Origin of the sequence: Planctobacterium marinum, from assembly GCF_020687805.1 — a bacterium.
Classification (GTDB): Bacteria; Pseudomonadota; Gammaproteobacteria; order Enterobacterales; family Alteromonadaceae; genus Planctobacterium; species Planctobacterium marinum.
In genome coordinates, this window is the sequence record NZ_JAJEWQ010000003.1 from 237,736 (window position 1) to 353,078 (window position 115,343).

General features: G+C 47.3%; 101 protein-coding genes and 2 tRNA genes (1 of these 103 running past the window's edge). 45 read left to right on the top strand and 58 right to left on the bottom strand.

What is annotated here, in order from left to right; genetic code table 11:
* Together LJ740_RS10830 and LJ740_RS10835 are read left to right on the top strand one after the other, a co-directional pair.
* Positions 1-1,066, top strand: a 1,066-nt coding sequence (locus tag LJ740_RS10830) for a PepSY-associated TM helix domain-containing protein (protein WP_229529110.1), incomplete at its 5' end; no start/stop codon positions are given.
* Between the two features lie 55 nt (positions 1,067-1,121).
* The gene (locus LJ740_RS10835) at positions 1,122-3,170 is read left to right on the top strand and encodes a TonB-dependent receptor (RefSeq protein ID WP_229529111.1); all 2,049 of its coding nucleotides are present in this window, start codon (positions 1,122-1,124) and stop codon (positions 3,168-3,170) included.
* A gap of 82 nt (positions 3,171-3,252) precedes the next feature.
* Here LJ740_RS10835 and LJ740_RS10840 read toward each other — a convergent pair whose 3' ends face one another.
* From LJ740_RS10840 to LJ740_RS10850, 3 genes are all read right to left on the bottom strand, one after another.
* Positions 3,253-5,007 (bottom strand): monovalent cation:proton antiporter-2 (CPA2) family protein, encoded by a 1,755-nt coding sequence (locus LJ740_RS10840; protein ID WP_229529112.1) that lies wholly within the window; start codon positions 5,005-5,007, stop codon positions 3,253-3,255.
* A gap of 99 nt (positions 5,008-5,106) precedes the next feature.
* A complete protein-coding gene (locus LJ740_RS10845) occupies positions 5,107-6,000 on the bottom strand; it encodes a helix-turn-helix transcriptional regulator (RefSeq protein WP_229529113.1) in 894 nt (297 codons plus the stop codon).
* A gap of 85 nt (positions 6,001-6,085) precedes the next feature.
* On the bottom strand, positions 6,086-6,985 hold the full coding sequence (locus tag LJ740_RS10850) for a histone deacetylase family protein (RefSeq protein WP_229529114.1): 900 nt from the start codon (positions 6,983-6,985) through the stop codon (positions 6,086-6,088).
* 125 nt (positions 6,986-7,110) lie between these two features.
* On the opposite strand from LJ740_RS10850, the gene LJ740_RS10855 reads away from it, so the two are divergent.
* The 4 genes from LJ740_RS10855 to LJ740_RS10870 all read left to right on the top strand — a co-directional run bounded on the left by LJ740_RS10855 (position 7,111) and on the right by LJ740_RS10870 (position 10,451).
* On the top strand, positions 7,111-7,380 hold the full coding sequence (locus LJ740_RS10855; protein WP_229529115.1) for a hypothetical protein: 270 nt from the start codon (positions 7,111-7,113) through the stop codon (positions 7,378-7,380).
* A gap of 117 nt (positions 7,381-7,497) precedes the next feature.
* Positions 7,498-8,103: a TetR/AcrR family transcriptional regulator gene (locus LJ740_RS10860; RefSeq protein WP_229529116.1), complete on the top strand. Its 606-nt coding sequence runs from the start codon at positions 7,498-7,500 to the stop codon at positions 8,101-8,103.
* A 321-nt stretch (positions 8,104-8,424) separates the two neighbouring features.
* The gene (locus tag LJ740_RS10865; protein ID WP_229529117.1) at positions 8,425-8,637 is read left to right on the top strand and encodes a hypothetical protein; all 213 of its coding nucleotides are present in this window, start codon (positions 8,425-8,427) and stop codon (positions 8,635-8,637) included.
* 224 nt (positions 8,638-8,861) lie between these two features.
* Positions 8,862-10,451: a response regulator gene (locus tag LJ740_RS10870; RefSeq protein ID WP_229529118.1), complete on the top strand. Its 1,590-nt coding sequence runs from the start codon at positions 8,862-8,864 to the stop codon at positions 10,449-10,451.
* A 33-nt stretch (positions 10,452-10,484) separates the two neighbouring features.
* Here LJ740_RS10870 and LJ740_RS10875 read toward each other — a convergent pair whose 3' ends face one another.
* Both LJ740_RS10875 and LJ740_RS10880 read right to left on the bottom strand, forming a co-directional pair.
* The gene (locus LJ740_RS10875; protein WP_229529119.1) at positions 10,485-10,667 is read right to left on the bottom strand and encodes a hypothetical protein; all 183 of its coding nucleotides are present in this window, start codon (positions 10,665-10,667) and stop codon (positions 10,485-10,487) included.
* Between the two features lie 98 nt (positions 10,668-10,765).
* Entirely contained in the window at positions 10,766-11,731 is a 966-nt protein-coding gene (locus LJ740_RS10880; RefSeq protein ID WP_229529120.1) for an MBL fold metallo-hydrolase, read from the bottom strand.
* A 146-nt stretch (positions 11,732-11,877) separates the two neighbouring features.
* Between LJ740_RS10880 and LJ740_RS10885 the strand changes: the two genes are divergently transcribed.
* Positions 11,878-13,230 carry a hypothetical protein gene (locus tag LJ740_RS10885; protein ID WP_229529121.1) on the top strand — a complete coding sequence of 451 codons (1,353 nt, stop codon included), beginning with the start codon at positions 11,878-11,880 and terminating at the stop codon, positions 13,228-13,230.
* A 57-nt stretch (positions 13,231-13,287) separates the two neighbouring features.
* Here the strand turns inward: LJ740_RS10885 and LJ740_RS10890 are convergent, their stop codons facing one another.
* The 17 genes from LJ740_RS10890 to LJ740_RS10970 all read right to left on the bottom strand — a co-directional run bounded on the left by LJ740_RS10890 (position 13,288) and on the right by LJ740_RS10970 (position 35,327).
* Positions 13,288-14,418, bottom strand: a complete 1,131-nt coding sequence (locus LJ740_RS10890) for an alanine racemase (protein WP_229529122.1) — start codon at positions 14,416-14,418, stop codon at positions 13,288-13,290.
* 18 nt (positions 14,419-14,436) lie between these two features.
* Positions 14,437-14,913, bottom strand: a complete 477-nt coding sequence (locus LJ740_RS10895) for a copper chaperone PCu(A)C (RefSeq protein WP_229529123.1) — start codon at positions 14,911-14,913, stop codon at positions 14,437-14,439.
* Entirely contained in the window at positions 14,910-15,599 is a 690-nt protein-coding gene (locus tag LJ740_RS10900) for a DNA alkylation repair protein (RefSeq protein ID WP_229529124.1), read from the bottom strand. The genes LJ740_RS10895 and LJ740_RS10900 overlap by 4 nt, the downstream gene beginning before the upstream one ends.
* A complete protein-coding gene (locus LJ740_RS10905; RefSeq protein WP_229529125.1) occupies positions 15,596-16,435 on the bottom strand; it encodes a sulfurtransferase in 840 nt (279 codons plus the stop codon). The genes LJ740_RS10900 and LJ740_RS10905 overlap by 4 nt, the downstream gene beginning before the upstream one ends.
* Positions 16,428-17,312, bottom strand: coding sequence for a 2-keto-4-pentenoate hydratase (locus LJ740_RS10910; RefSeq protein WP_229529126.1), 885 nt, complete (start codon positions 17,310-17,312; stop codon positions 16,428-16,430). The genes LJ740_RS10905 and LJ740_RS10910 overlap by 8 nt, the downstream gene beginning before the upstream one ends.
* 20 nt (positions 17,313-17,332) lie before the next feature.
* The gene (locus LJ740_RS10915) at positions 17,333-17,755 is read right to left on the bottom strand and encodes a CBS domain-containing protein (RefSeq protein WP_229529127.1); all 423 of its coding nucleotides are present in this window, start codon (positions 17,753-17,755) and stop codon (positions 17,333-17,335) included.
* A 122-nt stretch (positions 17,756-17,877) separates the two neighbouring features.
* Positions 17,878-18,600, bottom strand: a complete 723-nt coding sequence (locus tag LJ740_RS10920; RefSeq protein WP_229529128.1) for a YebC/PmpR family DNA-binding transcriptional regulator — start codon at positions 18,598-18,600, stop codon at positions 17,878-17,880.
* 87 nt (positions 18,601-18,687) lie between these two features.
* The gene (purF, locus tag LJ740_RS10925; protein ID WP_229529129.1) at positions 18,688-20,214 is read right to left on the bottom strand and encodes an amidophosphoribosyltransferase; all 1,527 of its coding nucleotides are present in this window, start codon (positions 20,212-20,214) and stop codon (positions 18,688-18,690) included.
* A gap of 9 nt (positions 20,215-20,223) precedes the next feature.
* Complete coding sequence (locus LJ740_RS10930) at positions 20,224-20,715, bottom strand: CvpA family protein (RefSeq protein ID WP_229529130.1); 492 nt, start codon at positions 20,713-20,715, stop codon at positions 20,224-20,226.
* A gap of 81 nt (positions 20,716-20,796) precedes the next feature.
* Entirely contained in the window at positions 20,797-21,396 is a 600-nt protein-coding gene (locus LJ740_RS10935; protein ID WP_229529131.1) for an SPOR domain-containing protein, read from the bottom strand.
* Between the two features lie 35 nt (positions 21,397-21,431).
* Complete coding sequence (gene folC, locus LJ740_RS10940; RefSeq protein WP_229529132.1) at positions 21,432-22,700, bottom strand: bifunctional tetrahydrofolate synthase/dihydrofolate synthase; 1,269 nt, start codon at positions 22,698-22,700, stop codon at positions 21,432-21,434.
* A gap of 6 nt (positions 22,701-22,706) precedes the next feature.
* Complete coding sequence (accD, locus tag LJ740_RS10945; RefSeq protein ID WP_229529133.1) at positions 22,707-23,570, bottom strand: acetyl-CoA carboxylase, carboxyltransferase subunit beta; 864 nt, start codon at positions 23,568-23,570, stop codon at positions 22,707-22,709.
* A gap of 224 nt (positions 23,571-23,794) precedes the next feature.
* Positions 23,795-24,592: a tRNA pseudouridine(38-40) synthase TruA gene (gene truA / locus LJ740_RS10950; protein ID WP_229529134.1), complete on the bottom strand. Its 798-nt coding sequence runs from the start codon at positions 24,590-24,592 to the stop codon at positions 23,795-23,797.
* A gap of 60 nt (positions 24,593-24,652) precedes the next feature.
* Positions 24,653-30,682 (bottom strand): FimV/HubP family polar landmark protein, encoded by a 6,030-nt coding sequence (locus LJ740_RS10955; protein ID WP_229529135.1) that lies wholly within the window; start codon positions 30,680-30,682, stop codon positions 24,653-24,655.
* Between the two features lie 351 nt (positions 30,683-31,033).
* Positions 31,034-32,050 carry an aspartate-semialdehyde dehydrogenase gene (locus tag LJ740_RS10960; protein WP_229529136.1) on the bottom strand — a complete coding sequence of 339 codons (1,017 nt, stop codon included), beginning with the start codon at positions 32,048-32,050 and terminating at the stop codon, positions 31,034-31,036.
* Positions 32,051-32,084: 34 nt separating this feature from the next.
* Positions 32,085-33,221 (bottom strand): 4-phosphoerythronate dehydrogenase, encoded by a 1,137-nt coding sequence (locus LJ740_RS10965; protein WP_229529137.1) that lies wholly within the window; start codon positions 33,219-33,221, stop codon positions 32,085-32,087.
* A gap of 114 nt (positions 33,222-33,335) precedes the next feature.
* Positions 33,336-35,327 (bottom strand): alpha-amylase, encoded by a 1,992-nt coding sequence (locus LJ740_RS10970; protein WP_229529138.1) that lies wholly within the window; start codon positions 35,325-35,327, stop codon positions 33,336-33,338.
* Positions 35,328-35,550: 223 nt separating this feature from the next.
* Here LJ740_RS10970 and LJ740_RS23110 point away from each other — a divergent pair, with 223 nt between their 5' ends.
* A complete protein-coding gene (locus LJ740_RS23110; protein WP_267498232.1) occupies positions 35,551-35,673 on the top strand; it encodes a hypothetical protein in 123 nt (40 codons plus the stop codon).
* Between the two features lie 10 nt (positions 35,674-35,683).
* Here LJ740_RS23110 and LJ740_RS10975 read toward each other — a convergent pair whose 3' ends face one another.
* Positions 35,684-36,568, bottom strand: coding sequence for an alpha/beta fold hydrolase (locus tag LJ740_RS10975; RefSeq protein ID WP_229529139.1), 885 nt, complete (start codon positions 36,566-36,568; stop codon positions 35,684-35,686).
* 89 nt (positions 36,569-36,657) lie between these two features.
* On the opposite strand from LJ740_RS10975, the gene LJ740_RS10980 reads away from it, so the two are divergent.
* The 6 genes from LJ740_RS10980 to LJ740_RS11005 all read left to right on the top strand — a co-directional run bounded on the left by LJ740_RS10980 (position 36,658) and on the right by LJ740_RS11005 (position 47,986).
* Complete coding sequence (locus LJ740_RS10980; RefSeq protein ID WP_229529140.1) at positions 36,658-37,338, top strand: Crp/Fnr family transcriptional regulator; 681 nt, start codon at positions 36,658-36,660, stop codon at positions 37,336-37,338.
* A 196-nt stretch (positions 37,339-37,534) separates the two neighbouring features.
* On the top strand, positions 37,535-40,123 hold the full coding sequence (locus LJ740_RS10985) for a YHYH protein (protein WP_229529141.1): 2,589 nt from the start codon (positions 37,535-37,537) through the stop codon (positions 40,121-40,123).
* Between the two features lie 54 nt (positions 40,124-40,177).
* Positions 40,178-44,263, top strand: coding sequence for a PKD domain-containing protein (locus LJ740_RS10990; protein ID WP_229529142.1), 4,086 nt, complete (start codon positions 40,178-40,180; stop codon positions 44,261-44,263).
* An 11-nt stretch (positions 44,264-44,274) separates the two neighbouring features.
* On the top strand, positions 44,275-45,261 hold the full coding sequence (locus LJ740_RS10995) for a TolB-like translocation protein (protein ID WP_229529143.1): 987 nt from the start codon (positions 44,275-44,277) through the stop codon (positions 45,259-45,261).
* A gap of 100 nt (positions 45,262-45,361) precedes the next feature.
* Positions 45,362-46,699, top strand: coding sequence for a GH1 family beta-glucosidase (locus LJ740_RS11000; protein WP_229529144.1), 1,338 nt, complete (start codon positions 45,362-45,364; stop codon positions 46,697-46,699).
* A gap of 84 nt (positions 46,700-46,783) precedes the next feature.
* Positions 46,784-47,986 (top strand): DUF418 domain-containing protein, encoded by a 1,203-nt coding sequence (locus tag LJ740_RS11005; RefSeq protein ID WP_229529145.1) that lies wholly within the window; start codon positions 46,784-46,786, stop codon positions 47,984-47,986.
* Between the two features lie 467 nt (positions 47,987-48,453).
* Here LJ740_RS11005 and fabB read toward each other — a convergent pair whose 3' ends face one another.
* Positions 48,454-49,668 (bottom strand): beta-ketoacyl-ACP synthase I, encoded by a 1,215-nt coding sequence (fabB, locus tag LJ740_RS11010; protein WP_229529146.1) that lies wholly within the window; start codon positions 49,666-49,668, stop codon positions 48,454-48,456.
* Between the two features lie 183 nt (positions 49,669-49,851).
* On the opposite strand from fabB, the gene mnmC reads away from it, so the two are divergent.
* Positions 49,852-51,894, top strand: coding sequence for a bifunctional tRNA (5-methylaminomethyl-2-thiouridine)(34)-methyltransferase MnmD/FAD-dependent 5-carboxymethylaminomethyl-2-thiouridine(34) oxidoreductase MnmC (mnmC, locus tag LJ740_RS11015; RefSeq protein WP_229529147.1), 2,043 nt, complete (start codon positions 49,852-49,854; stop codon positions 51,892-51,894).
* Here the strand turns inward: mnmC and LJ740_RS11020 are convergent.
* The 11 genes from LJ740_RS11020 to LJ740_RS11070 all read right to left on the bottom strand — a co-directional run bounded on the left by LJ740_RS11020 (position 51,891) and on the right by LJ740_RS11070 (position 59,836).
* Positions 51,891-52,643: a FlgO family outer membrane protein gene (locus LJ740_RS11020; RefSeq protein ID WP_229529148.1), complete on the bottom strand. Its 753-nt coding sequence runs from the start codon at positions 52,641-52,643 to the stop codon at positions 51,891-51,893. The genes mnmC and LJ740_RS11020 overlap by 4 nt on opposite strands.
* 14 nt (positions 52,644-52,657) lie before the next feature.
* Entirely contained in the window at positions 52,658-53,335 is a 678-nt protein-coding gene (locus LJ740_RS11025) for a FlgO family outer membrane protein (RefSeq protein ID WP_229529149.1), read from the bottom strand.
* Positions 53,336-53,345: 10 nt separating this feature from the next.
* A complete protein-coding gene (locus LJ740_RS11030) occupies positions 53,346-54,005 on the bottom strand; it encodes a FlgO family outer membrane protein (RefSeq protein ID WP_229529150.1) in 660 nt (219 codons plus the stop codon).
* A gap of 86 nt (positions 54,006-54,091) precedes the next feature.
* Positions 54,092-55,324 (bottom strand): kynureninase, encoded by a 1,233-nt coding sequence (gene kynU / locus LJ740_RS11035; RefSeq protein ID WP_229529151.1) that lies wholly within the window; start codon positions 55,322-55,324, stop codon positions 54,092-54,094.
* Positions 55,321-56,154, bottom strand: a complete 834-nt coding sequence (locus tag LJ740_RS11040; protein ID WP_229529152.1) for an alpha/beta hydrolase family protein — start codon at positions 56,152-56,154, stop codon at positions 55,321-55,323. The genes kynU and LJ740_RS11040 overlap by 4 nt, the downstream gene beginning before the upstream one ends.
* A 90-nt stretch (positions 56,155-56,244) precedes the next feature.
* Entirely contained in the window at positions 56,245-56,406 is a 162-nt protein-coding gene (locus LJ740_RS11045; RefSeq protein WP_229529153.1) for a YrhK family protein, read from the bottom strand.
* A gap of 10 nt (positions 56,407-56,416) precedes the next feature.
* Positions 56,417-56,866: a carboxymuconolactone decarboxylase family protein gene (locus tag LJ740_RS11050; RefSeq protein WP_229529154.1), complete on the bottom strand. Its 450-nt coding sequence runs from the start codon at positions 56,864-56,866 to the stop codon at positions 56,417-56,419.
* 60 nt (positions 56,867-56,926) lie between these two features.
* On the bottom strand, positions 56,927-57,742 hold the full coding sequence (locus LJ740_RS11055; protein WP_229529155.1) for a helix-turn-helix domain-containing protein: 816 nt from the start codon (positions 57,740-57,742) through the stop codon (positions 56,927-56,929).
* Between the two features lie 106 nt (positions 57,743-57,848).
* Positions 57,849-58,124 (bottom strand): YfcL family protein, encoded by a 276-nt coding sequence (locus LJ740_RS11060; protein WP_229529156.1) that lies wholly within the window; start codon positions 58,122-58,124, stop codon positions 57,849-57,851.
* A gap of 15 nt (positions 58,125-58,139) precedes the next feature.
* Positions 58,140-59,300, bottom strand: a complete 1,161-nt coding sequence (locus LJ740_RS11065; RefSeq protein ID WP_229529157.1) for an ATP-NAD kinase family protein — start codon at positions 59,298-59,300, stop codon at positions 58,140-58,142.
* Positions 59,246-59,836: an elongation factor P hydroxylase gene (locus tag LJ740_RS11070; RefSeq protein WP_229529158.1), complete on the bottom strand. Its 591-nt coding sequence runs from the start codon at positions 59,834-59,836 to the stop codon at positions 59,246-59,248. The genes LJ740_RS11065 and LJ740_RS11070 overlap by 55 nt, the downstream gene beginning before the upstream one ends.
* A gap of 163 nt (positions 59,837-59,999) precedes the next feature.
* On the opposite strand from LJ740_RS11070, the gene LJ740_RS11075 reads away from it, so the two are divergent.
* The 5 genes from LJ740_RS11075 to LJ740_RS11095 all read left to right on the top strand — a co-directional run bounded on the left by LJ740_RS11075 (position 60,000) and on the right by LJ740_RS11095 (position 66,778).
* Complete coding sequence (locus tag LJ740_RS11075) at positions 60,000-60,719, top strand: nitroreductase (protein WP_229529159.1); 720 nt, start codon at positions 60,000-60,002, stop codon at positions 60,717-60,719.
* Between the two features lie 45 nt (positions 60,720-60,764).
* Positions 60,765-61,454 (top strand): FFLEELY motif protein, encoded by a 690-nt coding sequence (locus LJ740_RS11080; RefSeq protein ID WP_229529160.1) that lies wholly within the window; start codon positions 60,765-60,767, stop codon positions 61,452-61,454.
* A 223-nt stretch (positions 61,455-61,677) separates the two neighbouring features.
* Entirely contained in the window at positions 61,678-62,190 is a 513-nt protein-coding gene (locus LJ740_RS11085; RefSeq protein WP_229529161.1) for a DUF2760 domain-containing protein, read from the top strand.
* Positions 62,187-64,007, top strand: coding sequence for an Hsp70 family protein (locus LJ740_RS11090; RefSeq protein ID WP_229529162.1), 1,821 nt, complete (start codon positions 62,187-62,189; stop codon positions 64,005-64,007). The genes LJ740_RS11085 and LJ740_RS11090 overlap by 4 nt, the downstream gene beginning before the upstream one ends.
* A gap of 86 nt (positions 64,008-64,093) precedes the next feature.
* Positions 64,094-66,778 carry a hsp70 family protein gene (locus LJ740_RS11095; protein WP_229529163.1) on the top strand — a complete coding sequence of 895 codons (2,685 nt, stop codon included), beginning with the start codon at positions 64,094-64,096 and terminating at the stop codon, positions 66,776-66,778.
* Between the two features lie 455 nt (positions 66,779-67,233).
* Here the strand turns inward: LJ740_RS11095 and LJ740_RS11100 are convergent, their stop codons facing one another.
* Complete coding sequence (locus LJ740_RS11100) at positions 67,234-68,427, bottom strand: ABC transporter permease subunit (protein WP_229529164.1); 1,194 nt, start codon at positions 68,425-68,427, stop codon at positions 67,234-67,236.
* A complete protein-coding gene (locus LJ740_RS11105; RefSeq protein WP_229529165.1) occupies positions 68,427-69,203 on the bottom strand; it encodes an ABC transporter ATP-binding protein in 777 nt (258 codons plus the stop codon). The genes LJ740_RS11100 and LJ740_RS11105 overlap by 1 nt, the downstream gene beginning before the upstream one ends.
* 177 nt (positions 69,204-69,380) lie before the next feature.
* On the opposite strand from LJ740_RS11105, the gene LJ740_RS11110 reads away from it, so the two are divergent.
* Entirely contained in the window at positions 69,381-70,217 is an 837-nt protein-coding gene (locus tag LJ740_RS11110) for a Yip1 family protein (RefSeq protein WP_229529166.1), read from the top strand.
* 23 nt (positions 70,218-70,240) lie between these two features.
* On the opposite strand, the gene LJ740_RS11115 is transcribed toward LJ740_RS11110, so the two are convergent.
* Entirely contained in the window at positions 70,241-71,077 is an 837-nt protein-coding gene (locus LJ740_RS11115) for a DUF3025 domain-containing protein (protein WP_229529167.1), read from the bottom strand.
* A 105-nt stretch (positions 71,078-71,182) separates the two neighbouring features.
* Here LJ740_RS11115 and LJ740_RS11120 point away from each other — a divergent pair, with 105 nt between their 5' ends.
* Together LJ740_RS11120 and asnB are read left to right on the top strand one after the other, a co-directional pair.
* Entirely contained in the window at positions 71,183-72,790 is a 1,608-nt protein-coding gene (locus LJ740_RS11120; protein WP_229529168.1) for a M28 family metallopeptidase, read from the top strand.
* Between the two features lie 322 nt (positions 72,791-73,112).
* The gene (gene asnB / locus LJ740_RS11125; RefSeq protein ID WP_229529169.1) at positions 73,113-74,780 is read left to right on the top strand and encodes an asparagine synthase B; all 1,668 of its coding nucleotides are present in this window, start codon (positions 73,113-73,115) and stop codon (positions 74,778-74,780) included.
* A 73-nt stretch (positions 74,781-74,853) separates the two neighbouring features.
* Here asnB and LJ740_RS11130 read toward each other — a convergent pair whose 3' ends face one another.
* The 6 genes from LJ740_RS11130 to LJ740_RS11155 all read right to left on the bottom strand — a co-directional run bounded on the left by LJ740_RS11130 (position 74,854) and on the right by LJ740_RS11155 (position 79,140).
* The gene (locus tag LJ740_RS11130) at positions 74,854-75,702 is read right to left on the bottom strand and encodes a hypothetical protein (RefSeq protein ID WP_229529170.1); all 849 of its coding nucleotides are present in this window, start codon (positions 75,700-75,702) and stop codon (positions 74,854-74,856) included.
* Positions 75,703-75,760: 58 nt separating this feature from the next.
* Positions 75,761-76,591 carry a hypothetical protein gene (locus LJ740_RS11135; RefSeq protein WP_229529171.1) on the bottom strand — a complete coding sequence of 277 codons (831 nt, stop codon included), beginning with the start codon at positions 76,589-76,591 and terminating at the stop codon, positions 75,761-75,763.
* 249 nt (positions 76,592-76,840) lie between these two features.
* Positions 76,841-77,371, bottom strand: a complete 531-nt coding sequence (locus LJ740_RS11140) for a hypothetical protein (RefSeq protein WP_229529172.1) — start codon at positions 77,369-77,371, stop codon at positions 76,841-76,843.
* Between the two features lie 12 nt (positions 77,372-77,383).
* Positions 77,384-77,794: a hypothetical protein gene (locus LJ740_RS11145; protein WP_229529173.1), complete on the bottom strand. Its 411-nt coding sequence runs from the start codon at positions 77,792-77,794 to the stop codon at positions 77,384-77,386.
* Positions 77,795-78,101: 307 nt separating this feature from the next.
* Positions 78,102-78,266, bottom strand: coding sequence for a hypothetical protein (locus LJ740_RS11150; RefSeq protein ID WP_229529174.1), 165 nt, complete (start codon positions 78,264-78,266; stop codon positions 78,102-78,104).
* Between the two features lie 157 nt (positions 78,267-78,423).
* Positions 78,424-79,140, bottom strand: coding sequence for a hypothetical protein (locus LJ740_RS11155; protein ID WP_229529175.1), 717 nt, complete (start codon positions 79,138-79,140; stop codon positions 78,424-78,426).
* A 390-nt stretch (positions 79,141-79,530) separates the two neighbouring features.
* Here LJ740_RS11155 and LJ740_RS11160 point away from each other — a divergent pair, with 390 nt between their 5' ends.
* Positions 79,531-82,059 carry a choice-of-anchor D domain-containing protein gene (locus LJ740_RS11160; RefSeq protein ID WP_229529176.1) on the top strand — a complete coding sequence of 843 codons (2,529 nt, stop codon included), beginning with the start codon at positions 79,531-79,533 and terminating at the stop codon, positions 82,057-82,059.
* A 55-nt stretch (positions 82,060-82,114) separates the two neighbouring features.
* Here the strand turns inward: LJ740_RS11160 and LJ740_RS11165 are convergent, their stop codons facing one another.
* The 3 genes from LJ740_RS11165 to LJ740_RS11175 all read right to left on the bottom strand — a co-directional run bounded on the left by LJ740_RS11165 (position 82,115) and on the right by LJ740_RS11175 (position 85,606).
* Complete coding sequence (locus tag LJ740_RS11165; RefSeq protein ID WP_229529177.1) at positions 82,115-83,350, bottom strand: FG-GAP repeat protein; 1,236 nt, start codon at positions 83,348-83,350, stop codon at positions 82,115-82,117.
* 226 nt (positions 83,351-83,576) lie between these two features.
* Positions 83,577-84,194, bottom strand: coding sequence for a hypothetical protein (locus tag LJ740_RS11170; protein ID WP_229529178.1), 618 nt, complete (start codon positions 84,192-84,194; stop codon positions 83,577-83,579).
* A 269-nt stretch (positions 84,195-84,463) separates the two neighbouring features.
* Positions 84,464-85,606: a serine hydrolase domain-containing protein gene (locus LJ740_RS11175; RefSeq protein WP_229529179.1), complete on the bottom strand. Its 1,143-nt coding sequence runs from the start codon at positions 85,604-85,606 to the stop codon at positions 84,464-84,466.
* 146 nt (positions 85,607-85,752) lie between these two features.
* On the opposite strand from LJ740_RS11175, the gene LJ740_RS11180 reads away from it, so the two are divergent.
* The 3 genes from LJ740_RS11180 to LJ740_RS11190 all read left to right on the top strand — a co-directional run bounded on the left by LJ740_RS11180 (position 85,753) and on the right by LJ740_RS11190 (position 89,240).
* Positions 85,753-87,267 carry a S41 family peptidase gene (locus tag LJ740_RS11180; protein WP_229529180.1) on the top strand — a complete coding sequence of 505 codons (1,515 nt, stop codon included), beginning with the start codon at positions 85,753-85,755 and terminating at the stop codon, positions 87,265-87,267.
* Positions 87,268-87,830: 563 nt separating this feature from the next.
* Complete coding sequence (locus tag LJ740_RS11185) at positions 87,831-88,436, top strand: hypothetical protein (RefSeq protein WP_229529181.1); 606 nt, start codon at positions 87,831-87,833, stop codon at positions 88,434-88,436.
* 129 nt (positions 88,437-88,565) lie between these two features.
* Entirely contained in the window at positions 88,566-89,240 is a 675-nt protein-coding gene (locus LJ740_RS11190; RefSeq protein ID WP_229529182.1) for a hypothetical protein, read from the top strand.
* Here the strand turns inward: LJ740_RS11190 and LJ740_RS11195 are convergent.
* The 7 genes from LJ740_RS11195 to queE all read right to left on the bottom strand — a co-directional run bounded on the left by LJ740_RS11195 (position 89,233) and on the right by queE (position 95,496).
* On the bottom strand, positions 89,233-90,432 hold the full coding sequence (locus LJ740_RS11195) for a sensor histidine kinase (RefSeq protein ID WP_229529183.1): 1,200 nt from the start codon (positions 90,430-90,432) through the stop codon (positions 89,233-89,235). The two genes, LJ740_RS11190 and LJ740_RS11195, sit on opposite strands and share 8 nt — an antisense overlap.
* Positions 90,425-91,138: a response regulator transcription factor gene (locus LJ740_RS11200; RefSeq protein ID WP_229529184.1), complete on the bottom strand. Its 714-nt coding sequence runs from the start codon at positions 91,136-91,138 to the stop codon at positions 90,425-90,427. The genes LJ740_RS11195 and LJ740_RS11200 overlap by 8 nt, the downstream gene beginning before the upstream one ends.
* An 83-nt stretch (positions 91,139-91,221) precedes the next feature.
* Complete coding sequence (locus tag LJ740_RS11205; protein ID WP_229529185.1) at positions 91,222-92,400, bottom strand: serine hydrolase domain-containing protein; 1,179 nt, start codon at positions 92,398-92,400, stop codon at positions 91,222-91,224.
* A 409-nt stretch (positions 92,401-92,809) separates the two neighbouring features.
* Entirely contained in the window at positions 92,810-93,364 is a 555-nt protein-coding gene (locus tag LJ740_RS11210) for a DUF2058 domain-containing protein (RefSeq protein WP_229529186.1), read from the bottom strand.
* 59 nt (positions 93,365-93,423) lie between these two features.
* A complete protein-coding gene (locus LJ740_RS11215) occupies positions 93,424-94,266 on the bottom strand; it encodes an amino acid ABC transporter substrate-binding protein (RefSeq protein ID WP_229529187.1) in 843 nt (280 codons plus the stop codon).
* 32 nt (positions 94,267-94,298) lie between these two features.
* On the bottom strand, positions 94,299-94,712 hold the full coding sequence (locus LJ740_RS11220; protein WP_229529188.1) for a DUF6841 family protein: 414 nt from the start codon (positions 94,710-94,712) through the stop codon (positions 94,299-94,301).
* A 106-nt stretch (positions 94,713-94,818) separates the two neighbouring features.
* On the bottom strand, positions 94,819-95,496 hold the full coding sequence (gene queE / locus LJ740_RS11225; RefSeq protein ID WP_229529636.1) for a 7-carboxy-7-deazaguanine synthase QueE: 678 nt from the start codon (positions 95,494-95,496) through the stop codon (positions 94,819-94,821).
* Between the two features lie 152 nt (positions 95,497-95,648).
* On the opposite strand from queE, the gene queC reads away from it, so the two are divergent.
* The 3 genes from queC (at position 95,649) to LJ740_RS11240 (ending at position 97,799) form a co-directional block, all read left to right on the top strand.
* The gene (gene queC, locus LJ740_RS11230; protein ID WP_229529189.1) at positions 95,649-96,308 is read left to right on the top strand and encodes a 7-cyano-7-deazaguanine synthase QueC; all 660 of its coding nucleotides are present in this window, start codon (positions 95,649-95,651) and stop codon (positions 96,306-96,308) included.
* 202 nt (positions 96,309-96,510) lie between these two features.
* Complete coding sequence (gene cysE, locus LJ740_RS11235) at positions 96,511-97,302, top strand: serine O-acetyltransferase (protein WP_377307007.1); 792 nt, start codon at positions 96,511-96,513, stop codon at positions 97,300-97,302.
* Between the two features lie 269 nt (positions 97,303-97,571).
* The gene (locus LJ740_RS11240) at positions 97,572-97,799 is read left to right on the top strand and encodes a hypothetical protein (protein ID WP_229529191.1); all 228 of its coding nucleotides are present in this window, start codon (positions 97,572-97,574) and stop codon (positions 97,797-97,799) included.
* 49 nt (positions 97,800-97,848) lie between these two features.
* Here the strand turns inward: LJ740_RS11240 and LJ740_RS11245 are convergent, their stop codons facing one another.
* The 3 genes from LJ740_RS11245 to LJ740_RS11255 form a co-directional block, all read right to left on the bottom strand.
* On the bottom strand, positions 97,849-98,802 hold the full coding sequence (locus LJ740_RS11245) for a LysR family transcriptional regulator (RefSeq protein ID WP_229529192.1): 954 nt from the start codon (positions 98,800-98,802) through the stop codon (positions 97,849-97,851).
* A 234-nt stretch (positions 98,803-99,036) separates the two neighbouring features.
* The gene (gene uvrB, locus LJ740_RS11250) at positions 99,037-101,037 is read right to left on the bottom strand and encodes an excinuclease ABC subunit UvrB (protein ID WP_229529193.1); all 2,001 of its coding nucleotides are present in this window, start codon (positions 101,035-101,037) and stop codon (positions 99,037-99,039) included.
* A complete protein-coding gene (locus LJ740_RS11255) occupies positions 101,034-102,359 on the bottom strand; it encodes an MATE family efflux transporter (RefSeq protein ID WP_229529637.1) in 1,326 nt (441 codons plus the stop codon). The genes uvrB and LJ740_RS11255 overlap by 4 nt, the downstream gene beginning before the upstream one ends.
* A gap of 1,283 nt (positions 102,360-103,642) precedes the next feature.
* Between LJ740_RS11255 and LJ740_RS11260 the strand changes: the two genes are divergently transcribed.
* The 9 genes from LJ740_RS11260 to nth all read left to right on the top strand — a co-directional run bounded on the left by LJ740_RS11260 (position 103,643) and on the right by nth (position 110,510).
* A tRNA-Asn gene (locus LJ740_RS11260) sits at positions 103,643-103,719 on the top strand.
* A gap of 32 nt (positions 103,720-103,751) precedes the next feature.
* A tRNA-Asn gene (locus tag LJ740_RS11265) sits at positions 103,752-103,828 on the top strand.
* A gap of 162 nt (positions 103,829-103,990) precedes the next feature.
* Positions 103,991-104,575 (top strand): electron transport complex subunit RsxA, encoded by a 585-nt coding sequence (gene rsxA / locus LJ740_RS11270; RefSeq protein WP_229529194.1) that lies wholly within the window; start codon positions 103,991-103,993, stop codon positions 104,573-104,575.
* Between the two features lie 9 nt (positions 104,576-104,584).
* Complete coding sequence (rsxB, locus tag LJ740_RS11275; RefSeq protein WP_229529195.1) at positions 104,585-105,127, top strand: electron transport complex subunit RsxB; 543 nt, start codon at positions 104,585-104,587, stop codon at positions 105,125-105,127.
* A gap of 10 nt (positions 105,128-105,137) precedes the next feature.
* Positions 105,138-107,327: an electron transport complex subunit RsxC gene (gene rsxC / locus LJ740_RS11280; protein WP_229529196.1), complete on the top strand. Its 2,190-nt coding sequence runs from the start codon at positions 105,138-105,140 to the stop codon at positions 107,325-107,327.
* A 6-nt stretch (positions 107,328-107,333) separates the two neighbouring features.
* Positions 107,334-108,446, top strand: a complete 1,113-nt coding sequence (gene rsxD, locus LJ740_RS11285; RefSeq protein WP_229529197.1) for an electron transport complex subunit RsxD — start codon at positions 107,334-107,336, stop codon at positions 108,444-108,446.
* On the top strand, positions 108,443-109,087 hold the full coding sequence (gene rsxG, locus LJ740_RS11290; RefSeq protein WP_229529198.1) for an electron transport complex subunit RsxG: 645 nt from the start codon (positions 108,443-108,445) through the stop codon (positions 109,085-109,087). The genes rsxD and rsxG overlap by 4 nt, the downstream gene beginning before the upstream one ends.
* Positions 109,080-109,778 carry an electron transport complex subunit E gene (locus tag LJ740_RS11295; protein WP_229529199.1) on the top strand — a complete coding sequence of 233 codons (699 nt, stop codon included), beginning with the start codon at positions 109,080-109,082 and terminating at the stop codon, positions 109,776-109,778. The genes rsxG and LJ740_RS11295 overlap by 8 nt, the downstream gene beginning before the upstream one ends.
* Before the next feature lie 51 nt (positions 109,779-109,829).
* Entirely contained in the window at positions 109,830-110,510 is a 681-nt protein-coding gene (nth, locus tag LJ740_RS11300) for an endonuclease III (protein ID WP_229529200.1), read from the top strand.
* 346 nt (positions 110,511-110,856) lie between these two features.
* Here the strand turns inward: nth and cspE are convergent, their stop codons facing one another.
* On the bottom strand, positions 110,857-111,069 hold the full coding sequence (cspE, locus tag LJ740_RS11305) for a transcription antiterminator/RNA stability regulator CspE (RefSeq protein WP_229529201.1): 213 nt from the start codon (positions 111,067-111,069) through the stop codon (positions 110,857-110,859).
* 364 nt (positions 111,070-111,433) lie between these two features.
* Between cspE and gloA the strand changes: the two genes are divergently transcribed.
* The 6 genes from gloA to LJ740_RS11330 all read left to right on the top strand — a co-directional run.
* Positions 111,434-111,820: a lactoylglutathione lyase gene (gloA, locus tag LJ740_RS11310; RefSeq protein ID WP_229529202.1), complete on the top strand. Its 387-nt coding sequence runs from the start codon at positions 111,434-111,436 to the stop codon at positions 111,818-111,820.
* A 46-nt stretch (positions 111,821-111,866) separates the two neighbouring features.
* Positions 111,867-112,862: a glycerophosphodiester phosphodiesterase gene (glpQ, locus tag LJ740_RS11315; protein ID WP_229529203.1), complete on the top strand. Its 996-nt coding sequence runs from the start codon at positions 111,867-111,869 to the stop codon at positions 112,860-112,862.
* Between the two features lie 3 nt (positions 112,863-112,865).
* Positions 112,866-113,519: a chromate transporter gene (locus LJ740_RS23495; protein ID WP_452605793.1), complete on the top strand. Its 654-nt coding sequence runs from the start codon at positions 112,866-112,868 to the stop codon at positions 113,517-113,519.
* On the top strand, positions 113,464-114,030 hold the full coding sequence (locus LJ740_RS23500; RefSeq protein WP_452605586.1) for a chromate transporter: 567 nt from the start codon (positions 113,464-113,466) through the stop codon (positions 114,028-114,030). The genes LJ740_RS23495 and LJ740_RS23500 overlap by 56 nt, the downstream gene beginning before the upstream one ends.
* 473 nt (positions 114,031-114,503) lie before the next feature.
* Positions 114,504-115,016, top strand: coding sequence for a fused DSP-PTPase phosphatase/NAD kinase-like protein (locus LJ740_RS11325; protein WP_229529204.1), 513 nt, complete (start codon positions 114,504-114,506; stop codon positions 115,014-115,016).
* A gap of 155 nt (positions 115,017-115,171) precedes the next feature.
* A protein-coding gene (locus LJ740_RS11330) for a GntP family permease (protein WP_229529205.1) crosses the window boundary here: on the top strand, positions 115,172-115,343 show its beginning. The gene runs 1,127 nt beyond the window's last position; 172 of the gene's 1,299 nt are visible here — the first part of the coding sequence; the start codon lies at positions 115,172-115,174; its stop codon lies off the right edge, out of view.

Here is a 115,343-nt window from a genome sequence, read left to right on the forward strand (position 1 = left end):
CAGTTTGATCATCTTTTTGCCCGGCTGGTTTAAAGACCTGTTTGCTGTCAGAAAGGGGAAGAACAGTAAGCGATTCTGGGTAGATTTCCACAATATTTTGGGCATTACCGCCTTACCGTTTCACATCGTTATTGCAGTTACCACCATCGTATTTGCCTATCACGATGTCCTGTATGGCGCAATGCAGCAATGGGTTTATAAAGATGCCCCTATGTTTAGTCGTCCGGCACCGAAAGAGCTGGATTTAGCGTTTAACAACCTGGTCCCGGTAGACGAACTTCGACAAACCATTCAGACGATGGAAGCGGATTTCGAACCTGAAGTATTACGATACGCCGGTTTGGGAACCCCAAGGGCCAGAGTGCTGGTAGGTGGAAACCTTGACGGACAATGGATCAGAGGGCCAGAACACGCCTTCTGGGTGAGCAATCCCTACACCGCCGATTCAGGTTATACCGCTATGTTACCCAGTGTTTCAGGGGTTATGGGCAAAATTGTGAATGGCTTTTTTACCTTACACTTCGGAGGATTTGGCGGCGGATTGGTACATTGGCTGTATTTCGCTATGGGCCTGTCAGGGTCGTTATTATTCCTTACCGGAAACATTATCTGGATTGAAGCCCGGCGTAAAAAGCAAAACAACAGTGAGACACCTCCAAAACAAAGGCGTTCAGTGGTGATTTTAGCCAGACTAACGGTCGGAGTGACATTGGGTACGCTGGCCGGTATTGGCCTTGCCCTGCTTACTGCCAAGCTTTTACCACACGCAGACTGGGATATTGCTTTCTGGCAAAAGACCGCTTACTACGTTGGCTTTCTTGGTTCAACAGTGTTTGCCCTTGTCTATAAACCGATGAAGAGCGCAAAAATTCTGTTACTCACCCTTTGCAGTCTGCTACTGGCACTGATTGCCGCGACACTTTTACATTGGGATACGAATGCGAATAACGGGGTCAATGCAGGCGTTTGCCTTGTCTGTGCCGCGTTACTGGCAGGTTTGTGGGCAACACAGGCCCACCTTAAAAAGCGACAACAACAGATCCCGAGGGACAGCGTGTGGTCCTGACCACTCACGTCCATTAATTTCCCGCAACACACTTAATTATTGGAGACACCAACCCATGCTTACGCCAGATCATTTCCGCCGCCTTCCCCTGCTTGCGGCCATTACTGCCAGCCTTACCGGTCCTGTGGCAATTGCCGAAGATATGCCTGAAAACGACGATACCCAGGTGGAAAATATTGTGGTTATTGGTGAAAAAATCGAACGCACACTGAAAGACACCACGTCATCCATTTCAGTCATTGCCGAAGAGGCCCTGAACAGCACGCAGTTTAAATCGGTGAGTCAGGCTATTTCGGAAATCCCGAATGTCGTGGCACTGTCCGGTTCAGTACCCGATATTCGCGGTGTGTCCGGCAATGGTGCAGCCGGGGGATTTAACTCCATATCAGGTGGCGCCAAGGGCCGGGTTACCACACTGATTGACGGCGTTGCAGAGCCTTTTGTGGCAGATCTCACCGGTGATACCGGTTTATGGGATGTGGAGCAGATAGAAGTGTACCGCGGTCCGCAGTCCACCAGCAATGGACGTAACAGCATTGCAGGGTCAGTCTTTATTAAAACCAAAGACCCCTCACAAAATTGGGAAGGCGCAGCGCGTCTGGGATATCGCAATGAAGACAGCTACGTCGATACTTCCGTTGCGTTGTCCGGTCCCTTGATCGAAGATAAACTGGCGTTTCGCGTCAGCGCGCAGCGGCTGGTTGCCGACACCATTACTGACGACCAGGGTTATGCCAGCAACCCGCCAGATTATGATCTGGATGAAATTAAAACCAATCGAATCCGGGCGAAACTGCAATGGACCCCCAGCAGTGAACTTAAAATGCTGCTATCCCACTCGGTCAGCAACGAACAAGGTGATACCGGACGCATCTATTATGAAGCCGAAAACCTGGATGAAAAAAACCGGATTTTCTTCAGAGATATTGAAACCGATGTACATACCACCAGCCTGAATACCGGATACCAAATTAACCAGGATTTTCGACTGGATATCCTACTGGCCGTCATGGATTACCAATGGGGATTTGATAGCTATGAAGCGACGCCAGAAGCTGAGCAGCAACTGATTTTTGATGAAAACAACACAACGCTGGACGCCAGACTCAGTTTTGGACAAAGCCAGGACAGCGTTAAAGGCTTTGTAGGCTTAGCCTATTTTGAACGAGAGCATGACGTTATCAGCACCGGTGCCTACCCCTATTATGGCGATGATAACAGTGAGTCAGTGGCCCTCTACACAGAAGTAAGTGTGGATGTTACTGAGAAGCTGAGCCTGATTGCAGGTGCCCGACTGGAACGCGAATCGCAGCTTAGGAATTTTGTCTATGGCCCGATTGATTCAGTGCTCGATAAAGATACCAATATATTCCTGCCCAAATTGGTACTGCAATATGACTGGACCCAGAACACGACACTCGCATTGAGTGCGCGAAAAGGCTACAACGCGGCCGGTGGCGCATTGAATTTTACGGAACAAGAATACTACTATTTCGACGAGGAAAAAGTGGATACCTTTGAACTCAGCAGCCGTAGCAGCTTTCTGGACGGTGACGTATTCTTAAGTGCCAATCTGTTTTACAACGATTATCAGGGCTATCAGGCGCTGAGCTCCAGTCGCTTTATCACCAATCTGGACAGTGTGGTCACCTACGGAATGGAACTGGAAGTTAGCGCCAAAATTAACGACAACCTGGATCTGAATGCTGGCCTGGGTCTGCTCAAAACAGACATCAAAGATGCCGGCGAAAACTATCCGGAAGTCGAAGGCAATGAACTTAATTCAGCACCGGACATCACCGCTAAACTCGGTGCCAAATACTGGCTCAGTAATACCCTGAATGTCGGAGTTTCTGTAAATTATGTGGACGAATACTACGGTGATTTCAACAATACCCCGGAGCGGGTTGCCGGTGATTACACCCTGGTCAGACTACAAAGTAATTATGAAATGGGGCAATGGTTATTCTCTGCCTTCATCAATAATGCCCTGGATGAAGAAGCCCTGTTATCCCAGGAGCCAGTAAGTGGCAGGTATCCGGCAGGTTACGTGTCCATTGTCGACCCACGCAATCTCGGGGTTTCGGTAACCTATACGTTCTGATCCCTGCGCTTCGTTCCCGGCCACGGTGTTGCCCATGCACAGTACCGTGGCCGTTGCTACGTTTGCAAATCACAAGTTCAGCTTAGAGAATATCGGCTTTATCCTGGTTGAACAGCGATTCGAGGTTCTTGCGATTTTGCAGAGTCCGTTGTACCGCCTCCTGGGCATCTAACGGATTCTGTATACTGCGTTTCAGAATTTCTTCGTCATGGTGTTTGAATACCTGCGCATAATAGTTCGCCTGAGCAGTACTAAACCCATATTCCTGTAGTACCCGGGTGGCCGCATCAATACTTCCTTCAAACACTTCGCGTACTAAATGAGTGATCCCCAGGGCATCAAATTTGGCGGCGTTCATACGGTTTCTGAGTCGCGCCACCACTTTTATATCTGGGTACTCTTCCCTGACCAGTTGCGCTATCTGCAAGGCTTTTTCTTCATTGTCTACGGCGATCAACAAAACTTTAACTTGCTCTATTCCCGCTCTTTTCAGGATATCCAAACGCGACGCATCGCCAAAATACACCTTGTTGCCATACTTTTTGACAAATTCGATGTGCTCCGCGTCAGTATCCAGGGCAGTAAAAGGAATATTGTGAGCAGCCAACATACGGGCCGTGATTTGACCAAAACGTCCGAAACCGGCGATTAACACCTGGGGGTGATCATCCTGTACATCCGATTCATAGACATTGGGGCAATTTTTACTGTTAAACCAAAGACTGTGCAAGATCACCAGAGGTGCCGTCATGGCCATTGATATGCCCACCACTAACGTTACCTGATCAGCCACGATACCAGGCAACAAATTGTTTGCCGACGCCTGGGCCATGACCACAAAGGCAAACTCACCGCCCTGTGACAACATTAATGCAATGCGCATCGCATCAGTAGACGACTCGCTGGACGCCTTGAGGATAGCAAAGATAACGGCGGCTTTAATCACCACTAATGCCACTGCGCCGCCCAGTATCACCAACGGCTGAGAAACTAATAAACTCAGGTCCAGATTCATGCCGATTGCGATAAAAAACAAGCCCAGCAATAGCCCCTTAAAAGGCTCAATTTCAGTTTCCAGTTGATGTTTAAAGCTTGAGTTAGCCAGCAGCATTCCAGCCACAAAAGCCCCCATGCCCATTGATAACCCGGATGCCTGCATGCCCATTGCTGTGGCCATAACAATCAGTAATGCCGCTGCGGTCATCACCTCTTCACTGCCATAGCGAGACAACAACCTTAAAAAGGGATTAATAAAATAGCGGCCAGCCACCAGAACAACAAGAATCGCCAGGACACTAACCCACCAGGCTGGTGCGGCAGTGCCTGAGGTTTCTGACAAAGCCCCTACTAATAACAATATGGGGATCACCGCCAGGTCCTGCATAAGCAGAATCGAAAAGCCTTTCTGCCCGGGTGGCGTCTTTAAAATGCGGTGTTCGCTCATCAACTGAATTGCAAATGCCGTAGAAGACAAGGCAACTGCCAAACCAACCACGATAGCGATGTTGAGCGAGAAGCCAAACAACAGCATTAACCCTAAGATCACCGCCGAAGTAATGAGCAACTGCCCGCCACCGGTCAGCAAAATTTGATTGCGCATGCGCCAAAGCTTTTGCGGCTCTAATTCCAAACCGATGACAAATAACAACAACACCACACCCAGCTCGGCAAAGTGCAATATGGTATCGGGATCAGACACCAGATTGAGAACCGACGGACCAATCACCAGTCCCGCCACCAGGTAACCTAAAATCGCTCCCAGTTTGAGTCGTTTAAACACCGGGACAGCCACCACGGCGGCGGCGAGAAATACGAGGCCAGTTGTCATAGTTGCCATAGTTAATAGTTTTCCGTTAAGAGATGATTAAATAGAATAACAAAGCCTGTTTATAACGAACCAATCTTATTTATCAATTGACTGGTTCACTTTGCTTGTTTACTCAGCACCGATACCAAAGCCGGGTGCCAGATGCATGTTTTCGACACCTTGTAGTTGCGTATGATTGGCCAGAGCCAACTGACACCCCTGCCCTTTTATGCGATGATCGGCGGAACAATCGACCTGCCACTGGCGCAACACATAACTGGCAAGCGCCGCTCTGACCGTCAGCATCAACGCGCCATTTTCCATACCATAATCCATTTCCACCGCCCTTGTCTGAGCCATTTCGGGATGCGGGATAAGATGCAACTCGACCAACTGATTCCACTGCTTATCTTCGTTTTTTTGCTCGTAGGGCGCACTGACTTCTTCCAGGTCCGAGACGAAAGTAAAACGCGTACAGACAAAATCTCTAAATTGCTGATGGGTGCGGTCAAATGCCCTGACGTGCCAGCGATGCCCGTTGTTAACTATCGCATGTGGTACCAGTTCCCGTTCAGTCTCACCGGAAGTTATAGATACGTAACCACAGCGAATGGCTTGCTGATTGGTGATCGCCCGCATGAGTGCTGCAATTATATTAGCGTCGGGGTGTATCAGGCGCACCGCATCCAGACACACCTCACTGGATTCCACTAAGGTTGAAATGCCATTGCCAAAGCCCTGGCACAATTGGTGGAGAACGGCTTCGGGATCATGATGAAAAACCGCATTAAACTGATCACAGCGATAATAGCGTTTATCCTTGTGATTTAGCGCCAGATTATCAGGAGCCAGTTCTTTGTATGCTGCAAAGTCGCGGGTACTGGCAGCCAGTCCCGTTTTGAAACGCTCGGTTAATTCCGCCCGCGAAATATGCCCAAAGTACTGCAAACTAAAATCGATAAAAGCCAGCCGTTCTTTAGCACCATGATTCAGTTCTTCCAGCCAGATTTGTTCTGTTGTCATAATCATTCCCGTTTTCCACCGTCAAAACACAATAACATCCAATCATTTTGATGTCATCATATTTATCGCTTCTTTTTTTGTCTGGCTAAGACACAACGTTAAAGGCCCGAAACAACTGCTTGTGTACCTCTACCAGTTTGCTGATATCACGCTGATAACCCCCACCGATTACAGCTGCGATGGGAATACCGGCTTTTTCACTGTAGGCGCGCACCAGACAATCCCGGGCATAAATCCCTTCGGTGGTAACGCACAGATGCCCCAGGTCGTCATCGATATGAATGTCCACTCCGGCATCATAGATAATTGCATCCGGGTTAAATTGCGCAAGCGCAATATGCAGTGCCTCATCGACCACTTCCAGGTAAGCTGAATCATCCATTTTGGCCGGCAATGGAAAGTCCAAATCTGATCGTTGTTTGCGATAAGGAAAGTTTTTCTCAGCATGTAAGGAGACGGTTTTTATATAGGGATGATTTGCTGCCAGCTTGGCCGTTCCATCTCCCTGATGGACATCGCAATCAAATATCAGTACCCGATCAATATCCGCGCTTTGACGCATCTGCAATGCCGCGAGATACAGGTCATTGATGATACAAAACCCCGAACCAAAATTCGCAAAAGCGTGATGATATCCCCCGGTCAGGTTGATAGCCCAGCCTTTATCCAGTGCCTGCTTCGCTGTTAACAAAGTGCCTCCAACCGCCGTCAACGTCCTTTTAACCAGTTGCTCTGACCAGGGGAATCCAATCCTGCGCATGGCTTTGTTGTCCATAGTACCGTGCAAAAAATGCTTCAAATAGGCGGGTGAAAATACCCGCATCAGGTCTTCCGGAGGCACAGCCTCAGGGGTTAAAAAGTCAGTTTCGGCGACACCTTCTGTGCGTAACACATCGTAAATCCCCTGATATTTTTGTATCGGAAATCGATGCTTGACGGGTAAACTTAACTGGCTGTAAATTGGATGAAAAATCAGTTGAGGCATGCTCTATCAGGTGCGCCATAATTATCAATGCGGACAGCAACATCTTACCAGAAGTTGTTTATCTTTAAACTGTACAACTATTCTTAGCAGGCAGAGATACTGACTCATTTTGTGGAGGAATTGAAATGTCCAGACTTGAATCTGTAATAAAAGAATTACTGCATATCAAGCAGGAATTAAGCTTGAGAATCAATATGCTGGAAATGGAGGCCCAGCAACAATGGCAAACTTTACTGCGCAAACTCAGTGTCCTGGAAGACGAACTGGAACACGATTTGGTAACCCTGGCTGAAAAGTTAGGCCACTATGAAGAAGAAAGATTTGTGGGTAATGAACAGGAAATTGAAAACTTACTCAATGAGTTTCGGGCATTGCACAGCAAATCCAGACACTGAGTTATTGTGAATTGATGTATCAGAAAGCCTGAAAACCAATCACATTGCTGTTTTTTTGTCGCTAATCTGGTTAGAATTCCGGGTTTGAACGACAACGGCTGAGACGGGAGCTATATTTTGGCGAGACCACGTACTTTTTGCGAAGAAAAAGTCATTAATGCTGCGATGAATGCCTTTTGGCAGCATGGCTATGACGCCACCTCTATGTGCGATCTCGAAACAGCAACCGGACTAAAACGCATCAGCATCTACAATGCCTTTGGTGACAAAGAGGGCATGTTTCTGGCCGCGTTAGATATGTATCACGAACAGGGCAAAAACTTATTTCAGATTGAAGTCCCTGAAGCCGGCCTGGAAGGCATCAAACTGCTTTTTGAAAAAATCAGCAGTGAAAAGAACACAGAAGAACCCAATCATTGTGGTTGCCTGATGGTAAACGCGCTATTGGATTTGAATAAATCCAGCCCGGCAGTAAAAGAAAAGTTACTGCGCTTTAAACAGCAAGTTTACACCTCCTTTTACCAGGCTCTGGAAAACGCGCGAAACCAACAGTTAATCGATGCCAGTGAGGCCGAGCTAACACGCAAGACAGAATATTTATGCGGGTGTTTATGGGGTGCGATTGCCACAATTCGTATTGATCAAAATCCCTGCGCAGCCAAAGGTATGGTGGCCACCATTTTAGATACCATTCAGGGCTGGAAACGTCACCAGAACAGTTGATCCCGGTTAGATTAATTTTGTTTTCGACAGATTGCTGACAAACAAGCCCATATCAAAAAAGCACCGTTAACGTGCAACGCGCACTAAAATCATTCACAGCAGATTACAAAAACCTGCTAAAGCCTTTACAATAAAATCATAAACAACTGAAATACAAAGATATTTTTTATTTTTCAAAGTTGGCACGATACTTCCTATATAGTTGGCATAATTCGTTTTTCGAATTGTGGGGGGCACGAAGTCGGGGTCAGCTTCGCAAAAATAATAACAATAAGCCTCCCTGTTCTTTATTTAGAACCGGGCCTGATACCAGTAAAACCGATGAGCACACAAAAACCGCAAGTTTTTCAGGTCCAGGGAAAAAGTGAGCCCCCGACGTTTCGGGGAGCTCAGTCTTTCTTATCCGGTGTGTCCGAAATTGATACGGTACAAACAGAAGCTCAGAATAAAGAAATATGCGAATTACACGAAAAACTCATTTTGCTGATTAATGAGCTGGAAGAATTACTCATCGAAGATCAAGAAAACGCCTAATCCCCCTTCATATTGACATGCACTGGTTTACACATTTACTATTGGCCTTTAATTTCCCCGAGCCGCGAAGTTAATTTCTCCTCACCTATGTTTGTAAGATATCTCTTACAATATTTTCAGAAATATCATACATCTAAATTTTTAGATACCGCTAGATTCAATAGTAGAGCCTTAATTTATTGAAGCAGTAACCAACACTCAAAAAGGATTTTTGGAGGCGCGGTATGAATCAAAAAGTAACGAAACAACTGAAGATTTTGATCGTCAATCAAAATATGGCCGCCCGCAGTGAGCTTAAAAATATGCTTGCCACTTTAGGCCAATCAGACGTTACTTTAATGAAGGATGGCAGGGACTTAGTCGGTCGCGAACAGTCTTTTAAATACGACCTGATATTCATCCGGGAAGACTTAGGGTTTAGCCTCACCGGTGCGAACCTGGTCAGGCACCTGACTCGCTCCAACCTGGTGCCTAAGTGGTGCAAGTTTGTGATTATCACGGACAGCGCTGAAAAGATCGGCGCCAGCCCCATCTTCAGGCATTTACGCACAGAAATATTAGAATTCCCGCTAAATTACAAGATGGTGGAAAATTCGGTTAACGCCACCATTGAATCTCTGCAAGTTTTCCAAAACATATTAAAAAACCTCAATCAAATTTCCCCCAGTGTTTTAATTAAAAGCATCATTAATATTGACCCAAGTAAATTTGATGAAACTCATAAAGATGAATTATTGGAATTAAAGATTAAGCTGTTGCTGCAAGGGCGTCGACCTGATTTAGCATGGAATATTTCAGAAAAAATCGCCTTAAGTTCAGATAAAGTTCGCGAACAGTTATTCATCAGCTTTTCAACCGGGCAAAGGGAGCGCTTTTTATCGACCCTGGACAATGCCAATGGCTGCGAAATTCTGCGCAAAGGCTGTATTTATTATCAAACATTGCAAAAACTTCATGAAAACGAACCAGAACTGGCCCTGCGTTGCTTTGAAAAATTGGAAGAGAGTCAGCTTCAACCCAATGAAATAGAAACTCACGCCTTATTACTGCAAAAAGTACAGGGGCTGAAAAAAGCACTGGATTATCTGAATCATAAAGAGGCTATAAAAACCGATGAGTTTGACCTGAAAAACAATATCTCATTGGTACGGTTGCTTTGTTATTCCCTCGCCTCCCTCAGTGGTAACCTGGACGGCAACTCTGCCCAAAAAGTTCACAACGACATGGTTGAAATCATTCGCAACAACACCTGGTCTAAGGGATCATTCAAATACAATATGTATAAACCTTTTATTTTGCTGGGGCTTGCCGCCCTGCAGGGTAAAACCTTGCTGAGCAATTTCGAGAAACTTTATGATTTGCGACACCAGTTGGATGTCAAGCAGTTGAATATCCTGTTATATGTTGCCCACAAGTACAACCTCGAAGCTCAGGCCATCGAAGTACACAAGATGTTGGAACGCAATGCCGCCAGATTGGAAATCAGTCCTGAGTTGATTAGTTTTGAAATCACCCATACTGAAGTGATGACCCGCACACTGACCAAAACAGAACAGAAAGCCCGCTATCTGTTACTGGCAGACCTGCACAGACAATCAGGCCGGGTATATCGGGCACTGCGCAAATATTACAAATGTCTTCAGGATTTTTCTCCCGACGATAACGTTAAGCTGCAAATACTGGACTTGATGAAGGAGTTGGGTTTGAAACAGTACTGGAGTTTTAAATCACCACAGGCCCTCAGTAACAAAACTGAACTGGCATCCTCTGAGGAAACTGAAGCGTCTGAGCCACAAATCAAACACTCTGCCTGAACGCCACGAAACCCCGTGAAGGGAAAAGAAAATTCAGGCGGTGGTATCTATATTTTGACCAATATTCCCTGACGGCGGCGGCGCCTGAGTAGTTTCCAGTGACTGAGTTTCTTGTTGCTGCTGAGCCTGACGATTAACCTGCTCGCTCTTATTTGGGGCAGCACCTTCTATGGTCACTAACCCTTCCGTAATGCCTGATGGCGTACCAATTTGCATATTTCCCCCTGTTCAAGGCGTATGAAACGGCATATCTGTCTATATTTTAGCCAACAACAGACACAAAAGCTACCCGTTGGTTTTCTTGCGGGTTGCGATCAGACCTCTACCTGCAACCCATCCCAGGCGGCAATCACTTCCAGAGAAGGTTGATGACTTTGTGCAATTAACGCAGCGAAATTTTCAGCCTCATCCAGGTTTTGCTGGATTTCTTCGTCACTGTGTACAGGATCATGATGAAACAAACACAATTTCTTTGCAGCTGCCCTGAGACAGAGCTCCACCCCCATTAAGTTACTGGAGTGCCCCCAGTCTTCCTTTAAGGTAACTGCCTCAAGCAAACTGTACATCGCATCGAATATAACCAGATCGGCATTTTGAATAAATCGCACAAACCGGTCCAATCGCGCCTGGTCTTCCACCTTGTGTTCAGAGTCTGTGGAATACACGATCTTCTTATCGTCCACCTGAAAGCGATAGCCGTATGAATTTCCCTCGTGCACCTGCAAAAAAGCCTCCACCTCGATACCGTTAATATGGTGCTTTTCTCCGGGATTAAAAAGATGAAACTCAATATCCGCCAGTAAAGTATCAAAGCTTACCGGGAATCCGGGACCACTGTGCTGCGCTCTGATGGCGCTTTCCAGTTGTTCGTGACATCCGTAAATATGAATTTTGTGGCCGGGAATATAAGCCGGAGTAAAAAAGGGAAAGCCCATAATATGATCCCAGTGTAAATGGGACAGCAAAAGGTGAAAGGTTTTACTGCGTTGCTGCTTTGGATCCCGTAAATAATGTGCTGCAAAATCTCTTAACCCGGTACCCATATCGCATAACAGATAATCCCCCTTGCCGGTATCTATCTCGACACAACTTGTATTGCCACCGAAGCTGCCTACCTCGGGAAACGATAAACTGTCCAGAAAAGGAGCGATATCATCATAACTAGTCAGTTGCTTATCCACCGCTTTGATCAGGATATCTTCCAGGCGAGCACGGATATTGTGTGCGTGGGGAGCCACAGGAATGGAACCTCTCGTTCCCCAAAATTTGACCATTGGCATGAATTTCCCCTTCAACACATTCACTATAATTCGGAGCTTACTTTATAATGTTGTGAGAATCTTATAATTTGTATTAGCAAATGGTCTAATACACACAGCTTTTCTGTCACGACATCGCCGGGATAGTCCTAAAGAGAATAATAATTATGGCAAACACGCAAAATACCCCGGGCGACGACTCGCCTGCTGCGGAAGCAATCCACACTGAAGAAACCTTGCTGAAACTGCCCCGTCCGCCTTTAGCAAAAATTGCCGCCTTAAAACACGCAATATGGGCTGTGCTGGCACGCATAAAAAACCGCGTGTCACGGTTTTTAGGTTGGTTTTCCGATAAATTTCGTGACCTCACCTTTTCTCAATGGTGTTATTTTATTGCTGCTGCGATGTTATTGAGCTTTTTATCCGAACCCCAGGAAAATGATGATTATATGCTGGTGGTGGGGGTTATTGCGGGTTTTGGCTTATTGCGGGAATTGTGGCAGATCTTTATGAGAATTTGGGAGCATACCTTCGGAAAAGGGGTGCTGTTTGTCCTGTATGCTTCCACCGCCAACATTGCATTGGCTGTCTCGGCCCTTAAGATCAATGCCATTTCCGGCATTGAACCTCAAACATTTGTATTCACCATGGGTTTTACTACCATGTTGATGTTGCCCTTTTGGATCCTGTTAGCCTCTGTGCTTTTCCTTGGCTCAGCAATTGTATTACTGAGCTTGTGGTCATTGCTTAGCTTCGTATTGCGGCTATTTCGCATCAGGCTGAAAACGCTGTGGCAAGACAAATCATTCGCCATACTCACCATGTGGATGCGCATTGTCTTTATCCCCTTTTTAATCATCGTCATGGTGAAATTTATCGAACCCTACATAGAACAACTGGATGTCTTTGACGATACGCCAATATTTGATGCCCAGGCCATTGCACAAATGCCTGAAGAGGAATTTATCTCGCTTGCGAATAAATTAAAAAACAGTGGTGAACAACCGCTTTCATCAGAAGACGAAGCCACCCTGGATGAATTGGGCATATCCGGCGCGCAACGATTGATGATACGCAACATGTCAGATGAAGATTTAAACAAGCTGGTAGCGACTATTAAATCAGGAGAACTGGATAACCTGCTTGAACCTGGCCCGGAACAGAAAACGACTGAAACCAAAACCCTGTTCCCTGGCGTTACCGTTACAACCGTTGAAAATCAGCAAGAATCAGAAGAGCAAGCGCTGTCCGATTCTACCCCTGATGATACAGAATCAGCCCCGGATGAAAGCGAACCAGAAGATAGCGAAGAAAAAAATACCAGAACTCTGGACAAACTGATTGCCGGCTTTATTTATCAATTTGAAGCCTATCGCTTTTCAGCCTGTAAAAAAGCTGAGAATCAACGGGTACTCACCATTGATGAAAATACGATTTTTGTCATTGAGAAAGACAAAACCCAGGACCTGGGTTACAGATTTTCAGTCGCCCCCTGTATTCCAGGTTGGTCAGACGAATAAGGCAGGTGAACCTGCCTCCCGGGTTTTACCAATCAGTCATACAGGCAATGGCTTATTTCACCAGCCATTACAACGCTCAAGCCAGTGCAGTTCGCCTGCCGCTGTAACCAGGTGGTAGCCTGGGTACGCAGCCGCCGTCATGCAGGCGTGATTGGGTAATACCCTGACCCGGCTACCAATGGGGAATTCTGAGATTGAAACCTCATCAGGCAGATGTATTACGCCGTGTTCCTGATTGACCTGATTAACAATAACGTTATGGCTGAATCCTGTCCCATCCGGCTTAATAACTTTGCCATATCCATAATCACAATGTTGTGCAGATGTGCTGCGATCTTTAGACAGAGCGAGTCCACCGGCATCGATAAAAATGCGGTTTTTTTCCGGTTTATGGGATGTCACGGTAGCTAAAACAGACAAAGCGATATCCGCTTCATCACAGGCTCCGAGTTGCGCCTGAAACAAATCAAAAAACACAAATACCCCGGGGCGAATTTCATTGATACCGGAAAAGTCCTCTGCGGCCACAACGGTTGGTGTCGAACCCAATGACAAATTAGGACATACAAGCTGGGCCTGTTGTAACCGGGCCTGAGCTGATAACAGTGCCTGCCTCTCTTGCTCCGCGTGGGCTTTAACTTCAGACCAATGCTGGCAGTCATATGAGCCACCGCCATGAGTCATCAGGCCCCAGAAATCAATCCCGTCGTCGACAAACAGTGCTTTTGCTAATGCCACTAACAAGGGATCATCAGGCAACAATCCGGCTCTGTGACCGTCACAATCAATTTCTATGGCAACAGAAAAACGGACCTGATGCGCCTGTGCATAAGCCGCAATAGCCGTAGCCATGCTGAATGAATCAATAATCACTGTAATATCGACGTGTTGCTGACGCAGTTTCGCCACTCTGGCAATTTTATCCGGAGACAGACACACAGCATATAACAACTGCGCAAAACCTTGCTCAGCGAAATACTCAGCCTCTTTCAGGGTTGACACGGTTAGCGGAGTCGCTGTGCCTTGAAACCGTTTTAAAACGGCGGCACTTTTGGCTGTTTTTGCATGAGGACGCAAACGCACCTGATGACGGTCGGCTTTGTCAGACATCCGCTGAATGTTGTTATTTAAGCGCACCTCATCCAGTATTAAGCAGGGCGTATTTAATTGTTGTAAATTGAGTTTCATGTTTGTCTGACCCAACAATTAGTGATGATGATGTTTGTGTTCAGCACTGTCTTGCTGCACGGCCTCACTCACCACAACTGGCACTGTTATCGCCTCCTGGTCTTGCAGACTGAATGTCAGCTGGAACTGCATTCCGGACGTCAAAGGCTGCTGTAAGCCAATCAGCATGATGTGTTTACCGCCCCGGCGAAGTACCAGCTCTTGCTGCGGCGCAAGAGTAAAAGGTAAATTGAGCTGTTTCATACTGGCCATGTCATCCTTGATATAACTCTCATGTAACTCAACACTCGCGGCAATCTCTGCATCCACCTGCAATCCGGTGATGAGCAGTGGCGTATCAGAGACATTTTTGAAGCTGCCATACACCGCTCCCATCTTCGCCAAGGCAAAAGTAGGCGTGGCCTTTACATCTTCATACTGCAATGAGTCAGCAAACAATGGATGGGAAAAAGTAAACAATACAAGGCTGACGACAGTCCCTTTCAAAAAACTCATAAAGTGTAACTCCGATTTTTATTAATATGTTTGAGCGCTTCCCTTTGGCTTAAACCGGAAAGCAGGTGTTGGTTATTTTGAACAAACCGCAAAACCCATTCCGCATCGGTTTTGCCGTACTCTCTCAGCACCCAACCGATAGCTTTTCGAATAAAAAAGGGCTTTTCCTGAGCAAGTTGCAAAATAGTATCACTCAGAAGAGTGAGATTGGTGTCTTTTTTATGCTTTATATGAGCAATCAACGACGCTCTGCGCAACCATAAATTGTCGTGTTGCTGCCACCGTAACAGTGTACTTTCCAGTGTCGGATGAGCTTTGATCAATAAGCCCACCAACGTGATAGCAATCCAGTCAACGGTGTCCCAGTTCTCAGCGGAAAGTAAAAGCTGCTCATATAAGGGTAAACTCTCAGGGGTTCGGAACACCTTGTAAAACTCGGCCACTTCCAGCGCCTGATATTGCAGTTCCCGATGACTTCCCTGCCAAAGCTGCATGATCGTACTTTCATACTCTGTGCGACTTGTTAGTGGAGCTTGCTTTTCAGCCATTTTAAACAGTTTTTTACGCAAAGGAGCCGGTACGCCAAAAAACGCCTGTTGGGTTTTCATGTAGGACTGCATTTTTAACGCTCTCGAGGGTTCCTGGTGTTCGCGTAATTGCTGCTCCAGTCGTTGTGCCAACATCATTTAGGATCAGCCACTACCGGCAAGCGCTCATCCGCGCCCCACTCAGCCCAGGAGCCATCATAAACGCGAATATCCTGATATCCCAACTCATCTGCGGCCAATGCCAGAATGCAGGCGGTTATTCCTGAACCACAGGTCATTACCAGTGGCTCAGAAACCTGAAGATTTAAGGAGGAAAATAACATTTCCAGTTCGGACTCCGGCTTTAGTTGTCCTTGCCGGGTGAGTGTTCTGAAGTGTAAACACTGTGCACCTGGCATATGGCCACTGCGCACACCCTGGCGCGGCTCTGCTTCCCAACCTTTGAACCTTGGCTCAGAGCGCGCATCCAGCACGCGGATTTCCGCCGATGCGATGCGCTGTAACAGTTCATCAGCAACGATGAACTTCAAGGGTTGTGGATTCGCCTGAAAATCCCCCAATGTAGGCGCGGCCTCAAGTTCAGACACGTTTTCACCCTGCGCCTTCCACCCGGGTAAACCACCATCGAGTATTTTGACATTCTCATGGCCCATGGCCCTGAACATCCACCAGGCCCGGGGAGCTGAATACAGCCCCATATTGTCGTACACCACCACCAGTGAGTTATGGTCAATGCCCAGTTTTCTTGCCTCTTCCTGAAACAGGTTGGCATCGGGCATGGTGTGGGGTAATGCATTACATTTATCGATAAAGACCTTTTCCAGGTCAAATCGCAATGCGCCAGGAATGAAGCCCTGAGTCAAGTCGTTGCTCACCCCGGGTAAAGGCGTCGCCATGCTGGCATCGAGTAACACCAGATTGTCTGCGCCAAGTATCGCTTTTAACTGAGGGACAGTGATCAGGTTTTTACTCATTGTTGGTTCTGTCCTCAGGTTGTAAAAGGGAAACGGTAACCGCAACCGGTTTTTCCGTTAATCCGATAAATTCATAGCGGTAATGTTGCGTTTCGCTTGCCAGTGGAAATAGTTTTCCGGTGGCGCCCAGGCTTATTTTCTGCCCGGCTTTCAGTGCAATGCCACGGGTCTTAAACTCCTGCACCAACCAAAACAGTACTTCCATCGGATGTCCCATTAACGCACTGGCATCGGTTTCCTGAACCAGGTTGTTGTTCTGATCCGTAAATCGAGCGATAAGGCGGGGAATTTTTTGGTAAAACGCATCGCTGTCAATCACAGTAATAGCAGGCCCTATGACGGCGTTTGTCGCTGCGATATTGATCGCAACCAGGCTGTTACCGGTGACAGGCTCCTGTTCGGCCAGGCGCATCGCAACAACTTCGACAAAGGGGTGAATACTGCTCACATAGGATAGGGTCTCACGGGCATTTTTTGCCTGCATAATGCGCTCATCTGCGATGGTCACCATAAAGTCAGGCTCAATGAGTGTGCGATAACCAAAATTAAGTGGAATTTCAGCATCGCCATTTAACATCATCCCTTGCAACAACACCCCGGTTGCAGGCGAAGGAATATTGAAGCGCTGCTGACCCGCAATACTGGTAAAACCCACTTTATAACCTGCAATATCGCCCATGAAGGGTTGCAAATAACCAATATATTTAGCCTGAGTGCAGTAGGCATCGGCCAGCGAAGTAACCTGAGTCAACCCAGAGACGGCTTCAACAGGGTAGCCCTTTGCCAGCAACTGCACTTCTGCATCTGGCAGGCAAATTGCGAAACCGGGCATTGAACACACAAAACTCAGCACAATAATCAGACGATAACGTCCCATTGCTTGCTCCTTTATCCCAATTACGCCTGCTGCCTGGCTAAGACTCTTTGTTCCAGAAAACGCATTACATCTCGCCAACTGACAATGCCAACCACTTTGTCGTCTTCAATCACCGGAAGGCAGGATATTTTATTTTGATTAAACAGCATCACTGCTTTCATTACGGGTTCGTTTGCACCAATGGAAACAATTTTATGAGACATGATTTGATGAACTTTTTTGTTCATGGTTTCCAGATCACGGGAGCTGATGGCACCACTTTTAACATGGGGGCTGACTGTTTTGAGATAATCGCGATCCGACAGTACACCGGTAAGCACACCTTCATCCACCACCAACAGATGGTGAAAGGTATGCTTTTCAAAGACGCGCTTAACAGCCCACATAGTTTCATTGGAAGAAACACAAACCGGATGGGCACTCATGATATCTTTAACTTTCATGCTAAAAACCCGTATGTTTTTAACAAATTCAAGCGGTTATATCAGGGAAAGTCAATGCAAAATTGCATGACGCAAGCGAAATGGCAGGAAGAATCGGGCGCCATTATTGCGCCCGTTAACAATCAGTCTTTGATGATGGCGTTGTGATAAACGTTTTGTACGTCGTCACAATCATTCAACATGTCCATGAACTTTTCAAAGACTGCTACGTCGTCGCCTTCAACATCGACGCTGGTTTGCGGTACAAAACTAATTTCTTCGACCTCGAAGTCGATATCCGCCTGGAATTCTGACAATGCGTTTCGGGTCTTTGCAAACTCTGTGTGAGGAACAAACACAGTGATTTTTCCGTCTTCACTTTCCACATCAGCCACATCGACGTCGGCTTCCATCAGGTATTCCAGAACGGCATCTTCATCGTCACCGGCAAACACAAAAACGCCGTAATGATCAAACATGTGGGCAACGGCACCCGGTGCGCCAATTTTGGAGTTAGTTTTAGTAAAGCAATTGCGTACGTCGGTAATGGTACGGTTATTGTTGTCTGTCAGACAATCCACAATCACCATACAGTTACCCGGTCCAAAGCCTTCGTAGCGCGCGGGAACAAAGTCTTCACCGGCTCCACCTGAGGCCTTTTCAATGGCCTTTTCAATTACATGGCTCGGTACCTGATCTTTTTTCGCTTTGTCCATCAGGTGTTTAAGAGACAAGTTAGCAGACGGGTCCGGGCCGCCGTTTTTGGCACATACGTAAATTTCTTTTCCGTATTTTGAATACACTTTGGTTTTAACCGCCGCTGTTTTAGCCATAGCGACTTTGCGAACTTCGAAACTTCTTCCCATATTAAACTCTGTCTTTTATTTCAATTTTATCGTTATGATGCACACTACAATGTGTTGTTCAATGCCAATGAGTTGCACACTGGCAACCTAACCATGGCTCTCACTGGACATATTATGCACGTCCAGGTTCGTTAATTCATCTTCGGAACTGTGCCCTTTCGCATCATCGTTGCGGGCTTTATCCAGTGATTCCAGGTATTCCTGAGTCACATCGCCGGTAATATAATCACCATTGAATACGGACATTTCAAAATGGCTGATGGCGGTATTTTCGGCACTTACCGCCTGACGCAGGTCTTCAATATCCTGATAAATCAAACCATCAGCTTTGATGGACTCACAGATATCTTCTACTTCTCTGCCATATGCAATCAATTCATTGGGTGACGGCATATCAATACCGTATACGTTCGGGAATCGAATTTCCGGCGCGGCTGAAGCAAAATACACTTTTTTGGCACCGGCTTCACGGGCCATTTCAATAATTTGCTCGGATGTCGTACCACGTACTATGGAGTCATCTACCAGCAAGACATTTTTACCCTTAAACTCTGACTTTATCGCATTGAGTTTTCGGCGTACTGACTTGCGGCGTTGTGACTGTCCCGGCATGATGAAGGTACGACCGATATAGCGATTTTTTACGTAACCCTGACGATATGGCAGGTTTAGCTCATGTGCGATTTGCAAGGCGATATCGATTGATGTCTCAGGAATAGGAATAACCACATCAATATCCAGATCACCCCATTCCTGAGCGATCTTCTGTCCCAGTTTTTTGCCCATGTTAACCCGGGACGCATAAACAGAAATACCGTCGATAAAGGAGTCCGGACGGGCAAAATAAACAAACTCAAAGATGCAAGGCACATGGGTGGGATTATCTGCACACTGTTGCGTAAACAGCTGACCATCTTCTGTGATGTACACGGCCTCACCTGGGGCAACATCACGAATAAACTGAAACTCAACGGAGTCCAGCGCAACACTCTCTGATGCCACCATATATTCATCACCCAGGTCGGTGCTGCGTTTACCGAGCACCAGAGGACGAATACCGTGAGGATCGCGAAACGCCAACATACCATTGCCGATGATTGCCGCAACCACTGCATAGGCGCCGTTAACACGTCGATGAACATTGCTCACTGCGGTAAAAATATCAGCAGGTTGTAACGACAGACCCTCAGCTTTTTGCAGTTCGTCTGCCAGAATATTCAGCAATAATTCGGAATCAGAGGTGGTGTTGATGTGACGTTTTGCCAGTTGCAACACTTCTTTTTGCAGTGCCACGGCATTGGTTAAATTGCCGTTGTGTGCCAGCGCTATTCCGTAGGGGGAGTTAACATAAAAAGGCTGAGCTTCAGCCGAACTTGAAGAGCCCGCTGTAGGGTATCGCACATGCGCAATCCCCAGATTACCGGTCAGCCTTTGCATATGGCGGTTACGGAACACATCTCTGACCAAACCATTTGCTTTGCGCAAATGAAACATACTGCTGTCTACAGTAATCATTCCAGCAGCATCCTGGCCGCGGTGTTGCAACACAGTTAAGGCATCAAATAATTCTTGAGCAACAGGGTTATGACTTACGATGCCGGCGATTCCGCACATATTGAGATCCTATACAGTGGGACTAATAAAACTAGATGAGTTTTGCAGATATTCAAAAAACCATTCGATAATAAAAGCAAACTCAGGGATCAGCAGAGAGGTTTTCCACCAATCCGTAGAAGGTGCTGGCGTAAATGCGTCCAAAAAAAACAGCACGGCACTGCAAATCAGCACGCCTCTTAACATTCCGAAAACCAGACCCAGCGCACGATCTGTGCCGCTTAATCCGGTAAATATCACTAATCTGGAAATTAGATAATTAAGTAATCCGCCTAACAACAGCGTAGATACAAACAAAATCGCTATTGCTACCGCATTTTTTAATATTTGGTCCTGAAACCAGGTGAGATAGACAGCCAAATCGGCATAGAAAAAACTGGCCAACATAAACGCCGTGAACCAGATGGCAAGGGAGATAGCTTCTTTCAGAAAGCCTCTGACAAGGCTTATTACCGTCGATAAAACCAGTACGGCAAGAATAGTGAAATCAATCCAATTCATTATTTTCTTTATTTAGCATAGGGACGGCGCAATCTTAAGATCGGCGCGCATTTTACCAAAGCCACAGACCGATGTCTTGTTTTAATCAACGCTAAAAGGGGTCAGTTTACCCTGTAAACCCGTCACTTCTTTTAAATGTGGGATTGCTGTTTTTAATTTGCCGTCATCCAGATCAGGACCGACAAATACTTTAGTCAAGGTCCCCGAGCTGGTTTGAATCGGTCTGGTAAAGGCCCGGTAACCCGCCTGTTCCAGTTTGCGCAACAGATCTTTGACGTTCTTACTGTGTTTAAAACTGCCCAACTGAACCACCCATCCGGATTGCATTTGTTCTTGTTTTGGCTCCATGACCGGTGCGTCAGACTGTGACGGGCTTTGTTGTGCCACGCGTGTATCTGCCTCGCTGACGGCGTTGCCAGGCATCTCTTCAGCAGTATCAACAGGTTCGTCAAGCGGTTGTTCATCCACGATAACCACCTCCCGGGTTACCGCGTCCTGTACTTTTTTAAACGGAAATTCATCGGGAGAAGTCACGTTTTTCATCGGCGGTCGCTTGGGAATCGCTTCAAATCGGTCCTGACTGTGGCGCTTTTCCCCGTCCAGGACTTCAGGTAAAAAAATCACAGCCAGCGCCACTATGATGATGGTCCCTACCAATCGGTTTTGAAATGCTGTAGCCAAAATATGCTTCCTGTTTCCTGAATATCGAACTGCGTTTATGGGGTTAATGCTTGTTTAATGGCTGACACAGTATAAAACGATCCAAAGCCAATAATAAGGTCTTCAGTGTCGCTGGCAGATTCTAACGCTTGTTGACAGGCCTGTTCAACCGATTCGCAAACAAAGGAAGGCTGATTCGATTTTGCCAGTACCGATTGCAACACTTCGGGTTTAGCACTGCGCGGGCTATCCAGGGGCGCAACATACCAGGTTGCCGGCAAATCCCGAAATACCTCAAGGCTGGCCTGTGAGTCTTTATCGGACAGCATACCCAAAATAAAAATCAGACGACGATAAGATAGCAACTCAATTCGCGAACGCAGGTAACCGGTTGCCTGCGGGTTATGGGCTACATCCAGGATAATTCGGTGAGAATGAGCCAGAGATTCCATGCGACCGGGTAATGTGGCGGTGGCGATTAATTCTCTGATTTGATGGTCGGTTAAAGTCCATTCCAACAGCTTCGCCGTAAATAATGCAGTTGCGGCATTTTGCGTTGGTAATTGCCCTACCGGCAAGTCCGTAAGGCGAAATGACTGTCCGTTGCAGCTGCCGTGCAAGGTCCATCCCTGCTCGTGGTGTTCTATCTGAAAATCCTGATTGCGAAACCAGGCTTTGGCAGCAATCTGCTGCGCGTGTTTGCGCAGAGAATCAGGCGGGTCCAGTTCTCCCACCACGCAGGGTTTGTGCGGACGCATGATACCCGCCTTTTCAAACCCAATTTGCTCACGGGTATCACCCAACCATGCCTGATGATCCAGATCGATAGTAGTAATGACAGACACATCAGGTTCAACAATATTAACGGCATCCAAACGGCCACCTAAGCCCACTTCAAGAATTATGACATCAGGCCGGCGTTCTGCCATTAACTGCAGCGCTGCCAGTGTGCCAAACTCAAAATAGGTCAGTGATGTGTCTTTTCGGGCGGTTTCAACCTGGGCAAAAGCTGCGCAATGTTGTTGTTCCGCCAACAGCGCCTGATTGAAGCGAACCCGTTCCCGATAATCCGTTATGTGCGGGGAACTGTATACTGCCGTTGTTAATCCGATACGCTGCGCCATCAGCTCCAGGTAGCGGCAGGTAGATCCTTTACCGTTGGTGCCGCCAACCAGAATCACCCTGGCAAAATCAAAGTTGATATTGAGCCGCTCATAAACCGCAGCAACCCGCTCTAATCCCATGTCGATTTGAGCAGGATGTATTTTTTCCAGATAACTCAACCACCCTGCCAAATTTGCGGGGTGCTGATGATGTTCATTCAAGGCTGGCTACGCTTGTTTTACGGCATCAGCGCTGTGATGCATTTTATCTAATAAACTGTAGAGTTTTTGACGCATATGACGACGATCGACAATCATATCGACTGCGCCTTTCTCCAACAGGAACTCGCTGCGTTGGAAGCCATCGGGTAAGGTTTCCCGCACGGTTTGTTCGATTACTCTGGGGCCGGCAAAACCGATAAGAGCACCCGGCTCGGCCACATTTACGTCACCCAACATAGCCAGGCTGGCAGACACTCCGCCCATGGTTGGGTCGGTTAGTATCGAAATGTAGGGTAAGCCTTTTTCACTCATTTTCGCCAATGCGGCACTGGTTTTCGCCATTTGCATCAGAGATAACAGCGCTTCCTGCATACGGGCACCGCCACTGGCAGAAAAGCAAACAAAAGGGGTATTATTCGCTAATGCCGCTTCAACACCTTTGACAAATCGGGCACCCACTACAGACGCCATGGACCCGCCCATAAAACTGAATTCAAACGCGGCAGCAACAATTGGCTTGCCGTGCAGTTTGCCCTTCATTACAACCAGTGCATCTTTTTCGTTTGATGCTTTTTGAGCACTGGCGATGCGATCTTTGTAGCGCTTGGAATCTTTAAACTTGAGAATATCCTGGGGCTCCAGCTCAGAGCCCAACTCTGTGCGCTCTCCCTGATCGAGGAAATGATTCAGACGCGCTCTGGCGCTGATGCGCATGTGATTGTCACACTTGGGGCAAACTTCCAGCTGTTTTTCTAATTCAACTTTGTAGAGTACGGCGTTACATTTTCCGCACTTGGTCCAAATACCTTCCGGTACATTACTTTTTACAGCTGATTGGGTTTTTGGTAGTATCTTTTGGATCCAGCTCATTGAATTTGGTTCTCTCACTTTTAATTAGCAAGATAAAAGCAAATCACCGCAATATTACAGAAATTCAACTCATTTTATTGCTAAATGATGCTGCTTTTATCATTAATAGGGTTTCTAAATTAAGCGTTCTGCAACGTATTTTGCCACATTCTAACAGTAATAAAATAACTATGTGGTCTAAGATGTTAACTAAATTTGTCGAACGTCGCTAAAAAACCAGCGGATTACCACAGGGTATCTGATAATAACAGAGGGCCTAATGGCTTTTGAGGTAGAGCAAATTCAGCCGGGTAATCGACACTTACCAGGTACAAACCATTGGGCTTTGCCGTCGCGGCCGCCTGAGTTCTGTCTTTACTGGCCAGCAGTTCGGCTATCCAGTCTTCAGACTGCTCACCACAACCAACCGCCATTAAACTCCCTGCAATATTGCGCACCATATGATGCACAAAAGCATTGGCTTTGATATCAATAACCACATAGTCGCCCTGGCGTATAACCTGTATGTGATGCAAATTGCGAAACGGAGAACGAGACTGACAAAGCGCCGCCCGAAACGCAGAAAAGTCCTGCTCACCCAGTAAGCACTGTGCAGCGCGGTGCATTTTTTCAGCATCAAGAGGATGATAGAAATGTGTCACACCCTCAAGAAAAATCCCGGGTCTCAGGCGCACATTGTGAATAACATAACGGTAACGTCTGGCCGTAGCTGAAAAGCGCGCGTGAAAGTCATCCGCAACCGGCTTAGCCCATTTAACTGCTATGGTATCGGGTAAGTTAGCATTGCTGCCCATAGTCCAGGCTTTGTCAGGTCTTTGTACATCCGTTTCAAAATGAACAATCTGATTTGTGGCATGCACTCCGGCATCGGTACGCCCGGCACAAACGACATCAATTTTCTGCTGCGCGATGACTTCAAGGGCCGCTTCCAGTTTTTGCTGAACGCTAGCCACTTCACGTTGTCTTTGCCAGCCAAAATAAGCTGCGCCGTTATATTCTATACCTAATGCTATTCGTGCCATGACGTTACTGAAATGATAAAAAGCGCAGCATGTTAAAAGAATATCGAGTCAGTTTCAAAGCTATCGCTTCAATCTTGCCAATATTTCACTGGCTTCCTGTTTTTGTTCTTCCGACCCGGTTTCGATGACTTCATTTAACAGGGACTCGGCTGACTCCGCATCGTCAATCTCCAGATAGGCATGGGCAAGATCCAGTTTGGCATTGATCCCCTGGTCCTTGTCTACGTCGATCATATCATCGTCAGCAGCGACACCCGTAAACTCTTCCAGGTTAACATCAATGTTGAGATCGCGCTCAGACAAAGGCACTTCGTCATCTTCGAGACTCTCTTCCAGTAACCTTTCTACATCCAGAAATTCATCACTTAAATCATCCTGGTCCTGGATACCCAGTTCAGTTTCAGGTTCTGCATAATCTGCAGGCTCGTCATCCTCGTCGGACAACAGCGCCTCCAAATCAATATCAGGGTTTTCCGGAAAATCCGGTGCTTTAGTTTCAGACGTCGTGTCTTCACCATCCAGGGCATCATCATTTTCCAGAGCGTCGTCAATACTGCCCAGGATATCTTCAAAACTGGCATTTTCCAGCTCTTCCAATGCTGACTCATCGTCGTCTGACAGTAATTCACCGTCATCAACATCGGTTAATGCTTCTGCCAGTTGTTCAAAGTCATCATCGTTTACATCAAATTCCGAAGCGTCATCGTCAGAGGTGTCATCAGGCAAAGTCTCATCTTCAATATCCGCTTCCAACTCAGAGGCTGAATCCTCAGTCCCAAAAGCAGGAATATCTTCCAGATCACCGGCAGTATCGGCACCTATCTCATCTCTTTGCTCAGCGTCAGTCTGGTCAGGCGTTTTTTCATTTGCCCAATCATCCAGACTTACCGAGTCTTCCGACGGCTCACTTTCGTCGTCATCTTCACCCAACCATTCGCCCAATCCGGGTAAATCATCTAAATCATCTTCGGCAAAATCCGCCTCATCACCCTGTTCTAAAAAGGCCGCTTCAAGATCATCATCGGTTAGTGAATCATCATCGCTATCCGCCAGAGTCTCTTCGCTGTTATTCTGATCACTAACAGACTCTGAATCCGTATCTTCTTGCGGCTCTGCGCTTTCATCGCCAAGTTTTAGATCGGTGGCAGAAACATCTTTGCGAGTATCATCCTGCTCGTCAAAATCAACACTGGTATCCGTATATCCATAGATTTCGTCCAGATCTTCGATGTCATTTTCTGGATCGGCACGCTCCTCTGCGCCTTCGGAAAATTCAGCAAGGGCCTCATCAAACTCGTCGGGCTCCTCTGCATCTGATAATTCGTCAGATTCAATAACGTCTTGCTCGAGCATGTCATCCAGATCGTCGCTTAGTTCCAGCTCGGTATCTGCCGTTGCAACACTTTCCCTTTCTGGCTCTTCACTCGCTGTTTCAGGCTCTGCATTTATCTGTTCAGGCTCTGGCAGTACCTCTGAGTCTATAGCATCTAATAACGCGGCATCTTCTTCAGCTATCGCCTGCTCAATCTCCTTAGATACGCCCTCCTGAAGTTCATCAGCAGTATCGTCAGGTGAAGAGCTTTCCGATGGTTCTTCATCAAACAACAATTCCGGCGCCAGCGCGGCTTCCGGGTCATCACTGTCAAACTGTGGTGCATCTTCGTCAATGAATTCCTCAGTTGTGAGGTCGGTGTCAGATTCGCTGTCTACAGTTTCTGCCGCTGTCTCTTCCGGCAAAGGTTCTTCCGGCAAGGCTTCATCCAGTAAAGATTCTTCCAGCGCATCATCAGTTTGCTCGTCTTCATCTAACAGGAACTCAGGTTCTTCGTCCAGTTCTGTATCTTCGGCTTCGGGAAGTGTCTCTTCCGGAATAACCTCTTCAACAGCAGGCTCGTCTTCTGCCAATGGCTCTGACAACAATGCTTCATCAGGCAGTTCATCAATCCCTGAATCGCTGTCTACAGTTTCTGCCAGTGTCTCTTCTGGTGAGGATTCTTCCAGTGAGGGTTCTTCCAGTAAAGATTCTTCCAGCGCATCATCAGTTTGCTCGTCTTCATCTAACAGGAGTTCAGGTTCATCCTCCTGTTCTGTATCTTCGGCTTCGGAAAGTGTCTCTTCCGCAATAACCTCTTCAACCGCAGGCTCGTCTTCTGCCAATGGCTCTGCCAACAGTGCTTCATCAGGCAGTTGATCAGCCTCTGTTTCGCTGTCTACAGTTTCTGCCAGTGCCTCTTCTGGTGAGGGTTCTTCCGGCAAGGCTTCATCCAGTAAAGATTCTTCCAGGGCATCATCAGTTTGCTCGTCTTCATCTAACAGGAACTCAGGTTCATTCTCCTGTTCTGTACCTTCGGCTTCGGGAAGTGTCTCTTCCGGAATAACCTCTTCAACAGCAGGCTCGTCTTCTGCCAATGGCTCTGACAACAGTGCTTCATCAGCCTCTGAATCGCTGTCTACAATTTCTGCCAGTGCCTCTTCTGGTGAGGGTTCTTCCGGCAAGGCTTCGTCCAGTAAAGATTCTTCCAGGGCATCATCAGTTTGCTCGTCGTCATCTAACAGGAACTCAGGTTCATCCTCCTGCTCTGTATCTTCGGCTTCGGAAAGCGTCTCTTCCGGAATAACCTCTTCAACCGCAGGCTCGTCTTCTGTCAAGACTTCTGGCAGGGTGTCTTCATCAATTAATTCGGCCGCGGTTGCATCTGATTCTGATTCAATATCTACAGCTTCTGTTACATCGTCTGTTTGCTCATCAACAAACGTGGGCTGATCATCCTCAACAAGTTCCGGCTCCAGCAGATCATCTGCGGCAAATTCATTGGGAAACTCTCCCATGGCGTCGTCCGTTGCCACTTCAGGTGCATCGGTGCTTTCTTTTGGCTTTGCGGTACTGAAGGCGTCTTCATTCAGCTCGGGGATATCATCCAGAGAAAGGTCGTCAGAATCAGGGTCTGATATGGCCCGCGACTCAGTATCCTGTTCTTTTACTGCTGAACCAAAATCTTCGGATGAGATATCAGGAATATCTTCTAAAGATAGCTCTCCGCTAAACAGGTTTTTAGTATCGGTGCTTTCAACATTGCCGGGTTCGTTGTCATCGCGGCCTAAGGCATCCAATAACTGATGGTAATCATCTTCGGAAAGTTCGTTGATAGCATAGTCTTCTGCTTCTGCAGTGTCTAACTCGTCGTTCGTCTCTTCAAGACCTGATGACGGCTGCGCAGCAATATTATCTTCATCAGATGCACTCTCTTCCGGATCAATAATATCTTCCGGATCAATAACATCTTCCGGTTCATTTACGTCTTCCGGTTCAAGGACATCACCCGGAACCTCTTCAGCGAATTGATCACTATTTTCTATGAGGGACTCGGGGTCTTGTGTGGCTTTAACATCGGACTCGTCTGCCATTAAATCATCGGCAGATAGATCACTGTCGAGGTCCAGTGTTTCCATCTCATCCAACAGCGCATCATCAACGGTTGGCTCTGCAGAACTCGCCTCTTCCATAAGTTCATCGGCTACAAATTCATCGCTGGGTTCATCCTGAGGAGCACTGGCATTTTCGTCACTGTCTTGTGGCTCATCAACACCCAGTTCTTCAAGCAGTTCATCGCTGAGTTCATCCTCAGGAGCACTGGCATTTTCGTCACTGTCTTGTGGCTCATCAACACCCAGTTCTTCAAGCAGTTCATCGCTGAGTTCATCGTCAGGAGCACTGGCATTTTCGTCACTGTCCTGTGACTCATCGACACCCAGTTCCGCTAACAACTCATCGGCCAAATCGTCCTGGTTACTGTCGTTGCTGTCGTCACTATCTTCAGGCTCATCAATACCCAGCTCGGCTAGCAACTCGTCGGCCAAATCATCCTGGGCACTGGCGTTGCTGTCGTCAGTATCTTCAGGCTCATCAACGCCCAGCTCTGCTAACAGTTCGTCGGCCAAATCATCCTGGGCACTGTCGTTGCTGTCGTCGGCATCATCCGGCTCATCAATGCCCAGTTCCGCTAACAATTCATCGGCTAAATCATCCTGGGTACTGTCGCTGTCAGAATCATCATTAATTTCTTCAATACCCAATTCCGCCAGTAGCTCATCGGCCAGCTCATCTTGTAATGATTCAACATCAGTATCTGGTTGATTGGCGACGATGGTATCCAGCTCGTCTTCGGGTGCCACCAGATCGTCGCCATCCTCAGTGAACAAGTCGTCTGATGATGGCTCTAGTTCGGAATCGTCAGACAACGCCTCGTCCGGAGTTTCAGTAATATCACTTTCATCCCCAAATGCGACGTCATCGCCAAATGCAGCATCATCACCAAAAATTTGCTCCGGCTCGTCAATGGCGATATCAGGATCACCGGGATTTTTCTGTGGCGCATCCTGTAAAACTTCGGTCAGTTCTTCTGTAATGTTGTCCAGTTTCTCATTTTGCTGCTCGATGCTGTCTTCTAACTTTTCAACAGCCTCATCAGTCAATAAACTGTCATCGCTGATCCCCAGCACTTCTTCCGCATCAAACTCATCCACTTCCTGAGCCGCCGCTGGTGCTTGTTTGACCTCTTCTTTGACTTCATCCGCAACCATTTCCTCAGGCTCGGCTTCGGGCTCAGCTTCTGATTCGTATGCTTCTTCAGGTTCAGGTTCGCTCTCTGCTGCTGCTTCCAGAATGTCATCAACACTTTCTTCAATTTCATCAAAGCCGCTATCTGCGCCATCTAACAAATCATCTAAATCAGAAACGTCAGTATCATCATCCGCGGCTTCGCTGAACTCATCCAATATGTCATCAGGCATTTCTTCCGCTTCAGATAATTCAACTGAATCCCCTTCAGTTTCATCTGAGGCAAATAAATCATCTAAATCATCCTGATCCAATAAACCACTATCAGATTCACCAAACTCGTCATCATCTGACACCAACATGTCGTCGTCGGCTTCATCAAAGCTGCCCATTTCTTCTTCAAGGACTTTGTCTAATGAATCATCTAATTCTTCTGCGAACTCATCCTGCAACAGATCGTCGTCACCGAACAAGTCGTCATCAGCCCAGTCATCATCACCGCCGTCATCCATGGTGTCGGTAGACAAATCATCCAGGACATCGGTATCTTCGCTTATTTTACTGGCGACTTCCTGCGCCGGCGCCGGTGCAGCGGTTTCAATAGCCGGGGCATCATCCCCTTTGCGTCTCAGCAGGAACATCGTCATTCCGGCCAATGCTGAAAGTGTCAGCACCAGGGAAGCAACAATAATGAACATATCCGAAGCAAAGAACGACAGATCCAGCGACTTTTCTTCTTCTGGCTTAGGTGTCAGTAACTCCAGCATTTCCTGCTGGATCTGCAACATCTGTGACTGTTCTATCTGATCCTGACTGGCGCGCTCTCTTAACTGATCTATTTCCTGATTAACGCTATCCAGTCGGTCAAATATTTTGCGATTTTCATCTAATAAAGACTCAACGCTGGTAATTGACTCGGCAAATTGCTGCCGAATGGCGTTGAACTGAGCTTGCTGTTCTTCATTAATGCGATTAAGCCGGGATTCGATTTGGGTTTTGGTTTCCACCAGATCATCGCGATTGACCAGTTTAACCGGCGGCTTGAGATTGACCAAAGATTGACCCGGTGCCGCTTCCGGTGACCAGGCGTCGTCATCCTGTTCTGATTTTAAGCGCGCATTTTGCGCATCGATGCGGGCAATATAACGTTCGGAAGGCAGACGCAACATGGCGCCATTTTTCAGGGTGTTAAGGTTGTCAGTGGCAAAGGCGTTTTTGTTTAATTCGTAAATTGCCACCATCACCTGATAAATACTCAGGTTTTTATTTTGACGATAACGATCGGCTATACGCCACAAAGTGTCGTCAGAGTCTATTGGGCCGTAGGTGGCGCCGGAATACTGCTCTGTCGAGTTCTTCGCGCCCCGAATTTCTATCAACTTGTCTGCGGGCTGTTGCGCGAACGCCGAAAAAGTGCCGGAAATGGTTAGCAGAAGAAAAGCAATAATGCTGAGACAGTGAAAGGCATTTCGCGCCGTTTGCTGCCCGCCTGTCCTGAAGTTAGATTTGTATCCTGAATAAAATATACGCACTTAGGTACTTTGCCGTCTTGATTTTATATTATTCGTCAATTTTTTGTTGTTTGTTCTATGACTTTTGCCAAAGACTTGGTTCACCGGCATGAGACTGCAAGACTCATACCTAACTATAAACCAGATACAACGAGCAAGCCAATCCCTCTGCGGGAATCAGTTACTGATTAAACTTCACCGATAATACAGTATTCATGTGGTGAGGACAGCAAAAATCAGATTTAATGCCAGTTATTGCAAGTCATCGGCTGTAGCAAAAAAAACTTAAATAAAATAAGTAGTTGCGGAAATGAAAAAGCAGACAGAAGAAAAGGGAAAGAGGCCAGCCCGCCGGGCTGACCATGCAGAGAATTACAGGTAGTCGCGGATCAGGACTTCAGCAATCTGAATGCTATTGGTAGCCGCACCTTTGCGCACGTTGTCCGATACAACCCACAGGTTTAGTCCGTTTGGATGGGTAATATCCTGACGCACACGGCCAACAAACACCTCATCCTTACCGCTGGCATTACCAACCTGAGTGGGAAAATCTTCACGGTTTTCCAGCAGCACAACCCCCGGCGCTTCGCGCAATACCGCTTTGGCTTGTTCTACATCCATCGGTTGTTGCGTTTCCAGATGCACCGCTTCACCATGCCCGTAAAACACCGGCACACGCACTGCTGTAGCGTTTACCAAAATGCTGTCATCACCCATGATCTTTTGGGTTTCCCAGCTCATCTTCATTTCTTCTTTGGTGTAATCGTTGTCAAGGAAGACATCGATTTGCGGAATGCTGTTAAAGGCGATTTGGCGGCTAAAGTTTTCTACCTTTACTTCACGGCCATTTAACAGGTCAGCCGTTTGTTTCGCCAGCTCGTCCATCGCAGACTTACCGGCACCAGAAACCGACTGATATGTCGCCACATTGATGCGGGTAATGCCAAACTGATCGTGGATGGGTTTTAATGCCACCAGCATACCAATTGTGGAACAGTTTGGATTGGCAATGATATTGCGGTTTCTGAAATCAGCAATAGCATGTGGATTCACTTCCGGAACCACCAGGGGAATGTCTGGCTCGTAGCGGAAATGCGAGGTGTTATCGATGACCACACAGCCCTGTTCAGCAGCTATAGGCGCATACTTTGCAGAAATACTGCCACCCGCAGAAAAGAAGCCAATTTGTACCTGCGTCCAGTCAAATGTGTCTGCATCCTGTACCGTAATCTCTTCGCCCTTAAATGTAATGGTACTACCTGCACTGCGTGCGCTGGCCAGGGGATAAAGATTATTGATTGGAAAACCGCGTTCTTCGAGGATTTCAATCATGTTTTTGCCCACCAGACCGGTGGCGCCTAAAACGGCAACATCAAATGCGCGAGACATTTATTTTTTACTCCAGTTATGTTGTTCAGGCCGCTTATTCGGCCCGTTTGAAACCAAGTCCGTAGATTGCCTGTGTCAGCAAAGAATTTCCAGTATTTACTTGCACACTGGAAAATTCTCTTCGAATACCATAGTGCTTTCGGCTATATCTGAAAGATTCATCATCATGCACCTTGTTTCTGAAATTTGCTGTATCAGTTTCAATACTGTAGACCTGCTCAATGAGTTTATGTAAACGGGTCTCGGTACTGCCGTCAGTTTCAGACAATTGCAATTCTGATTTGCCATTAAACGACACCTCTGGCAGATAGTCCCACATGCTCTTTGCCGGCCAGTTAAATCGCTGCGCCGCAAAGTTATAGATCATATCAGTGCCCCGCACTTTACCTTCCAGGGTGTGGCCTGCAATGTGCTGCGTGGAAAAATCGGTTTTTTGAGCGAGGGCAAAGTCGATGTCAGGTTCGTTTTCCCAGACATCAAAAATGCTGAAAAAAGGTTTTGCCTTTTGCAATAGCTGACTCAAGGCCTGGTTGTCCACCACTTCACCGCGGCAGGCGTTCACCAAAATCTGGTGTGGTTTTAGTGAAGACAATACGGCGTCATTAAACATGTGCAATGTGGGCCACTGCCCTGTCGTTACCAAAGGCACATGTAAACTAATAACGTCACAGTCAAGAATTTCCGCCAGAGCCACCATGGGACGTTGATCGCCAGCAGCTTGTAATGGCGGATCACATAACAAAATATCAAAGCCCAAATGCACAGCCCGCTCTGCCAGTGCAGTGCCGACGTGCCCGGCACCAACGATACCCAGTTTTTTGCCTGCAAACGAGAGATGGTGTGCGGCCGCCAAAGACACTATTCCGGCGATGACGTATTCTGCCACCGCAATGGCATTACACCCTGCCGCCGAATAAGCCTCGATGCCGCGACTTTTCAGAAATTCAAGATCCATGTGATCCGTCCCGGCTGTTGCAGTTGCCACCAGTTGCAATTTTTCAGCCTGTTGCAATAACTCCGGCGTGACTTTGGTGGTGGATCGAATGAACAGGGCTTCGGCATCAATTAACTGCTCAGCGTTAAGTTGATTTCCTGAAAACCAGGTGACATCAGCAACATCATCAAAAAACGCTTCCCCACAGGTCAGCGTATCTTCACAAAATATTTTCACTTAGGATTTCTGCTTGATAAAAAACAAAAATTATCGCACGACACAAGACAGGAGAAAACCCAAACAACCTAATTGGCAAAGCCGTAAATTAAGTTGTCCGGGTTATTGGTGGGACTAGAAGTTCAGGATCTCTACGCTGTTGCTGTTAAAATCGAACTTGTTAATTTTACCGCATTGCGCGAAGTGATTATTGCTGCTGTATGGCGTGCCGGATTGTTGGATATTATTTTCCCAACCCTGGCCATTTTTCACATAAGCTTTCACCTCAAACCAACCATTGACGCTGTTGCTGCAATCCATTTGCACATCCAGCATCCAGTAATGTTGGCCCCAGTTGTTCAGCGGTTCTTCACCAAAGCCGTCCACTGCGACCGTTTTGACTGCACCCCATGAAGCTGGCCAGACATCCGCAGTCCAGTCCATTGCGGTACCCTCTGCATAACTATTTTGTCCTGCTTCAACGCCGTACCAGTCCAGGTAGGACTCGTTGGCTTTCCACGGTGCAGTGGTGCTGTTGCGCAAATTGTTGTGAGTGATCGACATAGCACATTCAAAATTGCTGGTTTGGCAGTTTCGCCCTAACGTATTGTTGGCATAGTCGTGGTCGATGCCGCCGCGAATAAACATATCCTGACCACTTTGCGTTTGCGCCTGGATAAAAATCACAGTGCGCTGCCAGTCGCCATTATTGCTCTGCGTGATCTTGCTGTTTTTGTGAATCGCAAAAGCATCCCAGGCCGCAACATTGGTATTCACAGTACCATCACCATTAACGGTTATGGTTTCTCCGGAACAGCTGCTGCTATCCTGAGACAATTCGCCTTTTAACACATTACAATACACACCCGGGTCCATCTGGGTATTGATGGTGGCGGTCATGGCGTAACCTTCTTTGTTGATAGCCACATGTCCGGCATTAGCCCGGCCGAAGGCAATCTGGTTACCACCATTATCCCACCAGTCGGTCACTACCCAATCGTCGTTGACATTGTTGCGAAAATCCACGCCGCCTGAGATGTAGCTCCACCGATGTTCACATTGCCAGTTGCTGCCATAGCACTCCAGGTTACCATTATTATGCACCGGTACAGATGGGCCACCTGCATCGGTATCACCATGGAAATCATAACTGGACATCACTTTGGGATAACCATACGGCCAGGCCAACATAAATACATTGGCTAAATCGTAGAGTCTGCCATCTTCAAAGGTAATAACATTACCGGCACCACCGTGGCCGCGTTGATTGTCGTGATTGTCCACAAAAACGACCGCCTGATAGCTGGGTAAAAAGCCCCAGGCTTCGCCAAAATTACTCAGCCAGGATAACTGACCATTGCGAAACGTATTGCCCAGTTGCGTGCTGTATTTAAATTCAGTGACCAGTCCTGTTCCCGTGTACTCCGCCGCCGATATCGCTTCGCCGCCCTGATCGATCACTTCCTGAAACACCAAAGGCGAACCGTTAACTTTGGCTAAAACCCCCTGGATATCGCCCACTGACATATGTTTGGAAGCATCAAATCTGAAGCCGGAAACGCCCAGACTGGTGAGGTAATTGAGGTATCCCGCCAGGGTATCCTGTACATAGCCATCGCTGGTATCCAGATCAGGCAACCCCACTAACTCACAGTTTTGCACGCGCCAGCGATCATTGCCGTAGTCTGCCGGATTGATGGTACAGGTAGCGTGAAAATCCTGCGGGCCATAATTGGGAAATTGTTTGTTGCCATAGCTGCTGCCGGCGACGCCGGTACCACTACCGGCTGCCATGTGGTTGATCACGGCATCGACATAAATATCCACACCCTGAGCATTACAACGGGATACCATGTCTGTAAATTCTGCTTCTGTACCACCGCGGCTTTGCAACTGATAGCTTACTGGCTGGTATCGCGTCCACCACTGTCCGCCCTGGATATGTTCATTCGGGGGTGACACCTGCACAGCCGAATAACCTTTGGGTCCCAAAAAGGTTTCACACTCTGTCGCTACATCCGACCAGCTCCATTCAAATAGATGCACAAATGTCGTATTTGCATTGGCTTCATAAGCCGTTAAGGTTGAAGCGACTCCAAGTGTCAGAGCCGTTTTGATAAGATTCATATACCCTCCAGTTATTGTTACATTTCATTAACACCTGATTAACAACCTGGCACCAAGGTAAATAAAGTTCCATTTGAATACGTATGCAAAATGACCTGCATACGTATGCGTGAAATAGGTTAAACCATGGGTATCGGTATAACAGCGATTTATTGATCCAGATCAGCAAGGCTTGGCTGAGTAAACGCTAGACTGAGCGCATAAAACAGATGGGAGAAATCGCATGTTAGATTTATTATTTAATGATCCTGTGGCCTGGGGGTCACTGTTAGGTTTGGGCATTGTGGTGGCATTATGTGGATACTATGTCTATTTGTTTATGCACAATACCAACAGCAATCTTTAAAACACCTGGCCTAGTTTTTGTTGCTTACGCTACCCAAAAAATCCAGCAATAATTGTGTGACATTGTCAGGTGCCTCCAGTTGCGGATAGTGGCCAACCGGCAGTGAACTTGTTGCACAGGCAGGCAATAATTGAATAAAGCGCTGGCGCATATGCTCCCCTGAAATAGGGTCCTGGGCGCCATTGATAAAATACAGGGGAGTTGCTGTGTTTTGCATCACATCAAGCCATTCATCACGGCGTTGTTTACGTTCGTCAATGTATTGCAAAATATAGGGCATCGCCTTGATACCCGCTTTGTGCTGCAGCAGACTCCATAGAATATCAATGTCCGCTTTCGCAGGCGGAGTGTCTCTGCCAAAAATTTTAGCAAAGCTATTTTGCAGGCTTCTTTTGCTTAGCCAGCGCACCAACCAGGGACCCATTTTGCTTTTCAACAGCGTTTGAGTCAGTAACGGTCGATGCGATTCACTGAACAAGCCACCATTGAGAAAGGTCACAGACTGAATAGCCAGTGAGGCATTTTCGCGTTCGGTCAGGTATAACAACTCCTGGGCCACTGAATCACCATAATCATGTGCCACAATATGACATTCAGACACCTGTAAACTGGCCAGTAAATGGCGGTAACTGGCAGCCTGTTGCGCAACAGAATAGCGGTAAGGCGAAGGCTTATCCGATAAGCCAAACCCCAGCATATCCATAGCAATCAGATGATAGTCAGCGTTTAACGCCTGCCACTGAACATGCCAGTCCCAACTGGCACTGGGAAACCCATGTATAAACAAGATGACCGGCCTGTCGGGTTTGGCGCTGTGCCAATAGGCATAATTGAATTCATCTATCTGGATAAACTGCGCATTTTGTTGGTATTGTTCTATTGTTTGCCAGAGCATCACTATTCCTTTTTTTGCTGTTAGCATCAATATAGTCCATTAGCTGGCATCAAAACTGTCTTTTACCCGACACTCATAAGGAGATTTAGTTGACCACCGATATTCGCCAGGCCCTTGCTCACAACAGCTGGTTTACTGAGTTACCCGAGGATTGTCAGCAGTCACTTCTGTCTGTCGCCAGGTTGAAAAACTATGTGGCCCATTCTGTTATCCACAGTAAAGGTCAGGCTCCAAATGGATTGTTCTTTATCAATAAAGGTAAGATCCGCATCAGCAACTTTACTCCGGATGGTAAAGAGGTGGTATTGACCTGGTTAACTGCAGGAGAGTGGTTTGGTGAAATATCCTGTTTTGATAACCTTCCTCGTACTCACAGTGCCACGGTGGATGAAGCCGCAGAGCTGATCGTCATAGGGCATAAGGACTTTCCACAGGTTTGCCAAAAACACCCGGAGCTTTACCGGCATTTCATTCCGATTTTTTGTCAACGTATCAGGTTATTGTTTGAACTGGTTGATGAAGCACGCACCTTACCCGTTAAATTGCAGTTGGTTAAAAGGCTACTGCATTTACATCAATCGGCAAAGGACACGCAGCAACCACTGGAAGTCTCTCAGGAATCTCTGGCACTAATGCTCAATACCACCAGACAATCCGTCAATCGCTGGCTCAATGAATTACAGGCTGAGGGTTTAATTCAGTTAGCCTATAACAAAATCGCGTTCGACCCATCGAAATTGCAGATTTATCTGCACAATGAATCAGGATGAGGGATTTTTAGGGCTTTTTTCAGAATAGATCACAAATCCTCAGAATCTGCACATTTTACTTTTGTTTCCTTTGCTATGCTTTTTTAGTTTGATGAATTAACACAACTTTGTCTGCTCACCTGGGTGCCAGGCCCATCGGGAGTTTCGCTGGTATCGTCGGCGATACAGACAAAATAGCAACAGGTTTATGAAGAGTATGTTAGCAAAAAAACTTCTACTGGCCGCCGCCATTCAGGCGGCAATTACGGCACCCGGTATGGCGACTCAATTTGACTATGATGGCGACAATATTGCGGATGTCGCAGTCCGTCGCAGTAGCAATTACATGTGGTACGTAAAGAATTCCGATGATCAGAACTTTAATTCAGCCAATCTGGACGGAATACAACGCACTCAGTTTGGTAAAGATGCGGCTGATATCCCGGTGGCTGCCGACTTCGATGGTGATGGTATTACCGACTTCGCAGTACGTCGGCCCTCAACATTTACCTGGTATGTCAAAAATTCTTCAGGTGACAACACTAATTCGGCGCAACAAGACGGTATTCAGCGGGTGGTGTTTGGTAAAAACGCGGAAGATATTCCGGTTCCCGCAGACTATGACGGTGATGGTATCGCCGACTTTGCAGTGCGCAGAGCATCCACCTATACCTGGTATATTCAAAACTCCGGCGGCAGTAACTACAACTCCGAGGTGGGTGATGGTATCCAACGGGTAGTATTTGGTAAAAGCAGCGAAGACGTTCCTGTTCCGGGATTTTACGATCAGGATAATGTCGCCGATATTGCTGTATGGCGTGCTTCCAACAGCACCTGGTATATCAAAAACTCCAGTGGTACGGATTATAACTCAACCCAACAGGATGGCATTCAACGTCTTATACTGGGTGAAGAAGGCGATATTCCGGTTCCGGCTGATTACGACAATGATGGCATTACCGACATAGCAGTGCGTCGTCCTTCTAATTTTACCTGGTATATTCGCTATTCCAGCGACGGTGAAGTCAGGGAAGTGACCTTTGGCAAAGACGAAGCAGACATTCCCGTTCCCGCCGATTACGACGGTGATGGTGCTGCCGATGTGGCAGTTAGACGCAGCAGTAATCAGTACTTCTATATTCTCAACTCATCAGACGGTGAGATACAACGCATTAACTTTGGCAAACAAGAGAACGACATTCCGGCCAATGCACCAATCACTGAAATTATCGCCAAATTAAATGCTATCAATGCAGAACAGGAAGCCAACACGGCTCCGGTAGCGGATGCGGGCGGTGATCAAACGGTTGACGTGGGCAGCCTGGTGCAGCTCAACGGCAGCAACAGCAGTGATGCCGATGGTGATAGCCTGTCTTACAGCTGGTCTTTCAGTGCGTTGCCAGCAGACAGCATTGCGATACTCAGCAGCACAACAGTAGCCTCGCCAACCTTTACCGCCGATATCAGCGGCACCTATGAATTATCCCTGGTGGTTAGTGATGGTACAGATAGCAGTGCGGCGGACAGTGTCACCATTACCGTTGCAGAAATAGTCATGGAAAATACTCCGCCGGTTGCCAATGCCGGGGCGGATCAACAGGTATCTGTCAATGAAGTTGTAACGCTCTCAGGCAGTGGCAGTAGTGATGCTGATGGCGACTCCCTGAGCTATAGTTGGAGCATCTCCAGCCAACCCGCAAGCAGCACAGCCTCATTAAGACGAAGAGCGTCCGATAGCCCTACCCTAACACCCGATGTCGCGGGAAGTTATGAAATACAGCTTACCGTCAGTGATGGCACCGACAGCGCCACTGACAATGTCACTATCACTGCCATTAACAGCAATACCGATATTAAGGATATTGAATTTGTGAATCGCAGTGGTGACTGTGCAGACTATGCCGGTACTTACTACGCCGAAGTCACCGATGTGCAGGAATCCAGCAACTTTACCAACAGCGTGGAAATTACCGCTGGGTCAAATTCCTGTGATTTCATTGTCAATGAGATTCCGAATCACGACTTCAACGAACAGGGACATTTTGCCACCAAGGTTTCTGAACAAAACGGTGACTACACCATTAGCCGGACACCTCAATTTGCCAATAGCGTAACTGAGCTGTCACTGCTCACCAGCAATGCGGTAACACTTAATGGGGTGTTAATCGATCTGCTGGCGGCGGCCTGTTATGGCGTTGGCAATGAACCTCTGGGCGAAGAAAAGATAGGTTGTAGTGACAATCAAATCGATAACCCCTGGCGTTATGACCCTATGTCGCCGTTAAACAACTTTGGTACTGATGAGCACAATGCCCATTCTCAGCCAGATGGCACCTATCACTACCATGGTGATCCACTGGCTATGTATGACCAGGACTGCGAAGCCTCCGGGGTTGCGTCGCCGGTTATTGGCTTCGCGGCAGACGGTTTTCCGATTTACGGCCCCTGCTTTGACGATAACGGAACCGTAAGGAAAGCTGAACCCAGTTACGTCTTAAAGTCTGGCTCCCGGCAGTCTGTCAGTGGCTACACAACCCCGGTCGCAGGACAAGGTGTTGTGGCCAGCGCCAATTATGATGGCCAGTTTACCGGCGACTGGGAATTCTCTCAGGGCAGCGGTGATCTGGACGAGTGTAATGGTATGGAAGTAGATGGTCAGTACGGCTACTACCTGACGGACAGCTACCCCTGGGTTTTAAGGTGTTATAAAAGCACTCCCAACTCCTCGTTTAGTAAAACAGGAGGCCGGGCGCTGAAAAACCTGTTACATCGCCACGAGCCAGGCGGCAAGGCTCATCGACACTAATATAGGGGGAACTTCGGTTCCCCTACTGCTTTGATACAATGCGAAGGTAATGCTATGAACCCTGCACAAGTGTTCCTGTCCGGTCTTCTCGGACTATTAATAACCGGCCCCATTGCCGCTACCGAATTTGATTACGACGGTGACGGCAAAGCAGATGTCGCTGTGCGGCGTCCGGATACTCAATATTGGTATGTAAAGAATTCAGGATCAGCGGATTTTAATTCAGAACGCGGTGATGGTATCCAGCGCTCCCGATTCGGCTTATCCGAAACCGATATCCCGGTACCCGCAGATTACGATGGAGACGGCATTACCGATTTTGCTGTGCGTCGTCAGAGCAACTACACCTGGTATGTACTCAACTCTTCGGGCGATAACACTAACTCTGAACGCGAAGATGGCATTCAGCGGGAAACCTTCGGCAAAAACGCCAATGATATTCCGGTACCAGCGGATTATGATGGTGATGGCATCGCTGATTTTGCAGTACGCCGCCCTTCCACCTTTATCTGGTACATCAAAAACAGTAGCGGCAGCAATTTCAACTCAACACGCGGCGATGGCATTCAGCGTATTGAGTTTGGCAAACAGGTGAACGATACCCCGGTAAAAGGGGATTTTGACGGCGATGGCAAAGCAGACATCGCGGTGAAGCGCGCATCTAACGGCTATTGGTATATCCTCAATAGCAGCGGTGATAACACTAACTCAGACCGTGAAGATGGTATTCAACGCATTCAGTTTTTCACTGATGAAACCGATATTCCGGTGCCGGCAGATTATGACGGAGACGGTATCACCGACATCGCTTATCGCAATCCGGGTAACTTTACCTGGTATATTCGCAGCAGTGTTGATGGCGTTACCAGCGAGATTGAATTTGGACTGCATCCTGAAGATATTCCGGTACCGGCGGATTATGATGGCGATGGCAAAGCGGATCTGGCTATTCGTCGTGCAGGCGATCAAACCTTTATTATTTACAATCCGGATGTCATTGCCGACAGGGAACACCGTGCAACAGCACTACTCGAAAGTGAAGATGACAGCGAAACCGTCAGTTTTGGCAGTAAATCCGGTGATATCCCAATCAATGCCAGTACCGATCAGGTCATGGAAAAACTTGACGATACCAACAGTAACGGCAACAACAGTAATACTATCCCAAATGCAAATGCAGGAGAAAACCAGACCGTCAGTGCCGGTTCGCACGTTACCTTAGATGGCAGCGCCAGCAGCGACGAAGAGGGTGATGCCCTCACCTACGCCTGGACCATTCGCTCAGCCCCCGATGGCAGCAATGCGACACTAACCAATAGCGATAGCGTCAGCCCTGGCTTTACCGCAGATCTTGAAGGTAACTATATTGTATCCCTGATAGTAAACGACGGCACGGATGACAGCGCCGCTGACCGGGTCAGAATAAGTGCAGAGTCTGGCGCTGTTAACGCTGCCCCGGTTGCAAATGCTGGCGCAGATCAAACGGTGGATGTGGGAACACGAGTTGAACTGGACGGCTCCGGCAGTTTCGACACTGATGGCGATAGCCTGACCTATACCTGGTCATTTGTGGCCCTGCCGGAAGGTAGTGCTGCAACTCTGGGCAGAACTAACATTCAGGCTCCCAAATTTACCGCTGATGTGGCCGGAAGTTATAGCCTGCAACTCATCGTCAATGACGGGACAGAAGACAGCGCAGCAGACACTGTAACGATCACTGCCGAAACAGTGATAACCAACACCACTCCCGTCGCTGAAGCCGGCTCAGATCAAACCGTTAATGTCGGCGATCTGGTATCCCTGGATGGTTCAGCAAGTTCCGATTCAGATGGCGATAACCTCACTTATTCCTGGCAACTGGTCAGTATCCCGGGGGACACTGATGTCGCTTTGACAAACGCCAACACGGTAAACCCCACTTTTACACCGCAGATAGCGGGCGCTTACGTGATATCTCTCACGGTGAATGACGGTACTGAAGACAGCACCGCTGATACGTTAACGGTTACAGCGATTGCAGTTAATACACCGCCCGTTGCCAACGCCGGCGGCGATCAGGCTGTCACTGTCAATGATAGCGTGTCGCTGAGCGCCAGCGGTAGTTCAGACAATGATGATGATACCCTGACTTATAGCTGGAGTTTTAGCAGCAAGCCCGATAACAGTGCAGCTTCAATCTCCAATAGTACAGGTATAAACGCCAGCTTTACTGCCGATGCCGCGGGCAGTTATGTGGTATTGCTGACGGTTTCCGACGGTGAAGACAGTGACTCAGATAGTGTGACCATTACGGCAAGCCAGGAGACAGTGGCAGAAACCGATAATCAAGCCTTACTGACAAGCAGTTTTGATGCTGAGCGCTTTGCCGCCTCAGCCGATGAGACTGTCGCCGCCCGACCCTATGTGATGGTGGACTTCATCGATCATGACAGGGACGGCGCCAATGACGCTGCGCTATTACAATCCAATGGCGTTCCGTTTACCTATGATTATGACTACAGCACCTCTGATGCCGACAACATCAGCAATACCTGTTTCGATGATCCCAATAATGGCCCGGACGAAGCCGACAACGGTGGTTGTTATGCGATTGAAGCCAGCGTTCGCGCTTTTGTGATCCCTGTGGCGCCGGAACTGGCAACGGCCAGTACCAGCATCAGTTCAGATCAGCATTCCGGAATGGCGATTTCTGGGGCGACTTTCGAACTGCCGACAGCACCTTCTCCCGAGGGGGCTGGCTATGCTATCACCAATGTTTATGACGAGGGCTGGGAAGTACTGGATGATTGCAATGGTCATTCGGGTTATCTGGGGGCCCCCTACCATTATCACGGCGATCCTACCTACCCCATCAACGATGGTACTAATGAACACACGGTCAGTGCTACTGAGGCATCCCAATGTCTGCCAGACTATGAATTGATTGTGGATGCAGACACAGGTCATGCGCCCCTGATAGGTTATATGGCAGATGGTTTCCCCATTTACGGCAGCGACGGATATGATTTTGACAGTGCAAATCCAATTGATGATTGTAATGGTCATAGTGTGGCTACCGCTGAGTACCCCGATGGCGTTTATCATTATCACGCACTGAATTACGATGCTGTAACGGAAAATGGTACTGGCAGCCGAAGAGAGGCACCGCCACTGCCGGAGTGCCTGAGTGGCAAGGTCTGGTTCGTGCCGGAATACCATTCACCGGAGCTTTCGGAACCCCTAATCGGCAAAGATGTTGACTCAGAAATCACAGTGGAGAGTACCGAAACCACAGTGGATGCACTGACATTGGCCACCGCATTTGCGGCAAACCGTTTTTCAGCCACATCCAATGCCGATGCCAGACCCTATGTGTATGTGGGCCTGATTGACTGGGATTTTGATGGCAGTAACGATACCGCACTGCTGCAGAGCAATGGTATTCCCAGCCAGTATGATTATGACGATTCCACTTCTGACAGCAACGACATTCAGGATGTTTGTTTTGACGACCCCCAAGGTGGCCCGGATACTGGTTGCTACGCGCTGAATGCCAACAGCAGAGTATTTTTATTTTCACTCAACCCGATACTGGCGTCTTCGTCCACCGCCATCTCTGACAACGATCACACTGGTATGGCAATTTCAGGCGCCACTTTTGTTCATCCAAACGAAGATTCACCCAGTGGCGAAGGTTATGCCGTGTTAAATACCTATGATTCAGATTGGGAAGTACTGGATGATTGCAACGGCAATGCCAGTTATCAGGGTGGGCCTTACCACTACCACGGCGATCCCAGCAATGTAAATCGGGATCAGGTAGACGAACACACCGCCACAGCAGTCCGTGCAGCAGGCTGTCTGCCCGATTTTGATAGCGAAACAGACGACAGTCATGGACACGCACAGGCTATTGGTTTTATGGCCGATGGCTTCCCCATTTATGGTGAATCTGGTTACGATGCCGGTAACTCCCTGGATGAATGCAACGGTCATACTGGGGTCACTCAGGAATTCCCGGATGGTATTTACCACTATCACGCCATTTCGGCAGATACTGCAAATTCTGAGGGATTAGCCCCATTGCCAACCTGTTTAAATGGTATGCTATGGTACTTACCAAATTATCCGGCTCCGGAACTGTCCGAAGCCAATCCTTAAGGGCAATCAATATGTTAAAAACAGGGAAGTTATTGCGTATCAACCTCGGGTTACTGACACTGATGCTATTCACCGCATCGGCCCTTGCAACGACGCAACGCCCCTTTATTGTGCTGGAAGCCAGTCCGGATGGTCCCCGCATAAAACACAGCGACGCGCAAGGTTCACTGCAAACCCTGTATCGGCTAAAAAGAGGCAGTCAACTGTTTCAATTTAGCCATGCCCAAAATCGCAATGAAATGTTGCTCGCCTATGCCCCCGCACGCTCCGGACAACAAGGCATATGGCGACTGGAATACCAGCTCAAAACAGGCGAAAATGCCGCTGTCAGGCTCACCCCGCTGTTAACTGACAAAGATCCTGACAGTTGGTTTTTCGATCCGCTGTATCAGCCAAAATCGAATCAGTTTTATTATATCTCAGCCCAAATGGATAGTGCCGGTCAGCGGGCCTCCAAAGCGCTGGCATTGCGCCGGTATGATATGGTCAGTGGGGAATCCACTCTGGTATCGGAACAGGCATCTCATCCGGCGGTATCTGAATCAGGACAGTATCTGATATGGCAACAACAAACCAGGGAAGAAACTCAATTGGCGATACTGACTCAAGGTCACACTTCGCCTTCCCTGGTGCCCCTGCAAAAGCAGTCATTAAAACTGCACTTTCCGATTGTCAGCGAAATTCAGCAAGCACTGTATTTTTTATCTACAGAAGCCCCCTTGTTTACCGCCCTGCCGGGGATTAATCACGCCTGGGCTCACCCCGGGAGTCAACACAGGGATTATTACCTGTGGCAACTACCGGTTAACGCCACAGCATTTAAAAAGGCCACTCTGCTATGGCAAACTCAGGAGGTGCGGGCCATGGCGATGTCCCCGGATGGCAACGCCATCGGTATCGTAAACGATCAAGGTGTGCATATTGTTGATCCCAAAACCGAAAAGGTCAGCACAGTACTTTCAGGGCGACACTACTGGAAATTTAGCTGGGCACAATAGTTGATTTAATTTCGCAATCGAAAACGCGGATTTCATTAACCAATTTGCCATATTATTGGACTACACTGACAACAAAATTGACTTTTATCGCTCAAACAATATGGCTAAATCATTCACCTGGGGGGCGGCGGCGGCCAGCTTTCAAATCGAAGGCTCTTTAAATGGTCGCGGACGAGGCCCTTGTGTCTGGGACATGTTTTGTCAACAACCCGGCAAGGTTCGTTTTCAACACCATGGCAACAACGCCTGCAATCACATCGACTACATGGAGCAGGATGTCGCCACTATGGCGGCTATCGGCCTGCAGGCCTACCGGTTTTCCGTCAGCTGGCCCCGGGTAATACCCAATGGCACCGGTGAGATAAACCCTGACGGATTGGCGTTTTACGACCGTCTGGTGGATACCCTGCTGGCCAACAACATTACTCCCTGGATCACCCTGTTTCACTGGGATTATCCCTATCAGTTGTTTTTACAGGGGGGGTGGTTAAATCCCGACAGTGCTGACTGGTTTGCCGACTATACCCGTATTATTGTGGATAAACTTTCCGACCGGGTCAGCCACTGGATGACCCTCAATGAACCGCAGTGCTTTATCCATTTTGGGCATCACACCGGCTATCATGCACCCGGGCTAAAACTGGGTTTTAAAGAAGTACTGACCGCTGCCCACAATGCGCTTTTGGCCCATGGCAAGGCAGTGCAAACTATTCGCAGCTATAGCAAAACCGATGCAATCGTTGGCGCTGCGCCTGTGGGGTATGTCTATGTGCCAGAGCAAGACTCCGACCAATGTGTCAACGCAGCAAAACAGGCGACCTTTGCTATAACTCAACAGGATTGCTGGAACAATAGCTGGTTTGCTGACCCGATGTTCCTGGGCCATTACCCGGAAGATGGTCTGGCATTACATCAGCCCTACCTGCCTGCTTTTGGTCAACATGACATGAAAACCATCTGCCAGCCTCTGGATTTTTATGGCGCCAATATTTATACCGCTGAAACTATCACCACTAACGATGCTGGCCAGGTTAACCCGGTGCCGCCGCTGGAAGGCGATCGCTTCACCAGCATGGACTGGCATGTGGTACCGGAGAGCCTGTATTGGGCCAGCAAGTTCTTTTACGAACGCTACAACGTTCCCGTCATCATCACTGAAAATGGCATGGCCAATCACGACTGGGTGGACGAAGCCGGACGGGTCCAGGACCCACAGCGTATTATCCTGTTAAAGCAATATACCGATGCCCTGTTAAGGGCCAGAGCGGAAGGAGTGCCGATAGATGGTTACTTCGCCTGGTCCATCATGGATAATTTTGAATGGGCGCTGGGCTACGATCGCCGTTTTGGCCTGGTGCACGTGGATTATCAAACCATGAAGCGCACCATTAAAGAATCAGGCTATTGGTATAAAGCCCGTATCAACAAGCCACTTTAAATCGTCTCTTTGTGACTTTTGGCACATGTTTTAGTCGCCCTTGTCTGCCACGATAAGGCGACTAAACAACAGAAGCCTTTTGTCATGAACACAACTCAACAACGCATCGTTGCCATGGATGTCCTGCGGGGTTTTGCCTTGCTGGGTATCTTGCTGGTGAACATTCAATCTTTCGCCATGCCCGGAGCCGCCTACCTCAATCCCACGGCCTGGGGAGATTTTACCGGAATAAACTTCGCGGTCTGGTCGGTAACCCATATCCTGGCTGATCAGAAGTTTATGTCCTTGTTCTCCATGTTGTTTGGCGCGGGAATTTTGCTGTTTTGTGAAAAGGCTGAAGCGAAAAACCAGTCGCCCGCCAAACTGCACTATCAACGTACCTTTTGGTTACTGTTGTTTGGGCTGTTGCATGCCTACTTGTTTTGGTACGGCGATATCCTGGTAAGTTATGCCTTATGTGGTTTCCTGGTTTATTTGTTGCGCAACAAGTCAATTACCACCTTACTGGTGGTGGCATCGCTGTTTATGGTGATATCGGGTGGTTATTCTCTGCTGATAGGCATGAGCCTGAGCCAGTTTCCCGCCGAGGCTAAAAGCGGCATGATGGCGGCCTGGAACCCGGTTCAACAGGAACTGAACAAAGAAATAGCCGCGTATCTGGGGAGTTATAGTACTGCCCTGACGTTTCGTGCAGAAGAAACGCTGTTTATGCAAACCTACGTGTTTTTTACCTATTTCCTGTGGCGGGCGTCAGCCATGATGTTGTTGGGCATGGCACTCTATAAATCCGGTTTTTTTCACCTGAAATGGCAAACTACTCGCTATGTGAAACTGTTGGTTACCGGCCTGTTCCTTGGCCTGGGGCTAATTTTATACGGGGTAAAAAGCAACCTGGCCCAAGCATTCTCATTAGAATACAGCATGTTTTTAGGTAGTCAGTTTAATTTCTGGGGCAGTGTGTTCGTGGCCCTGGGATACGCGAGTGCGGTAATGATAGCAGTTAAATTTCAATGGTTTAGCGCATTACAAACCCGTTTGGCCGCTATCGGTAAAACGGCTTTCAGCAACTACATATTGCACACTCTGGTGTTCACCACACTGTTTTATGGTTATGGCGCGGGTTTGTTTGCTGGCACTGAACGCTGGCAACAATTGTTGCTGGTTATCGCCATGTGGGGCGTGCAACTTTGGTTATCCACTCTGTGGTTGCAGTATTACCGGTTTGGCCCTCTGGAATGGGCGTGGCGCAGCCTGACCTATAGGAAAGTGCAGCCCTTCAGAAATTGACTGTCATTAAGAAACTAATAATCCACACTTTAAACAAGATGACGTTCTATTGACTCCCTTTAAATGAGCTTCAGAAAGTCAGCAATATGTTCAGTTCGAAGTCCTATTTGTGGCTCCCTTTACACGCAGTAAGCGAAGTATTCAGATGACACAACAATGAGAAGTATCAGGGAAGATACTTCAATCAATGCCAGTATAGGGACATACTGTCATTGATGGTCATTGTTGTGCTGAATACGAAGGTTACGCTTTGCGTGTCAAGGGCTGCGGAGGATTCTTAAGGAGTGCCGCAGGCAGCATTCCTTAAGGCGTCGCCGGCGCCCCGGCAAATCAACATCAAGCGTTGAAATTTTGGTACTTTACGGACAGAGCCCTTTATTAATGATAACCACCTACTGAAGTAGGAAGTTTAGGGCTGAAAACAAAATGCAGGGCCAATGCCCTGCATTCAATAATATTAGATCAGATTACCCCTGATACTTTTCAAATACCAAAGTGCTATTGGTACCGCCAAAACCAAAGCTGTTACTCATCACCCGGGTTAAGTCAGCCTGACGCGTTTCAGTGACAATATCCAGCCCTTGCGCTTTTTCGTCCAGCTCTTCAATATTAATAGACGGCGCAATAAAGCCGTGTTCCATCATCAGCAAAGAATAAATCGCTTCGTTAGAGCCTGCGGCCCCTAAAGCGTGTCCGGTCATGGCTTTGGTTGCACTGATTGCCGGTGATTTACCAGCAAATACCGCCTGAATGGCTTCCAGTTCTTTCACATCGCCAACCGGCGTTGAGGTGCCGTGAGTGTTCAGATAATCGATATCACCATTTACCGTCGACAAAGCCTGTTGCATACAGCGCAACGCACCTTCACCGGACGGTGCCACCATATCGTAACCGTCAGACGTGGCGCCATAGCCTGTTATTTCGGCGTAGATTTTGGCACCGCGCGCTAAAGCGTGCTCCAGTTCTTCCACTACAACCATGCTGCCACCACCGGAAATAACAAAACCATCGCGGTTAGCGTCATAGGTACGGGAGGCTTTTTCAGGGGTGTCATTGTATTTAGTAGACAATGCGCCCATGGCGTCAAATTCCATGGCCAGGGTCCAGTGCACCTCTTCACCACCACCGGCAAACACAATATCCTGCTTGCCTAACTGAATTTGCTCCAATGCTGCACCGATACAGTGGGCACTGGTGGCACACGCGGAGCTTAATGAATAGTTCACCCCTTTGATTTTAAAGGGTGTCGCCAGGCAGGCTGAAACTGTGCTGCTCATGGTTTTGGTCACCATGTAAGGCCCTACCCGTTTTACTCCCTTTTCACGCAGAATATCAGCAGCCAATACCTGATTGGCAGACGATGCACCACCGGAACCGGCAATAAGACCAGTGCGAACATTGGACACCATGTCTTCTGTAAGCTTCGAATCTTCAATGGCTTCCTGCATCGCGATATAAGCATACGCGGCGGCGTCACCCATAAAACGCAGTGTCTTACGATCGATGTGCTCTTTCACATCAATATCAATACCACCCCAGACGTGACTACGCAGGTTGAGATCTTTGAATTCCTGAGCCGTCGAAATACCAGACCGGCCCTCTTTTAATGAATTTAAAACTTCCTGCTTATTGTTACCAATGCTGGATACGATACCAAAACCGGTGATTACCGCTCTTTTCATATTTTTACCTGTTAATTCGAAAGTTGCGCTATTGTAATGCGGATAGCAAGTGTAACTGGTCTGCTCTTTAGTGTACAAGTGTACGCTTAAATTTTTTTGAGAAATTTAATTTAACGACAAACATACTTGATGTTTGCGCCAGGGAGATTACACTTTCGTGAAAATTCACTAAGCAATACCGTTTTGAAACTCACAACCGCCTCCCTAACCTTCAATAGCAGTGGTACTCCAACATCCCAGCAGTTTGACGATGTTTATTTTTCGAACGACAATGGATTAGCCGAGTCAAAATACGTTTTTTTTGACCATAACCTACTGAATGATAGATGGTTTTCTCATAAAGAAAGTAGCTTTGTAATTGCGGAAACCGGGTTTGGTACGGGACTTAATTTTCTTTTGACCTGGCAGCTATTCAGAGAGCTTACGCAAAACTGTGCAGCTGAGACACCGTTGCAGCGACTTTATTTTATCAGTACTGAGAAGTTTCCGATCAGCCTGCCACAACTGCAATTGGCATTACAACAATGGCCTGAACTATCGGAATTAAGCGAACAGTTGTTAGTTCAATACCCCATAGCGACACCGGGGTGTCATCGTCTGGTATTTGACCAGGGCAAGGTTGTTTTAGATCTGTGGCTTGGCGATATTATTCACACCTTACCTGAGCTGCAAACCTATCAGGAAGGGCTGGTCGATGCCTGGTATCTGGATGGCTTTGCCCCCAGCAAAAATCCCGATATGTGGCAGGACAGTCTGTTTCAGAATATGGCCCGTCTGAGCAAGCCTGGCTGTACCTTTGCCACCTTTACCGCGGCCGGCATTGTAAAACGAGGGCTCAGAGAAAACGGCTTTATTGTCAAAAAAACCAGGGGATTTGGCCGTAAGCGGGACATGCTGATGGGCCATTTTGCGCCTGAGGAAACACGCAACGCAGCAGAAGAACCCGCAGCGCAACTCCCATGGCAACGCCCGCTACCTGGGCCATGGCAACGGCTGAAAGGCCATCATGCTATCCAATCTGTGGCTGTTATTGGTGGCGGTATAGCCGGTGCGAATCTGGCGGTAGCGCTACAATCCCGCGGATTTGATACCACGATTTATTGCAAAGATACGGAACTCGCTATGGGTGCATCCGGTAATCATCAGGGCGGCTTTTATCCCTCTCTGAATGCCGACTATTCACTGCAAAGTCAGTTTTATTGCCACGCCTTTGATTTTGCGCATCGCTATTACACTGGATTGGCCGCGCAAGGATTTGAGTTTGGTCATGACTGGTGCGGGGTGTTTTTTCCGGCATTCAGCGAGGAAGTGGCAAAACGCCAGTCAAAACTCATCAACAACGGCATCTGGCCGGAATCGCTGATACACAGCGTAACCCAGGAACAGGCGCAATCAATCACCGGTTTACACATGCCATACAATGGATTGTACGTACCTCAGGGGGGCTGGATACACCCCAAAGAACTGGTTCAGGCACTGTGGCAAAACGCGGCATCAATGGGTGCCCGGTTACAAGTTAACCATCAACTGAAGCAGGCGGCATTGTCAGCAGATGGCTGGCGACTACACTGGCACAACGACGCACACAGCCATGCTGATTGCGTCATTTATGCAGCAGGTTTTGAAAGCAAAAACATGCCCGAACTGGCCGGCATCCCGTTTACAACAACACGGGGACAGGTAGAACACCTTGCGCAGAGCGAACGTGCCCCTTCTCCCAACGCGGTGATTTGTCACAAGGGGTACTACACCCCCTTCTATCAGAATTTGCAGGCTATGGGGGCTACTTTTGACAAAACCTCCTGTGCCCCATTTACTTCAGATGAAGATACCAGACAGAATTACCAGATGATTCAGTCAGCGTTATCCAGGTGTGACTGGATTGACAGATTACCGGAATCCGTACAGCAGCGCGCCGCAATTCGACTAAGCCTGCCCGACCACAAACCGATAATGGGTGCTGTACCCGATTTATTCAGCCAAAAGCAGCAATATCAGGCGCTGTATAAGGCCCTGCCATTGGCGCAGTATCCGACGCCAAAAGACAGGCAAAATCTGTATGTTTTGACTGGTCTGGGTTCACATGGATTAGGTACCAGTCCGCTGCTGGCAGAGGCATTAGCTTGCCAGATCAGCGGCGAACCTTTGCCGATGAACCAGGAGTTACTGGCAAGTGTAAGCCCAAACCGGTTTCTGATAAGAGATTTGATTCGTCGCAGAAATTAATCTGCGTCCACCAAAACATAGTCAGGCGTCAAAGAAGCCACAATAAAATGTGGTATGAAACCTTTGGTGGTGGCAACCGTAACCTTGTCGTAAATATTAACTATGCGCACATTCACTTCTACGCCCCGACCACTGCGATGCATAGTGCCGGTAAGTACGAACTGCATGTCACCGCGAGGACCGCTGCGTTCAAAAAACAGATCCCCCTGAGGTGTCACCTGTATTTGATCCATGGCCTTGAAGTCCACAACGGCCAGGCCATACCCCTGCAACTCAGCGATAAAACTTTCAGCCAGACGGTTGCCCAAAATTGAAGGCGACTGCAATGCCTGGTTAAATTCCACAAACGAAGCGATTGCAATACGGGAGTTGGGAGTAATGTGTTTGGTTTTTTGCAGCAGGCTCATGGTCATTTGCTCAGCATAGTCACTCAGTGCTTTGTGAGTGTATGCAGGCTGGAAGCTGCTGCGTGGCACAGGTATGACGGCAGTAAGCTGCTGCGTTTTTTGCTGCCCGGGCGGCATGTAATGTGGCTGTTCTTCGGCAGATTCGGCATACGCCGTATCACTCATCGCCACTTCCAACTCGGACTTGTTCATTTTCGTGGCGGGGGCATCATCCTGATAAGGGTTTTCTATCACTTCGCCATCATCACTGTTAGAAAACACTGACTGAAAACTCGCCATTGTGGATTCGCACCCGGCTGTAAGAGTTGTCATCGCGATTAGTACATAGCCATGCAATTTCATTCTGAGATTCCTTATTACCGGCCCTGAATCAGCCCAATGCCATCAGTGCGTTGCTCATCAGAGGGTATCAGAGCTTCAACCACATAAAATGGCACCAACATTTGCGACGTGGCCACAACGGCTTTACTTTCCAGCCCCAGGATACGGGCGTTCACCAGAAAGCCTCCCTGATGTTTAGTCATGGTACCGGTCAGAATATATTGCATTGGCACCTTGTGTTTTAATTCCAGAAAATCCCGGCTCAGTAAAAAATCACCTGTTTCGGTGACCCGAATATAGTCTGTGGCTTTAAAATCCAGCACCGGAATACGAAACTTGTGCAGCTCATGGATAAAGGATTCTGCTATCTGATAACCCAACAAGTTGGTTTGATTTAAATCACTATCCGTTAAGGCAAAATGGGTGACACCTACCGGCGTCTGATCAGTCACGTACTCCATGTTTGCAATTAAATCCTGCGCCATATTTTGTACATAGTCACCGATGTGCTTGTGCAGTGCTTTGCCCTGATAAATGGCATTATCGTTCTGGTACATGGGCTCCTGGGTGATAGCCCCAAAACGATCAATTACTGGCTTGTCAGCGCCATATAAGTTCGGCTGCTCAGGGGCACCCTGTTGGGTTAACTGATTCCATTGCGCACAGCCGGTGATGCTGGTCAGTAGCGCTGAAACTAAAAAAATCTTTTTCATTTTGAGATCCTCACTCACCTTCTGAGCGGTATATTCTGCCACCGCGCGTTGTTATTTTTTCTGCCTGCCAAAATACATCATCGGGAATAAAGCGGGAGGCAGCTGCCACAACATCTTTGCTGTCCACATGTATAATTCTGGCATTGGCAATCACACCTTGTTCGGCTTCGGTTAGCGTGCCTGACAAATAAAAATCCACGTCGCGATGATTCTTGTATAGGTCATCGACATTTCGGCTAAAAACTCGATCACTTTTTTCTTCAATAATCAGATTATTAGTGGCCTTGTAATCCTGGGCGATGTATCCACGACGCGCCAACTCGGTCATCATGCCCTGTTCCAACTGGTGTCCCAGCAGTCGCAAAGGCCCCTGATGCTCACTATCAGTTTGCATCATTTCCACCGGAACAAAGGTAGCAACGGCAAAACGATATTGTTCTTTAGGCAGGTTAGCATAACGAAAAGTGTGAAATAGCTGTGCCGCCAACAACGAGGTATGCATATCGATTTTATTGTGTGGCTGCACCGCAATGACGGGTTGCGATTCGTCCGTCGCCCCGGCATTTGTTGTTTCACAGGCCGTTAATGTCACCAGCACAAAGGCCAGCCCCAGCAGGCGTAAGACTACCCTGTTTGAATTGTTCAGTAAGTTGAATTGTTTGTAGTTCATAGTGGTTATTCTCAGTTAACCGATTAACAGCGACGCATCTCTGCATCGGCTAAAGCAAGAATAAGGCCAACAAAATTTTGACAGGTTCAGGTAACTTTGTTTTTTACCTGAAATTCGGGATTGAGATAGCGTTTTTCCGCCATAATTTGTGCCATTTCGGCCACTGCCGTGCCGATTTGGCGATAGCTGTTGTACAGCGGGGCAAAACCAAACCGAATATAATTGGGTGCTCTGAAATCAGCAATTATGTTGGATTTTATCAGTGCCTGACACAACCCCCAGGCATGTTCAAACTCAAAACTAAGCTGACTGCCACGCTGTTCCGGCGATTCAGGTGAGATACAACGCAATTGGGCGCAATCTGGAGACGCTGATAAAAGCGCCAGAAATACTTCAGTCAGCTGCATGGACTTTTGTCTGATTTGGGTCATTGTCACCTGATCATACACATCCAGTGCGGCATCAACGGCACTCATCGCAATAACGGAAGGCGTACCAACCAACAACTGCCGGGCATCTGCGGCAGCCTGATAGTTAACGTCGAACTGAAACCCGTTGGCGTGGCCCATCCAGCCGTAGAGTGGTTGTTGCATTGCCTCCTGATGACGCGTTGCCACATACGCGAACGCCGGTGCGCCAGGTCCACCGTTGAGGTATTTATAGGTACAGCCCACAGCAAAATCCACCTGCCAGTCATCCAGCGCCACTGGCAATACCCCTGCCGAATGGGCCAGATCCACAATCACCAGTGCGCCATGCTTATGCGCTTTTGCGGTCAGTGCGGCAATATCCAGTTTCTGACCGGTTCGAAAATTAACTTCCGTTACCAGTAAAATCGCCGTGTCATCATCGATAGCTGACGCCAGTTGTGACTCTTCGACTAATTGCAACTGACACCGCGTTTGGCCAAGTAGATCTTCCAGCCCCTGCACCATGTATAAATCCGTTGGGAAGTTATCCGTTGTAGAAACAACCTTGTTCCGGCCCTGTTGCATAACCAATGCAGCGGCCAGCAATTTAAACAGATTGACTGAAATCGTATCACAACACAGGGTTTGCCCCGGTGCCGCACCAATGAGTTTAGCGATTCGTTCTCCGACATTAACCGGAAGATCTATCCATTGATGCTTGTTCCAACTGGTTATCAGGTCCACAGCCCATTGCTGTTCCGTCACGTCTTTAATCCGTGACTTTACACTAAGGGGCATCATTCCCAGTGAATTGCCATCCAGGTAAATAGTGCCCTGCGGGAGCAGAAACTGAGATTGAATAGCGGCTAACGGATCTTCGGCGTCCAACGTATTAAGGTTAAATTTCATTGATGCTCTTTTTGTAATGCCTGTTTTAGGGTGTCAATTATCACCGGCCAAACTGTCGTACCTGGGTGTATAAAATCAAAATGCCCGACATCGGTTACTTTTACCCGCTGAATCCCCTTGAGATCATTCACCTGATCCACCGGCACAATCGTGTCATCGATACTGTAAATGAGATGAGTATTGCTATGCATGGGATGAGATTTTGGATTAGCGTTTTGATAGGCATCAGGATTCTCGTCTGGCATCCCCTGCATAAACTGTTCAGTGACCTGCTGACAACCATTTTCTCCTCTGGCGTACGTATCCAGGTCAGCAATTGCCGCCAGACCAATAATACCTTTTAAGTTGGCGTTTTTCTGGGCGGCCAACAACCCCAGATGTCCCCCTGCCGAATGCCCGACGAGTAGCGTGTTTTCCGGCTCGATCTGTTTGGCCTTGATCAGGTACTGGATAGCATCGTGAATGTCGTAGAAGCTCTCAGGCCAACCACCCTCGTCATCACCTGTGCGGCGATATTCAACCGACCAGACCCGAAAACCAGCATCTCTTAGTGCCGCAGTAAAAGGACGACTGTGGGCAATATCGTAATGACTTAGCCAACACCCACCGTGTATAAATACAATGTCACCATAATATTGTTGAGCGCCTGGTAACCAACCTTCGATAAATTGCGACGCTGATGGGCCATAATTCAACACCTGCTCTGCAGACGGGTAATCCAGGTCCAGTACAGCCTGATAGGACACCTTGTTAAGTGAATTGGTCTCCCGGGCATGAGATTGCCAGCCAAGACAAAATAAACAGAGACCGAAAAGGAATGTTTTGTGCAATCGAATCAAGGGGCCAGAGTTCTTAAAAAGACATTTTGCCCATTATTGCCCGGCAAAATGGTGGTTTCAAGCGCTCTGACCCAAGGAGTATTATTTTACGCTGTCCCAGAACATCAATGCTGAGCCTGTCATAAATAACCAGATGCCGATAATCGCCAGATCACCGAAAAACGGTAAGAACAACGTACTGCCAATAAAAAACGAGATACTGGCAATCGCTGACACCTTGTTTCTTTTCAGATTCTCGAGCATCACATCCTCCTTAAACTTCTGGCTGAAAACCAAAACTGACAGCGATGCGATTCCAGCTGTTAATCTCGATAATCAGGGCGGTCAATTCCACGACACCTTGCTCACCGAAGACCGCAAGCGTTTCCTTGTATAGCTGGTCATCTGGCTGCTGCACGCTGATACAAGTCACGGCCTCGGTCCATGCCAGTGCCGCTCGCTCTTCGGCACTAAAGCAATTTAACTCTCGCCAGGCGGGCAATACATCCAGGCGGGCCTGTTGCTCACCATCATTGCGGGCTTCATCTGAGTGCATTTTCTGACAATAGCCACAATGATTGAGTTGTGAGGCACGCAGTTTCACTAAATGCCGCAATTGCGCAGTAATGGCGACACCTTTTGGGGTCTCACCCAGCGCGGGAATATGGGTTAAAAACCGTGGACAAAGTTCAAAAACCTGTTTCGGTGAAAGTCGGGTTTGCATATTGCACTCCAATCTAAAGTTGTTGATAAAAACTGACTTTATTGTGGCTGCAGTGCAGCACTAATGATTGGAAATATGCGACAATTTTCGCTGCCGATATTGCTGTGGAGTTTCTCCGGTTTGTTTGCGAAAAACATTACTGAAATGGGCCTGATCATAATAGCCGCAATCCAGGGCAATATCTGCCAGTGAGAACTCACCGGACATAAGGTGTTGTCTGGCTCGCCGGATTTGTCCATAGCTATGGACTTGCAGCGGGGTAAACCCCAGAAGATTTTTAAAGCGTCGTTCCAGTGTCCGACGGCTCAGCCCCACAGCATCGGCAAGGTGGTTGGGTAACAGCAACTTCTGTGCTGCCAGGGTGACAATACCCAAGATTTGATTCTGGTCATTTTGCCTGCGCTCAACCAATCCCTCTAACCAGGCGAAAATGGCTCTCACCCGCCGGACCTGACTCAATTCAGGCAAGACATCACACAAGGGGTGTAAATCACAGGCAGGCAATGCCGGTTCGTTTAACAGCGGCAATTGCAGATTTTTGCCGCTTTCCACTGCCACCCCCAGCAAGGCTTTTACGGCACCGGGCCGAAACCGAACGCTGACAAAATCGCGGTTTAAATCCCAGCACTGCCGGACAACCTGAGTCTGATGCAAAAGCAGTACATCAACATTGCCGTTACTGATATCAAAAGTGAGACTGGCACCGGCATCCGGATAAAACTTATCTTCCTGAATACGCGGAGTTTCCTGACCACCCACAGTGGCCCATACACATTGCACCCAGGCACTGAGCTTCAGAGAAGGCGCATAAATCTGCAAACCGGTTGAGGAAAAGCTGGCCGCAGGAATAATGTCGAAACCACCGTATTCTTTCAAAGGGTCAGAGTTGTTGAAAATGACTTGCTGCCATTATGAACCGGCAACAGGGCTGTTTCAAGAACCCTGCCCCTTGAAAATAACGTAGAAAATTGCTTAGAAAGTTTTACAGGCAGTTGGCCCAGAACGCTTTGACATCGCTCTGGTCGGTTTCTTCCAGCTCGCCGTCAGCAAAGGCCTTATCCAGACTGGCTAACATGCCCTGGTTTAACGCTTCGATGGATTCCTGTCCCTGCAGCTGGCACTGGCTGACCACTAATGAAAAGTGACCGCTCAGATAGCCAGCAACAAATAAATCCTGGTCACTGCCCTGTTCTACCACCTGATCAAATTTAAGCTGGATATTATCCACCAATGCTTCAAAGTTGTTTGTATTTTGCAAAGTCTTTCCTGTTAGTTAAACCGGTTCTGCCACCGGATAGAGTACCTGATCGCGATACCCGGTAATCACCGGAATGAGTCCCGCCAATTCAGCATTGAGTGCATCATCGCCAGTGTCAGCTATCAAAGGTCTGCCATTTAAGGCCTGGAGTTTGGTTTTGGTGGCCACCACGAGAATATTTTCGCGCCCGACGGCACGAATCACCTCCGGGCTTAATTGCTGATTGCCACGGCCAAAGATATGTCCCTGACCGCCAATTAAAGTGATCACCAATTTGCAATTTTGTCCCTGAACCTGTTGGAACAGGCTGTTGGCATTCAAATCACTGGCCAGCAGTTCCTGATGTTGCACCAGATCGACGCCCAGTAAGGTATTCGGCAAGCCCATCTCGTCCATGACCGCCGCAACTGTAGTGCCGGACCCCATAATAAAAAGCTCGTCTTCCATCAGCTCAATCACGTGCGCCGCGATATCGGCCAACACCAGCTCTTCTGATTCTTTACCGCCATTCTTAACTGCCTGAACATAATGTAATTCAGCAGGTATGCGCATGGCGCCGTATTGGCGGGCGCGCACTTTCCCTTCCCGAAAGGCGACTTCGTCAATATCCATCACCTGGGCATCATCAAGGCTAACCAGTTCCCCCTGAATCAACTTCTCCACCACCCGGCCTGCGGCTTTGGGGGTAATGGCGTACACACCAGAGTGAATTTTAACGCCCGCAGGAATGCCTAACGCAGGCAGCGATTCGGGAATTACACTACAGACGTTACGGGCTGTGCCGTCCCCTCCTGCAAACAATAAAATATCCACACCGTATTCTGCGAGGCATTTAACGGCATTTTCAGTATCCGTCGCTTCTGTTTGGGTGTGCTGAGGGGTATAAATCACCTCTGTGGAAAATCCCGTTTTCTCGGCCACATACTGCCCCATTTCACCGGCAGCCGTGATCACCTGTACGATAACTTTGTATGGAGCAAACACCTGCAGCGCCGTTTCAGTGCGTTGGTTGGCCTTTTTCTCTGCTCCGGCGGCCAATGCCATTTGCCGGATATCAGCACCGTCGCTGCCTTTGAGCGCCATAGCACCACCAATGCCGGCATAAGGGTTTATTACCAACCCTAAGCGAAACTTTCTGGCAGTGTTAAACCTGGGTAAAACATCAGACTGCGACATCTAAGCGAAGCTCCGGGTGAAATAAGGATAAATGTAGCGACGGCGTTTGGTAAAACTCCTGCATGGCCTGCACCAGCATTTGCGCGCGCGGGTAAGCCCTGCTGCAGATAGAATTCTACCTGATGTAAAACTTTATCCTGAAAGGCAAAGCGATCCACCGGAGCTCCGTTAAGATTGTCGGTACTCACCCGGAATTTCAGGCCACAGGCAACCGAAAAACACCACTCAAGGGCCTGCGGTTTTACTTCCACCTTTTCAAAAGCAGCTTGTTGTTCCTGATTGCGCCCATCCGGGCAATACCAGTAGCCGTAATCCACCAGTTGACGTCGCTGTTCACCGGCAATGCACCAATGCGCAATCTCGTGCAGGCCACTGCTAAAATAACCATGAGCAAATTCTATCCGGTGCCAGGCACATGCATCATCTGCGGGAAGATACACGGGTTCTCCGTCACCTTTGACAAGTCGGGTGTTATAGGATGCAAAGCACTGATTAAAAATGCCAATAAGATCCTGGTAGCAGTGTTCTTGCACCATAGTGCTTTTGGGCCTTCCAGTTAGATGATGAAAATTCGTGGGCGCGCATTTTAACGTTTCAGGCTGTTATCTGTCCAATCGCATGAATTTCGCTCCGGGTTGATACACTGGTACTACCAGTATCACAATCAGGGTAATCAACAGAGTCAGTATCAGGTCCCGTATGCAACTTTCCGATATCATTCATTCTCGTCGCAGTATCCGCTCGTTTAGCGACAAGCCCGTTAGTGACGAGGTACTAGAAACCTTGCTAAACACGGCGCTGGAATCCCCCAGCAGCTCAAACGCACAACCATACAAAATCGCTGTAGCCAAAGGAGATATAGCCCAGGCCATTGCTAAAGATCTGGAAGACAAATTTTGGCGCAGCAATGCCATTAACCGTCAGCCCCTGCCCAAAAAGCTCATCTCAGCACTCACCAGTGACGCGATGCCAGACAGCGATTTTAAGCCGATTTTAGGTAAATACCCCGGCATATTTCAGAAACGTCGGGTAGAAACCGGCATGGGTTTGTATAAAGTACTTGGCATCAAACGCGAAGATAAAAAAGCCAGGGATGAGCACATGGCGAAAAACTTTTCGTTTTTCAATGCGCCTGTGGCGGTGTTCTTTTTTGTGGACCCCCGTATGAAACACATGGCATTAGTGGATGCCGGTATATTTATGCAAACCCTGATGTTGGCGGCGACTGACATGGGCTTGGGCACCTGTGCTCAGGGAGCACTGGGTATCTGGCGCTCGCCTCTGGACAAACATTTCGACATTCCCAAAGAATACAAACTGGTTTGCGGTATGGCACTGGGTTATCCCGATGACAATGTCGTTAATCAATACCGACCAGAAAAGCTATCGCTGGACGACCTTGTAATTAGTAGCAAATGACACTATTTAGCCAATATTGAAAGATTAATCAGAGTTTGTTCCGGCATGAGTGAGCACATAGACAACATTGTTACCTACCTTCGCAGTTCGGCGGAGCTGTACGAGCGGGTGCAGGAAGATGGCCTGAACGAGCAACTCATCGCCCTGCGCCAGTGGCAATGTGAACGTCTGCTAAACAGTCATGCTGAAATGTGCAAGGTGCCCAAGTTTCAGGTGGCTATTCAGTTTTTTGTGGATGAACTGTACGGCCCTAAGGACTTTAGTCAACGGGACAAAGACATTGAGCGCGTGGTGCCTAAAATGAAAAAGTGGCTGCCTGATGAAGCCCTTGAATCACTGGCGGTAGCCATTCACCTCAATGCCCTGTCGCAAGAATTGGACGTGGCAATGTTGCGTCAGTTGAACGGCAGCGAAATCAACCGGGACAGCTACGCTCAGGCCTATGTCGCCTGTAACAACCCAACCGAACGGACGCTGCAAATTGATTATATCGAACAACTGGGGCTGGATTTAGCCCAGGTAGTGAGGTTACCCGGCATTGGTCTGATTCTGAAAATGGCCCGTACTCCCGCCAAAATGGCAGGACTGGCAACCTTACAGGAATTTTTGGAAAATGGCTTTACAGCCTTTAAACGACTCGGTGACGTACAGGAATTTATTGTGCCTGTTGTCAATAAAGAGCGTGACATCATGCAACAGCTGTTTGCCGGAGAAAATCCACTGCCAGCGATTTAGCCAACAAGGTGGAATGTTAACACCCCATTAAATCACTGTAAAAATGAGGAAAATAAAGGCCTTTATCGGCTTTTTATGAGCAAAAGAGGTGAGGCTGGCTAAATTTTCTGCTACATTCCGCGCCTTCAAACATTAACTTTTTAGTTCCCTAATACCCCACCAGATATCGCAACACACAGGTTGCACTGCGGGCATTGCTATTTCGGGAACATCGGAGACAAACATGGAACAGAATTACGGTTTTTTTACGCGCCTGTCGATGGCATTTAAAATGATTTTTAGTGGTGCTTATACCCGCACCTTATTACAACCCGTTGCAGCTGAACCTGAAGTTCCTCAGGTTGAAATCAAAGAACACAATCAGGACAGCGCCTTGCAATTAATCTCACTGTTGCAAAAAGAAGGGCGACTGGTAGATTTTATCAATGAAGACATTAACAGCTTTGCCGATGAGCAAGTGGCCGCCGCTGCACGCGTAGTGCATCAGGGCGTTAAAAAAGCGCTGGCGGAGCATGTCAGCTTTACGCCGGTGAGCGAAACACCGGAAGGCGAAAGCATTACTTTGGCAGCGGATTACAATCGCAGCCAATGGCAATTAACCGGTAACGTTGCCGGTCAGCCTCCCTTTACCGGAACAGTCATTCACAAAGGTTGGCAGGTTACCGAGATGAAACTACCCGCGGTGGTGGAAGGTACTAACCTGAATGTGGTTGCCGCTGCCGAGGTGGAGCTATGAGTGAGGCCCGATTTAGTGTCGGTATCGACTTAGGTACCACTCACTGTGTGTTGTCCTACACTGAAATAGACAACGAAAACCAACAAACGCAAGCAATCCTTGGCATTCCACAGTTAGTGGCGCCGGGTCAGGTGGAACAACGAGAGGCCTTGCCCTCATTTTTGTTTTTACCCAACGCTGCACAATTTGACAGTCAACAACTGGCTTTACCCTGGTCTCAGGAATATCCGGTTACCGGCCAATTCGCCAGAGATTTGGGTCAAAAAACCCCGGACAGATTGATCAGCAGCGCCAAAAGTTGGCTGTGCCACAGCCAGGTAGACCGCCGCAGTGGCATTCTGCCCATTGACGCGCCAGAAGACGTTACCAGGCTGTCACCCTTTGACGCTTCCAAAGTCTATTTACAACATTTGCACAGTGCCTGGCAGCAACAGTTTCCTGATGCCCCGCTTAACGAACAACAAGTGGTGATCACGGTGCCTGCATCCTTTGATCCCGCCGCCAGAGAACTGACGATGGCCGCTGCCGCAGAGGCAGGCTTAGACCACGCCGTACTGCTGGAAGAACCCCAGGCAGCCTTATACAGTTGGATAGCTAAAGCCGGTGACAACTGGCGTGTACAGGTGTCTGTAGGCGATATTATTTTGGTGGTAGATATCGGTGGTGGTACCACGGATTTATCCCTGATGGCCGTCAGTGAAGAACAAGGAGCACTGCAACTGACCCGAATCGCAGTCGGTGATCATATCCTGCTGGGCGGTGACAACATGGATCTCACCCTGGCTCACGTGGTGGCGCAAAAACTGGCGCAACGGGGCAATCGTCTGCAACCCTGGCAAATAAATGGTCTGGCGCATGCCTGTCGCTCAGCCAAAGAAACACTACTGAGTGACAATGACACTCAACAGGTGCCTCTGGTAGTACCCAGCAGAGGTTCCAGTTTAATGGGTGGCAGCTTGCGCGCTGAATTAACTCGCGATGAAGTACAACGAGTACTGATTGAAGGCTTCTTCCCAGTTGTTCCCGCTGATGCCGCGCCTCAAAAACGCGGACGAGCAGCACTGTCCACCGTCAGTCTGCCCTTTGAACAGGACGCCGCCATTACCCGTCACCTGGCCGCTTTTTTGCAGAAACAAAAACAGGCCAGCGAACATTTGCATGGATTCAACGGTGACAATGCCAATAGTTTTATGCACCCCACCGCTATTTTGTTTAATGGCGGCGTTGCCAAAGCTGACAATATCGTGACCCGCATCACAGAAGTGGTAAACAGCTGGCTGAGCAGCGAACAGGACAATGGCCTGAAAGTGTTAACCGGCATAGATGTAGATCAGGCGGTAGCCAAAGGGGCCAGTTATTATGGTCAGGTCAGACTCGGAGACGGCATCAGAATTCGCGGAGGCACCGCAGCGGCGTATTACGTGGGTATAGAGTCTGCTATGCCCGCCATTCCGGGCATGCCACCGCCAATGGAAGCTTACTGTTTGGCGCCATTTGGTATGGAAGAAGGCACAGAGGCGAATTTGCCATCACAGGTATTTTCTCTGGTGGTGGGTGAGCCGGTCCGGTTCAGCTTTTACGAATCAAAAACCCGCCGGGAAGATCAACCTGGCACCCGTTTAGATTTCTGGAGTGAAGAAGAGCTAACCGAATTACCGGAAATCGAGGTAACGCTGCACTCTGACAAATACAAGGCCGGAGACACCGCTTCCGTGCAATTACTGGCGTCCATCAATGAATTAGGCACACTGCAACTCAGTGCTATGGATGTCAACAGTGACGATCATTGGCAGGTTAGTTTCGATACCCGAAATTAAACCAGATCGGTGTAGCCAGATCTCATCTGGCTACCTGTCTTTCAGATACATCACAATTCTTACAGCGCTGAAAAAGTCACTCAATTATGCAAAAGAAATATGTTTTAGGCATTGACCTTGGCACCACCAACATCGTAGTTAGTTATTACTCACTGACTGATAAAAAAAGTGATATCAAGATATTTCCTATTCCACAGGTGGTAGCTCCGGGTCAGATTGAAGCACTCCCCTTATTGCCTGCCTTGCGTTATCACTACGCTGAGGAGTTTGACCAATCAGCCACACAGTTGCCCTGGAAAACCGATACAATCAACAGTGAACTCGCTAAAGCGGTCATCGGTAAATATGCTCAGGAGTTGGGCAATAAAACCCCGTCGCGCCTGGTGAGTAGTGCCAAAAGTTGGCTGGGTTACCGCGGCGAATCCAACGCCGAGATTCACCTTCCTGAACAAGCCCCGGAAGGTGTGCAAACCTGCACGCCACTGGAAGCCACAGCCAGTTATCTGGCCTACATTGCCGCCGCCTGGGATCATCAGTTTCCCGATGCCCCGATAGCACAACAGTCAGTAGTCATCACCGTACCGGCTTCATTTGATGATATCGCCAGAGCGTTAACTATTGAGGCCATTAAGCGCGCCGGATTTAAAGATTTTAGTTTACTGGAAGAACCGCAGGCCGCCTGTTATTACTGGGTCGCTGAGCACAACACAGAGACGCTAAAAGGCCATAAACACCTGATGGTGTGTGACGTGGGTGGCGGTACCACCGATTTTACCCTGATCAAAATCGGTAAATTTTCCGAAAACAGCCCGGTGCCGGAGTTGGAACGCATCGCCGTCGGTGATCACCTGATGCTGGGTGGCGATAATATGGATCTCACACTGGCAGTCCGGGTGCTGCAGAAAATGGAATTGGAGCCCACGCAGCGCAACATGAGCCAGTTACTGGTGCAATGTCAGCGGGCCAAAGAAATCTTGTTGTCAGACGAGGCACCTGATGAAATTCGCATTCAGTTGCAAACCGGTGGCAGCAGTTTATTTGGCAGCGTGAAGGAAACCCGCTTAACCCAGAAAGAAGTGCAACAAGCATTGCTGGACGGCTTTTTCCCTCTGGTGACCAGTGGCAGTCATCCCAAGTCCCGCAAACGCTCACTATCAGATTTATCCCTGCCCTATCCCGCAGATGCGGCTATCTCCAGGCATATTTCCAGCTTCCTGAGCAATGAACAGCAAGCCTTGTCGGACGCTGAAAACGACACTCAGGACATGGTAATCCCCGATGTCTGGCTGTTAAACGGTGGTCCTTTCTTAAGTGCACAAATCCAGACCCGGTTAAAAGCCCTGGTGGATGGCTGGAGCAGCGACAACGATATCACCTGGCTGACTAATCCCGAACCACAAACCGCTGTCGCTAAAGGCGCAACCTTATATGGTCGTGCCAAAGAGCAAAACCAAAAACTCATTAAAAGCGCGGTGGTACGTCACTACTTTCTGAAAGCTGCCAGTGCCGAAGGCAACAAAGCCATCTGCCTGTTGCCCAAGCACACTGAACTCAATACAGCGCAGCAGTTAGCTCAGCAGTTCACTTTACGCAAAGGGCAAAAAGTGCAGTTTGATATTGGCTACAGCCTGGAAGAAAAGTCCTTCAGTGTAGGTGAAACCCTGCCCTGGCATGAAAGCCTGCACCAATTACCGGGCCTGAAAACCACACTGGAAGGTGATTCAGAGGTAGAGGTAAATATTGTTGCGCAACTGGATGAGCTGGGCGTACTCAATGTGGTGCTACATGAAGTGGGTTCTGCAAATCAACATGAATTAGCCTTTAATTTGCGCAACGAAGAAGACACCAGTCAGGCAGAGTTACACGCTAATATTTACAAAGCCATTGCCGCTATTGATAGCTGGTTTGGTCCGGCCGGTAAAAAACCGGCTAAAGAGCCTCTGCGTAAAACCCTGGAAAAACTGTTAGGCAAACGGGACAGCTGGAACAGCGCCGATGCCCGGTATTTGTTTGACCACCTGTTGGCACAGGTGAGTCGTCGTCGACGCAGTGAAACCCATGAACGCACCTGGTTTAACATGGCAGGCTTCTGTTTGCGTCCAGGTATTGGCTATCCTGGTGATAAACAGCGCATCGAGGCCATTTGGTCGTTATACAGTCAGGGCATTCAATTTGTGCAATCCGCTGAAATCTGGGCTCAATGGTGGGCTTTCTGGCGTCGCGCCGCAGCAGGTCTGACTCAGGAGCAACAGCTGATCTTGTATACCGATACTAATCATGTGTTACCCGCCAACAAACGCAAACAAGGTGGTAAAGTAAAAGTTACCGCCGCGGTTGAAGAGAAAATCCGCTTAATTGGTAGCCTGGAACGCCTGCCCACGGATATCAAACTCAACATTTTGAACAGCATCAGCAATCAACTGGGTGACAAAAAAGTCAATAAAGATATGGCCTGGAGCGCAGCGCGCCTGATAAATCGCAAAATGATTTATGCTGACAGCCGCTATGTGGTGCCGGTAGAAGTGGCGCAAAGCCTGATCGAAAAAGCATTACAGCAGGACTGGAAAAATAACCCCAATCTGGCGTTATTGGCAGTATCCGGCGCTAAACCAGTGGCTGATGTCGATCCCATAGATGAAAAACTGAAGCAACAAATTGCAGAACGACTCAGTTCACAGGACAGCTATCTGGCCATTCTGAAGGGAGACGAAAGCGCCAACCAGAACAACCAGTTATGGGGCGACGAGTTACCTTCCGGGCTGATACTTTGAAAAAGTAAATAACCCATCATCTAAAGAAGATGGCTTTGTATTGACTCCGTATAAGGGAGTTCAGAAAGTCAGCAATTTGTTCAGTTCGAAGTGCTATTCATGGTCCCTTTAAACGCAGTAAGCTAAGTATTCAGATCACACAACAATGAGAAGTATCAGGGAAGATACTTCAATCAATGCCAGTATAGGGACATACTGTCATTGATGGTCATTGTTGTGCTGAATACGAAAGTTACGCTTTGCGTGTCAAGGGCTGCGGAGGATTCTTAAGGAGTGCCGCAGGCAGCATTCCTTAAGGCGTCGCCGGCGCCCCGGCAAAACAACATCAAGCGTTGAAATTTTGGTACTTTGCGGGCAAAGCCCTTTTGAAAGATAAGCACCTACTGAAATAGGTGGTTTTGGGCTGAAAACCAAAACAGCGGGCCAACGCCCGCTGTACTATTTCATCCTAAGCGCTACCTGAACAGTACCTTTTCCTGTTTAAACCAGTACACACAGAAGGCCAGCAGGCCACCAGCAATCACCAAAGTGGAAGTCAGGATGCCCATTAAGGCGAAATAATCCATGGTGCCTTTGATCAGTTCTTTGATGGCCAAAGCCACGTTAGTCAGCGGCACCCAGGCCCAGATCCCTTCCAATGTAATGCCAGGCGCCATCGCCACAACGATGGGCAAGATCACCATGAGAATCAGACTGCTCATATAGCTTTGCGCTTCTTTATAACTGCGGGCATAAATCGACAGGCTCAACAAGATAGCGGCAAAAATAGACGCCACCGGCACCAGCATCACAAACATCAGAATGTAATCGATAACGGCAATCTGGGTCATCATGTCCTGAATAAAAGTGATGGCCATGCCCTGACCTATCATAAGGCCCCAAAAGCCCATACTGAATATGGTTACCAGCGCTGCCACTATGGCCGCAATCAGCACTACCACAAACTTGCCCAGCACCAGTTGAGTTCTGTCCAGTGGCACCAGCAATAAAGTTTCCAGTGTGCCTCGTTCTTTTTCACCCGCGGCCAAATCACTGGCCGGTACCATGGCACCTTGCAGACACAATATGAACAACATATAAGGGATCAATCCGCCGATTTTTTCCCCCCAGTTTTCACGGGCTTCTGCGATATTGTCTTTTTCCAGAACCACGGGTTTTAACAACGCCAACTGCTTAGACTCTGGCACCGACAATGTTTCAAAAGCCTGCTGCCGCTTATTTTCGTTCAGCGTAGCCACATACTCTTTGATGCGGGTTTCCACCATATTCAGGCCAGCATCATTTAAATACAGGGTCACGGTACTTTGCCCCACGTCCAGTACTGCGCCGGCGGCATTAGCGTCCAGTTCAATAACAAAATCTAACTGCTTGTCGCGGATTTGTTGTTTAAAATCAGTTGGTTCCGCTAAAGAAACCAATTCAAAACTGGCATCATCGCTAATTTGCTGCACCAGTTCAGGATGATGTTGACCGCCAAGCACGGCAAATTTGAGTACTTTGTTTTGTGCGTCATCTAATGCTTTGGAGGTGAAATAGCCAATGGCACCAAACATAGCAGGGAACACCAGCATCGGTAAGGCAATCATAAAAAACAGGGTTTTGCGGTCCCGCAATAACTCTTTAAGCTCTTTTTGTACCACTAACCACATTAGCCTTCTCCTCGCAGAATATTCATAAACGCGCTGTTCATTGACTGACCCGCCCCTCTAAATTGCGCAATATCATTCATATACTGAGTGCGCCCCAAATTAATAACGGTGACCTGATCACACAATTCCGCCACTTCATCCAGATGATGAGTAGAAAAAATTACCGGGGTATTTTGTGCTTTAAGGTGTCGGATAAAATCCATAACGGTTTGTGTCGCCATAATATCCAGACCGGTTGTAGGCTCATCCAGCACCACCACTGAGGGTGAATGCACCACCGCTCTGGCAATGGCGGTTTTTTGTTTCATGCCGCTGGAATAGTGCTCTGAACGGCGGTCCAGCCAGGCATCCATATCCAGCATGTCAGACAGTTCCTGAACCCTGTGCTCAGTTTCTTTGGCAGACATACCGTGCAGGCGAGCAAAATAACTGATGTTTTCGCGTCCGGTTAAACGGCCATACAGCCCGGTATTACCGGACAAAAAGCCAATGGATTTGCGGGCAATAGCGGGAGAATCTGCGACATTGTGACCGTTAATGGCTATTTCACCTTTATCGGCCTTTAAGGCCGATGACAACACTCTGAGGGTGGTGGTTTTGCCGGCGCCATTTGGCCCCAATAATCCCAACACTTGTCCTTTTTCACAGTGAAAAGACACGTCTTCCACCGAATAAAAGAAAGGCCCTTTCAATCGCGGATCGGCTTTTTCCTGTGCCGTCAGCTTTTTGGGATTTTCAACGCGAAATCGTTTTGCCAGTTGCTTAACTGTAATCATCCGTTTATACCTGTTATTTTGTTTTTGGAACTATCATAGTGTGACTATGCTGATTTTTATTACAAAGAAAATTTTTTATCTGTTTTTTTGGGGACAGCTTGTGTAAAAATTAGGACGAAGACAGGCGCATTGGCGCAGAATTACCAAAGACATGAGAAAACAACAGGTCAGGATATAATGGACGACAATAAACAGGCTCCCGAAAAGCCAGAAGAACCACAGTCAGGCAATACCGAATCACCAGAAGAAGCGCAACCGACAGCAGAGAACCCTTATGCCGGCCCGACAGAGAGCCAGCCTGACGAATCTCCGGCAAATGCGATGGGCCCCATCGCGGCATTACAGGCCATTATTCTAAAACCTAATTCAGTGTTTGCCCGTATCAAAGATGCGCACAACTGGTCGTGGGTGGCCTTTATATTTGTGGCCTTCTTCTCTGTACTGCCGACCTGGTTGTATTTCAATCAGATTGACATGAACTGGTACAGCGATATGGCGATTGAAATGCAGATGCCTGATGTCAGCCCGGCAGAGAAAGAACAGGCAAAACAACTGATGTTACAACAAAGCATCGGTAGTTTTACCGCCTTCTTTTTGGTCATTGGTATAGTTATCATCAACGCGGTATTTGCCTTTTATCTGACAAAAATTACCCAAATTGATGAAGACAATGTATTGGGATTCAGCGACTGGTACGGCTTTACCTGGTGGGTGTCATTGCCATTTGCGTTTTTTAGCATCTTAACGACGATCATACTTCTGCTCTTTGGCGGCCCACAAACACCACCTGAATATCTGAGCGTATTTTCCCTGGCGTTTGTATTAGGTCTGACCATGGATTCAGCCTGGCATGGCTGGGCACAAGGGATCAGTGTGGATGCATTATGGGTGATTTATCTGACAGCAGTGGGTGTCAGCCAATGGACCCGGTTAAGCACCCGGCAATGCACCATTATCGCCACTGCACCCTTTGCCATAATCTGGGGTGTGTGGGCACTATTTCTTATTTTTTAAGACCAGGGCCCCACTTTTTGAGATCAGGCTCTTGTCCGTAACGGCCTGAAATAGTCCTGATTGTCATAGTATTCAGGGCTGTCATTGTTGGGGTCCCAACCTGGGATCCCCAAAAGTGGTAAAGGCTTCATCATTTTCTTTTCCCTGAACAACGCACCTTTGTGGATAAGCTTGCACAATTCGTTGTCCAGATATTGATACTGTTCTTCAAGCGGCATTGCATAAAAATCATCGGTGACAGCGATAGCGATGTATTTACCGGTCAAACCAATGTATGGCGCTAACAACATTTCGTAATTGGCGTGTCCAAACATAAAAAGCTGCGTTGAAGCCTGCCATTTTTGCCGCTGTTCGACAAAGGCCTCATGCCATTGGTGATTTTGCAAGGCTTGCAGATGTGTTTTATCGCGATAAGTCAACACCGCGCCACACTCATCAGAATGAGTAACGCGATTTCTGACCGCAGTGCGGGGATGCAAGCCGTGTTGTTGAATTTCAGAGATATGCAGTTGATTTAAGGCTTTTTTACTGGCCGGAAACAGACACCAGATAAGCGCATTAAACAGGTCATGCCAGCTGTCAGGCCTGGTGGGTACGCAACCGGTCTGATGAATGATTTCTTCGTAATACAGGCCGTCGGTTTGCAGCGCGGTTTCTTTTTTCTGCAATGCAGCATCACAAACGAAGCGCATCCCCGACAACCCACTTGCCGCTGCCCATGCATTGAGCGTGGCGACATCCACAAAAACTGATTGCTGTTGCATTCTGAAAAGCTGTGCCAGATGCTTAAAATAAGGCTTTTCCAGCCAGGAGGTAAACCAATTTTCAGGGGTGACAAATCGTTTTGGGGAATACTGCAAACCACGTTCCGGTTGATAAAGATGAGAATTTGAATAAGCTTAAGCACGGAATCCTGTCCCAAGGGACAAATCTCCCGACAGAAAACATTATACAAGAGAATAAAAATGCGAAAATCTTTTTATGGTATCGCGCTGGCAGGTTTGCTGTCAGGCAATATTGCGGCAGATACGTTTGAACAAGCGTTGCAACAAGTTAAAGAACAAGATCTCAGAGAGCATGTAAAAACCCTGGCTTCCGACAAATTCGAAGGTCGTCAGCCTACCACGATTGGCGAAGCTTACACTCTGGAATACTTTACCCGTCAATTTGACAAGCTGGGTTACACGCCAGGTGTCGATGGCAGTTATTTACAACCGGTAGAACTGGTTAAAATCGAAGCCGATCCAGACATGACACTGGATATCGCCGGTGACAAATTTGAGTACAAAGTAGGTATGGTGGCCGGCACCAGCCGTGAATCCGAACTGGTAGAACTGAAAGACTCAGAACTGGTGTTTGTGGGTTACGGTGTCAACGCACCGGAATACGACTGGAATGATTACGAAGGCCTGGATGTCAAAGGCAAAACGGTAGTTATCCTGGTGAACGATCCCGGCTTTGAAAACCCGGATAGCGGTAAGTTCCAGGGTAAAACCATGACCTACTATGGCCGCTGGACCTACAAATACGAAGAAGCCAGCCGCCAGGGCGCAGCCGGCGCATTGATTGTGCATGAAACCGCCCCCGCCTCTTATGGCTGGTCTGTGGTGGCCAACAGCTGGAGTGGCCCACAATACGGTTTGGTTACCGCCGATGGCAACCAAAGCCGGGTAAAAGTGGAAGGCTGGTTATCAGTAGAAGCGGCGCAACAGGTGTTCGCTAAGGCCGGACTGGACTATGCGGAAGAAAAACGCAATGCTCAACAAGGTCCATACTCAAAAGCGATGGGCAGCAAAGCTTCAGTCACAGTGAAAAGCACACTGAATAAATCCACCAGCTATAACTTTTTGGCGACACTTCCCGGCAGCAAGCGCCCCGATGAGCACATCATTTATACCGCTCACTGGGATCACCTGGGTAAAGACCCCGCTAAAGAAGGCGACAATATATACAATGGTGCCCACGACAATGCCACCGGTAGTGCCGCATTGATTTCAATTGCGAAGGCATTCGCCAGTTTAGAGCAGCGTCCCGAGCGCTCAGTGAGTTTCTTGCTGGTAACCGCTGAAGAACAGGGATTGTTAGGCTCCAAATATTATGCTGAGCACCCGGTTTACCCACTGGCTAAAACCGTTGCTAACCTGAACATTGACGCCATGAATATCATGGGTCCCACTAAAGATGTTGAAGTAGTGGGCATGGGTAAATCTGAGCTGGAAAAATACCTGAAAAAAGCCGCGCAGCGCACAGACCGTGTGTTGGTGCAGGAAAGCCGTCCGGCAGCGGGCATTTACTACCGCTCCGATCACTTCAGCCTGGCGAAAAAAGGCGTTCCGGCCCTGTATGCCAAAGGCGGTCCAACCCCACTGAACGAAGAGATTGCCGATTACCGTAAGAAAATGTCCGTCATCCAGACGGGTTGTTACCACCAGGTTTGTGACCAATATCGCGAATCATGGAACTTTGAAGGTATGGTGGAAGACGCACAAATGTACTTTGAAATAGGCTTTGATATCGCCTCTGGTGACGACTGGCCACAATGGAGTGAAACCAGCGAATTTCAAAGACCTTAAGGATAATTATCCTAAAAGACGAAAAATGGGCGGTGTTATCCGCCCTTTTTATTGCGTTTTTGGTTTAAGTCACAAAGCGTGGCGAACCTGATTGTGTGAATTTTGCACAGCAAATATCAACACGCTCTAAGCTATTGTAAAAAAATTACAGTTTTAACTTGCATTTTCCGGCCATACTGGCACATTCAGGGGCGTAGGACGTTGTTAGGAATGAGGCCAAAGACGCTAAAATATCGTTATCTTTCCCTTCGTAATTTTATCCCGGTTACCGTTCCCGGCAACGCCATTTTTTAGATTCACCAAAACAGAGAGAAACCTAAGTATGTGCGGTATATTCGGTATTTTGGACATTAAAACCGATGTGTCAGAACTCAGGACGCAAGCCCTGGATTTGTCAAAATTGTTGCGCCATCGCGGCCCGGACTGGTCAGGTATCTGGAATAATAATAATGCCATTTTGTGTCACGAACGCCTGGCCATTGTTGATGTAGATACCGGTGCCCAACCTCTTGTCAGTCGCGACGAAAATAAGGTGCTGGCAGTTAATGGTGAAATCTATAATCACAAAGAATTAGCAAAGAATTTAAACACGCCTTATCACTTCCGTACCAAGTCTGACTGTGAAGTCATACTGCCGTTGTACGAACAAAAAGGCGTGGAGTTTATTGATGACTTAAAAGGCATGTTTGCCTTTGTTTTATACGATGAGACTCAGGATGCCTATTTAATCGCCCGTGACCACATGGGGATTATTCCGCTGTATACCGGCCATGACGAACACGGCAATTTTTACGTAGCGTCTGAAATGAAAGCGCTGGTACCTGTATGTAAAACGGTAAACGAATTCCCTCCGGGTCACTATTTCTGGAGCAAAACCGGTGAAATGGTGGAATATTACCAAAGAGACTGGATGGAATACGACGCCGTTAAAAATAATGAGTCTGACCTTGATGAATTAAAAGGCGCTTTTGAAAAAGCAGTTAAAAGCCACATGATGTCAGACGTGCCATACGCCGTACTGCTATCCGGTGGTCTGGATTCGTCATTGGTGTCTGCGGTAGCAGCCAAATATGTTGCCAAGCGCGTTGAAGACGAAGACAAGACACAGGCCTGGTGGCCGCGCCTGCACTCATTTGCCGTAGGTCTTGAAGGTGCTCCTGATTTACAGGCTGCGCAAAAGGTGGCGGACATGATTGGTACCGTTCACCACGAAATACATTTCACCATTCAGGAAGGCCTGGACGCCATTCGCGACGTCATTTACTTCCTGGAAACCTACGACACTACCACCATTCGTGCCTCTACGCCTATGTACCTGATGAGCCGGAAAATTAAGGCCATGGGCATAAAAATGGTGTTATCCGGCGAAGGTTCTGATGAAATATTTGGCGGCTACCTGTATTTCCACAAAGCGCCAAATGCCAAAGAATTGCACGAAGAAACCGTGCGTAAATTGCAACGCCTGCACATGTTTGATTGTGCCAGAGCCAACAAGGCCACCTCCTCCTGGGGTGTGGAAGCGCGTGTTCCCTTCCTGGACAAAGAGTTTATGGATGTGGCCATGCGCCTGAATCCTCAGGATAAAATGTGCTCTAAAGAGCGCATGGAGAAGTGGATCCTGCGTAAGGCCTTTGATAATGGCGAGTATTTGCCTTCTGAAATCTTATGGCGTCAGAAAGAGCAGTTTGGCGATGGCGTAGGCTACAGCTGGATTGATTCTATCAAAGATTATGTTGATCAAGCGGTCACGGACCAACAGATGAGCACAGCGGCGTTCCGCTTCCCTCATAATACGCCGGATACCAAAGAAGGTTACTTCTATCGCACCATTTTCGAAGAGTACTTCCCACAAGAAAGTGCCGCAAAGTGTGTACCGGGTGGCAAATCTATCGCCTGTAGTACTGTTGAGGCCCTGGCCTGGGATGCAAGCTTCCAGAGCATGGCCGATCCGTCAGGCCGTTCTATGAAAGACGTGCACGGCAAGCAGTAAGTGTGACATTGCTAACAATGAAAAAAGCCCGTCAGTGATGCTGTCGGGCTTTTTGCTTTTTAACTGCGCTGAACTAGTGTGGCAAGCTTTGCTGAAACTTCTCCACCAGGCCATCCCACTCTGCAGAGTCACCCCGTACCAGATGGGCTGAGTTCTTAAATAAAAACTTCGGTGGCGTGAACAGGTAAGAGCGCTTTTTAAATATCCAGCTTCGGGTTATACCATGACCGTCATCACCGCACTCCTGTTTGGCTCCCAGATCGAACATACTTTCCACCTCATTTAATCCCTTTTTAATGGCCTCCTGATTTTTAGCGCTGTCAGGTTCAATACTGATCAAAACGGCGGTGGTTTGCGGTATCCCCATCAGAATTTCACAGATAAAAAAGATACTGCCACCGCGAAAATACATGGCTTCATTGCTGCCCAGTGCCACATTGGCATGCCTGGCCAGTTGCTGTTGATAACGCATACCGTTAAACATGGCCCGGGAAAATGGCAGATGCACATCACCAAAGTTGCGATTTAAGACATGCTGCAAAAACTCCTTGCCCATAGACTCCCCCACCTTTTCACTGCGAAAAACCCCTTCTTCCACATTAACCTCAACGAACATCCCCGACGACAATAAAATGCTTTTTACCGCCTGATAATTGTAGATGGAGTATGGCTTGTTGGTTTTCGGGTTTTGGGTGGTATGGATAGCCTTTGACATCGCAGAAAAAAACACCGTGACATCGATGAAGCTATTTTTAATGTCTTCATCAAAGCCACTGATATTCTTTTCCGAGGTGCAGAGCATAATATTACCGGTTTCATTGAACATGTAATATTTTGGCAGGGGCTGATACACCGAGGCTTGTTGAACTTTGCTGGCCGACGGTTCCGGCCCGCCAAACCAACGCTTTAACCAGCTAAACATGTATCACCCTCAACCAGACAGCATTAACCTGTCGCCTGATGATTACGCCTGTCAATGATTAGGACTCAGTTAAACTTTGTTTTAAGGTATTCACCAGTTCGTTAAAGTCCGGGTTGTCCATGGCTTCGTTTAAATTCTTCGCTTCCGGAATAAAGGCCGGCGGTACAAACAGGTACGTGGTTTTATCAATATTCAGTGAATAAGTTTTATTCTGTGCTTTAAAGCAAGGCCCTGCCTGAAACACCTTTGACGCCTGTTGCGAGTCAACACTAAGCACAATTGGCGTAATGGAAACAGCGCCTAATAAATATTCACAGACAAAAATAATGGTGCCCACTTTGGTATCTGTGCTGGTGCTGGAACCCGCGACGGTGATGTCCTGACCTTTTTTTCCGATATCCCCCAGCATTTGCATTAATGAATTGCCTACAGCCGCCAGACCGCCACTGAAGCCCAACAATGCGGTAATTAATTCACTGCCAAAGGTAACACCCCAGGACTTACTGCTAAACTGCACATTACTCTCGGTGACCTTAACAAACAGACCCGAGCGGGATACCACTTTATCAATCGCTTCGATATCGTACAGCGTGTCATTGTTTTCACTCATGGCCTTGGTCATCGCGGCAAAAAACACACTGACCTGGCCAAAGGCCTCTGACGCTTCCTGCGAAATGGCAGCGCCTTCAGAACTACCGCCATTAAGCGTTGTAGCCACAAACAGATTGCCGGTGGCATTGATAGCAAATTCCTTCGTAGCAGGGATTTCCTTAGCCTGTGACAGGGTGATCGATTTTGCCCGACTCTCGGCATTACTCACTATCGACCAGTTCGCCGGGTTTGAGCCACTTCCTGATCCAGTGCTCGTGCTTTCAGTATCTTCCGCCATTGTGATTCTCCTTGTTCAGATTGATTAATCCATAGATACATTCAGATGTGAAACAACGCATTTATGGTAAGAAATAATATTACCAAAAAACCATAGCATATATTTTCTGTTTCACACTTCAAAAATGAAATTTTTTCTTATCAAGGCTAAAACTGACTCGGTTCGAGTCACAAGAGGAAGATAAAAAGCCAACATAGCCAGGAGAAAAAGAACTAAGCGACAGAACCGTCGCTTAGTGTACTAGATTTATCAGGCTGCTGGCTGCAAAGCCTCATCATAGAAAATGGACTTTTCAATAGTACTGTAAAACTTTTGATAGACATCCTGCTCAGTGATCTGTTTGTGCTCTACTGTTTCACCATCTGGATTATCCCGACGATAAACAAAACTGGTTCGCACCTTCATACTCTCTCCATAAGGTGAGATAGTAATGGTGGCGCTGACTGTTTCCACATCGTCCATGTTGCCATCGGTAAACAGTAAAAATACCCCATAGGTCAATACGGTAAAGGCGGTTTTTTGCAGCGTTTCCCGCGCATTGAGCTTGGTGCTGCTGACTTTCCCCTTCACCAGACCTGACTGGATATCCGCGACATCAATCACAAAACCATCATCCTGCAATGCATTGAGTACTGCATGGAAGATCTCCTGATTGTTTTTTTGCTGATAGGTGCGGGTTTGATATTCTCTCAAAGCGAGGGATGGCGGCTTAACTGAGCTGGCGCATCCGGCTAAGAGAATGAATAATACACCGCCCCATAATAACCTGGCTGATCTCATTCCTGCCTCCAATTAATATGCGCTACGGAAATATGAGACGTCCGACACATTGTCTTGCTCATCCAGCTTGATGATCACTGTTAAACTGCGACTGCTGGATTCGCTTTGGCTGCTGCTGCCACCCAACAATGCTGCCACGTCAGAACCGGCCCCCAGGACATTAATCCCTAAACGACTATCACTCTTTGTCTGTGAGATTTTGTCGTAAATCCAGACTTCGCCATTGGTATCCGGTGATTTCTTTACAATATTTGGACTACCGAGAGTTTGGGCCACTTTAAGTGCAGAAACCCCTTTAGTGATTTCTTTTTGTACCAGCCCCACAGTCAACTGTTTTTCGTCGTTGTCTGCGGTATTGGCACAGGCCATCAAAGTTAACGATAAAGCACCGGCTACAAATAGATTTCGAATTTGATTAGACATACAAGCTATTCCTTTAGGAAAAATGATAGGGTTGAATAGAAAATGGCGTACAAACGCCAATTGCTCTTCCTGACAAAAGTAACAAACGTTTTGGGGAATAAATTTATTCCTCAGCGTCGACAATATACGTTTAATCAGGGCAGCGATATGTACCAATTTGTAAGCAACATTGTCTGCCTGCGACTGACAATCAGGATGAACTTATTGGAAGTGAAAAATTGTGGGAAGAGATTGAGAAAAGTAACACCTGCCAGATACTGCTATCCACAGTAAACAGCCGCTCCGATAGAGCGGCCTGGCATTGCACTTATAAAGTACCTTCTTGCTGCTCTGCCTGAGTGCGCAGGTAATACTCCAGCAGAGTTTCACCCGGACGAGGGCCAGAAGACGTGCCTTTTTGCGTTGAGCCAGTGCAGTCACCTGTTACACCACCAGTGACCATAGAAGTTTCGATTTGATTTAACATACGCATAATGATTTCCTTTTCTTAAATGTGATTTGCAAAGGTACCATTCCTTTGCACCTTGCTTTCTGTAGCAACGAAGTTTGTTGCAGAAAGTGAAGTAATCATAGGCGCTAAAAAATCGTTTGTAACCTGTACTAAAGTACAGTTTTTGCTGCAGGACAACTTATTCACGTATATCAAGATACAGTTCGCTGGAATACTTCATGGCTTGAGCCAGCTTTGTGCCGTTATTTTTATAGTATTGGTCAAAGTCCTGCTGACTTTGCCACTCAGTGATCATGGTGAGATCTGGTGCAGCTATGTAACCAAACAAACTTTGGGCATCAGCATAATTAAATATCACCTTTCCGCCTGCCTGCTCAATACCTGTCAGCATGTCTTCGCTCAGCTCAGAAAAATCACTGGCATCAGTTTGCCAGTAAGCGCCAAATACATAGACTTTATCGGCATCAAATGCCACATTCATATCCTCGGTAATCTCATAATTACTCATATTGAAGGTACTCCAGATAGCAAAACGACGCTCGGCAATATCCGGCTTTTCTTCAACCAGTTGAGAGAAAAACGCCTTCCGCTGTTGCCAGTCACCAGGCCAGCTGGCTATAGCAAGAACTCTGGGGAAATACTGACCACTCACAGGATTTCGGGTGATGCGAAATGCCGTGGTATTTTGATATCCCATGGCAACAGCGGCCGGGCCAATATCAGCGAAATATTGTTTTTTAAGGGGCTTGCCATCCTCGCGGTCTGTTAAAAACAAAAAGTCCGCCACCTGACCTTTCTTAAAAGTTAAATTTGATGTTTTAGCCTTTACGGAGCTATTGATAGCCAAAAGGCCAATAGTCAGCGTTAGAATTAATTGTTGAATGAGTTTTGCCATTGATTTGCTACCAAATTAGCACTGGCCAGACCGCCACCAGCGACACTGTTAAATTCAGGGTTTTCAAAAACTTGCGACGTCAATCATTGCATCATTGCTGAAAAATTCTGCTGATTTGAGGTTAAGTTGCCAAACTTTGGGTTCAACTACATTTTGAAAACTAATCAAGCGAAAATTGACTGCATATCACTTCCCCGCCTCTAAAACTGCAAGCAGACTGCCGACACGGACAAGTGTTTTTCAGGGATAAAAAGTCAACTGGCACTATCGGCAGGTCTTTTTTGGACCTATTGGATTGAACAAATATTCACCTACAGTAATACCCAGGATTGGGCCTATGGGCAAAACATTTTCCGCAAAGGAATCTGCGCACAGCAAAAGGTAATAATAATGAATACAAAACAACTGATTGGCGCACTACTGATAACATCCTGCGTATCAATCGCACAGGCCGACACCATTTTTTACGATGGCTTTGAAGATAACAATGCGACTGGCTGGTCGTTGACCGGCAACGTGCAAACATCTGGTACCCAATCTATCGGCAATTATGCGTTGCGCATGAAAAAAACCGCGACAGCCACATATCAGCTCAGCACGGTGGGATATTCAGCGGTTAATGTGCAAATGCAAATGGCAGCAACCGCGCTGGAAGCAAACGATAATGACAGTTGCAATATTGATATCTCCACTAATGGCGGCAGTAGCTGGACAACAATCTTAACCCTGGTGGATGGTCAGGACGATGCGACATTTTACAGCGCCAACTATGCCGATGCCTCCCTGGAAGACAACCCCGCAGTGCAACTGAGATATCGCTCTGTGGCAGATGATTTAGGTGATTATTGCTGGGGAGACGAAATCCTGGTTACCGGAACACCGGGAGGACTAACGCCGGCTCCGGAACTTGAAATATCGGGCAATTTTAGTTTTGGTAGCGAGCAAATCAATAGCACCAGTAGCCAAAGTTTAACGCTGCAAAATACCGGGACTGCAGATTTAATTATCGGAGCAATTACCTCCCCTTCAGCGCCATTTAGTATTAGTCAGGATACTTGCAGTAATAGTATTCTTACAGAAGGTACAAGCTGCCAGATTAGTGCAGATTTCAGTCCCGTTAGTACCGGATACTTTACCGATAGCATCAGTATTAGTTCTAATGATAGTGACGAAAACCCTGCCATTGTGAGCTTATCGGGCACTGGCAGTGACCAACCGGGCGGTGGTGTTGATGATTTTGACCCGCTAACCGGAAATGGCAATGTCAGTCGTAGTGAGTTGACATTCTCTACGCTCAATACAGGTTCAGACCCCGGAACATTAGTGGACATGTCTGCCTATGGATTACCTGCCAATGCGGCACCACCTGTCAATACGTTTGAAGGGCGACTGGTATTGAATAGCGAAGCCAGCAGCGGTGGATTTACAGAAATTAAGGATACTTTTCGATACACAGGAAGCCAGGATGCCACGCGCAAACACCTACCCGAATTTGATTATGAATTTGTGCAAACCGGCAGCCACATTGTCCCCGTGCAACGCGGAATGTTAGCCAACAGTCATCCTGAATGGGAGTATATTCTCGAACCTGGTCGGGTTTGGAATGAAAACACCGACAGTGGTTACACCAGAGTCGCATTACCCTTTTCGTTACAACAAAAAAATGCCAACTGTGTGCATAACGGCGTAATGACTTTCGGTTTCAAAGATGACGGCAGTATTACTCAGGTGTCCTACCAAATAGCTTCTGAAACCTGCCTCTATTATAAAGTGGATATGTGGGGATTGTTAGGAGCAACCTACACTCCGTCAGCCATTGTAAATGCCGGGAGTATAAAAACGGCGCATCAGGCTGAAGTGGCCGCGCGTATTCCCACCAAGTCCATTGCTGAACTGGCCAACGATTATCCGGGCACCGAAACCGCTAATTTCAGCAACAGTATCAGTACCGACCATATGACGCTTTTTGGCTTGTATATTGATGGTACCAATTATGTAGGTGGCTGTAATACACGCCATGGTACCTACCCCTATTGTGATGTGTTACGTGTGCCGTCGTATTCAACGGCAAAAAGTAACTTCGCCGGTGTTGCGATGATGCGTCTGGAACAAAAATACGGCAATGTCATGAATCAAACCATTGATGGTTTTGTCGCAGATTGCAATGCCAATGGCAATTGGGATGATGTGACCATCGAAAATGCCGTCGATATGGCAACCGGCAATTACAAACTCGCGGGCTATATGAGCGATGAGGGTGCCAGTCATACTAATGATCTGTTCTTGCCGGAAGACCACGCCAGTAAAATCAGTTATTCCTGCACTGAGTACCCGCGTAAAGCTTCACCGGGCACAACGTGGGTTTATCACACATCTGACACCTACATTGCTGGCACGGCCATGGATGCGCTGGTTAAACAACAAGAAGGCGCCAGCAAAGACATATTTGACCATATCATGCTCGATGAAATCTGGAAGCCACTTGCCATCGGCCAGTCGACACTTTCAACCCGTCGCACTTACGACAGTGTTGCCCAACCATTTGCAGGCTGGGGGTTAACTTACAATGCAGATGATACGGTAAAACTGGCACGCTTTTTAGCTATTGATGATGGCATCATCAACGGTCAACAGATCCTCGACAGTGACGAGCTGGACGCCGCACTGCAGCGCATTAGCAGTGACCGTGGCCTTGTACCCACATCGGGCTTTTATTATAAAAATGGATTTTGGGCAAAAGACATGTCGTCAGATACCGGGTGTACTGATATGTATGTCCCCTTTATGTCAGGGTACGGTGGTATTACCGTGGTCCTGTTACCAAATGACACCGTTTATTATTATTTTAGTGATAATGATGAATTTGGGTGGGCTGATGCCGCAGTAGAATCCCATAATATGCGCAGTTTCTGCCCATAGACACATAAGCATACAGGTCGCTGAATTAATCTATTGAGTTTTCAGCGACCCATTTTTATTTATTGCTTTGTTCTTCTAAATCCAGAATGTACGCCGCACCTGATTCATTGCCTTGATCATCGCGAAAAGGCGCAGCAACTATCGCGGCTTGTTCAGAAAACGCGAGATTCCAGCCAAATTTATCCTCAGGCTTGCCCTGCCCGGCAACAAATTTCGATGCAAAAACCCATTCTTCAGACTGTTTTTTATACAGGTACACCGCACCCGAGTTGCTGCCCCCGGCATCATGATGCATCGCGCTGATCAGCGCTGTATCTTTATGTAATGCCACACCTCGAGCAAATCGGTCATCGGCTTTACCATCCGGGGCCACTAACTTTTGGGTTTGAACCCACTGGTGTTCTGTGCGTTCAAAAATATAAGCAGAACCGGCATCCTCACCAACACCATCAATATCATCTCTGCGGGCTGAAATTAATGCTGTATCACCAGACAAGGCCACTCGCACTCCAAAGATATCGGTGTCGGCACCATCGTCCGCGGTAAGTTTGGCTTGTTGACGCCACTTTTCTCCTTCGTAGACATAAAAATAAACAGCCCCTGCATTGTCAGCCTTTTCGTCATTTAAATCTGCGCCCACCAAGATCGTATCACCGTCAATCGCGACGCTGATACCAAATAAATCACCGGCAGCTCCATCGTTTGCCGTTAGCCGGGTCTGAAACTGCCACACATTGTTTTCTCTGGTATAAACATAAGCGGAGCCTGTGTCTTTATCAGGCGCATCACTGCGAGGCGCACCGATAACCAGAAACGCCTCAGTCAGAGCAATACTTTGCCCGAAAGCATCCCCGGCTTTGCCATCTGCAGCCATTAACCACTGCGTTTGTGACCAGGAACCGGTTATGCGTTCAAATGCCAACACGGCACCCGCATTTTCTGCCTTTTTATCGTGTCCAATTACGCCTAATAAGGCAAAGTTGTTTTTTAACGCCACATTGCCGCCAAGCGTATCTTCAGCAAATGCCGGCTCAGCTATTAATTTTGCCTGTTGTTGCCAGCCCTCAACTCCCAATATATAAACGTAAGCGGCTCCAGCATCCTGATTAGAGTTAACATCCGCTTTAAAGGCGCCCACTAATGCCGTGGAACCGTCTATCGCGACACTGTAGCCAAAATGGTCTTGTGTTTCGCCATCCTCGGCTAACAATTGATGCTGCTGAGCCATGATTTGACTGCCAATAAATAAGGAAAAAAAAGCTAAACGCGTGACGACAGAAGCAGACTTCATCGAACCTTCCCGGAGAGTGAAAAAATAGTACATCTCTCACAGCAGCGAGTGCATAGCAAGATACAATAGATAAAGCGCTGATATCGCAGGATAAAAGGTCAGATTTGCTGGAAAAGTAGCAGTTTGCTTTTCAACAACTCTGACCCCTTGAAATTTTCAGTTTTCCTCATTACCCGGGATGTTTACTGAGGCTATTTCACCACAACCTGGCCATTTGGTTCTTCGCTTAAAACCCAAATTGCTTAAACCCATCTTTCATGGTTTGTCCTCTGGGTGTTAAAGGACCATCTTCAGTGCCATCTGTGGTATTACCGTGAAACTTTTGTCCGTACGAGCGATTTTCAGATGCATCCCGGTGTCGAAGATTAGCATTGCTACCATTAATAACACTATGAAAGCCCATTATGACACTGGCTCGTTGTTGATCGTTCATCGTACTGTTCAGCCCTTTAATAGCCAGATCCATGCGCCTCTGGTGAGTCCTGGATAAGGGTTCTTTGCGACCAACATTTAACATTGATCGCAAACCCTGCTGTTCGCTGGAAGTCAGGCTCGTTGCCGTAGCAATGCGCTGCATAATTATTTGTGAATCCGCGAGCGACGCCTTGTGAGACAAGTCCTTACTTCCGGTTTTTCCGCTCTTAACGATCTTTTTCAGCTCAGCGCGATGCCGGATATTGTCTGCCTGCGTTTCTGAAAATTTTGACTGTGTACTTTGCCGCCCGAACTCCCTTAATTGAAACTTCGCGGCTTGTCTGTGAATATTTTTGGTAAAATGCCTTTTCCCGGCGTAATGCAGCGCCCTTTTAGTCTGGTTGGCGCCACCAGTTGTACTTTTTGTCATTGCCTTTACCCACCACGTAAAAATCCATTGATATTGAATTAAACTCACCACAAGGTAAAAAATAGACGCTTACAGATAACAGGTAAAGAAATTTACACATTAATCATCAAATTAATGAACACGGGGTATTACCCTGCCTGGTGTTGGAAACCAACATTTGCCAACCGGATACTCATTTACTGGCAATGAAAAAGGTAAAACAAGCTAAACGCGTGACAACAGCACTGACTCCGTGAGTTTTTTCTACTTCAATCTCAACCAGGTACTCGCTAGTTTCCGCTTACATTAATGATGCCATCAATCAATATACTGAGCATTGCACGCTGTTGTTCGCCAGCCTGATCGGCGTCTACTGACCAGTCACTGTTGGTGATCAATACCATATCTGAAGCCGGATGCGTCAGGATAAACTGCCCACCCCATCCCCATGCAAGCTCATAATCAGCATCGGATTCAGCCAGCACAGAACTGGTGCCCAGCCAATTTAGATAGCCATAACCTCGATACTCAAGCGCGCTGTAAGTTCCGGAAAGCGCCACATGTTCCTGTTTCATCTCTGTCACCCAGAGTTCCGGCACAACTTGTGTTACAGAGCCATCAAGACCGGTGTAGCTGCCGTTGTTTTGTATTAACAATCCCAGCTTTGCCTGATCAATGGGCCGCAGTTCCAACCCTGCTCCACCGTTATAACGACTGTCTGCCAAAATTTCCCAACGGATGGAATTGATACCCATGGGCGCAAACAAACGCTCCATGGCAAAGTCACGTAAAGTGCTTTCAGTGACCTTACTCACTATCACCCCCAATACATGGACGGCTGCTGAGTTATAGGTAAAGGTATCGCCAGGCGTACTGGTTAACTCTCGTGACAACAAAAACTCTACAGGTTCTTCTGATTGCGCCCATTCGATATACAATGTCGCGCCCGACTCATCCCATTCAAAACCGCTGGTCATGGTCAGCAGTTGCGCCACGGTCACTGATTCCGCATCGACATCACCAAAATCGTATTCATCCAGGAAAAACTCACCAAGGGTAGAATCGAGACTTAACAGCCCATCGTCAATGGCAATACCGGTTAACAATGCAATCACAGTTTTAGTTACGGAGCGAACATGTAGCAATTGCTGCGCGGTGTAGCCATTAAAATACTGTTCAGCGAGCAACCTGCCCTGTTTTAACACCAATAAACTGCGAGCACCTGATTGCGACTCAGCCTGAGTGTACGCAGCGGCAATCACATTTTCATCCACGCCGGCATCAGCCAGACTCGCAACTTCAATTTCCGAAGATTGCGGCAAGTAAGCAGGGCTTGTGTCAATCGGGACATTGGGCGTTGCATTGGGTGTAGAACTGCCACCACCGCAGGCAACCAAAGTCAAACACAATAAAGAGCTAATTAATAAACGCATAGTCTGAATCCAGGTAATTTTATTCATCTTAAACTGAAAAGTAGCCAAATTGCCAATCCACTATTGATACACAAATCTTTACCTTGAATTTACCCGGTGAGGAATAGGCTGTTTACATAATTTCAATAGCAAACCAAGGTAAAATTATGCGTTTAGGAATCGCCGCGCTCGCCATCACCGCTACAACATTTATTAGCGGTTGTGATAATTCAGGATCCAAAACCAGGGTCAGCCCTACTCCACCAGTTTCCGTTGATTCTATCAACGCCAAATATCAGGGCGTTTGGACTGCACCCGGCTATGCACATACAATGGTTGTCGGAAAACATCGCGTCGACTTTTACCAACACACCAGTAGTTATTGCCTGCATACTGATGAATTAAATGACATTACTACAGAAGATATAGAGAATGTTGTAAGGGAAACCGAAAGTAACAACCAGTTAGAATGGTATTTATCTTATGGAACAGCGTCCTTTTCTGCGCCGGGGATACAGTATGAGCGTCGTGCGGCGCTACCACAGACCTGTGAAGACAATCCCATTTCGCTGATTGAGGATAGTGAAAGTCCACTTGATACACTCGAACTGTGGGATTTCTATGGCCAAATATTTGCAGAGTATTATGTTGACTTCGGACTAAAAAATATCGACTGGCAACAACTGTATTATGATGCCAGCATTGAACTAAATACAGGCTCAACAGCCGACGATCTGTTTCTCGCCATGGCCCAGACCCTTGTACCTCTGGCTGACACTCACAACTATATTCAGACTCCACAGGGTTGGTTCGCAAAAACCCTCACCAAGCCAACTCTCTCTCAACGATTAGTTGAAGAGTTTGCTTTTAAGAATGACCTTCCATTCCCAATCCCACTAGAAATCGTCACTGAAACTATAGCCAGTGATCTTCACAATTATGTGACAGCCAATCTGCAATACCAATGGAGGTTAGTGGCTGATTACGCCCAGCAATCAACAGACATTAAAACAGCGGCAAATGACTTGATCCGCTGGTTTGAACGAGAAGATATTGGATACTTGTATCTGGGTGGTATGCTTGGCTATGCGGATGCTGAACAATTAGAAGGAATAGCATACGCAGAAAAAACACTTGACGTTTTAAATGCAGCTCTTGATGCAGCTTTAAATGATCTTCGCAATGTTAATGGGCTAATTATTGACGTGCGGACCAATGACGGTGGTCATGACTATGTTAGTCTTGCCATAGCCAGCCGATTCACAGAGTATGAGACCCATGTATATAGTAAGCAGGCCAGAAACGGCAACAGCCGAACACCATTGCAAGAGGTTTTTTTAGCGCCGTATAACGGCCTTAGATATTCGGGTCCCATAACTCTGCTTACCAGTACCAGTACCATATCTGCGGCAGAAACCTTTGCACTGATAATGTCTCAGTTTAGCAATGTAACACTTATAGGCGAACCCAGTCAGGGAGTATTTTCAGATGTAATGGAATGGACACTTCCAAACGGCTTCAACATTGGCCTCTCCAATGAATTCTATCTCACTCCAAACGGTGAATGGTATGAGGGCCAGGGCGTGCCTGTAGACGTTGCAGTCCCATTTTACACGCTTCAGCAACGCGAAGCAGAGATTGATTTAGGCATAGAAACCGCATTTACACTACTCACTGAGTAGTTCTCGAAGGCTGACAAAGCCACTCAACAAGGGTCAAAAATTGGTTTATTACAGGTGAATATATGATGCGAATAGTATTAACGGGGTTATATTTGATTCTTTTGACGATGATCGCGACAATTCACCTGTTACATAAACTCGAAACCGACACAGGCGGTATTATCAGTCGCTATGCACCGCTGTTGTTGGTAACCGTGATTACTTTTGGGATATGCGGCTATATATTTCACAAAGCCATTTTTAAACCACCGTTCTGGGAGGCCCTTTTAGGGCTTCTTTCAATGCTGAGTATGACCTGTATTGGAACATTAGTTTATTTTACATGGGCAAACATTTCCCTGCTATCAGCTACAGGAGTTTGGGCATCCGTAATATTGTTTTTGTTGTTTCCGGCAAAAATAATTTTGTACTTATATTTGTATCGCAGTCCGGCAATTTGGCGTGTCCACTCTTAAATCCGTGGTCTAAATTCCAATAAAAACCTTTTTGCTCATGCCCCTTTACCTTAAATTTACCTTACTTCGATTATCGTAGTTTACGAATTTTATTTACGGAAAACTATGATGAATATTATCAAAACGAACTTTAAAACTAAATTTGGCCCGCTCGCTTTCGTTATTTTCGGGAGTGTTTTTAATCCCCAGGCACAGGCCTCCGAATTCAATTTTATACAGCTACACGGAATGCAAGCCACTTATGGTGATATACCGGGCTTTGAGCTGCGTGGAGCTGAAATAAGGGGAGGCTTTGGATGGAACCAATTCTTCACCGAGTTTCGTTATCGCAGTCTGGATGATCGCTCAGGCGACAGAAAACTCGAAGACGAACGCTGGAACATTAGTGTGGGCTATGCCTGGCCACTCAGTGCAAACTTAAGTGTGGATTTACGAGCAAACTATGGTTCAATTAAATTAGAGGGACATGGTCCTGATGAATATTTCATATCCAAACCTAAATACGAAGGCTTGAGTTCCTATCTACACTATTCCTACTCTGACAACATTAGTTTATACGGCGGTCTTGAATGGCAAAACTTACCTGAAAATGCCGATCAAAAGGCATATCACCTCGGCGCAATGTATCAGTTCGAAGTAATTACATTGGGTGCTGAGTACACTAAATATTCAGACACTGATGCAATTAGTCTTTTCGCCCGCTATCAATTTTAAGCGGAATTTGGTCTGCTTTTTAAGCTTGGAAAAGCAGACCAGCTCTCATTAACGACAGTAAAGCTTCGAAAAACAACAGGTGAGTGTTAGGCTTAGGGCCTGGTAGCCCAATAAAGTGTAATACATTACTTGTCTTCTCCAAAATTATCTAATGTCTTACCCGCACAGACCTTTAAAATAGCCGGTTTTTCCGCGCTTGGTTGTGCGGCCTGTTTTATTGTCGGGTTCGTAATGATCTTTTGGATCGAACCTGGAATACACCTCAACCCAACCCAAAGGTTTAACTTTATTCTGAGTAATGGGGTATTTTTCCAATTCTGGTATTTAATTATTTTTGTGCTGTTTAGCGGCTGTCTTTTAATGCTGGTTCGAGGCCTCAGAGCCTGGATGGAATCCCATCAAAGTTTGAGCTACCAACTCTCAATGGTGTTTGGTTTTATCTGGGTGTCATATACCTTTTGCTGTGGATTAATCGCCGTGTTTACGATTGAATATTTGCTTTCTCTTCCTACAGAACAACAATCCCCCGTCTGGTATGTTATTTATGCTATTCAAATAGGCATGGGCGATGGTGTGGAATGGGTTGGTGGCGTTTGGCTTGCGACTTCCAGTTGGCACTTGCTAAAAAGCCAGAAAAGTCCCGTCACTTTGCATAAGTTCGGGCTTTTGGTGGGTGTTATTGGCTGTTTGACATTGTTCCCGCCACTTGCTGAAGCTGGTGCTATATTCGGACTATCTCAAATCATCTGGTTTTGCTGGATCGCGAGCGTGATGTTTAAAATGTCAAAACAAAAAATTAGTTGAATGATGACACCAACACGCGATAAAAGGTCTCGTCATGTTCCACCAATATTCGCCACTCCATGACATGGGCCATTCGGGTCACCAGATACTGCCCATGGCCAAGACCTTGATATGTTCCTGACTTTTCAGTTCCAAAAGGGTTCTCAAAAACTACCTTGCCATCCAAATGATAGACTCTCATTTTTCTGCCATTACCGTGATAAAAACCGTTGTTAATGAGATTTTGGCAAAGCAGGCTAATTAAATTGTGATTGCCATAAACCATAGTTTCGCTTTCAATATCAAGTTCTATATCAAACGGTTGCTCGGGATGAGCAAGGTGAACCGAAAGTGCAACACGCTCTAATATAGGTAACAAACGGATACTATCGAACACAAGGTTCTCTTTTCGCGCCAATGCTAACAGTACTTCGATAGTTGCCTGCAAAGTAGTTGTCGCTTGTTCGAGCAATTGTCGGTCTTCTGTTTTCAGTTTGTCAGACGAGTTCAAATCCAGAGTGTTTCGAATCAGCGCCACAGGTGTGCGCAATTCATGGCTCACATCGCTTGCAAAATCATGCTCTCGCCGCCATGCCTGTTGTAGTTCGCCATAGGTATCTTCAAATGCTTTCGCCAGCTGACCAATCTCATCGCTACGGGATGCTTCCTTCATATCACAAGCCCGATCGCGGCGTTGCTGAACCACGTCCTGAGTCAAATTACGAATAGGAAGTGACAATTTTGATGCGATAAACCAGGTGCTTAAAACTGATAAAATAATAACACCCGTTGAGATACTCCCAAGGAAAACCCCGAAAACAGATGAAAACGCGAATAAAGGAATCCTCTTTTCAATATTAACCAATAACCAAAAATCTCCACTTTGAGTGGGTATTTTTGTTGCGTATCCTTTGTGATTCCCAATGTTAACTCTGTACAAGGTTTCGTTGTGTACTGATGGCTCAAATTGCTCGAGTAAAGACAAGGACGTGTCATCTATGACTAGCACATCTTGAGAAGTCAAGACCGATAAACTTTGTGCAACAAGTTGTTTTGGAGCATAATTTTCAAGTTCTTTTGCGATTACAATATCGCCAATAATATCCTGTGTCACCTCTACAAATAGAAACGTTAAACGAAAATAGAACAAACTGATCACCAACACCAACCCGCCGAAACCAAAAAACAGCTGAGCGCGAATGCCTTTAATCATTTTCACCGAGACCAACCAGTCGATACCCAATATTACTGATGGTCTGTAATTCCGGAGGCTGCTCCCCCTGCTTCTGACGGCCCTGTTCCAAGGCCTTTCGAACATTATATATATGTGCTTTTAGAGAATTACTTTCAGGGGGGGCATTCCCCCAAACTTCGTCGATAAGATCGCTCCTGGTCACAGGATAAGGATGTGCTTGTACCAGTTGTTTCAGGATTTTGAACCCCGTTTTCGTAACGTTCAACGGAATACTATCCCAGCTAACCGTTACTGCCCGTGTGTCCAGCGTGAGCTTACCCCTCATGATGTGGGTATTGGTATGCAGTTGATGTCGTCGTCCCAAGGCTTCACAACGCATTGCCAACTCCCGTAAATCACAGGGTTTGGTTAAATAATCATCTGTACCTTTTAAAAAACCTTTAGCTTTGTCACTAAAAGCGTCTCTGGCTGTCAGCATCAGGACAGGAGTGATCCGCGTCTGCTGGCTCTTAATGTGTTCACAAACTTGTAAGCCGTCAAGGTCAGGTAAATTGAGGTCAAGCACAATAACATCAAAACGATGAGCAAGCGCAAGAGCTATTCCTTGCTCTCCTGTTTCAGCATAATCCACTTGCCATCCTTTGCTTTCTATTAGTTGGCAAATTTGTTTAGCTAAAGCCAAATTATCCTCAATCAATAATATGGAAAGTGCTTGACCTGTCATATTTTACCTTTCTTGTTTAAATCCATTTTGCCATCATTCTTTTTACTACAAACAAAAGTCTGAAAAGATGAAGCAGGCAAAAACTAAAGCTTTGCCAAAACTTGTTGAATGAGTATTTCTGTTTTTTCGTCACAAGCAGTGTATCCATGACAGTTTGAAAACAAGGTAACTGTAATATCATCGTCTACGAAATAAAGATTTCTTGTTTCATAACCGACTTCGGCACCGCCATGATGGTAAACCTGCTGTCCCAGAATGTTATCTTCAAACAACCCCAATCCAAAATCAAATCCGTAATTAGTCTCTACCATACTGGCTTCGCCAATTAGTAACTCACGTATTTCCTCGGTTATGACAGTATCATCCGTCATGATTTCACGTAGTAGTTTACTTAAGTCGCTTGCAGTAGTGACAAGTGGTGCGTCTGCAACACCAACACTTTCAAAGAACGGCTTAGTGTTTTCCATTTGGCCATCTTCCAGAATATAGCCCGAAATGGATGTACCCAACTCATTTTCAATGCCACCATAATAGGTATCATTCAGGCCGAGAGGAATAAGTACTCGATTGCGAAGTTCTACAGAGTGATGTTCGCCGAGTATTTCATCTAATATTAACCCTGCCAATAAATAACCGGAATTGGAGTACTGCACCCCTGTGCCAGGCTCAAAATACGCAGGCTTATTGTAAATAAACTCCAGCGCATTGATATCAGTTTTCAACTGCCCTACTGTTTCAATGCCGTAAGCGAACCACTCTCCGGCAGTATCAGAATCAAGGTAATCATGCACGCCCGCAGTGTGGTTGAGCAATTGACGAATGGTCATCTGGTCACTGTATTGAATATTACTTAAAATACTGGCTGGCAGGTACTCTGATATCAGGTCATCAATATTGAGTAACCCCTCTTCGTGTAACATAGCGACTAGTAACGCTGTGGCTTTTTTGCCCGCGCTACCTACCGGCATTTGATGGTATATCTGCATGGGGGACTGAGTCTCGATATCAGAAAGCCCTGCAGCTCCGGTAAAATCAATTTCCGGGCCTTCGACATGCAATAGAACACCGGGAACGTCTTCACCCACCGTATTATCCAGTAACACCTGCAGGCTTTCAGCCAACGTCGGTGGATCTGGTTGAGGTTGAGGTTGAGATTGAGGTTGAGGTTCAGTTTGAGTGGAATTACTACTGGAGCCACACCCCCCCAGAATACAAAAACTCATAGCCAATAGCCCTGTTAATGCGATATTCCTTAATTTCATAATGATTTTCTCTTTGCAGATTAATGTCTTCTGGGCATTACAGTTGGACACTGAATGACCAATTCAAGACATCAATGTAATAAATGGAAGGTAAAAAAAGGGTAAAGATATAAGGTTTATTAAAGAGTCAATAACGGACCAATAGAGAAAAACTTCCGGGAGAGCCAGACGGAGCATACTCCAGGCGAATCAATAATTAGCACAGCCCCAAATATCAAGTTATTGAACCTGAAAAATAGAAGTAGTTTTAAGAATGTGGACACATTATGATTGGGGAAAATAATTGGATAAGCAATGGACTACATCGTTCGGTAAACCCAAAGTCCATGACCGGGATTCCGCAATACAATTACAAAAACAGTACCCGGGTCATGGAGCAACTCTTGGATGAAAAGTTTGTAGTTTGGTATTACCACACCAGATCGTCGGGAATTTCGTAATCGGCGTACCAGTCTTTTTCTTCTTCGGTCATTTCTACCGATTCTTCCTGCTGATCGGCGCGGTACAGAATACAACCATCGTCACGCTCGGCGATTTTATCGGCCACCTGAATAGGTATAATGACGTAGCCGTCTTTAAAGCTAACAATCGCCAGCTTGCCGGCTTGCAAATGGCCACGGGTGCGTTCATTCACTAATACCGATTTAATCACGTTGTCGTGAGTAAACTGAAATTTAACGTCACCGTTGTTCAATGGCTGCTGATTCATATCGATCATCTGAATGATCTGCGCGGCTATTTGTTTTTTCTCGGCCTCTTTTTTAGCTTCGGCATTTAGCGCCTGATCTTTTTGTTTTTTTGCGGCCTGTTGCGCCTGAACCGATGCTTTTACCTCATCAGTTTCCACAATCTTGTTTTTACGCCTGATTTTGTCTTTCTTGCGTTTTTCATTCTGGATTTTTTTAGCATTTTTTTTATCGGCTAAACCGGATTTTAAAAGCTGCTCCTGAAGGGATAATGCCATGAACACCTCGGGTAAGTTAAAAAAGGAGTATTCTATGCGGAATGACGCCACAATGCCATTTAGTCAACGGTCTGTTGTGCGTCTTCAACGGTATACCAAAATTGTGCCTCCTGCAGCGGAGTATTTTCGGGTAACACCGGATTTTCAAGCTCAAACACAATGCGATTTTTAATGTTCGCCTGTTCGATATAATGCTGATGCTCGCGTAAAAACAACTGATCAAATTCGCCCGCGGCAATGGCTCTGCGCAAGCCGGTCTCAATCAGGTTTTTCATCACAATATTCTTTTTATTAAAGAAAAAGTAGGTTGCAGTGGGATAACGAATGGCGAGGTGGGGCTCAATTCTCAATCCCCGGTTGTATTCCGGATTCGCCATTTCTGACCAAATTTCCACTATTGAACGGGGAAAGAAACCGGCCCGCTCCAGGCGTACGATATTAAACATTTCGTCAAAGTTAGTGGCCGTTACCACTTCGAAGCCGTTGGCCTGTAATATTTTAGTATCCGGCCAGTCATGGCCCTGTACAGGCGTGTATTGGCGCAACTCCTGAATAGTGGAAAAAGTGTTAAATACGTCGTAGTTATCTTCGGTTACCAGAAACAATCGCCATCCGATCAAGCCTTTGTATATTGGTATTCTGACCGGCAGTAACTCGTCTTCGCGTATTTTGTCGGTCATGCTCCAGACCAGACTGATCTCCCGGTTAGCTTTGAGTTGCTTGATGGCTCGTCCCTGAGTAAGGACTTTTTGGCTGGGATACAAATTGTAATTGACCCCGGTATGCTTCAGGGCCAATTTCAACACAGCCAGTGGATAGGTGGTGCGTTTGTCTTCTGCGTCTTCAGGTTGTGGGTAGTATAATGTCCAGGTTGCCGCGTTAGCACTGTGGCTTGTGGCCATTCCCAGCCAAAACAATAAAATCAGGCGTTGTATCATGTTACAGGAAAAAGCAGCCTCTCCAGCTCCCTTTCTTCATCATCAATCACAGAGACGATAATTTTTAAAGATTCCCCATCCAATTGCAATGTATAGGACACAAAACAACTAAATAGTTTTTGCTGAGTCGCATCTTTAAAGGTCCATTTAACATTGGAAAACATGATATTTTCCGACAGGCGCATCGTCTGACAAACATCAGCCTCACACATGGCCACGCCCACGGCCTGTAGCTTGTCCATCAATTCATCAATTACATCGACGATGGCTTCCTGCGAGGTAAACACGCTTTTGGTTTCGTCACTCATTAATACGGCTGGTACGAAATACATCTGAGACACGGCCTGTGCGTCAAACTGCTCGTAAGCTCTGGCATAATCATCAAAAAATTCTTGGGAAAGTGTTGGCACAGATCTTCCTATTTTTTCTTTATCTCAATACTGCTATCGACAAAATTCGATAAACTCTTAGGCCTTCTTAAAGCATAACCGCTATTGAAGATCTTGCCGCTAAAATTTATTCAATTCCGATAAATTTGTGGGTTTGCAGTGATAAACGCCAGTTGCGCTCAATGCAGGTTTTTACTGCCAGTTCAGTGGCCCGCTTTTGCTGGCTGATGGGTTGCAGGTAGATTAAACAATCAGCTCGCAGGGTTTTGTCTTTAAGTAGCTCATCCAGTTCCTGCACATGTTTTTCCATAGCAATTGGGTGTTTAATTTCATGGGCACTTTCCAGGAGTTCGCGGCGGACTTCATAGCCACCTTTCATATTTATTTTAGGAGACACTGTTACCCAGGTGTCAGGGTGGGCTTTCAAACCAAAAGTGCCGCTGGTTTCAATTTGCGCAGTAAAGCCATTCTCGATAAACAGTCGGGTCACCGGTACCAGGTTGTACAAACACGGTTCACCACCGGTAAATATAATGTGTTTTGCCTGATAACCTTTTTGCTGATACAAGGCAAACAACTGCTCTGCTGTGGCGGCAAACCAGCTGTCTGACTCTGCGGTTTCCTGCATCACCTGTTCGACCGTAGTCTCTGTATGGGGGGGAATATCCCAGGTGTGTTTAGTATCACACCAGGGGCAGCCCACCGGACAGCCCTGAAGCCGAATAAACACCGAAGGGACACCGGTAAAAGCGCCCTCGCCCTGGATCGATTCAAAGACTTCATTGATTTTATAAACCGTAGGCACATCGTTGACGATGTTAATACGCTGCGAGGATGTAGCTTGTGAATTCAAACTGGTGACCTTAGTTGCTGAGATATCGGGACAGCAATTGCGTTTATCGAAGAATTCTCTAGAATCGCCGTCATTACAGACAAGATTATAGAGAATAGTGGCATATGACACAAAAAGTTGTGGTTATTTATTCGGGCGGTATGGATTCTTTCACCGTGCTGCACAAAGCAATCAAAGACGGGTATCAGGTTTTTCCGCTTTCTTTTGACTACGGACAACGTCACAAAAAGGAACTGGATTACGCCGCCAGAGTCTGCAAGCAACTGAATGTACATCACAAAATTGTGGACATCTCGGCCATCAACCAGTTGATTGGCGGCTCTTCTTTGACTGCTGACATCGACGTGCCTGAAGGTCACTATGCAGAAGAGAGTATGAAACAAACCGTGGTGCCAAATCGCAACATGATTTTACTTTCTATGGCCGTAGGTTACGCGGTGTCATTAGAAGCAGATAAAGTGTACTACGGGGCACACTCAGGCGATCACGCCATTTATCCGGATTGTCGTCCTGAGTTCGTGCAAAAAATGAATGATGTCAGTGCCATCGCCAATTACCAGCCTGTGGAGATATACTCCCCCTATCTGACGGTGAGTAAAATAGATATTCTGACTGACGGCTTGAAAATGGGCCTGGACTACAGTCAGACCTGGACCTGCTACAACGGCAGGGAGAAAGCCTGTGGTAAATGTGGCGCCTGCCAGGAGCGACTCGAAGCGTTCGAAAAAAATGCCAGTTCAGATCCATTGGAGTATGAAAGCTAATCGGCACTATTGTCAGCCTCATAAAGCTGACATCTGACTAATAGCGATTAATTATATACAGAGTGAATAAAAAACAATTCATTGGTGTCCTGATACGTTACCATACCAAAGCGAATTGATTTACTAAGCGCGTATTGATTTGTCATCAATATAGAATCATTATCAGGATGGATGGATGCAAAGCACACTACAAAAAGTCACTATGATTAAAGAAAGTTTTTGGCAGCGATTACAAGAAGACGCATTACACGTCGTAACCTCTGAGCCGTTACTGGCCAGTTATGCCCATGCCTGTATTCTCAATCATAGAAACTTTGAGTCCGCTTTGAGCTTTATCCTGTCTAACAAACTGGCTGATGAAGTCATGCCGGCTCTGGCAATCCGTGATGTGTTTATGGATGCCTACGAGGCGGATGCCAATATTATTGGCTCAGGCATTGAAGATATCAAAGCCAGTTACGACCGCGATCCGGCGGTACACTCCTATTTAATGGTATTGATCCACTTTAAAGGTTATCAGGCTATCCAGGTACATCGCCTCGCGCACCATTTGTGGCAACGCAATCGCAAAGATTTGGCGCTATTTCTGCAAAGCAGAAACAGTGAGGCATTTGGCGTCGATATTCACCCGGCAGCTAAAATTGGCAAAGGCGTCATGTTCGATCACGCCACCGGTATCGTTATCGGTGAAACAACCGTGATTGAAGACAATGTCTCGATTTTGCAATCTGTCACCCTGGGCGGCACGGGTAAAATGGCGGGAGATCGCCACCCTAAAATTCGCGAAGGGGTGATGATAGGCGCTGGCGCCAAAATATTGGGTAACATCGAAGTTGGCAAAGGCTCTAAAGTCGGTGCCGGTAGTGTGGTATTAAATCACGTCCCGCCGCATGTTACGGTGGTGGGTGTGCCGGCCACCGTTGTGGGTCGTCCCTGTTGCAGCAACCCCTGCGACACCATGGAACAAAACGTCTTAGCTGACGACAAACCTTAGCCGCCAAAAGCGCGGCTTTTTTATAGCCGAAAATCAACCAGCTTATAGCCATTTCATCGGTTTTCCTGAATTCTTAAGGCGATTTTGATTTATGGGGATACTGCGATATGAGCTATAGTGGCTGTAGAGCCAGAATGCCTTTGCCATGCTATTGAGCTGCACAGGCCATGACCAACCGGATAAAATAACAACCATTCAACGGACTTAAGTCATTCAACGGGAAAACGCGCTGCACCAGATTTAACCTTTGTTAAAAGTGGGAGAGTTTTATGAACCCGGTAATTACTGCACAAGCCATTGAACTATGTAAGTTTCTATCCGCCAACGATGCCATTAAGGCACATCTGTTTTTGGAGCAGAGTCACCTGCCCTATGACGTCCAGGATTTAATTCTGGCCGCCTTGTCCGGATTACAAAAACTGGACGATAAAATTATCGAAGAGATTTTAGAAGCCTACTGCGAGATCAGTAGCTTTGATGAGCGCCTGCTGCACTAATGCAACCTGGAAAAGGTAACACTTACGTTAAGCGGCGCTTCTCTGGCAGCTAACTCACTGCTGCCAGACTAGGCTTTGGATGGGGTTTTACTCCGGCACTGGCCTGCTCAATAAACCAGCTTAACTCTTTAATACAGTGCTTGAGTACCGGGTTGAGTCTGACGTTTTTGCCATTTAAAACATAAAGCTGATGCTCAAAATAGAACTGTTGCTGAGCCACAGGCACGATATACTCCGCCATTTCAGCGGTTACCAGATAATCCGGTAACAGACCGATGTACTCGCCGGTCAGAATTGCCGAACGACAAGACTCCCAACAATCAGACCAGGTTTTCACTGAAAGGCGTTTGCCGTTCCGTACATAATTACCGGAAGACAGGCCTGACATCCCCACCGCGGGAAACTCTTCGAGATTAATCTCTTTCAGATCTTGCACTTTCGCTAAAATATGGCTTTTAGCGCAATATAATTTACCCGTTACCGCAGAATTAATGGCGTTAAAATTAACCGATTCAGGCTTTACCAGATCGTAACAGGACAGCACCAGGTGACACTCCCCGGACAAGGCCACATGTTCGATATCCTGGTACTGACGGGTTTGAATATTGACGTGAATATCATCAAATTTATTCATGGTGCTTTTTACTGCTTTCGCCACTGCCGCCATTATGCTGGCTGATAATGAGGACTGTACTACCAGGGTGATATGGCCTGAATAGTCATCGTGCAAACTCTTCAGGTTAAAAACAAAGTTGTCAAAGGTATTAAAAATGCGCTTGGTTTCCTGATATACCACCTCACCTTCTTTGGTGAGTTGAAAGCCGCCTCGTCCGCGTTGGCAAAGAATTAAATCCAGCCGTTCTTCCAGTTTTTTAATGGCGGCACTAATGTTAGGTCTTTGCATACGTAACACCGGCTCTGCAGCGGTAAATCCGTTACACGAAGCTACGGCAAAAAACACTCTTAACAACTTTATATCGGATTCCTGTAAACGATTTAGCATAAAACTCACCACTGCATTCATTAATTGTTGGATATCAGGGCCCGCCGGACCTTTGCAGTACCATTTTGCCGCAAAGGTCAACACGCTCTGAATCACACCAAACGTATTTAATTTAATACTAATGCAGAAAATCCGGTTACGCTCCGATCACCGTTGGAAATTGTGAAGCAGCACTACAAATCCACTGAAAAATGCAGATTATTTGCACTAAAAGCAGGGGTTGCGCCTAAATTACTAAGAAGAAACCACTACTTTTGCCCGTAAGGCTTCCACCTGATCACGTATTGATGCTGCCTGTTCAAACTCCAGATTTTGGGCATGTTCAAACATTTGCTTTTCCAGTTTGGCGATTTCAGCCATTAACGACCTGGCATCCAGCTTGTAGTCAGCGCCCCGCTCTGCAGCCATACGCGGCTCTCTTCCTTCGGAGTCACTCCCCATATCCATGACATCGGTAACTGGTTTATGCAGCGGTTGCGGCGTAATACCATTTTCGAGGTTGAAGGCTTCCTGTTTTTCCCGGCGGCGATTGGTTTCTTCGATGGCCCGTTGCATAGACCCGGTGATGGAGTCGGCATATAAAATAGCTCTACCGTTAATGTTTCTGGCCGCACGGCCTATGGTCTGAATCAATGAGCGGTCAGAACGCAGGAAACCCTCTTTATCAGCATCCAGGATGGCCACCAGACTCACTTCCGGCATATCCAGACCTTCCCGCAACAGGTTTATGCCCACCAACACATCAAACTTGCCTAAGCGCAAATCGCGAATGATCTCCATCCGCTCAACTGTATCTATGTCGGAATGCAGATAACGCACCTTAACCTGGTGCTCATTCAGATAGTCGCTCAGATCCTCTGCCATGCGTTTGGTTAACGTGGTCACCAGCACCCGCTCATTAACGTTGACGCGTTTGTGAATTTCTGAGAGCAAATCGTCTACCTGAGTGCCAACCGGGCGAATCTCCAGTTGCGGATCCACCAGTCCGGTGGGCCTGACAACCTGCTCAACGACATCACCGGCAGATTTTTCCAGCTCGTATTTACCGGGGGTCGCTGACACATAGATAGTTTGCGGTGACAGTGTTTCAAACTCTTCAAATTTTAGCGGTCGGTTGTCCAGGGCAGAGGGAAGTCTGAAGCCGTATTCCACCAGGGTTTCTTTTCGGGAGCGATCGCCTTTGTACATGGCCCCAATCTGCGACACCGTGACATGAGATTCATCGATGAACATTAGTCCGTCTGCTGGAAAGTAATCAATCAGGGTGGGCGGTGGCTCGCCCGGCGCCCTGCCTGATAAATAACGACTGTAGTTTTCGATACCGGAGCAGTAACCCAACTCGGTCATCATTTCGATGTCAAACTGAGTTCGTTGCGTAATACGCTGTTCCTCAATCAGTTTATTGACGTCTTTTAATTGCGCCTGACGCTCTTTTAGCTCTTCTTTGATACGGTCGATGGCCGCAAGGATCTTTTCTCTGGGAGTCACATAGTGAGTTTTGGGGAAAACCGTGGCTCTGGCCACCTGCTTTTCGATGGCTCCGGTAAGTGGGTCAAACAGTTGAATGCGTTCGATCTCTTCATCAAACAGCTCCACTCTGACCCCTTGTTTTTCAGAATCAGCGGGAAAGATATCAATCACATCACCACGAACCCGGAACGTCCCGCGTTCAAAATTAACATCATTGCGTTTGTACTGCAGTTCGGCTAGTCGGCGTAAAATATCACGCTGATCCATGATATCGCCCTGACGCAAATGCAGCAGCATCTTCATGTAAGACTCGGGATCCCCTAAGCCGTAAATAGCTGACACACTGGACACGATCACAACATCGCGGCGTTCCATCAATGCTTTGGTGGCCGATAAACGCATCTGTTCTATGTGATCGTTAATGGAAGCATCTTTTTCAATAAAGGTATCTGTGGTGGGTACGTATGCTTCCGGCTGATAATAATCATAATAAGAAACAAAATATTCTACCGCGTTATTGGGAAAGAACTCTTTCATTTCGCCATAAAGCTGAGCCGCCAGGGTTTTATTGTGGGCCAGTATCAGGGTGGGCCGCTGCACTTCCTGAATAATGTTGGCCATAGTAAAGGTTTTACCTGACCCGGTGACCCCCAATAAAGTTTGATGGGCCAGGCCGTAGCCCAGGCCTTCCACCAAAGCCTCGATTGCCTGAGGCTGATCCCCTGCCGGTTGATATTTTGACTTAAGTTCGAATCCTCTGCTCATGACACCGCTTCAGGTTTTGTTTGTTCGTTCACCATCAATGCACTCATTTCTTCATCCAGTAGTCTTTTAAACCACATAAAGGCGACAAAAGCTGTCAGTAGATTAGCCACTATGCCCATCCAGAACATACCTTCTAACTGATACAACAAGCTGCCTAACCAGGAAATGGGTACGAAAAACACAAACAATCTGATCACGCTGAGCAACAGCGCACTCATTGGTTTGTGCATGGCGTTAAACGATGAATTGGTAAGAATGATGATACCCTGCAAGCCATAACCGATTGGCACTATCATCAGAAATAGCTGTATGAGGTCGACGACTTCCTGCTCCTGGGCGAAGATGCGTGCAATAAAAGGCGCCAGTAACCACATCACCAAGAACACGGCAAACTGCCAAAACAGCACAAATTTCAGACACAATAGATAGGCATCTTTAACCCGTTGAATACGTGCTGCGCCGTAATTCTGGCTGATAAATGGCGGTAAGGTCATGGATAACGCCAGAATCACGATACTGGCTATCGACTCAATCCGGCCACCCACACCCCAGGAGGCCACGGCTGCAGAACCGAAGCCCGCCACAATAGCAGTCATGACACCATTGGCGATTGGCGTGAGCATATTCGCGCCGGCTGCAGGAACACCGATTTTCAGGATATTACGGCTGTACTCCCGCAATTCAGAAAAACTGAGCATACGGGGAATAATTAAATCGCGCTTTACCAGCAGATAAATAATTTGTGCCGAACCAACGGCCCAGGCAATTAAGGTTGCCAGGGCTGCCCCCTGTATCCCCATTGCCGGAATAGGTCCCAGACCGAAGATAAAAATCGGGTCCAGCACGGCGTTAATCGCCCCGCCCAATGCCATGATCATACTGGGAGTTTTGGTATCACCATTGGCGCGCAACACAGCGTTACCCACCATAGGCAATGCCAGAAAGATACCGGCACCGTACCAGACCACCATGTAATCTATAATATGGGGCATCTCCGCTGCAGAAGCCCCCAGTAAACTAAAAATAGGTTCGATGAACAACAATCCCACAAAAGCCAGCAACGTTGCCATGATAAATGACAGGACCAATGCTCCGGTGCCTGCACCGTGGGCCGTGGTTTTATCCCCCGCCCCCATCAACCTGGCTATGGTAGCCGAGGTACCGATGCCCAAACCAATGTTTAAACTGATGACCGTAAACGTCACCGGAAAAGTAAAACTGATGGCCGCCAGTTGCTCTGTACCTAATAAACTGACAAAAAAGGTATCTACCAAACCAAACGTCATTAATAAAATCATGCCGTAGATAACGGGTACAGTCATTGATTTCAGGGTTTGTTTTATATCTCCCTGCAATAAATTAGGAGCCTGGGAAGCATTGGACACTATCTGGTTCTCGTAGTTGTGATAAAACAAAGTGTTACGGGTTTATCGCGGACAATATTCAAGACAAAAAAAACCCGATGTGATGGAAAAGCGCGTTCCATATAATTATGAACCGCTAAGTTTACTTTATGCGCAATGGTAAGGCTACGCCCACCTGGATTTAGTTTGTAACTAATTTAACAAAAGCGCTGTTCCGAAAGCCCGCCGCACAAAATGTAAACGCATAAACAACCGCATCAGTGATGGTCCGGCATTTTGTGGATTTTTGACCCGCAACAAATTTAAGTAACCAAGGCGAATGAAAATCGCAGCGTCAATATTTATTCGGTTTATGTCAAAGAACTGTCACATAATTCAGAGAGATAGCTGTTGATGATAGTTTCATCATCGCGGATTAGTTTTTGAACCAAATGGTCAGCGTTTAGTCGGGACTGCAATTACGCACTAAAATCAAGAGAAAAATCCAATTATTTTTTAAATTTTTTTGTTGACTCGTAAAACAACACACAAGCGAATTTTGACTGGTCAAAATTCAATCACGCTCCCTGAAACATTTCTTAACAACATCTTAAGCTATTGTTTTTATTCAACTTAATATCTTTTTCGAATAATTTAAAAGTTTCATCTTGACACGGTAAGTCGAGGGCTGTGGCAATGTGTTCCAATTTAATTCACATAGTTATCCACAGATTTAGTGGATAACTGTGGATTGCCCAATAAAGACGCGAGCTGGGGGCAATCGAGGTAAAAAAAAGGTAAGTTGACACTAACGTTAAGTGTCGCTGATTATCGTTAATGAATTGTTAACAACTGTATATTTAGACAGATATCCATAAGTCTAATAGATCTTTTTTTCATAAAATTGTCATTTTTATAATCGTATTTTGTGGCATACGTTAAACGCGTTCACAATAACCCCCAATTTCCACCGTGCACAATGATAACGCTTACAGTATTCATCTGAAATTGGTCTGTCTCCTGCTTGCACAGATCGACAATCTGCTCAAAGACAACCTGATCACCTAAGCCGCAAAACAAACGAGCACAGCGAATAATCCTCTTAATGGCGTAAAAAGCTTAATTAATCAGCAATTGAAAAAATAATTCTGTAATAATATTGACACCTCCCATCCACCTCTTTATTATTCGCGTCCGTTGTGACGAGGCGGGTTGTGATGCCTTCATGAATACGCCCGAAACAACATAAAGTTTAGTAACGTTCCCCCTTAGCTCAGTTGGTTAGAGCGACGGACTGTTAATCCGCAGGTCCCCCGTTCGAGTCGGGGAGGGGGAGCCACTAAAACTTTACAATCTGATAAGTATATCTGTTCCCCCTTAGCTCAGTTGGTTAGAGCGACGGACTGTTAATCCGCAGGTCCCCCGTTCGAGTCGGGGAGGGGGAGCCACTCTTCTTTTCTCCTTTATTATTCTCTGTCCCAAATCCGGTCTTTTCATAGATTTTAAACCCATGATTCTTAAGTTGTTTATCTTGTCATAAAACACGATAATAGGCAGCGATTTCAATCGGCGGTCAATCGCCAGACATTTTTTTCTATTTTTTAGCGCTTATGACTGAATTTTTGCTGTTGCTGGTCAGCACAGTGTTGGTAAACAATTTTGTATTGGTACAGTTTCTTGGTCTCTGCCCTTTTATGGGCGTATCCGGCAAGCTGGAAACCGCTATTGGTATGTCAATGGCCACCACCTTTGTACTCACTTTGGCGTCCGTGTGCAGTTACCTTGTGGAACAATACATACTGTTCCCGCTGGGGTTAACTTATCTGCGCACCCTGAGCTTTATCCTGGTGATCGCTGTTGTAGTGCAGTTTACCGAGATGGTGGTAAATAAAACCAGCCCTACCCTGTACCGTTTATTAGGTATCTTCTTACCACTGATCACCACCAATTGCGCCGTGTTAGGTGTCGCCCTGTTAAATATAAAGGAACAACACAACTTTGTAGAATCGGTGCTCTATGGGTTTGGTGCTGCTGTGGGGTTTTCGATAGTGCTTATTCTGTTTTCAGCCATGCGTGAACGATTAGCGGTTGCAGATGTACCGGTTCCCTTTAAAGGGGCCGCTATTGCTATGGTCACTGCGGGATTAATGTCACTGGCCTTTATGGGCTTCTCCGGACTGGTTAAGTTTTCCTAGGGAGTTGATTTGAGTTTTATTGCAATTACAGTGCTGGCGTTATTGTTTGGGGCGCTTCTGGGCTATGCCGCTATTCGATTTCGTGTTGAAGGTGATCCCCTTGTAGAACAGATAGATGAATTACTGCCCCAAACGCAATGTGGTCAGTGTGGTTACCCGGGATGTAAACCCTACGCCGAAGCCATTGCCAACGGCGACGATATCAATAAGTGCCCACCCGGCGGTGAAGCCACCATTAAAAAGCTGGCAGATCTTATGGGTGTTGAAGCCAAACCTTTAGACGCAGCCCATGGCGCTGAAGACGTGAAAAAAGTCGCTAACATTCGCGAAGATGAATGTATCGGCTGTACTAAGTGTATTCAGGCTTGCCCGGTAGATGCCATTGTTGGTGCCACGCGCCAAATGCACACAGTGATCATCGACGAATGTACCGGTTGTGATCTCTGTGTTGCTCCGTGCCCGGTCGACTGTATCGACATGCTACCGGTAAAAGAAACTGAAAAGAACTGGCGCTGGCAACTGGACCAAATCCCGGTCAAACAGGTGAGTTAAGGGATTGGTTATGTTCAACGAAATACTCGAGAGAATCAAAAAAGGTCAATTTTGGCAATTTCCAGGTGGCGTGATCCCCCCAGGGAAAAAAGCACTGTCCAATAACGTTGAAATTGAACGCCTGCCGCTGGCCGACAAGCTCTATATTCCGGTTAAACAACACGTAGGGGTATCCGGCCGGATATCCGTTGAAAAAGGCCACCGGGTATTAAAAGGACAACCACTGACACAGAGCATGAACCCGTTGTCAGTGCCAATCCATGCCCCTACGTCTGGCACCATAGAAGATATCAGGCAACACGTTTCCAATCACCCCTCAGGTATTCCTGAGCAGACGTTGATTTTAGTGCCCGATGGCAAAGAGGAATGGGTAGATCTCAAACCGGTTTCCGATTACCAGTCCCTGCCCCGCGCCACTTTGGTGGAGGAAATTTGCAGCGCCGGTATTGCCGGTATGGGCGGCGCCGGTTTTCCTGCCCACATCAAACTGTCTTCGGGTCGCAACATTGAATTCCTGATTATCAACGGCGTTGAGTGTGAACCTTACATTACCTCCGACGACAGATTAATGCGTGAACACGCCTGGCAAATCCGGCAAGGTATTGATGTGCTCAGCCATATCTTAAAACCACGCCATGTTCTCATCGCGATTGAAGATAATAAACCTGAGGCCTTTGCTGCCATGGAGATCGCCTTTCAGGACAACCCTGCTTATAGTCTGTGCGCAGTCGAAACCAAATATCCGGCAGGTGGCGAAAAACAACTTATTCAGGTACTTACCGGCAAAGAAGTTCCCAGCAAGGGACTACCGGTAGATATCGGTATTATTATGCATAATGTGGGTACCTGTTATGCCATAGCCGATGCCATATTCAGTGGTAAACCGCTACTGGAAAGAGTCGTTACTGTAACAGGCGAAGCGCTGACAACACCACAGAATGTCTGGTTGCCATTGGGCACACCTGTTGCTCATGCCATCGCCCAATGCGGTTATCTTGCAGGGCAGCAAAAGGCAAAAAGAGTAATTATGGGTGGCCCCATGATGGGTTACACCCTGCACTCTGATCTGGTGCCCATAGTCAAAACCAGCAACTGTATTTTAGTGCCCTCAGATAAAGAAATGCCCTTTCCTGGTGACGAGCACCCCTGTATCCGATGTGGAGCCTGTGCCGATGCCTGTCCGGCAGGGTTATTGCCGCAACAATTATATTGGCACGCCAAAGCAAAAGAATACGACAAGGCACAAGCACTAAACCTGTTCGACTGTATCGAGTGTGGCGCCTGTGCTTTTGTGTGTCCCAGCAACATTCCGCTGGTGCATTATTATCGCGGGGCCAAAGCGGATATCCGAATTCAGCAAGACGAAGCCATCAAAGCTGCCAAGGCCAAAGAGCGATTTGAAGCGCGCAATGCCCGTCTGGAAAAAGAAAAATTGGAACGGGAAGAAAAGGCCCGACAAAGTGCAGCTGCTCGTGCTAAACGTCAGGAGCAGGCAGTACAGACAAAAGATAAGCCAGCAGTACCGGCAGCCAACGATCGGGTAGCGGCTGCGCTGGCCCGTGCCAAAGCCAAAAAAGCGCAACAAGCTGAGCATGACTCAGATGCCACCAGGCAGGTTGAGACAGCAACGACAGAGCCAGTCAAAGATACAACTCCCGGTGATAGCAATTCAACAGAGCAGCAATCCAGAGTCGCGACCGCTATCGCCCGGGCCAAAGCCAAAAAAGCGCAACAGGCTGAAAGCACATCTGCCCTAAGCGATGAACCGGCAACGCAGGAAGGTGATAAAGCTGCCGATGATGATCCGCAAAAAGCCCGGGTTGCCGCTGCCATTGCCCGGGCCAAAGCCAAAAAAGCACAACAGACTGAAGGCACATCTACCCTAAGCGATAAACCGGCAACGCAGGAAGGTGATAAACCTGCCGGTGATGATCCACAAAAGGCCCGTGTTGCCGCCGCTATCGCCCGTGCCAAAGCCAAAAAAGCACAACAGGCTGAAAATGCGCCTGCAGCCCCTGAATTTGAGTTAGAAAACAGCTCACATAATGAACCCGATGCGCAGGCTATGCCCGAAGCATCGGCGAACGCACCAGAAAGCTCAGATGACAAACAAGATCGCGTGGCTGCGGCCATTGCCCGGGCCAAAGCAAAACGTGCCGCCCGGGAGCAACAATCCAAAAACAACGAACAGGATGATTAAGCCCCTATGAAATTAAGCTTATCCAGTTCTCCACACCTGACTCAAAAGCGCACTACCAGCGAGATAATGCGTTTGGTGATGCTCTTTGCCGTACCTGGCATTGCTGTGCAAACCTGGTTTTTTGGCTACGGCGTTTTAATTAATATCGCCATCGCGGGTATCGTTGCAGTTATTACAGAAGCCGTAATACTGGAGCTGCGCAAGAAAAATTTCGAATTAGCAATTAAAGATTCCAGCGCCTTGCTGACCGCCTTGTTATTAGGTATTTCCATTCCGCCATTTGCGCCCTGGTGGATGACGGTAATCGGTGCCTTCTTTGCGATTGCGATCGCCAAACAGCTGTATGGTGGTCTAGGGTTTAACCTGTTTAATCCCGCCATGACCGCCTACGTGGTATTGCTGATATCTTTTCCGGTGCAAATGACCGCCTGGGCACCCGTCATGGAGCTTTCTCAGATTAATCACAATCTGACAGATGCCCTGTCCCTAACATTTACCGGTTATACCACCGAAGGTTACAGCGTCGTGCAGTTGCGCACCAATATTGATGGATTCACCATGGCAACGCCATTGGATGAAATGAAAAACCTGCTTAATAAAGGCTTTACCCTGTCAGAAATCACCTTCACCAACTTGTTTATTGAATCGGGGAATTTGGCGGCTGGATTTGGCAAAGGCTGGTTTTGGGTCAATATTGCCTTTCTGGTGGGCGGCTTTCTGCTACTGCAATTTAACCTGATAAACTGGCACCTGCCGGTGGGAATGTTGGCGGGACTCGGCCTGCCAGCCCTGCTTTGGTATTTAGTTTCACCGGATACTCAGATTAGTCCGCTGCTACACTTATTCAGTGGCGGCACCATGTTAGGTGCATTTTTTATCATCACCGACCCGGTTACTGCGGCAACCAGCAATAAGGGCCGACTGATATTCGGTTTTGGAGTGGGTTTGTTGGTATTTATCATTCGCAGCTTCGGTGGATATCCTGACGCTATCGCTTTTTCAGTACTACTGATGAATATGTGTGTACCGGTAATCGACTATTACACCCGCCCCAGAACCTACGGGTATACGCAGGCTAAACCCGTTAAGGCAAAGAAAAAACAAGGAGGCGACAAATGATGCAGGGCGTCTCTAAAAACGGAGCCATACTCGGCGGTTTTACTTTGGCAACCACGATTCTGATCGCAATAACCCACTGGATCACAGCGCCGGTTATTGAACAGCAGGTGCTAAAAAAAGCTCAAAGCACCATTACCGAAGTGTTTCCCGAGCAACACTGGGACAACAATATTACCCAGAACTGCGTATTGATATCACCGTCGGAGCAGGCTACACCGCTAAAAATTTATCGCGGCTATTTTCAGGGAGCCCCCTCCGGGCTCGTTATCGAAACAGTCAGTCAGCAAGGCTACAGCGGGAATATCACCTACCTGGTATCCTTGATAAACAATGATGTTATTGGTGGGGTAAGAGTTCTTGAACACAAAGAAACCCCGGGCCTTGGAGATAAGATTGAATTGCGTATCAGTGACTGGATCACGCTGTTTGATAATCTGGCCGCAGCTGATACCCGTCGGACTGATTGGGCTGTGAAAAAAGACGGGGGTAAGTTTGACCAGTTTACCGGTGCCACCATCACCCCCCGCGCTATCGTCAACGGTGTCAAACACACCATCAACTGGACGCAAGATAATTATCAGGCCGTGTTTGCAATGGAAAATCACTGTGAGTCTCAGCTCAGGGAGTCTGGAAATGACTGAATATCAACAACTGACCTGGCAAGGTTTATGGAAAAACAACGCGGCGTTGGTACAACTGTTGGGGCTGTGCCCGCTGCTGGCGGTAACCAGCTCTGTGGTAAATGCGCTGGGGCTGGGTATTGCAACCACCTTAGTATTAATTGGCTCCAATTGTACGGTTTCGTTAGTGCGCAACCTGGTGCCCAATGAAATTCGCATTCCGGTGTTTGTACTGGTGATTGCCACCTTTGTGACCATAGTCGAACTCCTGATGAACGCCTATACATTCAGCCTGTATCAGGCACTGGGTATCTTTATCCCGCTGATTGTAACCAACTGCGCCATAATCGGTCGCGCTGAAGCCTATGCCTCAAAGAATCCACTTAAACAGTCCGCCTACGATGGCTTTATTATGGGTATGGGTTTCCTGCTGGTGTTGGTGCTACTGGGTTCGATGCGCGAACTATTGGGCAATGGCACCCTGTTTGATGGCATGCACTTGTTGCTGGGAGACTGGGCCAAAGCCATGAAGCTGGTGATTTTCGAAACCGACAGTCCGTTTTTGCTGGCCATATTGCCGCCTGGCGCCTTTTTAGGCATGGGTTTGTTGATAGCCCTGAAAAATGTGCTCAATCAACGGGTAGAGAACGCAGTGATGGGTGCCCAGCAAGAAAAAATCGTGTCTCGCGCCCGGGTCACCAGCGAAAGCTAAGCAAAACAAAATCAAAAAATACACAAAAGATACCTTTAAAAAATGAGCAGCATGAGTGCACCTATAGCAAAACAGCAAAAAGTACAGGCAATCATCAACATCCTTGATGAGCTGTACCCCGAAGTACCAATCCCGTTAGATCACAAAGATCCCTACACCCTCTTGGTGGCGGTTTTATTGTCTGCACAATGCACCGATGAACGGGTGAATCAAATTACTCCCCTGTTGTTTGCCAAAGCTGATAATCCCTTTGATATGGTAAAAATGAGCATTGAAGAGATTCAGGAAATCATCAGACCTTGTGGCCTGTCTCCTATGAAATCAAAGGGTATCTGGCATCTTTCTGACATGATCATCAAGCTCCACGGTGGCGAGGTTCCCCAGGATTTTAAGGCGCTGGAAGCCATGCCAGGGGTTGGACACAAAACGGCGTCAGTTGTCATGGCTCAGGCCTTCAACGTTCCCGCCTTCCCGGTCGATACCCATATTCATCGCCTGATGTATCGCTGGGGGCTGTCAAACGGTAAAAGTGTTGAACAAACGGAACGCGATGCCAAACGCCTGTTTCCGAGAGAAAAATGGAACGACCTGCATCTTCAGATCATCTATTACGGTCGCGAATATTGTCCGGCAAGAGGTTTCGACCTGGACAAGTGCATCATTACCCGTCAGTACGGTCGCAAGAGTTTTATCAATGAAGTACTGAAGGAAAAAGCGAAAAAGACGAAGTGATGTGGCTTTACCGGGGCACTGTTAGTTTTGGGGATTAGCTAAGCTCAACAACCAGTTGACGAACATTTTGGTTTGTAAATTGTTTTCAAACTGTAACCTTTGCTGAGTTTGCTGATCAGTGAAAACCACATTGCATTTATTTATAGAAATGGATGCAATGGGTGGGCAGGCACTGCATTGCAGCCCTTGGTATGAAAATGACATTAATTAATTCCTGGAATAACTGTCGATAGCATTAAGAACTGGCAAGGACCTGCCATTCTGTCGCTATGGAAATTGGATTTTGGTTAGGGAAGAGAATAAAGGCCGGTGAGATTTCGGCCTTTAGAAAAGCTTACGAGCTGGTTTAGTCAACCACAACGTTGGTGGCTTGAGGGCCTTTTTGTCCCTGCTCAACATTAAACTTAACGCGCTGACCTTCAATCAGAGTTTTAAACCCTTCAGAAGCAATTGAGCGAAAATGAACGAAAACGTCCTTGCCGCCATCACTCGGTGTTAAAAAGCCAAAGCCTTTATCTTCATTAAACCATTTAACTACGCCAGTTACTGAATTAGACATAATATTTACCTTTCTAAAAATTTGTATATTTGGTGCAAAACACCGATGAAGCGATAGAAACGATCCGGCTAATAAAGCATGTATATCGATAAAAGCCTTTGGATTAAAAAGAAAATTAAAGAGGGTACAGCGCAGTAGTAGAGAAGATTTACAATCTAAAGCCCGGCCACAATACAGACTTTACTGACCAGTGTCTAGTTAAATAGTTATAAATATCTTTTTTACTATTTCCGATTGTTATTAAAACACACTTGATGAAAGAATTGTTTCAGTACCAATTAATTCTTGATTCTGAGCTTTGCTTCATTATGCTTGCGGGGACGTATTCCGAGCCATCAAACGTCCAGCATACAAAGGAATTTTTATGAGAATGTTACATACCATGTTACGCGTGGCTAACCTTGAAAGGTCCATCCAGTTTTATACTCAGGTGATGGGCATGAAGTTGCTGCGTCAAAGTGAAAACACCGAATACCGCTATACCCTGGCATTTGTGGGGTATGCTGATGAATCCGAACAGGCAGTATTAGAGCTCACCTGGAACTGGGACACCGACAGTTATGACATGGGCAATGCCTATGGACATGTCGCCTTTGGCGTAGACGATATCTATGCCCTGTGTGACGAGATAAAATCCCGCGGTGGTGATGTGTATCGCGAAGCCGGTCCGGTCAAAGGTGGCAGCACCGTTATTGCTTTTGTTCGCGACCCTGACGGCTACGCCATTGAACTCATTCAGGAAAACAGCTAACTCCCCCGGGATGACACGCTAAACCGCCAGCATGGGAGGAATGTCCATGGGTTATCCGGCTTATCTTGTATTTCTGACACTATTATTTTCACAATTTATCTCAGCGTCACCGGTGGTTATCGCTCACCGTGGCGCATCTGGCTATTTACCAGAACACACCAATGAAGCGCTGGTGATGGCCTACATGCAAAACGCCGATTATATCGAGCAGGACCTGGTCCTGAGTAAAGATGGTCACCTGGTGGTATTACATGATATCCACATCGATACCACGACAAATGTCGCACAGGCATTTCCCGACAGAAAGCGCGATGATGGTCGCTATTACGCTATCGACTTCAATCTAGTAGAGTTAAAAACACTGCAGGTAAATGAGCGTACAGACCGGCACCAAAATCCGATCTACCCCACCCGATTTCAGGGAGATACTGACTTTCAAATCGCCACACTTGATGAACACCTTAACCTTATTCAGCAACTCAACCGGCAAACCGGAGAAAATACCGGATGGTACATCGAAATCAAAGCACCGCAATGGCACCTGCAACAGGGGCAGGATATCGCAAAGGTACTGGTGGAAACCCTGGCGCAATATCAACTCAACCACCCTCAGGCTAACCTGTTTGTGCAGTGTTTTGACCTCAAACACAGCAAGCGATTACGCCAGCAGTTGGGACTCAAAGCCCCTTTGATTCAGCTTATCGCAGAGAACGACTGGCAAGAATCAGACACCGATTACAACTACCTGAAAACCACACAAGGACTGGCTGAAATTGCCACATTTGCAGAGGGAATTGGCCCCTGGATTCCGCAGGTATTGTCGCTGAAAAATGGCCAATACCTCAGTACCGGTTATGCTGAACAAGCACAAAATGCGGGGCTTTTGGTGCATCCTTACACATTCCGTCGCGATGCTTTGCCTGAAGGCATAACCTCAGAGATGCTGTTAAAGGCGTTGACCCATCAACTTAAAGTAGATGGTATTTTTACTGATTTTACCGATGTTGTGGTGCGCTTTAATCAGGCTCAGGAGCAGCGATAAGTGATGCTGGTTGCCGTCATTAAACAGTTTTTTATTTTGGGTTGTATCAGCTTTGGCGGGCCAGCGGCACACCTCGGCTATTTCAAAAAACGGTTTGTTGATGATTTACAGTGGCTTAGCGACAAGGAATACGCCCAGATTGTTGCCCTGTCTCAGTTTTTGCCCGGCCCAGGCTCCAGTCAAACCGGCTTTGCCATTGGCTATCGCATGTCTGGAATTTGGGGCGGCATTGCAGCATTTGTTGCCTTTACCAGTCCCTCAGTCGTTCTGATGTTACTACTGGCCAGCTTTGGTGCAAGCCTCAGTGGTGAGCCCATCTATCAGGGCATTATTCACGGGCTAAAACTATTAGCTGTGGTGGTAGTGGCCGATGCGACCTTAGGTATGTTTCGCAGTTTTTGCCAGCGCAAAATCACACAAACCCTTTGCGCATTGACCGCCTGTGCCTGCATTTTGCTGCCTTCATTATTGGTGCAAATGCTGTTGTTACTGGCCAGTGCCATTATGGGATTACTGCTGTTATCGGAGCAATATACACCCGTGCCCGACGACGTTAGCATGAGTAAACCCAAAGTAGCCAAACCGAAGATGCCCCCCCCTGGTGCTGTTCTTTGCCTTACTTTTTGGCCTGCCCTTTGTCGCACAACTGTCTCCTGAACTGGCATTGGCCAATTACTTTTACAGCGCAGGCAGCCTCGTATTCGGCGGTGGTCATGTGGTGTTACCTATGCTGCAAAACATGTTGGCGGCAAGTATCAGTAACGACCTGTTCTTATCCGGATATGCAGCCGCCCAGGCGGTTCCTGGTCCAATGTTCACTATGGCCACCTGGCTCGGTTATCACTCCCTGCCGCAGGCACCGGTAATCGCCTCGCTCATTGCGACATTGATGATTTTTTTGCCGGGATTTCTGCTACTGGTTGGTTTACTCAATGCCTGGCAGTCGATGGCAGCCAACATCCGCCTGCAAGGCACAATTGCGGGCGTTAATGCCTGTGTCACCGGACTTTTACTTAGCGCCCTGTACCAGCCTGTTTTTATCAGTGCAGTGGGCAATGGCCTGGATATGGTGCTGGTTTTACTGGGATTCTGGTTACTCAGATCACTACGGGTTCCCATCTTACTGCTGGTAAGCCTTTATGTCCTGGCGGGGGCGATTTTCACCTAGAGGCATCACAGTAATTGCAGGTAGGCTTTCATCCGAGTGACAATTTCTATCAGGACGATTTTCTGTAAAGGCGACTTCTGCAAAGGCATGCTTTTTCGTTGCATCTGGCCTGGCGTAAATATCGATTTTTCAGCTGCCTGAACCAGCTCCGTTGGCACAATTCAGGCACTGGATAAAAGGCTCAGAATCCGGAACCGGTTTGCGCAGTCAGAAAAGCGAGGAATATCAGATAAGCGGCCGCGCCAAAGCCAATAGAATTGCAACCTACAAAGATAAGTTTACGAAAAATGTCGAATGGGCCTTACTCGCTTTTCTTAGTGATATGCATTGTTTTCTCTCAACTGTTTGGCATTGCTCTTATGTTCTTAAGCTATCGGCAAAGGCACAAAATTACTTGAGTAAAATTTCTGGTGTTCAGCGATGCAATGCTCGTCTACACTGATGACAGGTTTCCTTATCAAAAGGTCAATGCTATGAACTTACCCTCAAAACTCACCACGCTGATGATCACGCTGCTACTGTGCCGTACTGTCCTGGCGAATCAGGAGACAGCACCATCAGCTATCAAAAACCTGAAAACGTTGCCCGGCAAGGTGCTCACCGGTGGACAGCCAGATAAGGAAAATCTGGCAGCACTAAAGCAGCAGGGCATTACCACGGTTATTAATTTTCGTGGTGAAGGTGAGTTCACTGAATTTGATGAAGCCAGGTATACAGAACAGTTAGGCATGGATTATTTACATATCCCTATCGACTCTAAAGCCGCACTAACCCGTGAAAATGTGGAACGCTTTAAAGCGGCATTGACCGAACACCAACAGGATGTCTTTTTACATTGTGGCAGCGGCAACCGGGTTGGCGCTCTGTTTGCCCTGGATGCCTACTGGAATGATGGAAAGTCTGCAGCAGAAGCCCTGAAAATTGGTGAAGAAGCCGGACTGACATCGCTGAAAAGCTATGTCGAAACGCTGATGACGGCTCAGTAGCTCTAAATTCGGCATCAAAACAACTCAGGGAAGTTTACCCGCTGTAAACTTCCCCAGACTTCATTCTGTTAAATTATTGTAAAATTTCTTCCTGCCAAAGGCTGACAAGCCGCTTCGAATTTCGCACACTAAGAGAAAAACAATAGATATTCCCTATGCTGAGCTTTATTGGCCTGTTTGGTGGATTGGCCCTGTTAATTTTCCTGACAATTCGCGGCTTCAATCTGTTTATCGCAGCGCCGCTGTGTGCCCTGGTTGTAGCGCTTTGTTCTGGTATGCCGGTATTTCTGGGTGATGACAATTTTGTCAGTAGCTATATGAATGGCT

Coding starts and splice junctions, on each gene's coding strand:
- LJ740_RS10960 (WP_229529136.1), bottom strand. CDS start 32,050: ATGTCTCGCGCATTTGATGTTGCCGTTTTAGGCGCCACCGGTCTGGTG.
- accD (WP_229529133.1), bottom strand. CDS start 23,570: ATGAGCTGGATCCAAAAGATACTACCAAAAACCCAATCAGCTGTAAAA.
- LJ740_RS10840 (WP_229529112.1), bottom strand. CDS start 5,007: ATGGCAACTATGACAACTGGCCTCGTATTTCTCGCCGCCGCCGTGGTG.
- LJ740_RS11070 (WP_229529158.1), bottom strand. CDS start 59,836: ATGGTGCAAGAACACTGCTACCAGGATCTTATTGGCATTTTTAATCAG.
- LJ740_RS11205 (WP_229529185.1), bottom strand. CDS start 92,400: ATGAAATTAAGGAATATCGCATTAACAGGGCTATTGGCTATGAGTTTT.
- LJ740_RS10975 (WP_229529139.1), bottom strand. CDS start 36,568: ATGCTCTGGCAAACAATAGAACAATACCAACAAAATGCGCAGTTTATC.
- LJ740_RS11215 (WP_229529187.1), bottom strand. CDS start 94,266: ATGGCCACAAGCCACAGTGCTAACGCGGCAACCTGGACATTATACTAC.
- LJ740_RS11100 (WP_229529164.1), bottom strand. CDS start 68,427: ATGTGGTTAGTGGTACAAAAAGAGCTTAAAGAGTTATTGCGGGACCGC.
- LJ740_RS11245 (WP_229529192.1), bottom strand. CDS start 98,802: ATGCTAAATCGTTTACAGGAATCCGATATAAAGTTGTTAAGAGTGTTT.
- nth (WP_229529200.1), top strand. CDS start 109,830: ATGAGTGCACCTATAGCAAAACAGCAAAAAGTACAGGCAATCATCAAC.
- LJ740_RS11295 (WP_229529199.1), top strand. CDS start 109,080: ATGACTGAATATCAACAACTGACCTGGCAAGGTTTATGGAAAAACAAC.
- rsxC (WP_229529196.1), top strand. CDS start 105,138: ATGTTCAACGAAATACTCGAGAGAATCAAAAAAGGTCAATTTTGGCAA.
- LJ740_RS11080 (WP_229529160.1), top strand. CDS start 60,765: ATGAGTGAGCACATAGACAACATTGTTACCTACCTTCGCAGTTCGGCG.
- LJ740_RS11050 (WP_229529154.1), bottom strand. CDS start 56,866: ATGCAAACCCGACTTTCACCGAAACAGGTTTTTGAACTTTGTCCACGG.
- LJ740_RS11140 (WP_229529172.1), bottom strand. CDS start 77,371: ATGAGATCAGCCAGGTTATTATGGGGCGGTGTATTATTCATTCTCTTA.
- LJ740_RS10845 (WP_229529113.1), bottom strand. CDS start 6,000: ATGACAACAGAACAAATCTGGCTGGAAGAACTGAATCATGGTGCTAAA.
- LJ740_RS10895 (WP_229529123.1), bottom strand. CDS start 14,913: ATGAGTTTTTTGAAAGGGACTGTCGTCAGCCTTGTATTGTTTACTTTT.
- LJ740_RS10900 (WP_229529124.1), bottom strand. CDS start 15,599: ATGATGTTGGCACAACGACTGGAGCAGCAATTACGCGAACACCAGGAA.
- LJ740_RS11160 (WP_229529176.1), top strand. CDS start 79,531: ATGAATACAAAACAACTGATTGGCGCACTACTGATAACATCCTGCGTA.
- LJ740_RS11110 (WP_229529166.1), top strand. CDS start 69,381: ATGGACGACAATAAACAGGCTCCCGAAAAGCCAGAAGAACCACAGTCA.
- LJ740_RS11045 (WP_229529153.1), bottom strand. CDS start 56,406: ATGCTCGAGAATCTGAAAAGAAACAAGGTGTCAGCGATTGCCAGTATC.
- LJ740_RS10890 (WP_229529122.1), bottom strand. CDS start 14,418: ATGAAACTCAATTTACAACAATTAAATACGCCCTGCTTAATACTGGAT.
- LJ740_RS11170 (WP_229529178.1), bottom strand. CDS start 84,194: ATGACAAAAAGTACAACTGGTGGCGCCAACCAGACTAAAAGGGCGCTG.
- LJ740_RS10990 (WP_229529142.1), top strand. CDS start 40,178: ATGAACCCTGCACAAGTGTTCCTGTCCGGTCTTCTCGGACTATTAATA.
- LJ740_RS10870 (WP_229529118.1), top strand. CDS start 8,862: ATGAATCAAAAAGTAACGAAACAACTGAAGATTTTGATCGTCAATCAA.
- LJ740_RS10855 (WP_229529115.1), top strand. CDS start 7,111: ATGTCCAGACTTGAATCTGTAATAAAAGAATTACTGCATATCAAGCAG.
- rsxA (WP_229529194.1), top strand. CDS start 103,991: ATGACTGAATTTTTGCTGTTGCTGGTCAGCACAGTGTTGGTAAACAAT.
- truA (WP_229529134.1), bottom strand. CDS start 24,592: ATGGCACGAATAGCATTAGGTATAGAATATAACGGCGCAGCTTATTTT.
- asnB (WP_229529169.1), top strand. CDS start 73,113: ATGTGCGGTATATTCGGTATTTTGGACATTAAAACCGATGTGTCAGAA.
- LJ740_RS11200 (WP_229529184.1), bottom strand. CDS start 91,138: ATGACAGGTCAAGCACTTTCCATATTATTGATTGAGGATAATTTGGCT.
- queC (WP_229529189.1), top strand. CDS start 95,649: ATGACACAAAAAGTTGTGGTTATTTATTCGGGCGGTATGGATTCTTTC.
- LJ740_RS11145 (WP_229529173.1), bottom strand. CDS start 77,794: ATGTCTAATCAAATTCGAAATCTATTTGTAGCCGGTGCTTTATCGTTA.
- LJ740_RS10875 (WP_229529119.1), bottom strand. CDS start 10,667: ATGCAAATTGGTACGCCATCAGGCATTACGGAAGGGTTAGTGACCATA.
- kynU (WP_229529151.1), bottom strand. CDS start 55,324: ATGAAATTTAACCTTAATACGTTGGACGCCGAAGATCCGTTAGCCGCT.
- LJ740_RS10970 (WP_229529138.1), bottom strand. CDS start 35,327: ATGAATCTTATCAAAACGGCTCTGACACTTGGAGTCGCTTCAACCTTA.
- LJ740_RS10995 (WP_229529143.1), top strand. CDS start 44,275: ATGTTAAAAACAGGGAAGTTATTGCGTATCAACCTCGGGTTACTGACA.
- LJ740_RS11130 (WP_229529170.1), bottom strand. CDS start 75,702: ATGTTTAGCTGGTTAAAGCGTTGGTTTGGCGGGCCGGAACCGTCGGCC.
- fabB (WP_229529146.1), bottom strand. CDS start 49,668: ATGAAAAGAGCGGTAATCACCGGTTTTGGTATCGTATCCAGCATTGGT.
- LJ740_RS11025 (WP_229529149.1), bottom strand. CDS start 53,335: ATGAAAAAGATTTTTTTAGTTTCAGCGCTACTGACCAGCATCACCGGC.
- LJ740_RS11105 (WP_229529165.1), bottom strand. CDS start 69,203: ATGATTACAGTTAAGCAACTGGCAAAACGATTTCGCGTTGAAAATCCC.
- LJ740_RS10915 (WP_229529127.1), bottom strand. CDS start 17,755: ATGAAAGTTAAAGATATCATGAGTGCCCATCCGGTTTGTGTTTCTTCC.
- LJ740_RS11255 (WP_229529637.1), bottom strand. CDS start 102,359: ATGACTGTACCCGTTATCTACGGCATGATTTTATTAATGACGTTTGGT.
- LJ740_RS11210 (WP_229529186.1), bottom strand. CDS start 93,364: ATGGCATTATCCCTTCAGGAGCAGCTTTTAAAATCCGGTTTAGCCGAT.
- LJ740_RS11175 (WP_229529179.1), bottom strand. CDS start 85,606: ATGCGTTTATTAATTAGCTCTTTATTGTGTTTGACTTTGGTTGCCTGC.
- LJ740_RS10920 (WP_229529128.1), bottom strand. CDS start 18,600: ATGGGAAGAAGTTTCGAAGTTCGCAAAGTCGCTATGGCTAAAACAGCG.
- LJ740_RS23110 (WP_267498232.1), top strand. CDS start 35,551: ATGTTAGATTTATTATTTAATGATCCTGTGGCCTGGGGGTCACTGTTA.
- LJ740_RS10985 (WP_229529141.1), top strand. CDS start 37,535: ATGTTAGCAAAAAAACTTCTACTGGCCGCCGCCATTCAGGCGGCAATT.
- glpQ (WP_229529203.1), top strand. CDS start 111,867: ATGGGTTATCCGGCTTATCTTGTATTTCTGACACTATTATTTTCACAA.
- LJ740_RS11165 (WP_229529177.1), bottom strand. CDS start 83,350: ATGAAGTCTGCTTCTGTCGTCACGCGTTTAGCTTTTTTTTCCTTATTT.
- LJ740_RS11095 (WP_229529163.1), top strand. CDS start 64,094: ATGCAAAAGAAATATGTTTTAGGCATTGACCTTGGCACCACCAACATC.
- rsxD (WP_229529197.1), top strand. CDS start 107,334: ATGAAATTAAGCTTATCCAGTTCTCCACACCTGACTCAAAAGCGCACT.
- purF (WP_229529129.1), bottom strand. CDS start 20,214: ATGTGCGGAATCGCCGGCATCGTAAGTCATAACCCTGTTGCTCAAGAA.
- LJ740_RS23495 (WP_452605793.1), top strand. CDS start 112,866: ATGCTGGTTGCCGTCATTAAACAGTTTTTTATTTTGGGTTGTATCAGC.
- LJ740_RS11030 (WP_229529150.1), bottom strand. CDS start 54,005: ATGAACTACAAACAATTCAACTTACTGAACAATTCAAACAGGGTAGTC.
- gloA (WP_229529202.1), top strand. CDS start 111,434: ATGAGAATGTTACATACCATGTTACGCGTGGCTAACCTTGAAAGGTCC.
- LJ740_RS11120 (WP_229529168.1), top strand. CDS start 71,183: ATGCGAAAATCTTTTTATGGTATCGCGCTGGCAGGTTTGCTGTCAGGC.
- LJ740_RS11085 (WP_229529161.1), top strand. CDS start 61,678: ATGGAACAGAATTACGGTTTTTTTACGCGCCTGTCGATGGCATTTAAA.
- LJ740_RS10910 (WP_229529126.1), bottom strand. CDS start 17,312: ATGGGACGTTATCGTCTGATTATTGTGCTGAGTTTTGTGTGTTCAATG.
- LJ740_RS10905 (WP_229529125.1), bottom strand. CDS start 16,435: ATGAGTAAAAACCTGATCACTGTCCCTCAGTTAAAAGCGATACTTGGC.
- LJ740_RS11155 (WP_229529175.1), bottom strand. CDS start 79,140: ATGGCAAAACTCATTCAACAATTAATTCTAACGCTGACTATTGGCCTT.
- LJ740_RS11005 (WP_229529145.1), top strand. CDS start 46,784: ATGAACACAACTCAACAACGCATCGTTGCCATGGATGTCCTGCGGGGT.
- LJ740_RS11150 (WP_229529174.1), bottom strand. CDS start 78,266: ATGCGTATGTTAAATCAAATCGAAACTTCTATGGTCACTGGTGGTGTA.
- rsxG (WP_229529198.1), top strand. CDS start 108,443: ATGATGCAGGGCGTCTCTAAAAACGGAGCCATACTCGGCGGTTTTACT.
- LJ740_RS11090 (WP_229529162.1), top strand. CDS start 62,187: ATGAGTGAGGCCCGATTTAGTGTCGGTATCGACTTAGGTACCACTCAC.
- LJ740_RS11000 (WP_229529144.1), top strand. CDS start 45,362: ATGGCTAAATCATTCACCTGGGGGGCGGCGGCGGCCAGCTTTCAAATC.
- LJ740_RS10850 (WP_229529114.1), bottom strand. CDS start 6,985: ATGCCTCAACTGATTTTTCATCCAATTTACAGCCAGTTAAGTTTACCC.
- LJ740_RS10865 (WP_229529117.1), top strand. CDS start 8,425: ATGAGCACACAAAAACCGCAAGTTTTTCAGGTCCAGGGAAAAAGTGAG.
- LJ740_RS10930 (WP_229529130.1), bottom strand. CDS start 20,715: ATGAATTGGATTGATTTCACTATTCTTGCCGTACTGGTTTTATCGACG.
- LJ740_RS11065 (WP_229529157.1), bottom strand. CDS start 59,300: ATGTCGCAGTCTGATGTTTTACCCAGGTTTAACACTGCCAGAAAGTTT.
- cspE (WP_229529201.1), bottom strand. CDS start 111,069: ATGTCTAATTCAGTAACTGGCGTAGTTAAATGGTTTAATGAAGATAAA.
- LJ740_RS11240 (WP_229529191.1), top strand. CDS start 97,572: ATGAACCCGGTAATTACTGCACAAGCCATTGAACTATGTAAGTTTCTA.
- LJ740_RS11195 (WP_229529183.1), bottom strand. CDS start 90,432: ATGATTAAAGGCATTCGCGCTCAGCTGTTTTTTGGTTTCGGCGGGTTG.
- LJ740_RS11020 (WP_229529148.1), bottom strand. CDS start 52,643: ATGAAATTGCATGGCTATGTACTAATCGCGATGACAACTCTTACAGCC.
- cysE (WP_377307007.1), top strand. CDS start 96,511: ATGATTAAAGAAAGTTTTTGGCAGCGATTACAAGAAGACGCATTACAC.
- LJ740_RS10835 (WP_229529111.1), top strand. CDS start 1,122: ATGCTTACGCCAGATCATTTCCGCCGCCTTCCCCTGCTTGCGGCCATT.
- LJ740_RS10880 (WP_229529120.1), bottom strand. CDS start 11,731: ATGCCAATGGTCAAATTTTGGGGAACGAGAGGTTCCATTCCTGTGGCT.
- LJ740_RS11185 (WP_229529181.1), top strand. CDS start 87,831: ATGAATATTATCAAAACGAACTTTAAAACTAAATTTGGCCCGCTCGCT.
- LJ740_RS11325 (WP_229529204.1), top strand. CDS start 114,504: ATGAACTTACCCTCAAAACTCACCACGCTGATGATCACGCTGCTACTG.
- uvrB (WP_229529193.1), bottom strand. CDS start 101,037: ATGAGCAGAGGATTCGAACTTAAGTCAAAATATCAACCGGCAGGGGAT.
- LJ740_RS11075 (WP_229529159.1), top strand. CDS start 60,000: ATGCAACTTTCCGATATCATTCATTCTCGTCGCAGTATCCGCTCGTTT.
- LJ740_RS11180 (WP_229529180.1), top strand. CDS start 85,753: ATGCGTTTAGGAATCGCCGCGCTCGCCATCACCGCTACAACATTTATT.
- LJ740_RS10885 (WP_229529121.1), top strand. CDS start 11,878: ATGGCAAACACGCAAAATACCCCGGGCGACGACTCGCCTGCTGCGGAA.
- LJ740_RS11135 (WP_229529171.1), bottom strand. CDS start 76,591: ATGGCGGAAGATACTGAAAGCACGAGCACTGGATCAGGAAGTGGCTCA.